Genomic DNA, 115,343 nt, shown 5'->3' on the forward strand with positions numbered 1-115,343 from the left:
TCTCTATCAAAGATACCCGTGCGATTATCGACGCCATCCTGAACGGTTCGCTGGATGACGCGGAAACGTTCCGTCTGCCGATGTTTGACCTGGCTATCCCGACCGAGCTGCCGGGTGTGGACACTCGCATTCTCGATCCGCGTAATACCTACGCATCTCCGGAGCAGTGGCAGGAAAAAGCCAACGCACTGGCGAAACTGTTTATCGAGAACTTCGAGAAATATACCGACACCCCTGCAGGTGAAGCGCTGGTTAGCGCCGGACCGAAGCTGTAACGAAAAGTGCCGGATGGCGGTTTCGCCTTATCCGGCCTACAGCAACAAAAAGGGAGGCATTTTGCCTCCCTTTGTTATGCGTCTTTCGTGTTGCCCGGCGCGCGAGTGAAGGGAACCGGAAGCCATGCACGAATCGACAACCCACCGCGTTCACTGGTACCAATCTCCAGCATACCGTTATGGTTATCAATAATACGCTGCACAATCGCCAGCCCCAGGCCCGTACCGCTGGTACTGCGCGCGCTGTCTCCGCGGACAAACGGCTGGAACAGGTGTTTACGCTGCTCCGGCTTGATGCCCGGACCATCATCTTCTACCTGGAACCAGGCGCGATGCTGCTCCATTCCGCTACTGACCTTAATCCAGCCGTTGCCGTAGCGGGCGGCGTTAACCACCATATTGGCAACCGCACGCTTGATCGACAGCGGGTGCATCTTCACCTGAATGCTGCCCGGCAGCAGTGCAGTTTCGATTTCACGTTCGTAGCCGCTTTCTGCCGCAACCACTTCACCCAACACCGAGTTCAGATCTGCCATCTCCATTGGCATCTCCTGACCGGTACGCAGGTAATCGATGAACTGCTCGATGATGGCGTTACACTCTTCGATGTCCTTATTGATGGACTCCGCAAGATAACCGTCCTCTTCGCCCATCATTTCCGTCGCCAGACGAATACGCGTCAGCGGGGTACGTAAATCGTGGCTCACGCCCGCCATTAACAGCGTACGGTCATCGGCCAGCTGCTTCACGCCCGCAGCCATATGGTTAAAGGCTCGGGTTACGGAGCGCACCTCTGAAGCGCCATACTCACGCAACGGCGGCGGAATGATACCTTTCCCCACCTGCAGCGCCGCATGTTCAAGATCCACCAATGGCCGGTTCTGGATACGGATAAACAACCACGCCCCACCGATAGCCAACAGCATAATCGCCAGCGTATAGCGGAACAGCGGTGAGAAGTCGCCCTGATGAATTTCCGTAAGCGGCACGCGTACCCAGATATTGGGCGACAGCCAGGTTTTCAACCACACGACCGGCGAGCTTTTGTTTACCTCAACGCGGACTTCCGTTGGGCCACCCAGTTGCTGCGCCATCTGATGGCTTAAGAATTCATAGTGTTGCGCCCAACGCAGTCCGGCTTCTTCAGCGGCCTCGTTGGAATAGAGGGAAATACCCAGCTCACGATAAATTTCCCGGCGGAATGCGGGCGGCACCACCAGTTGCGTACCGTCCTCCAGCTGCAGTTTATCGGTCATCAGCATACGAACTTCGTACGCCAGGACCTTATTAAACTGCTGGAGGCTCGGCAGAATCGCGAAGTTCAGCACTACCAGGTATGTCGTCACCAGGCTGGCAAACAGCAAGGTGACGATGAGCAATAACGTGCGGGCAAACGAACTTCGTGGCGAGAAGCGCATTCGCCTCATGCTTTAGAACCGTCCGGAACAAAGACGTAGCCCAGACCCCATACGGTCTGAATGTAGCGTGGATGAGCCGGATCTTCTTCCACCATGCGGCGCAGACGGGAGATCTGGACGTCGATAGAACGTTCCATCGCAGAATATTCACGACCACGGGCGAGGTTCATCAGCTTGTCTCGCGACAGCGGCTCGCGCGGGTGGCTTACCAGCGCTTTCAGTACTGCAAATTCCCCGCTAGTGAGCGGCATCGGCTCATCTTCGCGGAACATTTCACGCGTACCGAGGTTCAGCTTGAACTTACCAAAAGCGATAACCGCTTCTTCCTGAGAAGGTGCGCCCGGCAGTTCATTCGCCTGACGACGCAGGACTGCGCGAATACGAGCCAGCAGCTCACGCGGGTTAAACGGTTTCGGGATGTAATCGTCGGCACCGATTTCCAGCCCTACGATACGGTCAACTTCTTCACCCTTCGCTGTGACCATAATGATCGGCATCGGGTTGCTCTGGCTGCGCAGGCGACGGCAAATAGACAGGCCATCTTCTCCAGGCAGCATTAAATCCAGCACCATCAGGTGAAAGGACTCACGGGTCAGCAGACGATCCATCTGCTCAGCGTTTGCGACGCTTCGAACCTGGAAGCCCTGCTCGGTCAGATAACGCTCCAGAAGCGCACGCAAGCGCATGTCGTCATCGACCACCAGAATCTTATAGTTCTCTTGCATTGTTATTACTCCCAAAGGTTCGCAACAATTAAGTGTATATTCTTAAGAAAGCTAACGTGAGTCACCAGCGAATTCTGGTATGAATTCCAGGCTAAATTGTTACAAAGCATATTAAACAGCAGCTTAAGTATACAATGTTTCTCGCAATACATTATTTATTCTGTTGATATGCTCACGTAATACTAATTGTGCGCATCATCACAGAGTCGAAGGTAAAACAATAAGATGAAAACGCCCCTGATAACCCGTGAAGGGTATGAAAAACTTAAACAAGAGCTGAATTATCTCTGGCGTGAAGAGCGCCCGGAAGTCACCAAAAAAGTTACCTGGGCTGCAAGTCTGGGTGACCGCAGCGAAAATGCCGACTACCAGTATAATAAAAAGCGCCTGCGTGAGATCGACCGCCGCGTCCGTTATTTGACCAAGTGCATGGAGAATCTAAAAATCGTCGATTACTCCCCGCAGCAGGAAGGCAAAGTCTTCTTTGGCGCATGGGTTGAGATTGAAAATGACGATGGCGACATCCGCAAATTCCGTATTGTTGGCTACGATGAGATCTTCGGTCGTAAGGATTACATCTCAATCGACTCACCAATGGCGCGGGCGCTATTGAAAAAAGAGGTCGGCGATCTCGCAGTAGTAAACACCCCAGGTGGCGAAGCCAGCTGGTACGTGAATGAGATTGAATACGTGAAGTGAGACCGGAACAATCCGAAGCCCCGGCAGATGGCTGGCATTTTTGCCAGTCAATCCGTATAACTATCCCCTGATTTTTTATCCTATAGACGAAGCTATCCATGATGAATGATTCTTTCTGCCGCATTATCGCAGGTGAAATTCAGGCTCGTGCTGAACAGGTAGAAGCTGCCGTTCGCCTGCTTGACGAAGGGAACACCGTGCCGTTTATCGCACGATATCGTAAGGAAATCACCGGCGGTCTGGACGATACGCAACTGCGTAATCTGGAAACCCGTCTGGGATATCTGCGTGAACTGGAAGACCGCCGTCAGGCAATCCTGAAATCTATCGGCGAGCAAGGCAAACTGACTGACGATCTGGCGAAAGCGATCAACGGCACGTTAAGTAAGACCGAACTCGAAGATCTCTATCTGCCGTATAAACCAAAGCGCCGCACCCGTGGGCAGATCGCCATTGAGGCTGGACTGGAGCCGCTGGCAGACCTGCTGTGGAACGAACCGTCTCACGACCCGGAAACGGAAGCCGCAAAATATCTCAACGCCGAAAACGGCGTGGCGGATACCAAAGCCGCCCTCGACGGCGCGCGCTACATTCTAATGGAGCGCTTCGCTGAAGATGCTGCTCTGCTGGCAAAAGTACGTGATTATCTGTGGAAAAACGCCCACCTGGTCGCCACCGTGGTAAGCGGTAAAGAAGAGGAAGGCGCTAAGTTCCGCGACTACTTCGATCACCACGAACCGATTTCTACCGTACCATCCCACCGTGCGCTGGCCATGTTCCGTGGTCGTAACGAAGGCGTGTTACAGCTTTCACTGAATGCCGATCCGCAATTCGATGAGCCACCAAAAGAGAGCCACGGCGAGCAGATTATCCGCGATCATCTGGGGCTGCGCCTGAACAACGCCCCAGCAGACAGCTGGCGTAAAGGCGTGGTTAGCTGGACCTGGCGCATCAAAGTGCTGATGCACCTTGAAACGGAGCTGATGGGTACCGTGCGTGAACGTGCGGAAGATGAAGCTATCAACGTCTTTGCCCGTAACCTGCATGACCTGCTGATGGCCGCTCCGGCCGGGCTGCGCGCCACCATGGGCCTCGATCCAGGTCTGCGTACCGGTGTAAAAGTGGCAGTTGTTGACGGTACCGGTAAGCTGGTCGCGACCGACACCATTTATCCGCATACCGGTCAGGCCGCCAAAGCCGCCGTTGCCGTTGCGGCGCTGTGTGAAAAACACAACGTTGAACTGGTGGCGATTGGTAACGGTACGGCGTCGCGCGAAACCGAGCGTTTCTTCCTCGACGTGCAAAAGCAGTTCCCGCAAGTGACCGCGCAGAAAGTGATCGTCAGTGAAGCCGGAGCGTCAGTTTACTCCGCATCCGAACTGGCGGCGCTGGAGTTCCCGGACCTCGACGTATCTCTGCGTGGCGCGGTGTCTATCGCCCGTCGTCTGCAGGATCCGCTGGCTGAGCTGGTGAAAATCGATCCGAAATCTATCGGCGTGGGCCAGTATCAGCACGACGTAAGCCAGACTCAGTTGGCGCGTAAGCTGGATGCGGTGGTGGAAGACTGCGTGAACGCCGTCGGCGTCGATCTGAATACCGCCTCCGTACCGCTGCTGACCCGTGTTGCTGGTCTGACGCGCATGATGGCGCAGAATATCGTTGCCTGGCGTGATGAGAACGGTCAATTCCAGAACCGTCAGCAACTGTTAAAAGTCAGCCGCCTTGGACCTAAAGCCTTTGAACAGTGCGCGGGCTTCCTGCGTATCAACCACGGCGATAACCCGCTGGATGCCTCTACCGTCCACCCGGAAGCTTATCCGGTTGTGGAACGCATTCTGGCCGCCACCGAGCAATCGTTGCGTGATCTGATGGGTAACAGCAGCGAATTGCGCAATCTGAAACCCGCTGATTTTACCGACGAACGCTTCGGGGTGCCGACCGTCACCGACATCATCAAAGAGCTGGAAAAGCCGGGCCGCGATCCGCGTCCTGAATTTAAAACCGCACAGTTTGCTGATGGCGTCGAAACCATGAACGACCTGCTGCCGGGAATGATTCTGGAAGGTGCTGTCACCAACGTTACCAACTTCGGCGCGTTTGTTGATATCGGCGTTCATCAGGATGGTCTGGTGCATATCTCTTCGCTGTCGAATAAGTTCGTCGAAGATCCACACACCGTGGTGAAAGCGGGCGACATTGTGAAGGTGAAAGTGCTGGAAGTGGACCTGCAACGTAAGCGTATCGCGCTGACCATGCGTCTGGACGAGCAGCCGGGTGAAACCAATGCGCGTCGCGGCGGCGGGAATAACGATCGCGCTCAGGGCAATCGCCCGGCACCAAAAGCGGCGAAACCGCGTGGCCGTGACGCACAGCCTACAGGCAACAGTGCGATGATGGATGCGTTGGCGGCGGCGATGGGTAAAAAACGCTAAGTTTAAACCCTGTGCCGGATGGTGGTGTAAACGCCCTGTCCGGCCAGGTTATCGCAATTAATTTGCAGGCCGGATAAGACGCATGAGCGTCGCCATCCGGCATATTTAATCTATGCCCCGCTTTGCACCACAATATATTTATCACTTCATTAACAGATGAAACCTTAATTAAACATTAAGATCCCCAATAATTACTTCCGCGAATCACTCGTTTCCAACCAGAATAAATATTGAGGAATATCAAAATTGGCTCAAATTATTATCCAATTGTACATTCCGTCACATTTATTCTATTGATGATAGAAACCATTCTCATTATCATTGATTTGTTGATTATTTACTCTTCCCTTACGTTGGCTAATCATCTGGTCTCATGCCGCCCTGTCGCCCCATGAGGTAATCATCCAGTTAGCGAGATATAAGTAGGTCCCTATGCAATTCACTCCTGACAGTGCGTGGAAAATTACCGGTTTTGCCCGTGAAATCAGCCCGGCTTATCGTCAGAAACTGTTGTCACTTGGCATGCTACCCGGTTCATCCTTCAACGTGGTACGCGTCGCCCCGCTCGGCGATCCTATCCATATCGAAACGCGTCGCGTAAGTCTGGTATTGCGTAAGAAGGATTTGGCGTTATTAGAAGTGGAAGCGGTTTCCTGTTAATACAGTGAGTCTATAAAAATGAAAAAACTAACCATTGGTTTAATTGGTAATCCTAATTCCGGCAAGACAACTTTATTCAACCAGCTCACCGGCGCGCGCCAGCGTGTAGGCAACTGGGCTGGCGTTACCGTTGAGCGTAAAGAAGGCCATTTCGCCACGACGGACCACCAGGTCACGCTGGTCGATTTACCCGGCACTTATTCTCTGACGACAATCTCATCCCAAACCTCTCTCGATGAGCAGATTGCCTGCCACTATATTTTAAGCGGCGACGCGGATCTGTTGATCAACGTGGTCGATGCTTCAAACCTTGAACGCAACCTCTACCTGACGTTGCAACTGCTTGAGCTGGGTATTCCCTGTATCGTTGCACTGAACATGCTGGATATTGCTGAGAAACAGCAAATCCGTATCGATATCGACGCCCTCTCCGCTCGTCTTGGCTGTCCGGTGGTTCCACTGGTTTCCACTCGTGCGCGCGGCATTGAAGCACTGAAGCTGGCGATCGATCGCTACAAAGAAAACGACACCGTTGAGCTGGTCCATTATGCCCAGCCGCTGCTGCAAGAAGCTGATTCCCTCGCCGACGCAATGGCCAAAGATATGCCGCTCAAACAGCGCCGCTGGCTAGGCCTGCAGATGCTCGAAGGCGATATCTACAGCCGTGCTTACGCCGGTGATGCAGCACAAAACCTTGATGCCGCTGTTGCTCGCCTGAGTGAGACAATGGACGACCCGGCGCTACATATTGCCGATGCACGTTACCAGTGCATTGCCGCTATCTGCGATACCGTCAGTAATACCCTGACGGCAGAGCCGAGCCGTTTCACCACAGCGGTAGATAAAATTATCCTCAACCGCTTCCTCGGTCTGCCGATTTTCCTGTTCGTGATGTACCTGATGTTCCTGCTTGCCATCAACATTGGCGGCGCGCTGCAGCCGTTGTTTGATGTTGGCTCCGTGGCGCTCTTTATCCATGGTATTCAGTGGATTGGCTATACGCTGCATTTCCCGGACTGGCTGACTATCTTCCTGGCCCAGGGCCTTGGCGGCGGGATTAACACCGTGCTGCCGCTGGTACCGCAAATCGGCATGATGTATCTGTTCCTCTCTTTCCTTGAAGACTCCGGCTACATGGCGCGCGCCGCATTTGTGATGGACCGTCTAATGCAGGCGCTGGGACTGCCGGGGAAATCATTTGTCCCGCTGATCGTCGGCTTTGGTTGTAACGTACCGTCAGTGATGGGCGCGCGTACGCTGGACGCCCCGCGTGAGCGTCTGATGACCATCATGATGGCGCCGTTTATGTCCTGTGGCGCACGTCTGGCGATTTTCGCCGTCTTTGCCGCCGCGTTCTTTGGTCAGAACGGCGCGCTGGCGGTCTTCTCGCTGTACGTGCTGGGTATCGTTATGGCGGTGTTGACCGGCCTGATGCTCAAACACACCATCATGCGTGGCGAAGCAACGCCGTTCGTGATGGAGCTGCCGGTATATCACGTACCGCACATTAAGAGTCTGATCATTCAAACCTGGCAACGTCTGAAAGGCTTCGTTCTGCGTGCAGGTAAAGTCATCATCATCGTCAGCATTTTCCTCAGCGCGTTTAACAGCTTCTCACTGAGCGGAAAAATCGTCGACAACATCAACGACTCTGCTCTGGCTTCAGTTAGCCGCGTCATTACCCCAGTCTTTAAGCCGATTGGTGTTCACGAAGATAACTGGCAGGCAACCGTAGGTCTGTTCACCGGCGCGATGGCGAAAGAAGTGGTTGTCGGTACGCTGAACACGCTCTATACCGCAGAAAACATTCAGGAAGAAGAGTTCAACCCGGCAGATTTCCACCTCGGTGATGAGCTGCTCAGCGCGGTAGATGAAACCTGGCAAAGCCTGAAAGACACTTTCAGCCTGAGCGTGCTGGCTAACCCTATCGAAGCCAGCAAGGGCGACGGTGAAATGGCTACCGGTGCAATGGGCGTGATGGGCGAGAAATTTGGCAGCGCCGCCGCCGCGTACAGCTACCTGATCTTTGTTCTGCTGTATGTACCGTGCATTTCAGTGATGGGCGCTATCGCACGTGAATCCAGCCGTGGCTGGATGAGCTTCTCGATTCTGTGGGGCCTGAATATCGCCTACTCTCTGTCGACGCTGTTTTATCAGACGGTCAGCTACAAAGAGCACCCGACCTACAGCCTGGTGTGCATTTTAGCGGTCATCCTGTTTAACATCGTGTTGCTGGGCCTGCTGCGTCGAGCTCGCAGCCGCGTGGACCTCGCACTGCTGGCAACCAACAGGACGGCGAGTTCCTGCTGTTCCAGCACGACTGGCGATTGCCACTAAGGTTATCGACAATGGCATCGCTTATTCAGGTTCGTGATTTACTGGCTTTGCGGGGGCGCATGGAGGCTACACAAATTAGCCGCACGCTGCATACCCCGCAGCCCATGATTGACGCCATGCTGAATCAGTTAGAAAAGATGGGCAAAGCGGTGCGGATTCAGGAAGATGCCGACGGGTGTCTTTCCGGAAGCTGCAAAAGTTGCCCAGAAGGTAAAGCCTGCTTGCGCGAGTGGTGGGCTTTACGCTAATCAGATGCTCTTTGCCGGATGGCGCTACGCTTATCCGGCCTACAAATGATGCAAACATCCAGGCCGGATAACGCGTTTACGCTGATATCCGGCTTTTTTGCGTAATGGATTCCACACAGATTTCATTATTTCAGCAAAAAAGATCTATCCTCCAGCCAGCCACGCATCGTTATTAATTCGTGGATGATTACTGGTAACCTGGGAAGTAGAGTCTCGTCATCTTTTTTCTCAGGTATAGCACCGCGTTTCCACTGATCGATATCACTGTTGTGCCCGATGACGAGATTATGCAGCATCGCCGGGTGGCGCTGTTGGAGCTCATCCAAAAGCATATTCGTAAACGCGATTTGATGGGGCTGGTAGAAAAACTGGCCATCCTGCTTGTTAAAGGACACGCTAATGACAACCAGTTGAAAGCCTTGTTTAATTATTTAATGCAGGCCGGTAACACCACACATTTTGGCGAGTTTCTTCATGAAGTCGCCGAACGTTTACCCCAACATAAGGACAAGTTGATGACTATCGCCGAAAGATTACGACAGGAAGGGCACCTTAATGGTCTTCAGGAAGGCCATAGGAAAGGGTTGCAAGAAGGGCTACAGGAGGGGTTACAAACGGGTCTGCAACAAGGCAAACGAGAGGAAGCATTACGTATTGCATCAACTATGCAGGCTGATGGTATAGACCCACTAACCATCTTCAGAATTACTGGCCTGACCGCTGAGGATCTGGCTACGCGCAGCCATTAATCTCAGGCCCGGCGAGCATGGCACCACCGGGCAACGCAACGGATTTATAGCCGCTGTTTTAACGCCAGCAGCGCTGCGCAAAACTCGGCTGGATGCGAGATAAACGGCGCATGCGCCGCTTTGGCAAACACCAAAGACTCGCTCTGCGGCCACAGTGCATCCAGCATCGGGACGACTTTGCGCGGCACCAGCCCGTCAAGATAGCCATACAACCGCAGGAAAGGCATTGCCACCGCGCACAGCGGTTCTCGCAGATCGACCGTTTTCAGGATCTCAAGTCCACCATTGAGCACCTCGACGTCCGGCATGGGTAAAGCCAGTACCGTTTTCTTCAGCGCTCGCGCATCCTGACGCGCAGTTTCTGTGCCCATCGTTTGCAATGCCAGAAAACGCTCCACCGTACGCTGGAAATCTTCGCTCAGCTGCTGCTGGAAACCTGCCAGCACCTCTGGCTTGATTCCCGGCCACTCATCCCGCGCGCTAAAGCAAGGGGAAGACGCGACGGTCACCAGCGCCTGAACACGCTCAGGATGCGTTAACGCTACCTGACTCGCGACCAGCCCACCCAGACTCCAGCCGAGCCAAATAGCTTTCTCCGGTGCCTGTTTCAATACCCGCTCAGCCATCTCTTCCAGCGACATTGCACCGAAACCCTGGCTACGACCAAATCCCGGTAAGTCGACAAGATGCAGCGTAAAATGCGAGCTCAGTTCCTCGCTTATGCAATGCCACACTTGCGCATTCAGTCCCCATCCGTGCAGCAGCACAAGATGGCAATTTCCCGAACCCTGGGTCTGCCACCAGATGTCATTCATCAGTTATTGTTCTCTTTTAGCCTGAAAGGATGCATCTATGCTAACAGTACCGGGATTGTGCTGGCTATGCCGAATGCCCCTGACGTTAGGGCATTGGGGGATCTGCTCAGTCTGTACGCGGGCAACGCGTCAACACGCCAGCCTGTGCCCTCAATGTGGACTCCCTGCCGCTCATACCGTCATTCCCTGTGGGCGCTGCCTGCAAAAACCGCCGCCGTGGCAGAGACTGGTTACCGTCAGCGACTATGTTCCGCCGTTGAGCGGGCTTATCCACCAGCTCAAGTTTTCACGACGCAGCGAAACAGCCTCAGCTCTTTCACGTTTGTTGTTGCTGGAGGTACTACAGACCCGGCGCACCAGTGGCCTTCCTCTACCGGACAGGCTGGTCAGCGTCCCGCTCTGGCAACGTCGACACTGGCGCAGAGGGTTTAATCAGAGCGATTTACTGTGCCGCCCGCTGGCACGCTGGCTGGGTTGCGACTGGGACAGCCGGACCATCTCACGAGTTCGGGCAACCGCCACACAGCACCATCTCAGCGCCCGATTACGTAAACAAAACCTGAAAAATGCCTTTCGCCTTGAATTGCCGGTGCAGGGACTCCATATGGTTATTGTGGATGATGTCGTCACTACCGGAAGTACCGTCGCGGAAATCGCGCAGCTGCTTTTACGCAACGGCGCGGCGACTGTCCAGGTATGGTGCCTGTGTCGAACCTTGTAGAGCCTCGATGATGGGCGTATTATAACCAAGTAAAATAGTCAACTATTAGGCCATTACTATGATCCATATTTCCGATGCTGCACAAGCGCACTTTGCCAAACTGCTGGCAAATCAGGAAGAAGGGACACAAATCCGCGTATTTGTGATTAATCCCGGCACGCCTAACGCTGAATGCGGCGTTTCTTATTGTCCGCCGGACGCCGTGGAAGCAACCGACACCGCCATTAAATTTGACCTGCTGACCGCATATGTTGATGAACTGAGCGCACCGTATCTGGAAGATGCAGAAATCGATTTCGTTACCGACCAGTTAGGCTCCCAACTGACCCTGAAAGCACCAAACGCCAAAATGCGTAAAGTTGCCGATGATGCGCCGCTGATGGAACGCGTGGAGTACATGCTGCAATCGCAGATCAACCCACAGCTGGCTGGCCACGGTGGTCGTGTCTCTCTGATGGAAATCACCGATGAAGGCTACGCCATTCTGCAGTTTGGCGGCGGCTGTAACGGCTGTTCAATGGTAGATGTAACGCTGAAAGAAGGTATCGAGAAGCAGCTGCTGGCTGAATTCCCTGAACTGAAAGGCGTTCGCGATTTAACCGAACACCAGCGCGGCGAGCACTCTTACTACTAACGCCTGAACCTGTAGAGTATCCGTAGGCCCGATAAGACGCCCCCGCGTCGCTATCGGGCATTAATGCCGGGTGGTAGCGTAATCGCTGACTCCGGCTTACGTCCCAACATTTTTTCGCATTTATCCTGCAACAATCCCCCGCATAATTTGACCAGCCTCTCATATTTTAAATTTTGCCTGTCCAGGTGATTTTCAAGCGCAGCATGTTACCCGTATCATTCGTATCAGCACCTAACACACACATAATAGCCAGTTAAACTGATTAGTTTTGAAGGCAACCAGCATTGGTGCTGAGAATACTCTGTTCCCGGTCGGGACAATCGGAATTTGTCATCTAAACACTGACGTTACCCATAACAAAGTAAAGGCCAGGTAAATCATGCCATTAGTCATCGTTGCTATCGGTGTAATCTTGTTACTCCTCCTGATGATCCGTTTCAAAATGAACGGCTTCATCGCTCTCGTCCTGGTGGCGCTTGCTGTCGGATTGATGCAAGGGATGCCACTGGATAAAGTCATCGGTTCGATTAAAGCCGGCGTCGGCGGAACCCTTGGCAGCCTCGCCCTGATTATGGGTTTTGGCGCCATGCTGGGCAAAATGCTGGCGGACTGTGGCGGCGCACAGCGCATCGCAACCACGCTGATTGCTAAATTCGGCAAAAAACACATCCAGTGGGCGGTGGTATTAACCGGCTTCACCGTCGGTTTTGCCCTGTTCTACGAAGTTGGCTTCGTGCTGATGCTGCCGCTGGTATTCACCATTGCTGCCGCTGCTAACATCCCGCTGCTGTACGTTGGTGTGCCGATGGCGGCTGCGCTGTCCGTTACTCACGGCTTCCTGCCACCGCACCCGGGTCCAACCGCTATTGCCACCATTTTCCACGCAGATATGGGTAAAACTCTGCTGTTTGGTACGATTCTGGCAATCCCGACCGTTATTCTCGCCGGTCCGGTATACGCACGTTTCCTGAAAGGCATCGATAAGCCAATCCCGGAAGGTCTGTACAGCGCAAAAACCTTCACTGAAGAAGAGATGCCAGGCTTTGGCGTCAGCGTCTGGACCTCTCTGGTCCCGGTTATCCTGATGGCAATGCGCGCCGTGGCGGAGATGATTCTGCCGAAAGGCCATGCTTTCCTGACGGTTGCAGAATTCCTCGGTGACCCGGTCATGGCAACGCTGATTGCGGTGCTGATTGCGATGTTCACTTTTGGTCTGAACCGCGGACGTTCGATGGATCAGATTAACGACACGCTGGTGTCCTCAATCAAAATCATCGCGATGATGCTGTTGATCATCGGTGGTGGCGGTGCCTTTAAACAGGTCCTGGTTGATAGCGGCGTGGACAAATACATCGCCTCAATGATGCACGGCTCTAACGTTTCTCCGCTGCTGATGGCATGGTCTATCGCTGCAGTACTGCGTATCGCACTGGGTTCCGCAACCGTTGCAGCGATTACTGCAGGTGGGATTGTGGCACCGCTGATTGCAACGACCGGCGTAAGCCCTGAGCTGATGGTTATTGCGGTTGGCTCCGGTTCCGTCATCTTCTCCCACGTGAACGATCCTGGGTTCTGGCTGTTCAAGGAGTATTTCAACCTGACCATCGGTGAAACCATCAAGTCATGGTCAATGCTGGAAACCATTATCTCCGTCTGCGGTCTGGTAGGGTGTCTGCTGCTGGGTATGGTGGTCTGATAAAACTGTGCCTGATGGCGCTACGCTTATCAGGCCTACGTACTACGAGCCATCACCATAAGAAAGCCGGGGAATTCCCCGGCTTTCTTACTTCTTCTTCGCGGCCGCTTTTCGCCGCTTATCCAAATCCTTAATCAGCTTATTCACGCCCTCATCGGCAAACATCTGCTCCAGCGTGGCGGTGAGTTTTCGCCGCCAGTTCTTGTACTGGTCGCTGGTTCCCGGAATGTTGACCGGCTCAGCCATATCCAGCCAGTCTTCCGGTTGCAGGCCCAGCAACGCACTGTTGCTGTCAGCGATATAGCGTTGCATGCCGCGATTCAGAATCGGCGTCATCGACATCAGGGAAGCCTTGTGACCGGCACGTTTTGGCAGGCAGCCGTATTTGTGCAGCGCGTCCAGCAGCCCCTGTTTCGCCAGTTCCCGGTCCTGATACAACCCGCGCAGCACGACTTCATCCGGATACAGGCCCAGTACTTTACCCAGCGTCAGATCGCCGCTATCCCAATAACCTTTAAGCGTAGGAAGGTCATGCGTCGCCGCGACTGCCATTGATTGTTCCGGGTACGCTTTCGGCGCACGGAAGTTTTTCTCATGGTCATTCTCAAAATAAAGCACTTTGTAGGAGTAGACGCCGCTGTCACGCAGCTTGCTGACGATCTCCACCGGCACGGTACCCAGATCTTCACCAATCACCATGCAGTGGTGACGTTTACTTTCCAGCGCCAAAATTGACAGCAGATCGTCGACCGGATAATGCACGTAGGCACCGTGATCGGCAGTTTCACCGTAAGGGATCCACCACAGACGCAGCATCGACATGACATGGTCGATACGCAACGCGCCGCAGTTCTGCATATTGGCGCGCAGCAGTTCGATAAACGGTTCGTAAGCACGTGCCGCGATGATGTGCGGATCCATCGGCGGCAGTCCCCAGTTTTGCCCAAGCGGACCGAGAATATCCGGCGGTGCGCCAACTGAAGCTTTCAGGCAATACAACTCGCGGTCACACCAGGTTTCCGCCCCGCCTTCGGCCACGCCAACGGCCAGGTCGCGATACAGCCCTATCGGCATTGCAAAGCCCTGGCTGGTTTTCCAGCAGTCAGCAAACTGGGTATACGCCAGCCACTGTAACCACAGGTAGAAATCTACGTCATCACGATGTTCTTCGCAGAAGCGTTTTACCTCTGGCGAGTCCACTGACTGGAAAGCTTCTGGCCACACCGGCCAGCCCCAGCGCAATGCGTCCTCTTTCACCTGATGCGCATGCAGCGCATCAAAGGCCGCCTGCCAGTAGAGGCTATCCCCTTCCTGAGTCACAAACTGGCGAAATGCCGCCATCTGCTCATCATCACGCGCAGAGAAGCTTTTCCACGCCATACGTAGCGCCGTCATCTTCAGTGCGGTAACAGCAGAATAATCAACCCACTCGGCATCGCGCGCGCGTTGCAGAGCTTGCTGAGTCGCGGGTTTCTGCCACCACGCCTGCGCCTCTTTACTCAGACGGAAATCATCTACGGCGTTTACATCAATATAAATAACGTTCAACCAGCGACGTGACGACGGGCTGTACGGGCTGGCGCTCTCCGGATTCGCCGGATACAGCGCGTGAATCGGATTAAGCCCGATAAACGCGCCGCCGCGTTGCGCCACATCCACCAGCATGGTGCGGAGATCGCCGAAGTCGCCAATCCCCCAGTTCTTTTCCGATCGCAAGGTGTAGAGCTGAACACATGCACCCCATAGCTTCTGCCCGGCTAACAACGTCTGCGGTTCATAGCAGCGCTTTGGTGCCACGATGATACGACAATGGGAACGCAGCTCGCCCTGGGTCAGGGTCAACGTGTGATACCCCTCCGGCAGCTTCGCCGGAAGGTTAAAAGATTTACCGCCGACGGCATGCCCTTTGTGCTGCACGCCCTCTTCGGTGGTCAGCAGCCAGTTAAACTCTCCGCTTCCCTCAACCGCCAGCGGCATTTTCTTGCCAGCGGTATAGACCATGACATTCGGCACCGGGGTTACCGCCACCTGAGTGGCAGCGGTGGTGCGATGCATGGCGTCAAGCAAACGCCGTTTGGTTTCGGCGCCAATAGACTGCGGTTTACCGTGGGCATTAATGTAATTGGGGCTGATCCCCGCCGCCAGCGCGGCATTATCCAGACGTTTGCTTTCCATCGCGATTCCTTAACGTTTCGCCTGCCAGATACGAGCCTGGTAATCGCGGATGGAGCGATCCGAGCTGAACATGCCGCAACGCGCGGTATTCAGAATCGCCGCCCGGGTCCAGGCGTCCTGGTCACGATACAACACGTCAACCTGCTTCTGAGCTTCAACGTAGGCCGCGAAGTCCGCCATCACCAGATACGGGTCGCCGCCCTGCTTGCCGATACTGTGCAGCATCTGGTCAAAGGCATGCTTGTCGCCATCGCTGTATTTCCCGCTTTCCAGCTCTTTCAGGACAGCATCCAGCACTTTGTCTTTTTTACGCCATTTCACCGGGTCGTAGCCTTTGGCTTTGAGCGCCTTCACCTCTTCCACGGTATGACCAAAGATAAAGATATTCTCGTCACCCACCTTCTCGGCGATTTCGACGTTTGCTCCATCCAGCGTACCTACGGTTAACGCACCGTTCAGCGCCAGCTTCATGTTACCGGTGCCGGAAGCCTCTTTCCCTGCGGTTGAAATCTGTTCAGAGATATCCGCCGCCGGAATCAGCATTTCCGCCGCCGAGACACAATAATCCGGCAGGAAGACGACCTTCAGCTTGTCGCCGACTTTCGGGTCGTTATTGATGGTTTGTGCAACCTGGTTGATGGCGAAGATGATATTTTTCGCCAGGTAGTAACCCGGAGCAGCTTTTGCGCCAAACAGGAATACGCGCGGCACGCGATCTGCCTGCGGGTTCTCACGGATTTCTTTGTACAACGCCAGAATATGCAGCAGATTCAGGTGCTGGCGCTTGTACTCATGCAGACGTTTAATCTGAATATCAAAGATAGCGTTAGTCGTTATTTCAATACCGGTACGCGCTTTAATAAACTTCACCAGACGCTCTTTGTTCGCCAGTTTGATGTCACGATACTGCTGGCGGAACTTCGCGTCGTCGGCGTATTTCTCCAGGTTGATCAACTGGTCAAGATCGTTAGCCCACTCTTTTTTCAGCGATTTATCCAGCAGTGCGGCAAGCGCCGGGTTGCATTGCTTAATCCAGCGACGCGGAGTAATCCCGTTGGTGACGTTATGGAATTTGTTCGGCCAGAGCTGGTGATATTCCGGGAACAGATCTTTCACTACCAGATCGGAGTGCAGCGCCGCCACACCGTTGACCGCAAAACCGCTGACCACGCACATGTTGGCCATACGCACCTGTTTACTGTGCACCACTGCCAGCTTCGCCCAGACTTCAGCATCACCCGGCCAGGTTTTATCAACCAACGTCTTAAAGCGGTCGTTAATCTCTTTGATGATTTGCATGTGGCGCGGCAGGAGTGCTTTCACCAGTTTCTCATCCCAGCACTCTAACGCTTCCGGCATCAGGGTGTGGTTGGTGTAAGCGAAGGTCTTGCTGGTAATCGCCCACGCATCGTCCCAGCTCATCTGGTGCTCATCAATCAGCACGCGCAGCAGTTCAGGGATCGCGATAGTCGGGTGAGTATCGTTAAGTTGAATGACTTCGTAATCAGCCAGTTCGTGCAGCTTACGCCCTGCCAGATGATGGCGGCGCAGAATGTCGGCTACGGAGCAGGCGCACTGGAAGTACTGCTGCATCAGGCGCAGCTTTTTACCCGCGGTGTGGTTATCGTTCGGGTACAGCACTTTCGTCAGTTTTTCAGCGTCGATGCCCTGCTGCTCTGCGCGCAGGAAATCGCCGTCATTAAATTTGGTCAGGTTAAACGGGTGCGCATGGCTGGCCTGCCACAGACGCAGCGGTTGCGCTACGCCGTTACGGTAACCGAGAACCGGCAGATCCCATGCCTGGCCGGTGATGGTAAACCCTGGTTCCCAGTGCCCTTCTTTGGTGACCTTGCCACCAATCCCAACCTGCACATCCAGCGCCTCGTTGTGACGGAACCACGGGTAGCTGCCACGATGCCAGTCATCCGGGGCTTCCATCTGTTGGCCATCGGCAAACGACTGACGGAACAGGCCGTACTGGTAGTTGAGGCCATAGCCCGTCGCCGACTGGCCGACTGTCGCCATCGAATCAAGGAAGCAAGCCGCCAGGCGTCCCAATCCACCGTTACCCAACGCCGGATCGATCTCTTCTTCCAGCAGGTCTGTCAGGTTGACGTCATGCGCTTTCAGCTCATCGCTCACCACCTGATACCAGCCGAGGTTGAGTAAATTGTTGCCGGTCAGGCGACCAATCAAAAACTCCATCGAGATGTAGTTAACGTGACGCTGATTTTTTGCCGGTTTTGCCGCAGGCTGGGCGCTGAGTAACTCAGCCAACGCCCCACTCACTGCCTGCCACCACTGGCGCGACGTCATTTCTTGAGCCGACAGTAAACCGAAGCGCTGCCACTGACGCGTCAGGGCAGCCTGAAATTGATCTTTGTTGAAAGTAGGCTGTGACATAGGAGTTCCAGATCCTTAGGTAATAAAACAACGTTATCGCTAGTTTGCCTGGCTCGTTGTTGACATTCCTCATCCTGGCACGGATTAGGGAGGGAGGAGGAGCGGGGATGAGCATAAAAGTGTGATCGCCGCCACTTAAAGGGGAGGTAATTGCCCGTAAATTCGCGCAAACCCGGCATAACGCTCTTCGAATGACGCATTAGTAACAAAGGATTAATCGACAATATCAAATAGCGATATGACGATGAGAAACAATGTGTAAATAGGGAAATAGTTTCTAACCTGAAATATCTGTGCCCGATAAGATAATTCACATAAAACTTTTAAGTCGGCCACAAAATTCGGTGATATTCATTAGCTATTTGAGTAACCATATAAAAAGAGAGGGATTTTTCGACACAGTCAAAATTACAACGGATCCAGTCGCCACGCCTGTTGCGACTCTTTAAAGCATTTATTGCAATAGATGTATAGATTTGTGACATAGTGCAAAATCAGACACACAAAAAGTCCGCTTAGCTTGCATAAAACACCAATCTGGCCGACCTTATATCTATTAATTACGAAGCGCAAAAAAAATCATTCTTCCCTATTTTCACACAGTGAAGTGACTAACTTATGTTGATTCCGTCTAAATTAAGTCGTCCGGTTCGACTCGACCATACGGTGGTTCGTGAGCGCCTGTTGGCTAAACTTTCCGGCGCGAACAATTTCAGGCTTGCCCTGATAACAAGTCCTGCTGGTTATGGAAAAACGACGCTGGTTTCACAATGGGCGGCAGGGAAAAATGATTTAGGCTGGTATTCTCTGGATGAGGGCGATAATCAGCAAGAGCGCTTTGCCAGTTATCTGATCGCCGCTATCCAACAGGCAACAGGTGGACACTGCACCACCAGTGAAGCAATGGTGCAAAAACGTCAGTACGCCAGCCTGACGTCACTGTTTGCCCAGCTATTTATCGAACTGGCCGAGTGGCACCGCCCGCTCTACCTGGTAGTAGATGATTATCATCTGATCTCTAACCCGGCCATTCACGAAGCGATGCGTTTCTTCCTGCGTCACCAGCCTGAGAACCTCACGCTGGTCGTGCTGTCGCGCAATCTGCCGCAACTGGGTATTGCCAACCTGCGGGTACGCGATCAACTGCTGGAGATAGGCAGCCAACAGCTGGCCTTTAACCATCAGGAAGCCAAACAATTTTTCGACCGACGTTTGTCCTCTCCCATTGAAGCGGCAGAAAGCAGCCGGATGTGCGATGACGTTGCTGGCTGGGCCACGGCGTTACAACTGATCGCCCTTTCCGCCCGCCAGAACAATCATTCCGCGCACCAGTCAGCACGACGCCTCGCGGGGATCAACGCCAGCCATTTGTCCGATTATCTGGTTGATGAAGTGCTGGACAGCGTCGACCTCGGCACCCGTCACTTCCTGCTGAAAAGCGCCATTCTGCGTTCCATGAACGATGCGCTAATCGTCCGCGTTACCGGGGAAGAAAACGGCCAGATGCGGCTGGAAGAAATTGAGCGTCAGGGGTTATTCCTGCAGCGGATGGATGACGTTGGCGAGTGGTTCAGCTATCACCCGCTGTTTGGCAGCTTTTTACGCCAGCGCTGCCAATGGGAGCTGGCGAACGAACTGCCCGAAATACACCGCGCCGCCGCCGAAAGCTGGATGGCGCAAGGCTTCCCCAGCGAAGCTATCCACCACGCGCTGGCAGCCGGCGACGCCCATATGCTACGCGATATCCTGCTTAATCATGCGTGGGGACTGTTTAACCATAGCGAGCTGACGTTACTGGAAGAGTCGCTGAAAGCCCTGCCGTGGGAAAGTCTGCTGGAAAATCCGCGTCTGGTTCTGTTGCAAGCCTGGCTGATGCAAAGCCAGCACCGCTACGGAGAGGTTAACACCTTGCTGGCGCGCGCAGAGCAGGAAATGAAAGGCGACATGGAGCCGACACTGCACGCCGAATTCAACGCTTTACGGGCGCAGGTAGCGATTAACGACGGCAACCCTGACGAAGCCGAACGCCTGGCGAAACTGGCCCTGGATGAGTTACCCATCGCCTGGTTCTATAGCCGGATCGTCGCCACCTCGGTGCACGGCGAAGTCCTGCACTGTAAGGGCGATCTCACGCGCTCTCTGGCGTTAATGCAGCAAACCGAGCAAATGGCGCGTCATCATGACGTCTGGCATTACGCGCTGTGGAGTCTTATCCAGCAAAGCGAAATTTTGTTTGCCCAGGGCTTTTTACAGGCCGCCTGGGAAACTCAGGAAAAAGCATTCCAGCTGATCAAAGAGCAGCACCTGGAACAGCTGCCGATGCACGAATTCCTGGTACGTATTCGCGCACAACTACTGTGGGCATGGGCGCGTCTGGACGAATCAGAAGCCTCTGCCCGTAGCGGTATTGAACTGCTTTCCACTTTCCAGCCGCAGCAACAGCTACAGTGTCTGGCGCTGCTGGTTCAGTGTTCACTGGCACGGGGCGATCTCGATAACGCTCGCAGCCTGCTCAACCGCCTGGAAAACCTGCTGGGTAACGGTCACTATCACAGCGACTGGATCTCCAACGCCGATAAGGTGCGGGTGATTTACTGGCAAATGGTGGGCGACAAAAACTCGGCCGCCAACTGGCTGCGCCACACGCCAAAACCAGAATTCGCCAATAACCACTTCCTGCAAAGCCAGTGGCGCAACATCGCTCGCGCGCAAATCCTGCTCGGCGAGTTTGAACCGGCTGAGATTGTGCTGGAAGAGTTGAATGAAAATGCGCGCAATCTGCGCCTGATGAGCGATCTGAACCGTAACCTGTTGCTGCTTAATCAGCTCTACTGGCAGGCAGGGCGCAAAAATGACGCCCAGCGTGTGTTACTCGACGCCCTACAGCTGGCGAACCGCACCGGGTTCATCAGCCACTTTGTTATCGAAGGCGAGGCCATGGCGCAACAACTGCGTCAGCTGATTCAGCTCAATACCTTACCGGAACTCGATCAGCACCGCGCCCAGCGCATTTTGCGTGAGATTAACCAGCACCACCGCCATAAATTTGCCCACTTCGATGAAGGGTTCGTTGAGCGTCTGCTTACTCACCCGGAAGTGCCGGAGCTTATCCGCACCAGCCCGCTGACCCAGCGCGAATGGCAGGTTCTGGGACTGATTTATTCGGGCTACAGCAACGAGCAGATCGCCGGAGAGCTGGCCGTCGCGGCAACGACCATCAAGACGCACATCCGCAATTTGTACCAAAAGCTCGGTGTCGCACATCGCCAGGATGCGGTGCAACATGCGCAGAAGCTGCTGAAGATGATGGGGTACGGCGTTTAGTTAATGCCTGATACACAACGCTTATCAGGCCTGGAATTACCTTAGCACAGCTCTAACTGGATATGATGGTCAGCAATCACCTGCATCACACCAGCAGGCGGCAGCGTGTCGGTATACACCGCATCCACCATGCTGATGCTGCCCATATTAACCATCGCGTTACGCCCAAACTTCGAGTGGTCCACCACCAGCATCACATGCCGTGAATTCTCAATGATCGCGCGCTTGGTGCGAACTTCGTGATAATCAAACTCCAGCAGGGAACCGTCGCTGTCGATGCCGCTGATCCCTAAGATGCCGAAGTCCAGACGGAACTGAGAAATAAAGTCGAGGGTCGCTTCGCCCATAATACCGCCGTCGCGGCTACGCAGTTCACCACCGGCGAGGATTATGCGGAAATCCTCTTTCGCCATCAGCGTGTTCGCCACATTGAGGTTGTTGGTCACAATGCGTAAATTGCTGTGATTAAGCAGCGCGTGAGCCACCGCTTCCGGCGTGGTTCCGATATCAATAAACAGCGTAGAGCCGTTCGGGATCTGCGTGGCAACTTTGCGGGCAATGCGCTCTTTTTCCGCAGTCTGCGTCGCTTTACGGTCATGCCACGGGGTGTTGACCGAGCTGGATGGCAGCGCCGCGCCGCCGTGATGGCGCAAAATCATGTTCTGATCGGCCAGATCGTTAAGATCGCGGCGAATCGTCTGCGGGCTGACGGAGAAATGCTCCACCAGCTCTTCAGTACTGACGTATCCCTGTTTTTTTACCAGCTCGATGATCGCGTCATGTCGTTGTGTTTGCTTCATTATGGTTCCCTGAAATTTTGCCGGATGCGCTGACGCTTATCCGGCCTACAAATTGGTCCAAACGCACACCGCCTTCCGGCACCACAAAACTTGAGTCAAGTTCGTTTTCGTACATTTATAGTATCGGCAAACGCCATTGCCAGACCCACGGCCAATCCGGCGATATGAGCGCCATTCGCCATCGACATGCCGAATAGATCAAACCAGCCGGCAACAATCCAGATCAAAGCAAAGATAATCAAACCACGCTGCAGGAAAATACCGCTTTGCGGATCGCGCTCGCCGCGCAACCACACGTAGCCCATCAGCGCATATACCACGCCAGACAGTCCACCAAACCACGGGCCGCTAAATTTCTGCTGAACATAGCCGCTCAACAGGGCGCTGATCACGGTAATTACAATCAGTTTTCCACTGCCCAGACGCTTTTCAACCGCACCGCCGAGATACCACCACCACAACAGGTTGAACAGAATATGCATCAGCGAGAAGTGCATAAAAGCGTGGGTGAAATAACGCCAGAATTCAAATTTCAGCGAAGGATCAAACGGCCATGCCAGCCAGAGCATCACCGCCTGGTCGCCCAGCACGTTCATCGCAATAAACACCAGCACACACGCGGCCATCACCAACCAGGTTACCGGACCTGCGCGTTCGCGCAATGTGGCCAGGAACGGATAACGTTGGTAGTGCAGACCGCTGTCGGTCTGACCCGACTGCCAGCTTGCCGCGAGGTAGCGCGGATCGCCCGGATTCTCCAGAAATCGCGCCAGTTCAGCATGCACGCGCTCGGCCTGGGACTCATCCGCCAGCCAGACATCCGTTTGCTGATGTTGTTGAATCGTCAGGATAACGCCCTGTGTCGCCATATAATCAACAAATGCCTGCGCCACGCGGGGGTTAGCAAAAGAGGTAATCATCAACATGGTTGCTGTCGCTTCATCCACACAAAAGAGGACAGTATATATACCCTTCTTACTTCGAGCTGCATCTTTGTTGGCTTTCCTCGCTCACTCCGGTCACGTACTGTTCGTACGCTCCCGGAGATTCGCTGCGTCGCCGTCGCGATGCAACTCGAATTAATTTGGGTATAGCCTTACGAACCGTATGCCACTTCTGCCGGAAAATGTCGATGCCAGGCGTCGAAGCCGCCGTCAACGCTGTAAACCGCGTCATAGCCCTGCTGAAGAAGATATTGCGCCGCGCCTTTACTGCTGTTGCCGTGATAACACATCACCAACACGGCGGTGTCGAAATCATGCTCGCGCATAAATGACCCCAGCGTGTCGTTCGTCAGATGAAACGCCTGCGGGGCATGACCCATGGCATAGCTTTGCGGATCACGGATATCCACTAACACCGCGCTACCCTGATGCAGCTTCTGATGCGCTTCTTCGACATTAATACATTCAAACTGATCCATTGCTCTCTCTTCTTTATATGGCAGGTGACGCTTTTCGGACATGTTACTGCTTAGTGTACGTCCCGACGGCAGTTAAACGCCATAATGTTATATGTATCACTGTAAATTGTTTATTCGATGTTACCAATGGCGCGATTCTTTGCTATTATGCTCGATAACGAACATTAATGAGCTATAACGAAAGTGCGAGAGGCCAGCATGGAAACCAAAGATCTGATTGTGATAGGTGGAGGCATCAACGGTGCCGGTATCGCGGCAGATGCCGCTGGACGCGGTTTATCCGTGCTGATGCTGGAAGCGCAGGATTTAGCCTGCGCCACCTCTTCCGCTAGCTCCAAACTCATCCACGGTGGCCTGCGCTACCTGGAACACTACGAATTTCGTCTGGTAAGCGAAGCGCTGGCCGAACGTGAAGTGCTGTTGAAAATGGCACCGCATATCGCCTTCCCGATGCGCTTTCGTCTGCCCCACCGCCCGCACCTGCGTCCGGCGTGGATGATCCGCATTGGTTTGTTTATGTACGATCATCTGGGCAAACGCACCAGTTTGCCAGGTTCTACTGGTTTGCGTTTTGGCGCAGATTCCGTAATGAAACCTGAGATTGTGCGCGGTTTCGAATATTCTGACTGCTGGGTAGACGATGCGCGACTGGTTTTGGCAAACGCCCAAATGGTCGTACGCAAAGGCGGAGAAGTATTAACCCGCACTCGCGCCACTTCTGCTCGCCGTGAAAACGGTTTGTGGATTGTTGAAGCTGAAGATATCGATACCGGCAAAAAATACACCTGGCAGGCGCGTGGCCTGGTCAACGCCACTGGTCCGTGGGTGAAAGAGTTCTTCGACGACGGTATGCACCTGCCATCGCCGTACGGCATTCGCCTGATTAAAGGCAGCCACATCGTTGTGCCGCGCGTACATACCCAGAAGCAAGCTTATATTCTGCAGAACGAAGATAAGCGTATCGTGTTTGTTATCCCATGGATGGACGAATTCTCGATCATCGGGACGACAGACGTTGAATACAAAGGCGATCCGAAAGCAGTGAAAATTGATGAAAGCGAAATCAATTACCTGCTGAAGGTCTACAACGCGCACTTTAAGAAACAACTGGGTCGTGATGATATCGTCTGGACTTACTCGGGCGTGCGTCCGCTGTGCGATGACGAGTCTGACTCACCGCAGGCGATCACCCGTGATTACACGCTGGATATCCACGACGAAAACGGCAAAGCGCCGCTGCTGTCGGTCTTTGGCGGTAAGCTGACGACCTATCGTAAGCTGGCTGAGCACGCGATGGAAAAACTGGCATCGTACTATCAGGGAATTGGTCCGGCGTGGACGAAAGAGTGCATTCTGCCTGGCGGCGACATTGGCGGTGATCGCGAAGATTACGCAGCCAAACTGCGCCGTCGATACCCGTTCCTGACCGAGTCGCTGGCACGCCATTATTCTCGCACCTACGGCAGCAACACCGAATGGGTCATCGGCGAAGCCTCCTCGCTTGCCGAGTTAGGTGAAGACTTTGGCCATGAGTTTTATGAGGCCGAGCTGAAATATCTGGTCGATCACGAATGGGTTCGTCGCGCGGAAGATGCGCTGTGGCGTCGCACGAAAGAAGGTATGTGGCTGAACGCTGAGCAGCAGTCACGCATGACCCAGTGGCTGGCGGAGTATATCGAGAAACACCAGCTGTCGCTGGCGTCGTAAGCAAGTACACGAACGTAGGCCGGGCAAGCGAAGCGCCCCCGGCAACGAGCGCCCTGTAGGCCCGGTAAGCGTCATCGCTATCGGGCCTTTTGCCGGATGGCGGCTAGCGCCTTATCCGGCCTACAGGTAGTCCTATCCCTTATTACAACCGCACCGAATCAATATGCCAGATGTTTTCGGCGTACTCTTTGATCGTCCTGTCCGACGAGAAGTACCCCATGTTGGCGATATTAATCATCGACTTGGTGGTCCACTCTTCCGGGTGACGATACAGTTCATCTACCTTATCCTGGCAATCAACGTAGCTGCGATAATCCGCCAGAACCTGATAGTGGTCGCCAAAGTTAATCAGCGAATCCACCAGGTCACGATAGCGTCCCGGCTCCTCAGGGCTGAACACCCCGCTGCCAATCTGCGTCAGCACCTGGTGCAGCTCTTCGTCTTTCTCATAATACTCACGCGGCTTGTAGCCCTGGCTGCGTAAAGCCTCGACCTCTTCCGCCGTATTACCAAAGATAAAGATATTTTCTGCGCCCACATGCTCCAGCATCTCAACGTTGGCACCGTCCAGCGTCCCGATGGTCAGCGCGCCGTTAAGAGCAAATTTCATATTACTGGTACCGGAGGCTTCGGTCCCGGCCAGAGAAATCTGCTCAGACAGATCAGCAGCAGGAATAATCACCTGCGCCAGGCTGACGCTGTAGTTGGGGATAAACACCACTTTCAGCTTGTCGCCAATTTGCGGATCATTGTTGATCACTTTCGCGACGTCGTTGATCAGGTGAATGATGTGTTTCGCCATGTAATAAGCAGAAGCCGCTTTACCTGCGAAGATATTCACACGCGGTACCCACTCAGCGTCAGGATCGGCCTTAATGCGGTTGTAGCGGGTAATCACATGCAGCACGTTCATCAACTGACGTTTGTATTCGTGAATACGCTTTATCTGCACATCAAACAGCGATTTCGGGTTCACCACCACGTTCAGCTGCTGGGCAATAAGCGTGGCCAGACGCTTTTTATTCTCCAGCTTCGCGCGGCGCACCGCCTGATTTACCAGCGGGTAATCGCAGTGCTGCTCAAGCTCACTGAGCTGGCTGAGATCGGTTCGCCAGGTGCGGCCAATGTTCTCATCCAGCACTTCAGAGAGCGACGGGTTGGCCAGCGCCAGCCAGCGACGCGGCGTCACGCCATTGGTGACGTTGCAAAAACGAGTCGGGAAAATCTTCGCAAAATCAGCAAACAGTGACTGCACCATCAGGTTGGAGTGCAGCTCGGAAACGCCGTTAACCTTGTGGCTCACCACCACCGCCAGCCATGCCATACGCACACGACGGCCGTTAGATTCATCGATAATCGACGTCCGCCCCAGCAGAGCGGTATCGTTCGGATACTGTTCCTGTAACGTCTTCAGGAAGTAGTCGTTGATTTCAAAGATGATTTGCAGATGGCGCGGCAAAATTTTGCCCAGCATATCGACAGGCCAGGTCTCCAGCGCTTCGCTCATCAAAGTGTGGTTGGTATACGAGAAGACCTGGCAGCAGACCTCAAACGCATCGTCCCAGCTGAACTTATGCTCATCGATCAGCAAACGCATTAGCTCTGGGATCGACAGCACCGGATGGGTGTCGTTGAGGTGAATGGCAATTTTATCCGCCAGGTTGTCGTAGGTTTTGTGCAGCTGGTAATGACGGCTCAGAATGTCCTGCACCGTGGAGGAGACCAGGAAATACTCCTGGCGCAGCCGCAGTTCACGTCCTGAATAGGTGGAGTCGTCCGGGTACAGTACGCGGGAGACGTTCTCGGAGTGGTTTTTATCTTCCACCGCCGCAAAGTAGTCGCCCTGGTTAAATTTACCGAGATTAATCTCGCTACTGGCCTGGGCATTCCACAGACGCAGCGTGTTGGTGGCGTCGGTGTCGTAGCCGGGGATAATCTGGTCGTAGGCGACCGCGAGGATCTCTTCGGTTTCTATCCAGCGCGTTTTCTTACCTTCCTGCTGAATACGCCCGCCAAAACGCACTTTGTAGCGCGTGTTGTGGCGTTTGAATTCCCACGGGTTACCGTATTCCAGCCAGTAGTCCGGCGACTCTTTCTGGCGGCCATCAACAATGTTCTGCTTGAACATGCCGTAGTCATAACGAATACCGTAGCCGCGTCCCGGCAATCCCAGCGTTGCCAGAGAGTCCAGAAAGCAGGCCGCCAGGCGCCCGAGACCGCCATTGCCAAGACCCGGGTCGTTTTCTTCGTCGATCAGATCTTCAAGATCCAACCCCATTCCTTCCAGCGCATTTTTGACATCGTCATAAATGCCCAGCGATAACAGTGCATTGGAAAGCGTGCGGCCAATCAGAAACTCCATAGACAGGTAATAGACCTGACGAGTTTCCTGAGATAATTGCGCACGGTTAGAACGCAGCCAGCGCTCCACGAGACGGTCGCGCACCGCGAACAACGTGGCGTTCAGCCACTCATGTTTATTGGCAATGACCGGGTCCTTACCAATCGTGAACATCAGCTTATAGGCAATAGAATGCTTAAGTGCCTCTACGCTGAGTGTGGGCGATGCATAAGTAAATGGAGCATTCATATAGGTGATTCCTGGATATCTATTTCAAGCGATAGTAAAGCTCACGGTATGACTTCGCCGCGACTTGCCAGCTAAAATCCATGGTCATGGCCTGACGTTGTACAAACCGCCAAAGCGAAGGCCGGGACCACAATACGAAAGCACGCCGGATCGCGCGTAACAGCGACCAGGCATTACTATCTTCAAATACAAACCCACTGGCGATACCGTCCGCCAAGTTTTCCAGCGAACTGTCAGAGACTGTATCAGCCAGCCCACCGGTGCGCCGCACCAGCGGCAGCGTGCCGTACTTCAGTCCATACAACTGCGTTAAGCCACACGGCTCAAAACGGCTGGGAACCAATATCACATCGGCCCCACCCATGATGCGGTGCGAGAAGGCTTCGTGATAGCCGATCTGCACACCCACCTGTCCTGGATGTTCCGCCGCTGCGGCGAGGAATCCTTCCTGTAATACCGGATCGCCCGCGCCTAGCAATGCCAGCTGTCCACCCTGCTCTAACAACCCCGGCAGCGCTTCCAGCACCAGATCCAGCCCTTTTTGACTGGTCAGACGGCTCACCACAGCAAACAGCGGTACTTTATCGTTGACCTTAAGTCCCATCGCTATCTGAAGCTGACGTTTGTTTTCTGCCTTCTCCTCCAGCGTGTCGCGCGTATATCGCGATGCCAGCAGGAGATCGGTTTCCGGGCTCCAGATTTTTTCATCAACGCCGTTCAGCACGCCGGAAAGGCGCCCTTCGCGATGACGTTGCTGCAACAGACCTTCCATGCCGTAGGCAAACTGCGGCTCGGTAATTTCCCGCGCGTAGGTCGGACTGACCGCCGTAATGTGGTCGGCGTAGTACAACCCTGCCTTCAGAAACGAAATCTGCCCGTTAAACTCCAGTCCGTGCACATTAAAGAACGACCATGGCAATTGGATGTCATCCATATGCTTTGCATAAAACATGCCTTGATACGCCAGGTTGTGGACGGTGAACACCGATTTCGCCGGATGGCCGCGCGCCGCCAGATACGCCGGAGCCAGACCCGCATGCCAGTCGTGCGCATGCACCACATCCGGGCGCCAGAATGGGTCAAGGCCACAGGCCATTTCACAGCCAACCCAGCCCAGCAATGCAAAACGCTGCACGTTATCGGTATAAGCAAACAGGTTAGTGTCGTGATACGGACTACCGGGGCGGTCATAGAGATGCGGCGCGTCAATCAGGTAAATACCCACGCCGTTGAAATGCCCGAACAGCAGCGTGATACGTCCGGCGAAGGTATCCCGACGCGTCACTACCTGCGCATCGGGAATGCCGCGACGAATATCAGGAAACGCCGGGAGCAGCACGCGGGCATCCACGCCGTCCGCTATTTGCGCTGCGGGTAACGCCCCAATAACATCCGCCAGTCCCCCGGTTTTTAACAGGGGGAACATCTCTGAACAAACGTGTAAAACCTGCATTATCGCTCCTGTTTGATCTGCAGTTTGCGTAGCATTTCACGCGTGACCAGCACAATACCTTCCTCTGAACGGTAGAAACGACGCGCATCTTCTTCCGCGTTTTCACCAATCACCATGCCTTCGGGAATAACGCAGGCGCGGTCGATAATGCAACGACGTAAGCGGCACGAACGTCCCACCCACACTTCAGGTAACAACACTGCCGAATCAATGTTACAGAATGAATTCACCCGCACTCGCGGGAACAGAACGGACTGCACCACCACCGAACCTGAAATTATGCATCCGCCAGAAACCAGCGAGTTCAGCGTCATTCCGTGGCTGCCGGAACGGTCCTGAACAAATTTCGCCGGTGGCAGCGATTCCATGTGCGTACGGATTGGCCAGTCCTGGTCGTACATGTCCAGTTCAGGCGTCACCGAAGCCAGATCGAGGTTCGCCTTCCAGTAGGCCTCCAGCGTACCCACGTCACGCCAGTACGGCTCGGATTCCGGGTCAGACTGCACGCAGGACAACGGGAATGGATGTGCATACGCCATGCCAGCTTCGGTGATTTTCGGGATAATGTCTTTACCGAAATCGTGACTGGAGTTTTCATCAAGGTCATCTTCCGCCAGCAATTCATACAGATAATCGGCGTTGAAAACGTAGATCCCCATACTGGCAAGAGATTTGGTCGGGTCGCCAGGCATCGCTGGCGGGTTGGCGGGTTTTTCAACGAACTCGATAATTTTATCGGTGTCGTCCACGTCCATCACGCCAAACGCGCTGGCCTCTTCAATAGGCACTGGCATACAGGCCACGGTGCAACGCGCGCCTTTCTCGACGTGGTCGATCAGCATGCGTGAGTAGTCCTGCTTGTAGATATGATCGCCCGCGAGGATCACCACATATTCCGCTTTATAGCGTCGAATGATGTCCAGGTTTTGGGTCACCGCATCCGCCGTGCCGCGATACCAGTTTTCACCCTGCATTCTCTGCTGGGCAGGTAGCAGATCGACGAACTCGTTCATCTCTTCGCTAAAGAACGACCAGCCGCGCTGAATATGCTGCACCAGCGTGTGGGACTGGTACTGAGTGATCACGCCAATACGGCGGATCCCGGAGTTAATACAGTTGGATAAGGCAAAATCGATAATGCGGAACTTACCGCCAAAGTGCACAGCAGGTTTGGCACGTTTGTTGGTTAAATCTTTTAAGCGGGTACCGCGGCCACCGGCCAGGATCAGGGCAACAGATTTTAATGGCAGCTGGCGCGCCAACATTACACGATCGTTCTTCTCTAAACTCACCATGACTAACTCCTTTTTTATCTTCTCTGGAACACACACAGTCCGTGCGCAGGTCCCTGCCAGACAGCCGTAAGCACCGGATTATCCTCTCCGGCAAATGGGGGAACGGCGCACCATCCCCCTTCAGGTAAAACGATATCTGTCACCTCAAGCGTGGCATTTATTGCAATCAGAAAACGGTCTGAAAGCAGGATTTGCATCTGCCTCGGGCCGTTTTGCCACTCATCCGCACTTAAGGGTTGTGCGTACTTATTCAGCCAACGAACATTGCCATCGCCCTCTTCCCACCAGCGATCACCCGTTAATGCAGGAATTTGCTGACGAAGATGGATCAGGGCTGCGGTAAATGTGGTTAGTCCGCTGTTTGCCTGCTGCCAGTCCAGCCAGGTTAGGACGTTATCCTGGCAGTAAGCGTTATTGTTGCCGTGCTGGCTATGACCATGCTCATCGCCCGCCAGCAACATCGGCGTCCCCTGGGAGAGCAACAGCGTGGTTAACAGCGCATGAATGCTGTCGCGCCGCCGCTCAACCAGGTCCAGCGTGCCGCCTAATCCTTCTTTACCATGATTGTCGCTGTAGTTATTGCTAGTGCCGTCGCGATTTTCCTCACCATTCGCTTCATTGTGCTTATTTGTGAAGCACACACAGTCGCGTAGCGTAAAACCGTCGTGCGCAGTCACCAGATTGACCGTCGCGCTGGGTTTGCGACCATTGCGTTTAAACACGTCGCTTGATGCGGCAAAACGCCCGGCAAACTCACCCAACGAGAGATTACGCTGGAGCCAGAAGCGTCGGGTCGCATCGCGGAAATGGTCATTCCACTCGGCAAACGGCGGAGGGAAATTCCCCACCTGATAGCCGCCTTCACCAATATCCCACGGTTCCGCAATCAGCTTAACGCGTGAGAGCTGCGGACAGTTTTGGATCGCGGTAAACAGCGGCGCATCCTGACGAAACGCAGGTGTACGCCCCATGACGGAAGCCAAATCAAAACGAAAACCATCCACATGGCAGGTTTCAACCCAGTAGCGCAGGCATTCACATGCGTATTCCACAACGCCGGGATGGCTCAGATTGAGGGTGTTCCCACAACCGGTCCAGTTGTAGTAATCACCATCGTCCCTGATCCAATAATAGCTACGGTTATCAATTCCGCGCAGCGAGAAGACGGGGCCTTCGAGATCCAGCTCGGCGCTGTGGTTCAAAACGATATCGAGAATGACCTCAATCCCCGCTTTGTGCAGCGCTTTTACCGCGTCGCGAAACTCATCAAGCGCACTCTCCGGCGAACAGGCATAGGCCGGATGCAGCGCGAACATCGCTACCGGGTTGTAGCCCCAATAGTTCGACAGCCCCAGCCGTTGAAGCCGTGGTTCGCTGGCAAAATGCGCCACCGGCAGCAGCTCCAGCGCGGTAATGCCGAGGCGCTTGAAGTAATCGATCATCACTGGATGGCCCAGCGCTTTGTAGGTTCCGCGAATCTCTTCCGGCAGCTCAGGATGCAAATACGTCAACCCTTTGACATGCGCTTCGTAAATCACGGTATTGCCCCACGGCGTGCGCGGCGGGGCATCATCCTCCCAGTCATAATGATCGGACACCACCACGCCCTTCAGCGCGATGGTGGCATTATCATGATGATCCGGTTCATTTAGCCCACCGTGCAGCAGCGGGTTATCTTTTAACTCGCCATCCACCCGACGGGCGCAAGGGTCAAGCAGCAGCTTGGCCGGATTAAACCGGTGGCCCTGCTGCGGTTGCCATGGGCCATGAACACGATAGCCATAGCGCAGACCGGGCCGGGCGTTGGCCAGATAGCCATGCCAGACATCACCGCTACGCCCCGGCAGGTCATAGCGAAGTTCGCACCCTTGCTCATCGAATACGCATAATTCAACGCGTTCAGCGTGGGCCGAGAAGAGTGTGAAATTGACACCATGGCCGTCATACGTTGCACCATGGGGGGTGGCGTTGCCGGTTGCCAGTTGCGTCATTACCCCTCCCGGACCAGCCAAATCGTTGCCAACGGCGGTAACGTGAGGCTCAGTGAGTGCTGACGACCATGGCTGGCGATTTCATCGCTGTGCACCGCACCGCCGTTACCGGTATTGCTGCCGTGGTAATGCATCGAGTCGGTATTGAGGATCTCACGCCATTTGCCTGGCTGATTGATACCGAAGCGATAGCCGTGGCGGGGCACAGGCGTAAAGTTACTGACCACGATGATTTCATTGCCGACCTTGTCACGACGCACGAAAGCCAGCACCGAACGTTCATTGTCATCTACCACCAGCCACTCAAAGCCATAGGCGTCAAAGTCGAGCTCGTGCAGCGCTTTGTGATGACGGTAGGTGTGGTTCAGATCGCGCACCAGACGCTGTACGCCGTGGTGCCAGTTATCGCCACCTTCCAGCAGGTGCCAGTCGAGGCTGGCGTCATGGTTCCATTCACGTCCCTGCGCAAACTCGTTGCCCATAAACAGCAGTTTTTTGCCCGGGAAGGCCCACATCCAGCCGTAGTAGGCGCGCAGGTTGGCAAACTTCTGCCATGCGTCTCCCGGCATGCGATCGAGAATGGATTTTTTACCGTGTACCACTTCATCATGCGACAGCGGCAGGACAAAGTTTTCGGTGTAGTTGTACAGCATGCCGAAGGTCAGCTTGTCGTGATGGTACTGACGATGAATCGGGTCCAGCTTCATGTAGTCCAGCGTGTCGTGCATCCAGCCGAGGTTCCACTTATACCAGAACCCTAAACCGCCCATATCCTGTGGTCTTGAAACGCCGGCAAAGTCGGTGGACTCTTCCGCCATGCTCACCGCGCCCGGAACTTGCTCGCCAAGAATGCGGTTGGTATTGCGCAAAAACTCAATGGCTTCAAGGTTTTCACGACCACCAAATTCGTTTGGGATCCATTCCCCTTCTTTGCGGCTGTAGTCGCGATAAATCATCGACGCCACGGCATCCACGCGCAACGCGTCGATCCCAAAACGTTCAATCCAGTACAGAGCATTACCCACCAGGTAGTTGCTGACTTCACGGCGACCGTAGTTGTAGATCAGCGTGTTCCAGTCCTGGTGATACCCTTCGCGCGGGTCGCTGTGCTCATAAAGGTTAGTGCCATCAAACTCTGCCAGACCAAAGTCGTCCGATGGGAAATGGCCCGGCACCCAGTCGAGAATGACGTTCAGCCCCGCCTGATGCGCGGCATTCACGAAATAGCGGAAATCATCGCGAGTCCCGAAGCGACGGGTCGGCGCATACATGCCGGTGGGTTGGTAACCCCAGCTACCGTCGAACGGATGCTCGTTAATCGGCAACAGTTCGAGGTGGGTAAAGCCCATCCACTTGGCGTAAGGCACTAACTGATCCGCCAGCTCGCGGTAGCTCAGCCAGAAGTTGTTATCGGTATGACGACGCCATGAACCCAGATGTACTTCATAGATAGAGATCGGCGCATCAAACTGATTGGCTTTTTTACGCTCCTCGCTTTGCACCACTTTTTCCGGCAGACCGCAAATAAGTGACGCGGTTTCCGGGCGCATTTGCGCTTCAAACGCGTAAGGGTCGGCTTTAATCCGCAGCTTACCGTTGGCATCGATCATCTCGTATTTATACAGCTGACCATGCTGCGCACCGGGGATAAACAACTCCCAGATACCGCTTTCTTTACGCAGGCGCATCGGGTGGCGACGGCCATCCCAGTAGTTGAACTGACCAACCACCGAAACACGCTGGGCGTTGGGTGCCCAGACGGAGAAACGCGTACCGGTGACGCCATCCATGGTATCCGCATGCGCACCCAGCGTTTCGTAAGGTCGCAGATGCGTACCTTCAGATAACAGCCATGCATCCATATCCTGGATCAGCGGACCAAAACGATAAGGGTCATCAATCAGATTCTGCTGTCCATGCCAGACAACGGCCAGCTGATAGCGAAAGAAATTTTTACGGCGGGGAAGTACTGCACAGAAAAAACCGCGAGAGTCGAGGCAATCCAGCTTGCCGACTTTGCGTCCGGTTTTGGGTTCGATCACCCACACTTCGGTGGCGTCAGGTAATAGGGCGCGGACTTCGAGTCCAGCATCAGTTTGGTGCATACCGAGTACGGAAAAAGGATCCGCAAAATGGCCTGCAATTAGCGCATTAATCACGTCTCTATCGATACGAACGGACATGGTTGTCATCCTGTTTTATGGTGTCACCCCTTCCAACTGATTTTCGACATCAGGTAGTGACACTTTTTTTGACCTGAACGGCGCAGCACAATTGTGCATCCTCTCTGCGTCGTCCCACCTTCAGGCAACAACTTAATACCTCCGGTACTAAGTCACCCTTAAAGAATAGCCAATGCTTTATCTTACTCCTGGTAAAAAATGAAACATCTGCGCTTACTCCTGTATTACGCAAAAAAAGGGGTGATTCCTCACCCCTTGATCGTTAACAAACTATTACGCCAATTGGCGCAGCATACGGCGCAATGGCTCCGCAGCACCCCACAGCAACTGGTCGCCCACGGTAAAGGCTGACAGGAACTCCGGTCCCATGTTCAGCTTACGCAGACGGCCTACTGGCGTGGTCAGCGTGCCGGTGACGGCCGCCGGGGTTAGCTCACGCATGGTGATATCCCGATCGTTTGGTACAACTTTGGCCCACGGATTGTGCGCCGCCAGCAGTTCTTCCACGGTCGGAATAGACACATCTTTTTTCAGTTTAATGGTGAACGCCTGGCTGTGGCAGCGCAGCGCGCCGACGCGCACGCACAGACCATCAACCGGGATCACGGAAGACGTGTTGAGAATTTTGTTGGTTTCCGCCTGTCCCTTCCACTCTTCGCGGCTCTGACCGTTATCGAGCTGTTTGTCGATCCACGGAATCAGGCTACCGGCCAGCGGTACGCCAAAGTTATCAACCGGCAGTTCGCCGCTGCGGGACAGGGTCGTCACTTTACGTTCGATGTCGAGAATAGCAGAGGAAGGGGTCGCCAGTTCCTCGGCCACATGGCCATACAGATGACCCATCTGAGACAGCAGCTCACGCATATGGCGCGCGCCGCCGCCGGAAGCCGCCTGATAGGTTGCCACGGAAACCCAGTCAACCAGGTCATTGGCAAACAGGCCACCGAGAGACATCAGCATCAGGCTAACGGTACAGTTGCCGCCGACAAAGGTCTTAATACCTTTATTCAGGCCGTCGGTGATGACATCCTGGTTAACCGGATCGAGAATAATGATGGCATCGTCTTTCATCCGCAGCGAAGAGGCTGCGTCAATCCAGTAACCTTGCCAACCGCTTTCACGAAGCTTTGGATAGATTTCGTTGGTATAATCGCCGCCCTGACAGGTCACGATGATATCGAGCGCCTTCAGCGCATCCAGATCAAAAGCGTCCTGAAGTGTGCCGGTCGCGGTGCCACCGAACGTCGGTGCCGCCTGCCCAAGCTGGGAAGTAGAAAAGAAAACAGGGCGAATGGCGTCGAAGTCACGCTCCTCAACCATGCGTTGCATGAGAACAGAGCCGACCATACCGCGCCAGCCGATAAAACCAACATTTTTCATAGCGTTTTTTCCTGCAGAGATGTGTGCTGTGTATGCTAACCAGTATCCTACTGGCCTATCCTTCACCATACAAAAAGCAGCCAAAGTCGCAAGTGAAATTAATCAATGATAGCGAAGCCATCAGTAATGCGACTTATCCCGCTGCGCAAGCAAGCAGAAAGTCCGCGGTAATTATCAGGGAATTTGAGTTATGAATGAAATCATTTCAGCGGCAGTTTTATTGATCCTGATTATGGATCCGCTCGGAAATCTGCCCATTTTCATGTCCGTATTGAAACATACCGAACCAAAACGTCGCCGCGCGATTATGATTCGCGAGCTGTTTATTGCGCTGTTGGTGATGCTGATATTCCTGTTTGCGGGCGAGAAAATTCTGGCATTTCTTAACCTGCGTGCAGAAACCGTATCGATCTCCGGGGGCATCATTCTGTTCCTGATCGCCATTAAGATGATTTTCCCCAGCGCCACCGGGAATAGCACCGGGCTTCCGGCTGGTGAAGAGCCGTTTATCGTACCGCTGGCGATTCCGCTGGTAGCCGGGCCGACAATCCTGGCCTCATTAATGTTGTTGTCGCATCAGTATCCAAACCAGATGGGGCACCTGGTGATTGCGCTGCTGATCGCCTGGGGCGGCACATTCGTGATTTTGCTGCAGTCTTCGCTATTTTTACGCCTGCTGGGAGAGAAAGGGGTTAACGCGCTGGAGCGCCTGATGGGGCTGATTCTGGTGATGATGGCAACCCAGATGTTCCTCGACGGTGTAAGGATGTGGATGAAGGGGTAAAAGTTCCCTTCTCGTGACTATTACAATTAGATTTTTTCCAAGTTTTGAAGATAAAACCTACTGTTCAAAAGCTGTCCGTTCTAGTTAAGCTGTTGCAGTTGATTACCACTTTAAAAGTAAGGATACATAATGTCTGGTTTTCAGGGTTGGCTCCTCGATAAAGCAAACGAGAATTATTTTATTTTTATCAAACGCCTTTCAGCAAACGATACAGGAGCGACAGGAGGCCATCAGGTTGGCCTATACATTCCCTCAGAGATTGTAGAAGAGCTTTTTCCATCGATTAATCACAGAACGGAGCGAAATCCTTCTGCATTGATTCAGGCAAGCTACTCCTCGCATGCCTGCGCTGATACTGAAGCAAGAGCAATCTATTACAACAATAAATTTTTCGGGGGTACAAGGAACGAGAAGCGTATCACTCGCTGGGGTCCAGGTAGTCCTCTTCAGAATCCAGAAAATACAGGTGCACTTACTATTCTAGTTTTTGAACATGAACCTAAGTGCGATAGTAAAGGCGTTGATATATGGGTATGCAATGGACCTGAGGAGGAAGATATTGTCGAATCAGCTCTTGGGGAAATCATTCCCGGAACATGGCTATTTGGACCCGCTTACGAAATTTTAGGTGGTTTAGCGCCACAGCCGAGAGCAAAACAAAAAGAGTATACAATACCAAAACAATGGGAGCAGGATTTCCCATCAGGAAATGAAATAATAAAATATTCAGCAATATATTACACAGCAGAATCCAAGTGCCCAGATGAGCAACTTATAAAACGCCGTCAAATTGAGTACGATATCTTCCTTATGGTCGAGGAGATACATGTACTCGATATCATCCGTAAAGGATTCGGATCTGTTAATGATTTTATCGCAATGGCAAACTCTGTTAGTAACAGGCGTAAGTCTCGAGCTGGGAAATCACTCGAACTTCATCTCGAACAACTTTTCCTTGAACATGGTCTCAAGCATTTTACAACCCAGAGCGTAACTGAGGGAAACAAAAAGCCTGATTTCATTTTCCCTTCCTCCGAAGCCTATCATAACGAGCTTTTTCCCAATGAAAAACTTCGTATGCTGGCTGTCAAAACAACATGTAAAGACAGATGGAGGCAAGTTCTAAATGAAGCTGATAAAATAAATAAAATCCATCTATTCACACTTCAAGAAGGTGTTTCACTTACCCAGTTTAGAGAAATGCAGAGTGCAGGTGTCAAACTAGTTGTACCTTTACCATTACATAAAAAATACCCAGAGAATATTCGGAAAGAATTAATATCTTTAGGCTCATTTATTTCCGAGCTGATAGATCTTTATAGTGAACAACCATAAATACGTCTCCGGCGAAAAGCCGGAGATTATTAGCCACTATTTCTCACTCTTGCATGCTTGTACTGATACTGCCTTAGTAATATAGGATTCAAGCAAACGTGCAACAGCTTCAAATACCGGAACAACGACAGAATTACCAAACTGTCGATAAGACTGTGTATCCGAGACTGGTATCCTGAAAGGCTTTCCACCGGGTCTTTCAAACCCCATTAACCTTGCACACTCATGTGGTGTAAGTCTTCTAGGACGGTTAGCTTGGTTATTCTCATTACTGAAGTCAGCTTCACCTAATGCTTTATCCCAACCACGATCAATCAAAATTTCAGATCCATCTTTATGGTAGCGAGCAGACAACGTACGGGCAACACTATCAGGTTTTTTAGGGTCTACAAGACCAAATCCAAACCCATTTCCTTTGGCTGCGTGTTTTTTGGCATAGTTATAAAGATACTCCCATAGCTTTGGCGTTAATATATATTTGCTATCCACTACTGGATCAAGCAACTCACCAAACGTAGGTCTTTTCTCAGGATAAAATCGGCTAATATCCCTTAACGTAAACCCTTCATGAATGTTAAGGTCTCGCCGGAAACCAACTAAAACAATACGTTCTCGATGCTGAGGAAGGAAATGCTTCCCATCAATTATTTTGGGGTCATCTGAGCCAGAAACAGCAGAATCTGCGACCTCATATCCTAATTCATCAAGCGTATCCATGATGACTTTGAAAGTTTTACCTTTATCATGGCTTTTAAGGTTTTTAACATTTTCAAGCACAAAGATTGCTGGTTTTTTTGATTTAATGATACGAGCGACATCGAAAAACAACGTCCCTTGAGCTTCGCATTCAAACCCATGCGCTCTCCCGAGCGAGTTTTTTTTACTAACACCAGCCAAACTGAAGGGTTGGCAAGGGAAACCAGCTAAAAGCACATCATGATCTGGAATGTGTTCATTTATATGCTTATAAGCATCAATTTCTGCTATATCATCCCTATCACTTAACGTGACTTCTCGGATATCGAGATTGAACTGATGTTCATCCTCATCATTAAACCAATTAGCTTTGTAAGTTCGAACTGCTTCTTTATTCCATTCACTAGTAAATACACACTGGCCACCGATGGACTCAAACCCTTTACGAATACCACCAATGCCTGCAAACAAGTCAATAAACCGAAAGGCATAGTTAGGATGATGCTTCGGAGGTTCAGGGAGCATTTTTTTGAGTAAAATCTCCTCTGCAGAGGTCAACGATTTAGGGCTGCATTTGCCATTAATCCAGCGATTAAGAGTCTCTCTGCTCCATTCATTTTTACCTACTTTCCTCAATAACTCAGCAACATATTTCTGATCGTAGATTTCCAAGACCTTTTTAATCAGCTCTTTATCATTATCTTGCCGCTGTTTTTCTTCTTCTTCAGATTTCAGTAAAAGATTCTGGGCAAGTAATTCAAATTCAGACATAGCACCTCCAATGGGTCTCATTGGTGATAGTCTATCACTCATTTGACCCAGATTAAATTTATTTATCTGGTTATTTACACAGTACTAGTAGAGCTAGTCTATCTATTTTCATTTCTGCGAAGCGCCTTCCGGAATGCCCTCTTGTCAGCATCGCGGATTAGCATTATCTTCTCGCTGCACCTGCAAAACCAGGTGCCGGGATTGGTCCCCTGATTACCTCATTCGCGATAAAATCACTTTTGTCGTGCGACCAGTTACACCTCTATGGTGGGCTGGACGGTGGCGTCGTAAGACGCGCCGGTATCCAATGAGGCCGGTAGGACCAACTCCGTTCAGCCCGCCACCAAAAGGTTGGTCCCTTCGGTGGTGGTAAATTTCACTCATTGGAGGCTGCCCTATGGCGACTACCCCTCTCTTTTCACACTCTTTATTTACCCTGCCCTTTAGCCATGCCACGGACTTCACCGAGTTGGCGGATAACTGTGAGCGTTTTGTCGAAGGGCTTGTTGAATGTCATGACCCGGTTGAAAAACTGGCGATGTGCGCGCGCCTGTCGGCCTGTCTGGCACTATTGCAACCAACCTTAACGGAGCCTGTACCGCAGCATCTACAGGCCAGCCTGACGGTAGAAACCTTACCGACCCGCTCTCCCCTCTTTGAACCCGAACCAGATCAGATGGGGCGTTACTGCCAGCTTTTGACGCATTTACTGATGAGTAAAACGCTGTCTGACGAGATGGAACGCGTGGCGGGTGATTTACTGCAGGATTTAGTGGGCTATTTCGCCGATACGCTAAAAGCGCCGCGTTGGTTGAAAACCGAGGATGGGGTGATGGTGCTGTAAAAAAGCCGGGTGGCGGCTTCGCCTTACCCGGCCTACGGTGTCGATATGTGCTCGTTTCCAGGCCCGGTAAGCGCAAGCGCCACCGGGCAATGCCATCAGCTCAACAGCTGGAAAGCAATCATACCGACAATCGCGCCAACCGTACCGAGGATGGTTTCCATCATCGTCCAGGTCTTCAGCGTTTGCGCTTCAGTCGCGCCGGTAAATTTACCGAACAACCAGAAACCAGCGTCGTTAACATGGCTGACCACGATAGAGCCGCCCGCGATACAGATAGACAGCGCCGCCATCTGAGCACCGGAGTAGTTCAGTTGCTCAATCACTGGCATCACCAGACCGACCGCCGTTAAGCAGGCCACTGTCGCGGACCCCTGAATGATACGCACCGCCGCCGCCAGCACGAAGCAGGTGATAGCGATCGGCAAGCCCATACCGGTTAACGCTTCGCCCAGTGCAGGACCAACACCGGAATCTACCAGCACCTGTTTGAACACGCCGCCCGCGCCAATCACCAGCAGAATAATCCCCGCTGGCTGCAGCGCATGGCCGCAGATCTCCATCACGCGGTCTTTTGGCATGCCCTGGCGCACCGCCAGACCATAAATCGCCACCAGACAGGCAACCAGAATCGCGGTAAACGGATGACCGATAAACTCGAACCATTCGTAGGTTGAAGAACCGACCGGAACAAAGCGTGCGGCGATGGTTTTCAGACCAACCAGCACCAGCGGCAGCAGGATAAGCGATAAGCTGAAGCCAAAGGAGGGCATTTTGCCTTCGCCCAGATGCGGCTCGGTAATGTCTTCCGGTACGTGCAGCTCAACGTAACGGCTGATGAAATTACCCCACAGCGGCCCGGCGATAATCATGCCCGGAATCGCGGCGCACAGGCCAATCAGGATCATCCAGCCAAAGTCGGCGTGCATCTGAGAGGCCAGCAGCATCGGCGCAGGCCCCGGCAGCAGGAACGCTGCGGCAGCCGCCACGCCCGCAAACAGCGGAATGACCAGCTTAACCAGGTTAGTACCGGTGTGGCGTGCCATTGAAAACGCTACGCTAATCAGTAGCACAATCGCCACCTCAAAGAACAGCGGCAGCGCGCAAATCAGACCGGCCAGGCCAATCGCGTAATGTGCGCGGCTGTGACCGAAGGATTTCAGCATTTTGACGGCAATCTGATCGACCGCGCCGGTCTCATGCAAAATCTTGCCGAACATCGCCCCCAGCGCCACCACAATCGCCAGGAAACCGAGCGTGCCTCCCATCCCTTTTTCCATGGTCGCCGCGATTTTATCGAGCGGCATACCGGAAAAGAGACCTGCACCAATGGATACCACCATCAAAGCAACGAAGGCGTGCATACGCGCCTTCATCACTAAAAACAGCAGTAATAAAACGGACCCTACTGCTGTTAAAACAAGCGTTAATGTGCTCACTACTTACTGCCTTGGTTAATAACCTCAATGGTGCTGGCGACCACACCGTCCAGTGGTTGATCGATATCGACCACCAGTACATCGTTTTCATTCGCACCCGGTTCTTCCAGCGCTTCAAACTGGGTAACCAGCATCTGTGTTTTGAAGAAGTGGCCTTTACGCGCCTTCAGACGGCTTTCGATAACGTCAAAATCCCCTTTCAGATAAATGAAAGAGAGGTTCGGGTTACCGTCGCGCAACTGGTCGCGGTAGACTTTTTTCAAGGCAGAACAGACGATCAGCGAAACCTTGTTGGTACGCTGCATCGCAAAAGCGGCGTCATTCAGCGCCTGTAGCCACGGTTTACGGTCGTCATCGTTGAGTGGCTCACCGGAAGCCATTTTCATGATGTTGCTGCGCGGATGGAGAAAATCGCCATCAAGAAACGCGGCCTGCAGTTGATGCGCCACTTCGCTGGCGACAGCAGATTTACCGCTGCCCGATACGCCCATCAGAACGTAAACGTGGTGATCATGATTAGTCGTGCTCAAAGCGTTGCCCCCACTGGTACAAGAATCAGGAAATTGTTACGGGTAACTGTTATCGGTAACATTGTCCAGCCGGATAAATAGAGAAGCAATATCCATTCGTGCTTGAAGTGTATAAGTGTGAGCTACTTCAAAGTTGTTGGCTTAAATAGATCCGCCCGGTGACAAGGTGAAACCTAAATCTAACATTTTAGGCGTGACTGCTTCACCACGAATGCGCGCCAGCAGGCGTTCTGCGCCAATGCTTCCCATCCGTTCACGCGGCGTGAGCACACTCGCCAGACGCGGCTCCATCACCTGCCCGATGTCGTGACCGTGGAATCCGGCAATCGCCATGTCATCCGGGATTTTCAGCCCTAAACGCTGGCATTCGAAGGCCGCCCCTACCGCCAGGTCATCGTTGGTACAGAAAATGCCGTCGAGCTGCGGGTATTCGCGCCGCGCCTGACGGATGAGTTCAATACCGGAGGAGTAGGAAGAAGACTGTTCCACCATCACGCTGTACGGCACCAGGTTGGCATCGCGCATTGCCTGTTCGTAGCCTCTCTGTTTGATGATAGTACGCTCATCAAGACGTGCGCCAAGATAGGCTACATGACGGTGCCCGCGGGCGATAATAGCGGCAGTCATCTGACGCGCGGCTTCGAAGTTGTCGAAACCGACGGCGATATCCAGACACGGAGACTGGCTGTCCATCAATTCAACCACCGGGATACCGGCAACTTCAATCATTTTCAGCGTACGGGGCGTATGGCTACGTTCGGTGAGGATCAGGCCATCGATATTCCACGACAGCATCGATTCCAGGCGCTCTTGTTCCATCTCAGGCTTATAGCCGTAGTGCGCGAGCATGGTTTGATAACCATGGGCGTCGGTGACGGCCTCAATGCCGCGTAGCACTTCAGCAAAAACCTGGTTAGTGAGAGACGGTAACAGCACGCCGATAGCGCGGCTGGTGGCGTTAGAAAGGATATCAGGAGCGCGATTGGGAATATAACCCAGCTCATCAAGTGCAGCGGCAATTTTGCCCCGCAGCGCCACGGAGACCTGCTCCGGGTTACGCAAAAAGCGACTGACCGTCATTTTGGTCACGCCCACGCGGTCGGCTACATCCTGAAGTACGGGTCTTTTCTTTTTCATCGTCCTGAAGCGTTAAAAAGGGATAGATTCCCCCAGTTTACCACGGACGTGCGTGAACCTTTGCAGAGAAAAAAAGGAGTTTTTATTGTGATAAATACACAAAATCATTCGAGTTGCATCAAGGCGGCGACGCAGTGAATCCCCGGGAGCGTACATTAAGTACGCAACCGGGGTGAGCGAGGAAAGCCAACACAGATGCGGCTTGAAGGATGACGTGTATTTTTATACTGGCGGCAGGTCAAACAGTAACACTTCACTGTCGCTGTCGGCATGAATAGAAATTGCCTGTTCATCCCAGATTGCCAGACCGTCGCTGGTGGTCGCTTTGGTCCCGTTAATCGTCACGTTACCTTTTACCACCTGGATCCAGACGCGGCGTTCGGCAGCAATTTGATGCACTGACTGCTCATCTTTGACCAGCGCCCAACGGTACAGCTCCATATCCTGGTACACTTTCAGTGAACCATCACGGGCATCCGGCGACAGCACCAGTTGTTTACCCTGAGCGGCATCAAAACGACGCTGTTCATAACGCGGAGTAATACCGTTCTCCTGCGGCATGATCCAGATCTGATACAGATGCAGCTTCTCAGTATTGCTCGGGTTGTACTCCGAGTGACGGATCCCCGTCCCGGCGCTCATAATCTGAAACTCACCGGCCGGAACCTGCTCTTTATTGCCCATGCTGTCCTGATGCTCTACCGCGCCTTCCAGCACGTAGGTCAGGATTTCCATGTCTTTATGGGGGTGAGTACCAAATCCCTGACCTGCATCGATCACGTCATCGTTAATCACGCGCAGTGCCGAGAACCCCATAAAGTTCGGGTCATAGTAGTTGGCAAAAGAGAAGGTATGCCAGGAATCAAGCCAGCCATGATTAGCGTGGCCACGGTCGTTAGCTTTGCGTAAGTAGATCATTGTGTTCACCCCCAGATGTTTTCGATGGAGTAAGTGTGGACTCAATCCGTCTGGGATCATAGAGGGTGAAAATTGACCCCTCTGTTCAAAAAATATGAACAAGACCAGAGGAGTCTGTGCAGGCTATTTGGCGAGGGTTATCGTGGCAGGCGTTGCCTGTTCAAAGGCGCGTTCGAGGATCTCCAGGTTGGTAAGAACTTCAGATTCCTTGACGTAATTAGGCGTACCGGCGGTCAGCGTCTGGTACAGCGAATCATAGACGCGACCGTAATCGCCCACTTCCGGCTTCACCTCTTCTTTCACCGTGATGCCGTCATCGTTGACATATTCCAGCATTCCAATGGAATCATCGGCAGCGAAACCTGGCTCACCCGGCATGATATTAGCCTTCAGGCTGGTTTCCTGCTGGTCGATACCGTACTTCACAAACGAGCCTTTGGTGCCATGCACGATAAACTTCGGATAGTCGATTTTCACCAGATGGCTGGTTTTAACAATGGCTTTCAGGTCGCCGTAAAACAGCTGCGCTTCAAAGGTATCGTCCGGGTTCGCTTTGTTGCGCAGGCTGCGGATGTCGTAGGCCACATGATCGGGGCGTCCGAACAACGAGATAATCTGATCCATGGTGTGTACGCCCAGACCATAAAACGCGCCGTCCTGCGGCAGTCCCGGCTTGGTTTCTACTTCAGGACGGTAGTAATCGAAATGGCTTTCAACCTCAACAATCTTGCCGAGCTTGCCGCTCTCAATCGCTTTTTTAGCGGTGAGGAAACAGGAGTCAAAACGACGATTCTGATACGGCGTAACGGTCAGCCCTTTGCTTTGCGCTAGCTCAAACAACTCTTTTGCTTGCGCAAGCGTTGGGGTGAAGGGTTTCTCAACCAGCACATTTTTACCCGCTTCCAGCGCGCGTTTGGCGTATTCAAAATGGCTGTCAGCATGGGTACAGACGATCACCAGCTTCACCTGCGGATCGTTTAAGATCTCGTCGAGGTCGCTGGTGAAGTGAATATGTGAATACTGCGGCGCCTGCTCTTCCGGCCTGGCGTTGCGGCGGAAAATGTGCGCGACGTGCCAGCTATTTTTGCGGTTGAGGACGTACGGCAAATGGTAGCGGGTGGTGCTTTTACCAAAACCAATAAATGCGCAGTGTAAGGTCATGAGACGATCCTTTTGAAGGTGATTGTCTACACCATAGCGCAAAGCGGCTGGAGACTGAATCCATCCTGTCATCGTGCCGGATGCGGCGTTGCCTTATCCGGCCTACCGCATTATACAGCCAAAAGATCGGGCGTAAGTGGCGTAGGCAGATTATTCACGGCCTGCGCGCAGCAACCGGAGCGTACACAGAGTACGTGAGGATTGCGAGCACAGCCCGGGATTAAGCTGGCAAGCAAACTAGCCCGAAACCCAGCCAAAAAAAAAGCCAGCAAAAGCTGGCTAAAGTAATACTGGAAGCAATGTGAGCAATGTCGTGCTTTCAGGTTCTCCGTAGGGGTTCCCCTGAACGCAGAGCAATAATAATCATTCTCATTCGCACTTGTCTACTTCTTTTTGCAAAAAAATGCAGTTGACGGATTTTTCTTTCTCAGCGAGTGTAAATGCACAATTAACCCTGCAGGAGATAAGGAATGAGTGAGATAGTGATACGCCACGCTGAACCGAAAGATTACGACGCAATTCGTCAGATCCACGCCCAGCCGGAGGTGTACCACAACACGCTACAGGTTCCTCATCCTTCCCTCGAAATGTGGCAAGCACGGCTAACCGAGCAAGCCGGTGTCAAACAACTGGTTGCCTGCATTGACGGTATCGTCGTGGGGCATCTCTGTATTGAGGTCGCGCAGCGCCCGCGCCGCAGCCACGTGGCCGATTTTGGTATCTGCGTGGATGCCAGGTGGCACAATCGTGGCGTTGCCAGCGCGCTGATTCGTACGATGATCGACATGTGCGACAACTGGCTGCGCGTCGAGCGCATTGAGCTGACGGTATTTGTTGATAATGAGCCTGCTGTAGCAGTCTATAAGAAGTACGGCTTTGAAATCGAAGGCACCGGTAAGAAATACGGCCTGCGCAACGGTGAGTATGTTGATGCCTACTTTATGGCGCGCGTGAAATAAATTTAAGGGCGAGTCATATCGCCCTGCTTATTGAAAGGACGCAATAGTGAAAAAGTTTCTTCCCCTGGTGTTGCTGGCCTTGCTCTCCCCTGCTTTTGCCACTACCGTACAAAATCTCGATTCTGTACCCAGTGCCATCCAACATCCGGAAGGTAAACAGATTTTCGCTGAACAAATGGCGGGAGCAACACCCGCGAAAGGATTTGGTGAGCTTCCTCAGGGCTTATCTGAAAAGCAGTGGATTGCCTGGGTTGCACCGAATGAAGATCCTGACAACCTGATCCTGACTGGTGCTAAATCTTGGGGAAAAGACGGTAAATATATTGGCATTGCTTGTTTTGCCGATAATAAGGCTGACGCCGAGCAAGCAAAAAAATACGCGGATAACACCTGCCCGGAAAACTACAGCAACGGGCGCGCTAATAAATTATATCTCGGCGTGTTTTCCTGGCAGAATCCACAGCTAACGCCGATTGCACGCTCGGAAAAACCGTTAAACCAGCTCTCAGAATGGAATAAAGCCGCTGAAAAAGAGAGCGATGATGAGTCCGTCAGACCGCTGGCTTATTATACAAAGCTGGATCTGGCACCGTACCGGATAGCACCCGATACCCTGGCATTCGGGGTGCGGGGTGGATACTCTGATGCGTATTCCGGCGGCGGCGCATTTTATGAAGTGCTGGAACTCTACACCATCAAAGACAGCAAGATAATCAACGTGTTTTCTGACCTTGTTTATTACTATTCAGACATCGCCGGAGACTGGAATAAAGACGGCACAAGGCAGCACAACATCAGCGAAAGTAAGTACATTCTCAAAATGCGATCGGCAAAGACGCACGGGTTTTATGACTTAGAGCGCGTTAACCTACAGGATAAAAGCAGCCAAATATTCCGCTGGTCCGAATCACTGCAGCGATATGCGCCATAACCTACCAGTCAGGCCTACATCGTTCAAAACGCTGTAGGCCATTCTTTTTATATCCCACCGAAAAATTCAAGAACGGAAGCGCCATCCAGTCCTGACATAGAGTTGTTGATTACAGCCTATCGCCTTCCCCCACCGTCATGTTCAGGCTTAACAACCACCTGAATTATATGGTGATTCAGCTTTCTATCTTCATCGCTATTTTTCGTAACTTTAATAATATTAATATTACATTTTTGTTTTTTTTTGGTTTCTGCCATCACTTTATGGTGACAATCACAACAATATACTTCCCCTGGGACTAACTTAACCACGGTGAGGTAAAAAATGAAATTTGAACGCCATCATAGAATATTGAAAGAAATCAGTATTTCGGGAGTTGTAAAAGTTTCAAATCTGGCGAAAAGTCTCAAGGTAACAAAGGAAACTATTCGCTCAGATCTCAATGAACTTGCCGGGCAGGGATATCTCACTCGCTGTCATGGTGGTGCATTTATTACCCTTGACTCTCTTGATAACGTTGCAAAAAACGAAATTGCTTATGTGCTGGAAAAATATGAATCAGCGCAGAAAATAAAAAAAGGTCTCTCTGCCATGAAGAATAATGTATGTGTTATTGGCTCGTTCAATGTTGATATTATCAGTTACCTACCGAGGCTACCCTCGACAGGCGAATCATTGCTTGCCGATAAATTTATTTTTTCGCCCGGTGGTAAAGGATGCAATCAGGCATTAGCGGCAAGCTATGCCGATTCTGATGTGCATTTTATTACTAAAGTAGGGTCAGACCATTTCAGTGATTACGCCATTAATTTTATAAACTCATCAAAAATCCATAAAAGCGTTATCTATCAGACCAAAGAAACACAGACAGGTACAGCGACTATTATGGTGAATGGAGATACCGGGGATAACGTCATCGCTATCTATCCAGGTGCTAACATGACAATTTCACCTGATGAAATCACCATACAAAAAGAAGCCATCGTTCATTCAGATATTGTTCTCGTACAACTGGAGACAAATTACGAGGCACTTCAACAAACCATTCGTCTCGCACAGAAAAATGATATCCCGGTCATTATTAACCCAGCGCCATATAATGAAATGGTTAATACCATCATTGATGACATCGATTATATCACGCCAAATGAAACCGAAGCTGGTCTGCTGGCAAACATGTCCGTCAACGATATTGAATCAGCCAAATGTGCAGCAAAGATTATTCATCAAAAAGGTGTCAAAAATACCATTATCACATTGGGTAGCAAAGGTTCTCTCGCTTATGACGGAACGCAATTCATCTATTCTCCGGCATTTCCGGCCGTTGTAAAAAATACGGCTGGCGCTGGCGATGCCTTCAATGGCGCACTCGCGTCTGGCCTTGCTAAAGGAAAATCACTGGCATCTGCATTGTGCTACGCGAGCGCATTCGCCTCGCTTGCTGTTGAAACACCCAATGCCTCTGACATGCCAGAAAACGAATCCGTTCTTCATCGCATTCAGGGCTCACATTACAAACAAACTATCTCTACTCACTAAATCAAGGAGCAGACTATGAACAATACGCAGAAAAAACTAAAGGTGCTCTTTATTGGAGAATCCTGGCATATTCATATGATTCATTCAAAAGGCTATGACAGTTTTACCTCCAGTAAATATGAAGAAGGTGCTACATGGTTGCTTGAATGCTTAAAGAAAGGTGGTGTAGAAATTGATTATATGCCGGCTCACACCGTGCAAATTGCATTTCCAGAAAGCATTGATGAACTAAACCGTTATGATGTCATTGTTATTAGCGATATCGGCAGCAATACGTTCCTGTTGCAAAACGAGACGTTCTATCAGCTAAAAATAAAGCCAAATGCTCTGGAATCAATTAAAGAGTATGTCAGAAATGGTGGTGGTCTGCTCATGATTGGCGGCTATCTGTCATTTATGGGCATTGAGGCCAAGGCTAATTACAAGAACACCATTCTTGCCGAGGTTTTGCCAGTTATTATGCTTGACGGCGATGACCGGGTAGAAAAACCAGAGGGTATCTGCGCTGAGGCTATCTCCCCGGAACATCCTGTCGTTAACGGATTCTCAGACTACCCGGTATTTCTTGGATATAACCAGGTTGTCGCCAGAGAAGATGCCGATGTTGTTTTAACAATAAATAATGACCCGCTGTTAGTGTTCGGTGAATACCAACAGGGTAAAACCGCCTGCTTCATGAGCGACTGTTCTCCACACTGGGGAACACAGCAATTTATGTCCTGGCCGTTTTATACCGACCTGTGGGTTAACACGCTTCAATTCATCGCCAGAAAATAAAAAACAATGGAGTAACGAAAGTTACTCCTTTTATAAAATACAAGGATTGATGTATGAACAAAAATAAGTACTCAACTCCCTTACTGATGCTTGCAACCATCTTAGCCGGTATGCTTTCCCCAATGCAGTCTGCCGTTAATGGGCAATTGGGACACTGGTTGCAAGATGGTAATGCTTGTGCAGTAATCTCGTTCGCCAGCGGTCTGGTCGTCATGTTTTTCATTATTATTGCGCGTAAAGAAACACGCCAGCAATTCGCATCGATCCCGACGCTGATTAAAAAGAGAAAAATCCCGCTGTGGAATTGGTTTGCCGGATTATGTGGAGCGATGGTTGTATTTTCGGAAGGGGCATCAGCCAGCGCGTTGGGCGTTGCCACGTTTCAAACTGCATTAATTTCCGCCCTGCTCCTTTCCGGCCTACTGTGCGACCGTTTTGGTGTCGGTGTGGATGAGAAGAAATATTTCACCCCATGGCGCGTTGCTGGCGCATTGTTCGCGGTTATTGCCACGATTTTTGTCGTGTCGCCACAGTGGCATTCAACCTCCTTTATCCTGCTCGCTATCCTTCCTTTTTTGGCAGGATTACTCGCTGGCTGGCAGCCTGCTGGAAATGCCAAAGTTGCCGAGGCCACGGGCTCTATGCTGGTTTCCATTACCTGGAACTTCATTGTCGGCTTTTGTGTGCTGGGCGCTGCACTGGCGATACGTGTCGCATTAGGCCATGTCACCGTCCAGTTACCCGATACGTGGTGGATGTATCTCGGTGGCCCGCTGGGTCTGCTGTCCATCGGGCTGATGGCGATTCTGGTCAGAGGCTTAGGTCTGCTAATGCTGGGTGTAGCATCTACCGCAGGCCAGTTGCTTGGGTCGGTATTGATTGATGAATTGATCCCATCCTTAGGCAATACGGTCTATCTGGTCACCATCATCGGCACGTTGTTCGCGTTAGTGGGCGCAATTGTTACCACCATTCCTGAATACAAAGCATCCAAAATGGCGCAAAAAATGGAGGTGTCAGGATGAAAGGTTTCCTGCAAACCGTGACAGGCCCAGTGGCGCACACTGATATGGGGCTAACGCTCCCGCATGAGCATCTGTTTAACGATCTGTCATCCGTTGTTGATGAACCACATTATGCTTTTTCACAGCAACTGGTAGGAAAAAAAGTCAGTGCTGACCTACAGTGGGGACTGAAACACGACCCATACTGCTGCGCCGATAACATGGACAGAAAAGAGATTGATGATGTCATCTTTGAAATCAATAATTTTATGTCACTAGGAGGCAGGACGATTGTCGACGCGACGGGTTCTGAGTCTATCGGTCGGGACGCTTCATCGTTACGGGAAGTGGCAATAAAAACCGGTTTGAATATCGTTGCTTCATCAGGACCTTATCTGGAGAAGTTTGAAAGCACCAGGATCCATAAACCTGTCGATTCATTAGCCGCACTGATTGATAAGGAACTGAATCAGGGGATTGGCGAGACGGATATTCGCGCCGGTATGATCGGTGAAATTGGCGTGTCACCCGCATTTACCCAAGCGGAACGTAACAGTCTGCGGGCGGCGTCTCTGGCACAACGTAATAATCCCCATACGGCGATGAATATCCATATGCCAGGGTGGCTGCGGCTGGGTGATGAGGTACTAGATATTGTCCTTGAAGAGATGAACGTCTCTCCGGCAAAAGTTTCGCTGGCACACTCGGACCCGTCAGGAAAAGATGTTGCCTATCAACGTAAAATGCTCGACCGCGGCGTGTGGCTTGAATTTGACATGATTGGTCTGGACATTACCTTCCCTAAAGAAGGTATCGCCCCAGGCGTTCAGGAGACCGCAGATGCGGTAGCTCATCTGATTGAACTGGGTTACGCCGATCAGATAGTTTTAAGCCATGATGTTTTTCTCAAACAGATGTGGGCAAAAAATGGGGGGAACGGTTGGGGGTTTGTCCCGAATGTTTTCCTCGCCTATCTGGCTGCCCGTGGAGTAGACAACGATACTCTTCGCAAGCTCTGTATTGATAATCCAGCGCGGTTACTCACGGCATAGCCAACAAAACGCCCGGTGCCTGACACCGGGCTATTAATCAAAAATCAGTATCCCGCCGTTAAATCATCCACGGAACGCGGGTCAGAAGCACCATACAGTGCGCCATCCGGTCCAACCATGATGCTCTGCGTGCTGCCCATCGCCTCTTTCAGCGCCACTTTCTGTCCTTTTTGCTCCAGCAGCTTGATTGTATCCGGGCTGAAGCCCTTCTCGATGCGCAGTTCATCCGGCAACCACTGATGATGGAAACGTGGCGCGTTGGTCGCTTCGGCGACGTTCATCCCGAAATCAATGCTGTTGACCACCATTTGCAGCACAGTAGTGATGATTCGGCTTCCACCTGGGCTGCCGGTCACCAGCCAGGTTTTCCCGTCTTTTACCACGATAGTCGGCGACATCGATGACAGCGGACGCTTCTTCGGCCCAACCGCGTTAGCATCACCGCCCACCAGTCCATAAACGTTCGGCACGCCTGGCTTAGCGGAGAAGTCGTCCATTTCGTTATTCAGCAGAATGCCGGTGTTACCCGCCACGATGCCGGTCCCGAAGGTGGTATTCAGGGTATACGTTACCGCCACGGCATTGCCGTCTTTATCCACTACCGAGAAGTGCGTAGTCTGGTTGCTTTCATACGGGGCGAGTTTGCCAGGTTTGATCTGGCTGGAAGGCTTAGCCTTGTTGATATCAATCTGATCGGCAAGCGTTTTAGCATAGGCTTTGTTGGTCAGCGCTTGCCACGGCACTTTCACAAAATCCGGGTCGCCCAGATACTCTGAACGGTCGGCGTAAGCATATTTCTCCGCTTCAGCCATAACCTGCATAGCATCGGCGCTGCCAAATCCGTACTTCTTCATATCGAAGTTTTCGAGAATATTGAGGATCTGCACAATGTGAATACCGCCAGAGGACGGCGGTGGCATGGAGAAGACCTGATACCCGCGATAGTCACCGCTTATCGGCGTGCGCTCCACGGCTTTATAGCTGGCTAAATCCTCTTTGGTCATCAACCCGCCGTTCTTTTGCATTTCCCCGGCTATCTGATCGGCAATCGCCCCTTTATAAAACGCATCCGGGCCATTCTCGGCAATCATTTCCAGGCTTTTCGCCAGATTCTTTTGCACCAGCTTGTCGCCCTTTTTCAGCGGCTCGCCGTCCTTCCAGAAAATGGCTTTGCTGTTCTCGTGATTAGGGAGCACTTCGCTGCCATAGGTTTTCAGATCGTCGGCCAGCGCGTCATTAACCACAAAGCCCTCTTCCGCTAGCTTCATCGCCGGGCGCACCACTTTGTTCAGCGGCATCGTGCCGTATTTCTCCAGCGCCAGCGAGAAACCCGCCACGGTACCCGGCGTACCGGATGCCAGATGCGACGTCAGCGACTTTTTCGCATCGGCGTTGCCCTGCTCATCGAGGAACATGTCACGGGTCGCGCCAGCAGGCGCCATTTCACGAAAATCTATCGCTGTGGTGTTACCGTCTTTGGTACGCAGCAGCATAAAACCACCGCCGCCCAGATTGCCCGCCTGGGGATGCGTCACCGCCAGCGCATAGCCAACGGCCACGGCGGCATCGACGGCATTCCCACCCTGTTTAAGAATGTCCACACCAACCTGGGTAGCTAAAGCATCCACAGAGGCCACCATCCCTTGCTTAGCACGTACGGGATGGAACACATCTTCCTCGACTCCGTAAGATACCGGTGGTGGTGCAGCCGGCGCGGCAGCAACGCTAAAACAACTTCCTGAGAGCAGAGCAGCAATGGCTACCCGGCGTAAAAACGTCGGTTTTATCATCGTTATTCTCCAGATGTATGGGGGTCGGCCCCCACTAAGCCTGGTGCATAACTCTGAAATAATCATCGTAACGGCGAGAAAGGAGTAAACTTAAGAGATCCCCGAGAGGAGAAAAGCGATGAAACGACTCTTACTTTTAGCCATGCTGTTGCCGTTTGCAGGCTTTGCACAGCCCATCAACACCATGAATAACCCGAACCAACCCGGTTATCAGATCCCGAGTCAGCAGCGTATGCAAACCCAAATGCAAACGCAGCAAATTCAGCAGAAAGGGATGCTCAACCAGCAGTTGCAAACGCAGACGCGTATGCAGCAACAGCATCTGGAAAACCAAATTAACACCAACTCCCAGCGGGTCCTTCAGTCTCAGCCAGGCGAGCTAAATTCCGGTCAGCAGCAAATGCTGCCCAACAGCAACGGTGGGATGTTGAGTGGAACCCGTAACCCGGACAGCTCTCTGAATAAGCAACATATGCTGTCAGAGAAAAAGAACGGCGACATGCTGAAGCCCTCCAGCACGCCGCAGCCTAACGTTCCGTTAAAAACGATTGGGCCTTAAAAAGGTTGGAAATCCGGACCAATCGTATCAATGGCATCGGTACAGATGCAGTCCACGCCCCAGCGCAGCAGTTCCGCCGCGCGCTGGGGTCGGTTGACGGTATATACCAGAATACGTAGCCCCGCATCGCGCAGCGCATCCACACGCGCTTCATCCAGCAGTTTGTGATTAAGATGAATAGAGACGCATCCAAGCCGTGTGGTCAGCTCGCGCCAGTCCTCGCGCCATTCATCAAGCAGCAAGCCTCTCGGCAGTTCAGGTACCGCCTGCTGCGCCGCTTCAAGTGCATCAATTTCAAAGGATGACAACAGTGGCGGCGTCATTCCCGCCCACAGTTCCCGCGCGGCCAGCGCCACGACTTTGCCGGTTAGCGTTCCGGTACCGGTTGTGGGTTTAATTTCAATATTTGCCATCATTCCATGCTGACGGCAGCGCTCGGCCACTTGCGAGAGCAGCGGCAGCGGTTCACCTTTAAACTCACCGCTAAACCAGCCGCCGGCGTCCACGCGCAATAAATCCTGCCAGTTCAGCTCGCCTGCCACGCCCCAGCCGTTGCTGGTTCGCTCCAGGTTGTCGTCATGCAGTAAGAAGATCTCACCGTCTTTCGACAATTTAGCGTCAAACTCGATCATGGTATGCCCGTATCGCGCCCCCACGTCGATCGCCGCCAGGGTGTTTTCCGGGGCCAGCTTACCGCCGCCACGATGGGCGACAATATGGGGGTAAGGCCAGTTACTCATACGCGTTGTCCTGTTTCGCCATCAAAAAGATGCAGATGATTTTCTGGCAGATGCAGCCACAGCGTGCTGCCTGCCGTCGGGCGATGCTGATGCGCCAGTCGCACCACCAGCTTTTGCTCGCCCCAGCGTCCGTGTGCCAGGTTATCTGCGCCCAGCATTTCCAGTGTATCAACAACCAACGGCACGCCGCCTTCGGCCTGCGAGCTTAGCGCAATATGCTCCGGGCGGATACCCAACGTCATTTTACGCCCAATAGACTCTCTCGCGCTTCTGCCGATGGGTAGCGTCATGCCGCCCTCCAGTTGAAAATGGGTGCCCGCGGCGCTGATGCGCCCGTCCAGCAGATTCATTGCCGGGCTGCCGATAAAACTCGCCACAAAGCGGCTGGCAGGTTTTTCATACACTTCAACCGGCGTACCTACCTGCTCGGCAATGCCTTTGTTCATCACCATCACTCGTTGGGCGAGGGTCATCGCTTCAACCTGGTCGTGCGTCACGTATAGCGAAGTGGTTTTCAGGCGGCGATGCAGATGTTGTAACTCCAGACGCATCTGTACTCGCAGCTTGGCATCAAGATTAGAAAGCGGCTCATCGAACAGGAATACCGCCGGGTCGCGCACAATCGCTCGTCCCATCGCTACGCGCTGGCGCTGACCGCCAGAAAGTTCGCGCGGACGACGTTTGAGCAGCTCACCCAGCTCGAGAATACGCGCCGCCTCATTTACCCGCTCAGCAATGTGTTCCTTACCCATCCCGCGGATTTTCAGTCCCCAGGCCATGTTTTCTTCCACGCTCATATGCGGGTAGAGCGCGTAGTTTTGAAAGACCATCGCTATGCCGCGATCCTTCGGCTCCATCTCGGTGACGCGTTTATTATCAATCCAGATATCGCCACCGCTCACCCGCTCCAGCCCAGCCACCATCCGCAGCAGCGTAGACTTTCCGCAGCCGGATGGGCCAACCATCACGATAAATTCCCCGTCCGCGACGTCCAGCGTCAGCGGTTTAATCACCTGGGTTTTGCCGTCCCAGCTTTTGGTTACTGCCTGTAGTTTTAAACCAGCCATTTTTATTTCTCACTATCGACCAGACCGCGTACGAAGGCACGCTGCATGGCTAACACGATGATTACCGGAGGGATAAGCGTCAGCAGCATGGCTGCCATTACCTGATTCCATTGGGTGGTGCCTTCACCAGTGGCAATCATGCCTTTGATACCCGCCACCGCAGTACCCAAATTGACGTCGGTAATAATTAACAACGGCCACAAATACTGGTTCCAGCCGTAGATAAAGGTAATAACGAACAGCGCCGCCAGATTGGTTTTTGACAGTGGTAGTACGATATCGCGGAAAAAACGCATCGGTGACGCACCGTCAATTCGCGCCGCCTCAACCAGCTCATCCGGCAGGGTCATAAAGAACTGACGGAACAGGAAGGTCGCAGTAGCCGATGCCATCAACGGCAGCGTCAGACCCGCATAGCTGTCGAGCATTTTCAGGTTGGCGATAACCTCCACGGTGGGGAAGATTCGCACCTCAACCGGCAGCATCAGGGTGATAAAAATCATCCAGAAGAACAGGTTGCGCAGCGGAAAGCGGAACCAGACGATGGCAAATGCGGAAAGTATGGAGACGGTGATTTTCCCTACCGTAATACTGAATGCCATGATGAAGCTGTTAAGCATCATCAACCAGAACGGCGCGCTGTTGACGCCCACGCCGTTGACCCAGATGTATTTCATGTTCTCCAGCAACTGCGTGCCGGGAACCAGCGTCATCGGCGTTTCAAACACCGCTTTGTTGTCCAGCGTCGCCGCGACAAACGCGACGTACAGCGGAAACAGGATCACCATGATCCCCATAATCAACATGGCATGGCTGAATATTGTCAGCCCACGACGGTTCTCAATCATTGGTAACGCACCTTACTTTCCACATAGCGGAACTGCACCACCGTCAAAATAATGACCAGCAACATCAGCACCACCGATTGCGCGGCGGAAGAAGCCAGATCCAACCCGACAAACCCTTCACGGTAGATCTTATAAATCAACGTCGTGGTCGCCTGTACCGGTCCACCCGCCGTGGCGGCATCGATCACCGGGAAGGTATCAAAGAAGGCGTAAACCAGATTCACCACCAGCAGAAAGAAGCTGACCGGGGCTATCAGCGGCAGCGCCAGCTTAAAGAAGCGGCGAACCGGCCCTGCGCCATCAATCGCGGCGGCTTCGATCAGCGACCGCGGGATAGACTGTAGTGCGGCAAAGAAGAACAGGAAGTTGTAACTAATCTGCTTCCAGACCGACGCGAACACCACCAGAAACATTGCCTGACCGCTGTTTTGCGCATGGTTCCAGTCATAGCCAAACTCACCGAGAAAATGGGTAATCAGCCCGCGACCTGGGTTAAACAGGAAGATCCACAATACGGCGGCGACGGCAGGCGCGACGGCATAGGGCAAGAGCATCAGCGTCTGGTAAAAACGACTGCCACGTACCACGTAATTCACCAGCGCCGCAAAAAATAACGACACCAGCAGACCACTTACCGTGACTAACGTACTAAACTTAATGGTGGTCCAGAATGAGTCGAGGTAGTACGGGTCATGAAACAGCGCGACAAAGTTTTCCAGTCCGACAAACTGGCTGGAAAGACCAAACGGATCAACGGATTGTAGCGAGTACCACAGCGCTTCACCGGCGGGCCAGATAAAGAAAATAACGGTGATAACCAGCTGCGGAGCCACCAACAAATAGGGAAGCCAACGCGAGCGGAATACCGGACGGGATGAAGACATGTAGGTTCTTTTCCTGGAAGGTGCCGGATGGCGGTGCAAGCACCTCATCAGGCCTACAAACTACGAACTTGTAGGCCTGATAAGCGCAGCGCCATCCGGCACTTATACACTTAAGACTTGGTCGATTGCTCAAAGCGGCGCAGTAACTGATTGCCACGCTCAACGGCGGCATCCAGTGCCTGCTGCGGGGTTTTCTTCCCGGTCCAGACGCTTTCCAGCTCTTCATCCACAATAGTGCGGATCTGCGGCATATTGCCCAGACGCAGTCCTTTGGTGAATGGCAACGGCGGCTTGTTCAGCATCTGGCGGGTGGCGATATCAGCCCCAGGGTTCTTCTCATAGAAGCCCTGTTCACGGGTCAGGTCGTAGGCAGCGGTGGTGATCGGCAGATAGCCGGTCTTCTGGTGCCATTCGGCAGCAATTTCAGGCTTCGCCAGGAAGTTGAGGAACTGCGCCACGCCTTCGTAGGTTGCTTTATCTTTACCCTGCATCACCCACAGGCTGGCCCCACCGATAATCGCATTCTGCGGCGCGCCCTTCACATCGGCATCGTACGGCATCATCCCGACGCCATAATTGAATTTAGCGTAGTGGCGGATGTCGGCCAGCGAACCGGAAGAGGCGGTGGTAATGGCACAATCCCCGTTGTAGAACTTCTCAGTGGATTCGTCCTTACGCCCGAAGTAGCTGAAATCACCTTTTTTGTTCAGCTCTTCCAGCAGAGCGATGTGTTTCACCTGTTCCGGTTTATTGAACTCCAGCACCGCGTCAGTACCGTCAAAGCCATTGTTTTTGGTTGCTACCGGCAGACCGTTCCAGGCGCTGAAGTTTTCAATCTGAATCCATCCCTGCCAGCCGCTGGCGTAACCGCACTTCATGCCTGCGGCTTTCAGCTTCGCGGTGTACTCCGCCAGATCCTGCCAGGTTTTCGGCGGCTGCTCCGGGTCTAAACCGGCTTTTTTGAAGGCATCTTTGTTGTAGTACAGCACCGGAGTGGAGCTGTTAAACGGCTGGGAGAGCAAGTGTCCGCTTTTAGAGTCGGTGTAGTAACCGGAAACGGTCGGTACGAACTGAGACTCATCGAAGTTAATGCCAGCCTCTTTGAATACTTCATAGACCGGTTTAATGGCTTTTGAGGCCATCATGGTTGCCGTGCCCACTTCATAAACCTGCAGCAGCGCAGGCGCGTTTCCGGTACGGAAAGCAGCAATTCCTGCACTCAGGCTCTGCTCATAGTTGCCTTTGTACTGCGGAACAATTTTGTAGTCGGGATTGGCTGCATTAAAACGTTGCGCCAGTGAATCAACTTCTTTACCCAGTTCGCCTTCCATTGAGTGCCAGAACGGGATAGTGGTGACCGCCAGTGCCTGACCTGCAAATGCCAGGCTAAGTGCCAGTCCTAAAGCTGTATGTCGTAACGATATCATCGGTTATCTCTCTTGTTGTGCCGGATGCGCGATATCACGCGTTTTATGCTCGCGGGGGTAACATGACATGCTCGAATGACAGAAAAATAACTTTTTTATTACAAAAAAAGATAGTAAGGCGACAAACAGATGGCAAGGCGGTGAAAGCGTAGTGACAGGAAAATGCGGGGTGGTGCACAACAAAGCCGGATATCGCTATACCTTCTCCGGCCTGGATGGCGTTATCTGCTGCTCCAGCAAGGAAGATTAATCCCGACGCCAGCGTCGTTCATATTCATTCTGTAAACGCTGCTGCTCTCGCCGCTCACGTTCACGTTGGATATCCGATTTATCATCATCCCAGCCTGGGCATACCGAGCTGGTAAACACTTCGCAGGGCGAGTCGGATTGCGCTAACGGGTTGTCCGGTTTCTCTTCCCAGATAGAGGGATCGCGCGGGTCAAACGCTGGCGGTGTTGAGGCCTGGGTGGTTAGTGAAAGCGTCAAAAACAAACTGCCAATCATCATGCAGGTACCTGAACGAATCATCCTTTCTCCATGTTCATTTTTATTATTGATAACTATTCTCAATAATAACATAGAGCAATAAAAAGGGGCCACAGCAGGCCCCTTGTCTATTCAGAGAATGATTAACCGCCCAGATACGCGCTTCGCACCGCTTCGTTAGCCAGTAGCGCATCACCGGTGTCTTCCAGCACCACATGACCGTTTTCCAGCACGTAGCCGCGATCGGCGAGCTTCAGCGCCTGGTTAGCGTTCTGTTCGACAAGGAAGATGGTCATCCCCTGTTCGCGCAGCTGTTCGATGGTGTTAAAAATCTGCTGGATGATAATCGGCGCCAGACCCAGCGACGGTTCATCAAGCAGCAGCAGCCTCGGCTGGCTCATCAGCGCACGGCCTATCGCCAGCATCTGCTGTTCACCGCCGGACATCGTTCCCGCACGTTGAATACGACGTTCATGCAGACGGGGAAACAGGTCATACACCCATTTGATGCGTTCCTGAAACTGGTCCTTTTCGGCAAAGAAGCCGCCCATCGCCAGGTTCTCTTCCACCGTCATACGGGAAAACACGCGACGCCCTTCCGGCACAATCGCTACCGCTTCGCGCATGATTTTCGCCGTCTGCCAGTCGGTAATGTCTTTACCATCAAAGACGATTCGCCCACTGGTCGCTCGCGGGTCGCCACACAATGTGCCGAGCAGCGTGGTTTTTCCCGCACCGTTGGCACCAATCAGAGTAACGATTTCACCCTGGTTGATATACAAGCTGACGTCGTGCAGCGCCTGTATTTTGCCGTAGTGGGCGTTGACTTTGTCGAACGATAACATCGCTTTATCCATATTAAGCCTCGCCCCCATTATGCTTCACCTAAATAGGCGCGGATAACATCCGGGTTATTACGAATCTGTTCCGGCGTCCCATTCGCCAGCGGCGTGCCCTGGTTCACCACGTAAATACGGTCAGAAATCCCCATCACCAGCTTCATGTCGTGCTCAATCAACAAAATGGTGGTGTTGTGATGGTTACGCAGTTCAGCAATCAGCTCGTCCAGCTCTTTGGTCTCTTTCGGGTTGAGTCCAGCAGCGGGTTCGTCGAGCATCAGGATTTCCGGCTGGGTCACCATGCAGCGGGCAATTTCCAGACGACGCTGATCGCCATAGGCCAGGTTACTGGCCTGACGGTTAGCATGCTCCAGCAAGCCAATACGCGCAAGCCAGGTGGCGGCGCGATCCAACGCTTCACTCTGCGCGCGACGGAACGACGGGGTTTTCAACAGGCCGGAGAAGACGCCGGTTTTCAGTTGCTGATGTTGCGCCACCAGCAGGTTTTCAATCACCGTCATTTCGCGAAACAGACGCACGTGCTGGAAAGTACGTACCACCCCCATACGCGCGATTTGCTGACCCGGCAGCCCTTCCAGGTGCTGGTCGCGCAGCTTAATCGTCCCGCCGGTCGGCTTATAAAAACCAGTCAGACAGTTAAAGACCGTGGTTTTCCCCGCACCGTTCGGGCCGATTAACGAAACGATCTCCTGCGGTCGCAGTTCCAGTTCAACGTTGTTTACCGCCAGCAGACCGCCGAAGCGCATCATCAGGCCGTTAACGGATAATAATGGCTGACTCATGCCTGCTCTCCTTTTGCTTCCCCGTTTTTCAGCTTCAACTGTGGACGGGTCATCGGCAACAAGCCCTGCGGACGCCAGATCATCATCAGTACCATTAAACCACCCAGCATTAACATGCTGTATTCGTTGAAATCACGCATCAGTTCGCGTGACACCACCAGCAGGATAGCTGCGAGGATGACCGCAAACTGCGAGCCCATTCCGCCCAGTACCACAATCGCCAGCACAAAGGCCGACTCGGCAAAGGTGAAGGATTCCGGGCTGACGAAGCCCTGGCGCGCGGCAAACAGCGTACCGGCAAAACCGGCAAACGCGGCGCTGATGGTAAAGGCTGTCAGCTTGATACGCGTAGGGTTTAAGCCCAGAGAACGACAGGCAATTTCATCTTCACGCAGCGCTTCCCACGCACGACCCAGCGGCATACGCAGCAAACGGTTGATAACAAACAGCGAGAAGACCACCAGCAGCAGCGCCACCAGATAGAGGAAAATGACGCGGTCAGACGGATCGTACTTGACGTTAAAGAAGTTGCTGAAGGTATCCCAGCCGCCTTCACGGGCGGTACGGCTGAACTCCAGACCGAAAAAGGTCGGTTTCGGGATCTGGCTAATACCGTTTGGACCGCCGGTTACTTCGGTGTTGTTGAGCAGCAGGATGCGGACGATTTCGCCGAAGCCTAAGGTCACAATCGCCAGATAATCACCGCGCAGGCGCAGTACCGGGAAGCCGAGCAGGAAGCCCGCAGCAGCGGAAACCAGTCCCGCCAGCGGCAGACAGGTCCAGAAGCCGAGTCCATAATAGTGGTTCAGCAGCGCGAAGGTGTAAGCGCCGATGGCATAGAAGCCGCCGTAGCCCAGCACCAGCAGGCCGGAAAGCCCCACCACCACGTTTAAGCCGAGGCCGAGGATGATATAAATCATCGTCAGCGTGGCGATATCCACCGTACCGCGTGACACCATAAACGGCCACGCCACGGCAATCACCAGCAGCGCCACCAGGAACAGTTTCTGTTTAACGGTGGAGCCGTCAATCGCCGGCAGAATAAATTTCGGTCCGGAGACGCTCTTCAGGCCTTTCTGGAAGGCTGGACGCAGCAGTTGGAAAAGAAAGACCACGCCAGTGCCGATAAATACCCACTGCCAGCGGATATCCGCGGCGGTATCGACCACCAGCTTGGTACCGTCCAGCTCTAACTGAACGCCCATAAAGACGCCCGCCAGGACGAAGAACATAGCGGCAGAGAGCAGCGCCATTGCAAAATGCATCGGTTTCATACTTTCTCTACCTCCGGGCGACCCAGAATACCGGTCGGCATCACCAGCAGCACCAGAATCAGCAGCGCGAATGAAACGACGTCTTTGTATTCAGTACTCAGATAAGCAGAGGAGAGCGCTTCCGCAACGCCCAGAATCAGGCCGCCGATCATCGCGCCAGGAATACTGCCAATACCGCCCAGTACCGCCGCGGTAAAGGCTTTCATCCCGGCCATAAAGCCGATGTAAGGGTTAATTACGCCATAGAACTGACCGAGCAGCACGCCCGCTACCGCCGCCATTGCCGCGCCAATCACAAAGGTCAGCGCAATCACGCGATCGGTGTTAATGCCGAGCAGGCTGGCCATCTTCAGGTCTTCGGCACAGGCACGGCAGGCGCGGCCCATACGGGAGTAACGGATAAACAGCGTCAGCGCCAGCATCGCCAGGAAGGTTACGATCCAGATAACCAACTGCATGGTGGTGATGGAAGCAGAGAAGTTATCGCTACTGCCGACAGTCCACTGGCCATTAAACAGGCTGGGCAGCGCCACGTCGCGCGAACCTTCCGTCAGGCTGACGTAGTTTTGCAGGAAGATGGACATCCCGATAGCGGAAATCAGCGCGATCAGGCGCTTGGAGCTGCGCACGGGCCGATACGCCACGCGTTCAATGCTCCAGCCATAGGCGCTGGCAATCACAATCGCGCCGACGAAGCCCGCCGCGACCAGTAGCCAGCTGGAATCGATGCCCATCATCATTAGCGCTGCGATGATCATAAAGGAGACATAGCTGCCGATCATATATACCTCGCCGTGGGCGAAGTTGATCATGCCGATAATGCCGTACACCATCGTGTAACCGATGGCGATCAGCGCGTAGGTGCTTCCCAGCGTGACGCCGTTAAACATCTGCTGCAAGAAATAGAGGAACTGCTCGGACATAAGGTAACCTTTTTAAACCCGCCCGTTTTGCACGGGCGGTGGGATAACTCGTCTTCAGGTATTACTTCGCGACGGTCGAAGAACCGTCTGCATGCCACTGGAAGACACCAAACTCAAATCCCTTCAAATCGCCTTTTTCGTCCCATTTCAGCGGCCCAATCACGGTATCAGCCCCGTGTGCTTTCAGATCTTTCACCAGGTCCAGCGGCTCTTTGCTACCGCTTCGATCCATTGCTGTCGCCAATGACTGGACGGCTGCATAAGTGATCCACACGTATGGTCCGGTTGGATCTTTCTTGTCAGCTTTGAGCGCATCGACGATAGCTTTATTCGCCGGATCCTGGTCATAGCGTTTTGGCATGGTTACCAGCATGCCTTCAGCAGCATCACCGGCGATATTAGACAGCGACGCATTGCCGACGCCCTCAGGTCCCATAAACTGGGTTTTCAGCCCGACGGAACGCGCCTGACGCAGCATTTGCCCCATTTCCGGGTAGTAGCCACCGTAATAAACAAAGTCGATATTTTCTTTTTTCAGGCGAGCGATCAGCGCAGAAAAATCTTTTTCCCCGGCGGTGATACCGTCAAAGAAAACGATGTTGGCTTTGCCCGCTTTCAGGCTGTCCTGCACCGAACGCGCCAGACCTTCACCGTATTGCTGTTTATCGTGAATGATGGCGATACGCTGTGGCTTCACCTTCTCCAGAATGTATTTCGCGGCAGTCGGCCCCTGAGAGGAGTCCAGACCCGCTGTACGCATAATGTGAGCGTAACCGCGCTGGGTCAGTTCCGGGTTTGTGGCACCCGGAGAAATCATCAGAATGCCTTCATCTTCATAGATATCTGATGCGGGCTGCGTGGAAGATGAGCACAGATGTCCAATAACGTACTGAATACCGTCATTGACGATTTTGTTCGCGACCGCAACGGCCTGTTTCGGATCGCAGGCGTCGTCATATTCCACAGCGACCAGTTTGTCGCCTTTGACCCCGCCTTTAGCATTGATATCTTTAATGGCCTGACGTGCGCCATTAAATTCCATATCGCCCCACTGCGCGACCGGACCTGACATCGCGCCGACAACAGCGACCTTGATATCTTCCGCCATGACCGCGTGTGACATTGCCAGTGCTATCACCCCTGCGATGATTGTTTTCGCATTCCGTTTCATTACCTGAATCCCCATTCGTGACGTAATTAATATTTTGTATTTATGTGGTTAAAAAGCAGTCTGTGCTTTTTTTGAACTACACTATTTTTACCAGTCTCATTAATGGCTTAGCGCAGTTTTTTAAGCAAAATCAGGCTAAAATCTCTATTTTTCAGTCGATTAAGAAAAGATAATATTCTGCTTTTCACTATAGATAAACAAAAAAAAGCACGTTTGTCAGCATAAAATAACGGTACAAAGAGCCGAATAAAATGCTGCATTCCAGGGTATTATTCTGCCTGTTTTTCAATCTCTACGGTTTCAAACTGTCATTACCGTTGTTACAAAATTATTAATCTGGTTATTCACATAAAAAAGAGAAAGCATCCGGGCGAATTATTTCGGTACACTCATTCCATCTTTTGTGATTTGGACATGCTGTTAATGAAGCTGACCATCGTTCGTTTAGATAACTTTAGCGACCAGGACCAGATTGATCTGGGCAAAATCTGGCCGGAATATTCCGCCTCATCGTTAAGCGTAGATGAAACGCACCGGATCTACGCCGCACGCTTTAACGAGCGTCTGTTAGGCGCAGTTCGCGTAACCCTGAGCGGCACGCAAGGTGCATTAGATTCATTGCGCGTACGCGATATCACCCGCCGTCGCGGCGTCGGGCAGTATTTGATCGAAGAAGTCATCCGGGAAAACCCTGACGTGAGTTCATGGTGGATGGCCGACGTCGGCGTCGAAGACCGCAGCGTGATGGCCGCGTTTATGCAGGCGTTAGGGTTTACAGCCCAGGAGAATGGCTGGGAAAAAAGATAAAAAAGCCGGATGGCGCTGACGCTTATCCGGCCTACATGCTGGGAGCAAAAAATAAAAAACCACCTCGCAATTTTCCAAGAATTTCACGTTGCAGGAAGGCGGCAAGTTATGAAGTCCCCGGGAGCTTACATAAGTAAGTGACCGGGGTTGAATAACGTAGCCAACGCATCTGCAGCGCGAAAGGCACCTGGAAAATTATTTGGCGTCGGTCGCCGTCCCGTTTGCATGCCAGTCAAACACACCGAATTCGAAGCCTTTCAGATCGCCCTTCGCATCCCATGACAGCGGCCCCATTACGGTTTCCACTGAGTTTGCTTTCAGGTATTTGGCAATTTCAGCCGGGTCGTCAGACTGGTTCAGACCGGCCTGCAAGGATTGCAGCGCGGCATAAGTGGTCCATACGAATGCACCGCTCGGATCCTGTTTCTTGGCTTTGATCGCGTCCACAATCGGTTTGTTCGCCGGAACCTGATCGTAGTTCTTCGGTTTCGTTACCAGTAAGCCTTCTGCAGACTCACCCGCGATGTTAGACAGCGACACGTTCGCTACCCCTTCTGGTCCCATAAACTGGGTTTTCAGACCCGCAGCGCGTGCCTGGCGCAGAATCTGCCCCATTTCCGGGTGGTAACCACCGTAGTAAACGAAATCGATATTCTCTTTCTTCAGGCGCGCTACCAGCGTCGAGAAGTCTTTTTCACCGGCGGTGATCCCGTCGAAGAACACCACGTCAGCGTTGGCTTTCTTGAGGTTGTCCTGCACGGAACGCGCCAGGCCTTCACCGTACTGTTGTTTGTCGTGAACGATCGCAATGCGCTTCGGCTTCACTTTTTCAACGATATATTTGGCAGCGGTTGGTCCCTGATCGGAATCCAGACCGGTGGTACGCATCACCAGGTTATAACCGCGCGCGGTCAGCTCCGGCGCCGTTGCCGCTGGGGTGATCATCAGAATGCCTTCGTCTTCATAGATATCTGACGCAGGCTGAGTGGAAGACGAGCACAGGTGGCCGATAACATATTTAATCCCGTCGTTGACCACTTTGTTAGCTACCGCTACCGCTTGTTTCGGGTCACAGGCATCGTCATATTTCACCATGACCAGTTTGTCGCCTTTCACGCCGCCTTTGGCGTTGATATCTGCAATCGCCTGCTCTGCGCCAGTAAATTCCTGATCGCCATACTGCGCTACCGGACCGGACATCGCGCCGACGACGGCAACTTTAATATCCTTAGCAAACGCCATATTGCTCAAAGACAGGGCGATACATCCTGCCAAAAACGCTTTACCCTTCATATTCATCCTGACAATCCCCATTATTGTGGTTATTACGTGTGTTGTGATGTTGTTGTTCAGCACTTTATTTCGATTATTGGATAGCCACCCGTGCTTTAGCAGCATACTCTGCTAAAACATACCCGATTTTTATTATTTTGGAATAGCTAAATTTGACATGCAGATAACAACTTGATGACAAAAAGCTTAAACGTCAGGAGAGAGGGGAAGAGATAAAAACAAAAAACCCCGGATTTTCATCCAGGGTTTATCAGCATTTCCAGTTCGGCTGGAAGATTACGCTTCGATCGCCGCGCGCAGTTTTTTCATGGCGTTCTTTTCAAGCTGACGAACACGTTCAGCGGAAACGCCGTAGCGATCGGCCAGTTCCTGCAACGTCGACTTGTTGTCTTCGTCCAGCCAACGGGCACGAATGATGTCCTGGCTACGCTCGTCCAGACCTTCCATTGCGTGAGTCAGTTTGTTCGCGGCCTGATCTTCCCAATTATCTTCTTCAATGCCGTCGGCAAAGTTAGAAGATTTATCCTGCAGATACAGCACCGGGGCCATCGGCTGGCTGTCAGACTCGTCGTCTGAAGACATGTCAAACGTCATGTCCTGCGCCGCCATACGGGATTCCATTTCGCGCACGTCTTTGCTGGAAACACCCAGCTCGCGAGCAACCATTTCAACTTCGTCCTGGTTAAACCAGCCCAAACGCTGCTTGGTTTTACGCAGGTTAAAGAACAGCTTACGCTGTGCTTTGGTGGTCGCAACTTTAACGATACGCCAGTTACGCAGAACGTATTCGTGGATCTCAGCTTTGATCCAATGCACGGCGAAGGAAACCAGGCGCACACCCACTTCCGGGTTGAAACGGCGCACGGCTTTCATCAGGCCGATATTACCTTCCTGAATCAGATCCGCCTGCGGCAGGCCATAACCCGCATAATTACGAGCAACATGAACAACAAAGCGCAGGTGAGACAGGATCAGCGTTTTAGCTGCTTCCAGATCGCCCTGGTAATGCAGCTTTTCAGCCAGTGCCCGCTCCTCGTCAGCCGACAACATCGGCCACGCGTTCGCAGCCCGGATGTAAGATTCCAGGTTACCAACAGGGGCTAAAGCTAAATTTTGCATTTCTTTGGTCATTCAAATCCTCTCAATCTTTTCATCTGGCGCATTGGCTAAAAACTAATTAACAAAAACCAGTAGCAACAACCATGCCAGAGCTTATGAGCAACGAGAATATCATTCAATCTTTTATCAGACAGTGATTTTATCCACAAGTTCCATGTCGTAATGTGTATAGATTACGCACAAAATGTGACATCACAATGAATACGCCGGGAAGAGATCACAGGGACTCTTTCCCTGCAGAGCGAACTACTCAGTGCAGGGAAAGATTATACCAGAGATTTTTTAATCGGGGGTAAAGTGGCGTAAATGTTGAACCGTGGCAAGCCAGGCTGCCACCCAGCCAATCATTGAGCACACCAGCAGCAATAACAGGCACTCATCGAATGATAAGCCATTGATATCAAACTTGGTTCCAAATACCTGTGCCACCTCAGTCACCGCTGACGACAGACGCATCACCAAAATTTCTGACAAAATCAGTGAAAGAAATGCACCGGAAAAACCGAGCAGTGCACCGCCGTAGAGGAACGGACGCAGGATAAATCCATCCGTCGCGCCAATCAGTTTTTGCACGTTAATGGTATCGCGACGCGCAAAAATACTCAGCCGCACGCTGTTACCGATGACGAGGAAGACCGCCGCCACCATCAGCACGCCAATCATCGCGGAAACGCGTCCGACAAGGCCCGTCAGCGCCGCCAGGCGAGCGAACCAGCTGTCATCCATTCGCACTTCATCAATACCGTTGATTTGTGCGATGCGGTCACGCAGCGTGTTCAGCGACTCCGTACCCTGAAAGTCCAGTTTCGGGATAACAACCGCCACGGCCGGAAGCGGGTTCTCTTCCAGCATATCCAGCGCGCCGCCAAAGCCAGACCAGTTGCGGAATTCACCCAGCGCGTCGTCACGAGAAAGATAATTCACTTTCTCCACGCCCTGCTCGGCCTGCAACTGACCAACCACCCGCGCCGCCGCATCATCATCCAGCGTTTTTTGCAGGTAAACGGTGATCTGCGGAGACGGATAATACTGGCTTGCCGCATGGTTTACGTTCTTATAAACCATGTAGCATACGCTTGGCAGCGTCAGGGAGATGGCAATGACCATCACCGTCAGAAACGTCGCCAGCGGCTTGCTTTTCAGGTCCTGTAACGCGCCCTGAAACGCATAACGTACCTGCTCGTTAAAGACATTGGTTTTACGCGAATTCGGCTTTGGCGCGGCTTTCGCACGCTTTGGCGCGTTGCGACCGCCGTCACCCGGCGCACCGCCCGATTTACGAAAGCGATCCAGTCGGCCACCGAACTGTTTGATTTGGTTAATAGCGTCACGTCTATTCATGCGCCAGGCCTCCATGCAGATGTCCATCGCTCAGAACCATTTGGCGATAGGAGCGACGGGAGATCAGGCCAATATCGTGCGTGGCCATTAATACCGTGACCCCGACGCGGTTAAACTCTTCGAACAGGCGAAGGATCCCTTCTGACAGCGCGTCATCCAGGTTCCCCGTTGGTTCATCCGCCAGCAGCACCGCAGGTTTGTTCACCACCGCACGGGCGATGCCGACGCGTTGTTGTTCACCGCCGGAGAGCTGAATCGGGAAGTTTTTCGCTTTGTCCAACAGCCCGACCTTATCCAGCGCCGCTGACACGCGACGACGAATATCGTCCCCGCTGGCACCCGCGATGATTAGCGGGATTGCCACGTTGTCAAACACGGTTCTGTCCATCAACAGGTGGTGATCCTGAAAAATCATGCCAATCTGACGACGCAGAAACGGCACTTCACGGTTTTTCAAACGGCTGATGTCATGCCCGCTAAAGTAGATTTTCCCGGCGCTGGGCCGTTCAATTCCACAAATCAGCTTCAGCAGGGTACTTTTCCCCGCGCCGGAGTGGCCGGTCAGAAACGCCATCTCGCCAGGCTGCATATGGAAGGTCACTCCCTGCAGCGCTTGTCTCCCACCGAGATAGGCCTTGCTGACATGTTCAAAGCGAATCATTGTTAATCCTCTCGGGCAAAAAGTGCCTCTATAAAATCGTCCGCTTTAAACGGACGTAAATCCTCGATACGTTCGCCCACACCGATATAGCGGATAGGGATGCCAAACTGATCGGCTACCGAGAAGATAACCCCGCCCTTCGCCGTACCATCCAGCTTGGTCAGGGTGATACCGGTTAAGCCCACCGCTTCATGGAACAGTTTGGCCTGGCTTATCGCATTCTGCCCGGTGCTGGCGTCGATAGTCAGCATAACTTCATGCGGCGCATCTTCGTCCAGCTTCTTCATGACGCGAACGATTTTTTTCAATTCTTCCATCAGGTGCGATTTATTCTGCAAACGCCCTGCGGTATCAGCGATCAGCACGTCTACGTTACGCGCCTTCGCCGCCTGGATGGCATCAAAGATAACGGACGCGGAATCCGCGCCAGTATGCTGAGCAATCACCGGGATGTTGTTACGCTGACCCCAAACCTGCAGCTGTTCTACTGCCGCCGCACGGAAAGTATCACCTGCCGCCAGCATTACCGATTTACCCTGCTGCTCAAACTGACGCGCCAGCTTACCAATAGTGGTGGTTTTGCCCACGCCGTTGACGCCAACCATTAAGATAACAAATGGTGTTTTGCCATCAACATTCAGCGGTTCGTCAACCTTCGCCAGAATCTCGCCCATCTCTTCTTTCAACAGACCGTACAGCGCTTCCGCATCTTTAAGCTGCTTGCGGCTGGCGCCTTCCGTCAGATTCGCAATGATTTTGCGGGTCGTTTCTACACCCACATCAGCGATCAGCAGTTGCTCTTCCAGCTCTTCAAACAGATCATCGTCGATCTTTTTACCACGGAACAGACTGATAAATCCGGAACCGAGGTTTTCTTTTGTTTTCAGCAGGCTGCGTTTCAGGCGCGCAAAGAAACCTTCTTTGGTTGGTTTTTCCTGCTCCTGGACCACCTCTTCTTCTACCGGTTCTTCTACAGCAGGTTCTTCTACCGGCACCACCATAACTGCTTCTTCAGCAGCCTCAGCGGCCAGCGCCTGTGCTTCCAGATCTTCGTCGGTCAGCTGCGGTTCGTTTTCAGCTTCTTCTTCAGCCGCCTCAACGATTTCCACGGTTTCCGCTTCGGCCTGCCACTCTTCGGCAGAAACTTCTTCAGTTTTCACCTCTTCCGGCAGCGGCAATTCTTCGCGTTCGATAACCACCGCTGCTGGCGTTTCCACTACAGTTTCAGCAACGGGTTCAGCAACCGGCTCAATCTCCGGCTGCACTTGTTCGCCGACAGGTTCTTCTTCCGGCTGCAGTTTTTCGATTTCCGCAACCTGTTCAGTTACTTCAACGACTTCAGCTGCAAAGGCTTGCGTTTCAGCCTCGCTACGGGTTTCCTCGACGTGCGGTTGTTCGTCAACGACGGTAGTTTCTTCAGCAACCGGTTGTTGTTCTTCGTTTTTTACTTCTGTCTCGTTTTCCGGTGCCTGCTCTTTTTGACCAAAGCCCAGCCAGGAAAAAAAGCCACGTTTTTTCTCTTTCGCCATTTGCGACTACACTCCCCCGCTGTTGCTTCATGGCACAGCGTCAACGCTATGTACATAGCAGCTAAAAAAATGATGAAATAGTCTATCACTTAACTTAACTCACATCACCGCCTGGAATGACATGCTATAGGCGGATTGAGCAATAATAGAAATGAAAAAACCGAATCACTCTGGTAGCGGCCAGATCCGCATTATTGGCGGGCAATGGCGTGGCCGTAAACTCCCGGTTCCGGACAGTCCCGGCCTGCGTCCGACCACTGACCGTGTGCGCGAAACGTTGTTTAACTGGCTGGCCCCGGTAATGGTCGATGCTCACTGTCTGGACTGCTTCGCCGGCAGCGGCGCGCTGGGGCTGGAAGCCCTCTCTCGCTATGCGGCAAATGCGACGCTTCTGGAGATGGATCGCGCGGTATCTCAGCAGCTACAAAAGAATCTCGCCACGCTAAAAGCCTCCCATGCCCGCGTCGTCAATACCAATACGCTGACATTTTTGGCTCAGGCAGGTACGCCGCATAACGTGGTATTTGTTGACCCGCCGTTTCGCAAAGGATTACTGGAAGAAACATTAACTCTTCTGGAAACTCATGGCTGGCTGGCAAATGAAGCGTATATTTACGTTGAAAGCGAAGTAGAAAACGGCTTACCGCCGGTTCCGGTGAACTGGTCGCTATACCGTGAGAAAGTCGCCGGACAGGTCGCCTATCGCCTGTACCAACGTGAAGCACGAGGAGAGCACGATGCTGATTAACCTGGGACGCCTGCTGATGCTGTGCGTCTGGGCATTTTTACTACTGAATATTTTCCAACCCTTTCCACGCCCGCTTAACATCTTCGTTAACGTCGCACTGATATTTATGGTGCTGATGCATGGCATGCAGCTGGCGCTGCTAAAAAGCACCATGCCTAAAGATGGCCCGCAGATGACCAACGGAGAGAAAATCCGTATTTTTCTGTTCGGCGTCTTTGAGCTACTGGTGTGGCAGAAGAAGATTAAAGATCAGTTGAAGAAGTAGCTGTGATCTTTTCGCCCGGCGGCACGTTGCGGGCCGGGGCGAAAAATCTGTAGGCCGGATAAGGCGTAAGCCGCCATCCGGCATCATTCAGATGACACCTTAGCGTTCAAGCGTAAAATCAACAAATCGCGAACCTTTGTAACTCAGCGTGCCTTTATCCCCGACCGTTAACGCGTGGTACTGCTGCGCATCAAGACGAAACGTCTGCTCCATCCCCCCGTTTTGTGGCTTAAAGCTGGCTTCATAGCGCATGCTGGTTCCTGCCGGGCTCACTTCCTGCTGGCGGGATCGCCGATCGTTTAGAGGTTTTTCCCGTTTATTACTTACCACCACCTGCTTTTGCACCAGCGGCGCCGCATCATTATCGGCTTTTTCTCGCCGCTGCTGAACAAAGCGAAACGACGCAGCGACAACGATTAAGACAATGATAACAATGAAAAAAAGTGGTGGTTTGCTCATATTATTAACCCATCAGAAAATGCGGAAATAAGCATACATCGCCTGTTATGGTGTTGTCATCTGGCTGTGTCGACCTCTACACTGGACAGTAGAGCCGTGAGCACCCCGCTTACGAAAAAATAACGAATTCAAGGAACTAAGATGCTTTGGTCGTTTATCGCTGTCTGTCTTTCCGCATGGTTGTTCGTGGATGCTTCCTATCGTGGACCTGCCTGGCAACGCTGGGTCTTTAAGCCCCTGACGTTACTCCTGCTGGCGCTGCTGGCCTGGCAGGCGCCAATGTTTAACGCTATCAGCTATCTGGTGCTGGCTGGCCTGCTTGCCTCGCTGCTGGGCGATGCGCTGACGCTGTTACCGCGCCAACGCCTGCTGTACGCCGTGGGGGCATTCTTCCTGTCGCATCTGCTTTATACCATTTACTTCGCCAGCCAAATGACGCTGTCGTTCTTCTGGCCTTTGCCGTTGGTGCTGGTAGTGCTGGGGGCGTTGCTGATCGCCGTGATCTGGACGCGTCTGGAAGAGCTGCGTGTCGCTATCTGCACCTTTATCGGCATCACGCTGATGATGGTCTGGATGGCCGGTGAGCTGTGGTTCTTCCGCCCGACCGCCCCGGCGCTGTCGGCATTTATGGGCGCATCCCTCCTGTTCATCGGCAACATTGTCTGGCTGGGTAGCCATTACCGTCGCCGCTTCCGCGCCGATAACGCCATTGCCGCCGCCTGCTACTTCGCCGGACATTTCCTGATTGTTCGTTCGTTGTATCTTTAAAACGCTTGACTCTGGAGTCGACTCCAGAGTGTATCCTCCGGTTAATACGAAATGATTATCAACCGGAGGATGCCATGTCGACACCCGATACCCGTGGCAAAAAAGTCCCACAATTCTCTTCTTTCAAGCCAGCGCCTGCACCACAAAAGGCGGATGACTGCTGCTGCGAAGGAAGCTGCTCCACTACACCAACCGTATCCGATACCGTAATAGGTACCCGCTATTCCTGGAAAGTGGCAGGCATGGACTGCGCAGCTTGCGCCCGCAAAGTAGAGAATGCGGTCCGCCAGGTCAGCGGCGTCAACCAGGTCCAGGTTCTGTTCGCCACTGAAAAACTGGTGGTCGATGCCGGTTCCGATATCCGCCAGCAAGTTGAAAACGCGGTGCAAAAAGCAGGCTATACCCTGCGCGATGAGCACACGACGGACGCCGCCCCCGAGTCACGTTTTAAAGAAAACCTGCCGCTGATTTCGCTGATTATTATGATGGCGATTAGCTGGGGGCTGGAGCAGTTCAATCATCCTTTCGGTCAGATAGCGTTTATCGCCACCACGCTGGTCGGACTGTATCCCATTGCCCGTCAGGCCCTGCGTCTGATGAAAACCGGCAGCTACTTTGCCATTGAAACGCTGATGAGCGTCGCCGCCATTGGTGCACTGTTTATCGGCGCGACGGCGGAAGCCGCTATGGTGCTGCTACTGTTTTTAATTGGCGAGCGTCTGGAAGGATGGGCCGCCAGCCGCGCCCGTAAAGGGGTCAGCGCTCTGATGGCGCTCAAACCGGAAACCGCCACACGCCTGCGTAACGGCGAACGCGAAGAGGTGGCTATCAATACCCTCCGGCCTGGCGATGTTATTGAAGTTGCCGCGGGTGGGCGTTTACCTGCCGACGGCAAACTGGTCTCCGGCTTTGCCAGCTTTGATGAGAGCGCCCTGACCGGCGAATCGATCCCGGTTGAACGCGCCACCGGCGAGAAAGTCCCAGCGGGTGCCACCAGCGTGGATCGTCTGGTAACGCTGGAAGTGCTCTCAGAACCGGGTGCCAGCGCCATTGACCGTATTCTGAAACTGATTGAAGAAGCGGAAGAACGCCGCGCCCCCATTGAGCGCTTCATTGACCGTTTCAGCCGAATTTATACCCCAGCTATTATGGCGGTTGCGCTGCTGGTCACCCTCGTACCGCCACTGCTGTTTGCCGCATCCTGGCAGGAGTGGATTTACAAAGGGCTGACGCTGTTGCTGATTGGCTGTCCTTGCGCTCTGGTGATTTCAACCCCCGCAGCCATTACTTCTGGTCTTGCCGCCGCGGCACGTCGTGGCGCGTTAATCAAAGGCGGGGCCGCGCTGGAACAGTTGGGTAGAGTCACTCAGGTGGCGTTTGATAAAACCGGCACCCTGACCGTCGGTAAACCACGCGTCACGGCGATTCATCCGGCAAGCGGTATTGGTGAGGCTGAATTGCTGGCACTGGCGGCAGCGGTAGAGCAAGGCGCGACGCACCCGCTGGCACAAGCAATTGTTCGGGAAGCACAAACGCGCGAGCTGTCTATTCCTGTCGCAAAAGAGCAACGGGCGCTGGTTGGCTCTGGAATTGAAGCGCTGGTCAACGGCGAACGCGTACTGATTTGCGCCGCCGGTAAGCAGCCTGCCGATGCCTTTGCCGGGCAGATTAGCGAGCTGGAAAGCGCGGGCCAAACGGTGGTGTTGGTGCTGCGTAACGATACCGTTCTCGGCGTACTGGCCTTACAGGACACGCTGCGCGATGACGCTCGCAGCGCCATCAGCGAGCTTAATCAGATTGGCGTGAAAGGGGTGATCCTGACCGGTGATAACCCGCGTGCGGCCGCCGCCATTGCCGGTGAACTGGGCCTCGAATTCAAAGCAGGACTCTTGCCAGAAGATAAGGTGCAGGCCGTTACCCATCTTAACCAACAGTCGCCGCTGGCGATGGTCGGCGACGGCATCAACGACGCTCCGGCAATGAAAGCGGCCACAATTGGTATTGCGATGGGAAGCGGGACCGACGTCGCGCTGGAGACCGCCGATGCCGCTCTGACCCACAACCGTCTGCGTGGTCTGGTGCAAATGATTCAGCTGGCGCGGGCTACCCACGCCAATATTCGCCAGAACATTGCGATTGCGCTGGGCCTGAAGGGGATTTTCCTCGTCACCACGCTGCTCGGGATAACCGGACTGTGGCTGGCGGTGCTGGCGGATACGGGGGCGACGGTGCTGGTGACCGCGAACGCGCTGCGGTTGTTGCGTAAAGGGTAGTGCCTGTTTCTCGCCTGATGGCGCTTCGCTTATCAGGCCTACAGGTTACTCAGTCTTTATAGGCCGGAGAAGCGTTAGCGCCATCCGGCATGACAAGATTACTGCCCTTTGCGCACTAAATAACGGTACGGCAGCGAGTCGGTCTCTTTGGCCACCAGCTCATGTTCCATAAAGGTACAGAAGCCAGGAATATCGCGGGTTGTTGCCGGATCGTCGGCGACAATCAGCAGCGTTTCACCGGCCTGCATGCCGCGTACGGTTTTACGCACCATCATTACCGGTTCCGGGCAGCGCAGCCCCTGGGCATCAAGAGTATGGTCGGGGGAAGTAAACAGGTCGCTCATCGTCGTCTCATTTATACAAAAACGGCGTTATTTTACGCTCTGTTGTGGCGTAAGCCAATCAGGTTAACGATTGCGTGAAAAACAACCATTGCAATGTGCTCTTAAAGCAGTATCATGCGACGGTTTTTTATTGGGTTCCCTCACCCCATCCAACAAAAAGGTCACAATATGACTCCGTTTACACAAACTCAGCGCGTAAAAGCGTTGTTCTGGCTATCGCTATTTCATCTGCTGGTGATCACCTCCAGCAACTATCTGGTGCAGCTTCCAATCTCCATTTTTGGTTTCCATACCACATGGGGCGCGTTTAGCTTTCCGTTTATTTTCCTCGCGACCGACCTGACCGTGCGTATTTTTGGCGCGCCGCTGGCTCGACGTATCATCTTTGCGGTTATGATCCCCGCGCTGCTGATCTCCTATGTCGTTTCATCACTGTTCTATATGGGATCGTGGCAAGGATTCGGCGCACTGCTGCACTTTAACCTGTTTGTCGCCCGTATCGCCGCCGCCAGCTTTATGGCCTACGCGCTGGGACAAATTCTGGATGTGCATGTCTTTAACCGCCTGCGTCAGAACCGTCGCTGGTGGCTGGCACCGACGGCGTCCACGCTGTTTGGCAATATCAGCGATACGTTGGCCTTCTTCTTTATCGCTTTCTGGCGTAGCCCGGATGCCTTTATGGCCGAGCACTGGATGGAAATCGCACTGGTCGATTACTGCTTCAAAGTGCTGATCAGCATTATTTTCTTCCTGCCAATGTATGGCGTGCTGCTGAATATGTTACTGAAAAGGCTGGCAGATAAATCTGAAATCTCTGCATTGCAGACGAGTTAAAGGTTCATTTTCCGAGTTGTGATAAGATGGACGAATGAGCCGTTATGGCCGTTTATCGAAAGGAAGAAGTCAATGCGCAATCTGGTTAAATATGTCGGTATTGGCCTGCTGGTTATGGGGCTTGCGGCCTGTGATAATAGCGATACAAAAGCGCCAGCCGAGGGTGCTGCCGCAGAAAGTAACGCCACCGGACAACCGGTCAGCCTGCTGGACGGCAAACTCAGTTTTTCCCTGCCAGCTGATATGACCGATCAGAGCGGCAAGCTGGGCACCCAGGCGAACAATATGCACGTATATTCTGACGCAACCGGCCAGAAAGCGGTGATTGTGATTGTTGGCGACAACACCAACGAAGATCTGGCTGTGCTGGCAAAACGTCTGGAAGATCAGCAGCGTAGCCGTGACCCGCAGCTGCAGGTCGTCACCAATAAATCTATTGAGCTGAAAGGCCACACGTTGCAGCAGTTAGACAGCATCATCTCGGCCAAAGGCCAGACCGCATACTCTTCAGTGGTGTTGGGTAAAGTGGACAACCAACTGCTGACGCTGCAAATCACGCTGCCTGCTGACGATCAGCAAAAAGCGCAGACTACTGCAGAAAACATCATTAACACGCTGGTTATCCAGTAACGGTTAAGACGATGACGCGGCCTCCGGTGACACCACCTGAGGCCGTTTTTTTAACCGCCAGGTCAGCAATAACGCCACCGCTACCAGCCCTGCCGCCGCCAGATAGATAACGGGCACACCCGCCCACGTCATGACCAGCCCGGCCAGCGGCCCGGTAACCCCCAGCGATAAATCCATAAACACCGTGTAGGTCGCCAGCGCAGCGCCCTGATTTTGCTGAGGAACGGCTTTTACCGCCACCACGCCCAGCGCCGGGAAAACCAGTGAGAACCCAGCCCCGGCCAGCAGAACGCCGATTTTCGCCATCCACGGCATCGAAGCCATCCCGACCAGTAACAGCCCGACAATCTCGACGCTAAAGCAGATCATCGCCACATTCAGCCCGCCTAAACGGTTGATACCATTTGGGAACAACAAACGAGTACCGACAAAAGTGCAGCTAAAAAGCGTCAGCGCGAATGCGGCGCCATCCCAGCCTTTGGCATCATAGAACAAGGTAATGAAGGTAGCGATTACCCCAAATCCAGCGGAGGCCAGGGCCAGCGCCATGCCATACAACCAGACGCGCCCAAGCACCGCGCGAAATGGCAACGGTTTGCCTTTGCTGGCCTTAACCGCCGGACGAGGGAGCGCCAGCAGGATTGCCAACAGTGCCACGCCCATCACGGTCAGCGCCAGCCCCTGTAAGCCACCCCAGGCATAAAACAGAACACCCAGCGGCGCGCCTATCGCCATCGCGCCATAGGTCACGATGCCATTCCAGGAAATCACCCGTCCGATGTGCATTGAGCCAACCACCCCCACGCCCCACAGCGTAGAGCCGGTCCCGGCAAAGCTTTGCCCGATCCCGAGAATCACGCGCCCCAGACATAGCAGCAGCAGACTGGCCAACGGCCAGCCGTTCGTTGATCCCGCCAGTAAATAGCCCAGGCCACTTAAAAAGCAGCCGCACAGCCCAAATACCACAATTTTCTTTGGCCCCAGCAGATCGGCATAGCGACCGGCATGCGGACGGCTCAGCAGCGTAGCGAAATATTGCAGGCTGATGACCAGCCCAGCCCAGAAAGCGCTAAATCCCATTACATCATGGACGTAGCCAGGCAACACCGCGAGCGGCAGGCCGATGGTCAGGTAGCTGGCGAAGTTAAACATCACCACAGAAACAATACGCAGGTTCAGGCGTAAACCGCTAAGCGTCGGTTCAGCGACGGGTTCGGGCATGGAGGGTCACCACGTTTTCACAACAGTGTTTCATTTCTACCATGTTGCAGAGCAGAAAGCAGTAGCCAGTTTAGGAATATCAGTCGCAAGCCAGCCGCTACACTTAATGCAAAAACGCAAACAGGAAGAAGACATGATAACCACCCAGCCCGATAAAACGGGTTTGCACATTTTGCTCAAACTGGCCGCTCTGGTGGTGATCCTCGCAGGTATCCATGCTGCGGCGGATATCATTGTGCAGCTGCTGCTGGCCCTCTTTTTTGCCATTGTATTGAATCCACTTGTCACCTGGTTTATCCGCCGGGGAGTCGGTCGCCCAATCGCTATTACCTTAGTCGTGGTGGTGATGCTGATCGTTCTTACGGCGTTGGTTGGCGTGCTGGCGTCATCAATCACTGAATTCATGGACCTGCTGCCAAAATACAATAAGGAGCTAACGCGCAAGGTTCTGTATTTGCAAGAGATGGTGCCTTTTCTGAATCTGCATATGTCCCCGGAGCGCATGCTGCAACGCATGGACTCTGACAAGCTGATGACCTTCACAACCACGCTGATGACGAGTCTTTCTGGTGCCATGGCTAGCGTCTTTCTGCTGGTGATGACGGTAGTTTTTATGCTGTTTGAGGTGCGTCATGTCCCCTATAAGATGCGTTTTGCGTTGAATAATCCGCAAATCCACATTGCGGGGCTACATCGGGCGCTGAAGGGCGTGTCACACTATCTGGCGCTGAAAACGCTGCTCAGCTTATGGACCGGTGCCATAATCTGGCTGGGACTGGCACTGATGGGGATTCAGTTTGCTCTGATGTGGGGTGTACTGGCATTCCTGTTGAACTACGTGCCCAACATTGGCTCGGTCATTTCCGCCGTCCCGCCCATGATCCAGGCACTGCTATTTAATGGCATTTACGAATGCGTGCTGGTTGGCGCACTGTTTCTGGTGGTGCATATGGTGATTGGCAACATTCTCGAACCCCGAATGATGGGGCATCGGCTGGGATTATCGACGCTAATCGTCTTCCTCTCTCTGTTGGTATGGGGATGGCTGCTCGGTCCGGTCGGCATGTTGCTCTCCGTGCCGTTAACCAGCGTATGTAAAATCTGGATGGAAACGACCACAGGCGGCAGCAAACTGGCCATTTTGCTGGGGCCAGGCAGGCCCAAAAGTCGGCTTCCCTGAAAAACTACCAACCGAGGTAGTTTTTATATTTTTATATGACCGTTAAAATGACGCCAACGTAGTTATATATAGAAGCTTATCTTAAATAAAGAGTGAAAGGGATTTCATTCTTTATAAAGAAAATACATAAGCCAAGATGATGGTTTCTTTGCCAAAACGCATAAAAAAAATGAATCCCCCCAAAGCATTTAACGTAAACTATCTACTTATCTTTAAAGGTTATTTTATTTGATACATTTTCTCTAAAAATCTATACTTCTCGCCAATGATGATGCTGAAAAATTTCCGTTGAAGAAAGTCCTGGGGTATTACTATCCGGTCATCTCATTACCTTGCTACCAATCATATGAAATAAAATGCTAATTTAGCTTAAATATAATCATAGGCAATACAAGGTGCCCATGATTTCGGAGTTTATTATTTAACACGTATAAACGGTACTTTGATAGGGAGCTTTAATGAAACAGTATATTAAGTGGTTTGCGGCCATTGCCGTTGTCGGTGCTCTGGCGGGTTGCGCACGTACTGCGCCGATTGATCAAGTTCATACCAGTGTGAGCGCGGGACATACTCAGGACCAGGTTAAAACCGCGATCCTTAAAGCCGGTATTCAACGCCAATGGGTCATGTCTGAAGCCGGACCAGGTGTTATTAAAGCTCGCCAACAAACCCGCGATCATGTGGCTGAAGTCCGTATCACTTATACCGCCACCAGCTATGACATCAAATACGACAGCAGCCTCAACCTGCAGGCCTCTGGTGGAAAAATTCACAAAAACTATAACCGCTGGGTACGCAATCTGGATAAAGACATCCAGCTTAATCTGTCAGCCGGTGCCAATCTGTAATTATGCCTAAAGTCGGGCCGAAAAGGCCCGATACTCTTATTATCTGCCATTTAACAGGTTGTCCCCACATGTACGAACAGGATTCGCTTAGCGCACTGGATGCCATTACTGAAGCACAACGTATCGCCTTTGCCCCTATGCTTTTTCAAACCGCGTTGTGTCTGCGAAATGCGGGAGTACTCACCTGGCTAGACAAGCAAGGTAAACGCGGCGCCACGCTCGACGAAATTACCGAAAACAGCACCATCAACGAATATGCCGCCAGCATCCTGTTGGATATGGGGTTAAGTGGGCGAATCATTACCCACAAAGAAGGATATTATTACCTCGCTAAAGTCGGTCATTTTCTTTTACATGACACGATGACGCGCGTGAATATGGACTTCACTCAGGATGTTTGCTACCAAGGATTGTTCTATCTTGAAAATGCGTTGAAAGATGGAAAACCCGCGGGACTAAAAATTTTTGGCGACTGGCCAACAATCTATCCTGCGCTATCACAATTACCGCTGGCTGCGCGTGAAAGTTGGTTTGCTTTTGATCATTACTATTCAGATGGCGCATTTGATGCCGCATTGCCATATGTATTCGCCAGCGCCCCTGCAACCCTGTACGATGTCGGCGGAAATACCGGAAAATGGGCATTACGTTGTTGTCAGCATGATGACAATATTACAGTCACCCTCTTAGATTTGCCGCAACAAATTGCACTTGCCCGCGAAAATATAGAAAATGCAGGATTATCTCATCGCATAAATTTCCATGCTGTGGATATGCTTAGCGACTCGCCTTTACCTGACGGCGCTGATATCTGGTGGATGAGTCAATTCCTGGACTGTTTTTCCCCGGAACAAATTATCGCTATGCTAAGCAACGTTGCTCGGGTGATGAAGCCAGGCGCGAAGCTGTGCATTATGGAGCTGTTTTGGGATGCCCAAAAATTTGAGGCTGCCTCATTTAGCCTGAATGCGTCTTCGCTTTATTTTACCTGTATGGCGAATGGCAACAGCCGTTTCTACAGCGTAGAGAAGTTTTATCACTATCTGAATCAGGCAGGTTTTCAGGTAGATGAACGCCACGATAACTTAGGTGTTGGGCATACTTTATTGATATGTCAGAAGAAAAAATAAGAAACAATCGGAACAACCGATTTACCGCGGATACGCGTTGATGAAATTTGCTTTCAATATTATCGACTGGCAGGCCAGGGCGCCTGGGTTAAGCGAAACAGAACAGTGGCATGAATGGTCACGGCTTTCGCACGCCATCGATCCCACCGCGCCGTTGGCTAAGCTCAATGAGTTACCGATGATGACAGCTCGCCGCCTCAGTTCCGGCAGCAAACTGGCCGTCGATTGCGGTCTGGCGATGTTACGTCGTCATGATATCAATGCCGTTTTGTATACCAGCCGCCATGGTGAACTGGAGCGTAACTACAGGATCCTGCACGCTCTCGCGACTGAGCAGGCGCTCTCACCGACCGATTTCGCCCTCTCTGTCCATAACTCTGCTGTGGGTAACCTGACCATCGCCGCGAAAAAACCGATTGTCTCCTCCTCGCTTTCTGCTGGCAGGGATACATTCCAGCAGGGGTTATGCGAAGTCATCGGGCTGTTGCAGGCGGGATATCAGCGCGTATTGATGGTCGATTTCGACGGTTTTCTGCCCGAGTTTTATCACCCACAGTTACCACCAGACATGCCAACATGGCCGTTTGCCGTCGCGCTGGTTATTGAATCCGGTGATAGCTGGCAATGTGAAACCCGTCCACACAGCGCACAGAGCGAGACAACATTGCCGCAAAGCCTGTTGTTTTTACAACATTACTTACAAGATGCCAGGGCGTTTACCCTGCCTGGCGAACGCGTACAGTGGCAGTGGAGTCAGGGATGAGCACGATGATCCTGCGGCTTAACCGGGTATGGCGACTGGTGATGACCGGTTTTTGCTTTGCCCTGTTTGGCCTCGGCGGGCTCCTCCTGTCTACGATTTGGTTTAACGTCCTGCTGATCGCGGTATGGGATAAAGCCCGACGTCGGCGTATCGCCAGACGCAGTATCGCTGCCAGTTTTCGTCTCTTCTTAACCGTGGCGAAGCGGCTAGGCGTGCTGGATTACCAAATTGAAGGACGAGACATTTTACGCAACGAACAAGGGTGTCTTGTCGTCGCCAACCACCCGACGCTCATCGACTATGTCCTACTGGCCTCGGTCATGCCAGAAACCGACTGTCTGGTGAAAAGTGCACTACTAAAAAATCCTTTTCTCGGCGGCGTAGTCCGGGCCGCAGATTATCTGATTAACAGCCAGGCTGATGCGCTATTGCCCGCTTGCCAGCAACGTCTTGAGCAAGGCGATACCATTTTAATTTTCCCCGAGGGAACCCGTACACGCCCCGGAGAAGCAATGACGTTACAGCGTGGTGCAGCAAATATCGCCGTGCGCTGCAGCAGTGATTTACGCATAGTGACTATTAACTGCAGCGAACAAATGCTGGATAAAGAAAGCCAATGGTACAACGTCCCATCTGTAAAACCGATGTTTACCATTTCAGTACACGAACGGGTTAAGATCGACCAATTTTACGACGCAAACTCACAAGAACCGGCGCTGGCCGCAAGGCAGTTGAACCGGCATCTTTTGCTTCAATTACAACCAGGTACTTTACCTCTTTCAGGAATTAATGATGCAAGCGCTTTATCTTGAAATCAAAAATCTCATTATAACGACATTGAATCTCGACGAACTGACAGCTGATGATATTGAAACCGAAGCGGCACTCTTTGGCGATGGCTTAGGCCTGGACTCAATCGATGCCCTGGAGCTGGGTCTGGCGGTGAAAAACGAGTATGGCGTGATCCTCTCAGCAGAGAGCGAAGAAATGCGTCAGCACTTCTTCTCCGTCGCCACGCTGGCATCTTTCATTCACGCGCAACGTGCCTGAGGATAGTCCGTTATGACCGAACAAAAAGCCATTTACGCTGAAGTTTCCTCGCTGCTGGTCAAGCTGTTTGAAGTTGATCCGCAAGATATCAAGCCTGAGGCGCGCCTGTACGAAGATTTGGAACTCGATAGCATCGATGCCGTCGACATGATCGTGCATCTGCAAAAGAAAACCGGTAAGAAAATCAAGCCGGAAGAGTTCAAAGCAGTACGCACCGTACAAGATGTCGTCGATGCGGTAGAACGCCTTCTCAAAGAAGCGTAATTCTCCGTGTCGGGCACACGCTCGTTGCCAGTCGTACAACTGCTGACAGGTCTACTGTTGCTGGCCTGGCCGTTTTTGATCTGGTTTGGCCTGGCGCATAACAGTCTGCACTGGTTGCTACCGTTGATGGCGCTACTCCTTTTTTTACGCTTTCGCCAGACCCGGCGACAGGCGGGGCCGCTGCGCGTCGTGACACAGGTAGTGGCGGTCGCGGGTATAACCTTGTGCATTGCCAGTTATCTGCTCAAAACGCACCAGCTGCTGCTGTTTTATCCGGTAGTGGTAAACGCCGTTATGCTGTCGGTTTTTGGTGGATCGTTATGGTCAGCAATGCCCATTGTTGAACGTCTGGCACGACTGCGCGACCCAAATCTGCCCGATGCGGGCGTGCGCTACACGCGCCGTGTGACACAAATCTGGTGCGCCTTTTTCATCATCAATGGCAGCGTTGCGCTCTTTACCGCACTGAATGGCGATATGACCCTGTGGACCACCTGGAACGGCATGGTTTCCTATCTGCTAATGGGAACATTGATGGTAGGCGAGTGGTTAATTCGCCAACTGGTGATAAAACGAGATACCCAATGAAGCAGCCCCTCACACTCGCTCAATGGCTCTGTGCCCCACGTCCGGACGACGTTCCTGTTGCGTGGCAGGAAGAGCATACCTGGACGCTTGGCCATCTGCGCCATGATGTGGCCCAGTTGCTAGCATATCTGCGACAGCAGGAAGGTGAACGCTGGGCATTGTGCTTCGAGAACAGCTATTTATTCATCGTCGCACTGCTGGCAACACTCCATGCCGGCAAAACACCGGTGATCCCAGGACATTGTCGCGTTTCGTTGTTAAACGAGCAGCACTTGCTGTTTGACGGCGTACTGAGCGATAAAGCGATGGACTGGCAGGGAACGCTGCGGGTGGTCAGCTCCGCCATGACATCCGTGGCTCACGACATCACGTTCCCGGCAATACGCAGTGACGCCTTTGTGGAGCTATTCACTTCCGGTTCGACCGGCCAGCCGAAACGCGTGATCAAACCGATCGCTCGTCTGGATAGCGAAGCGGCATTGCTCGCTACACGCTTTGCCGATCGTCTGGCAGGTTGCCGGGTGGTCGCGTCAGTGGTACCGCAACACCTGTATGGCCTGACGTTCCGTATATTTTTGCCGATGGCCTTAGGCCTGCCGCTGCACGCGGCGATGCTTTGGTATGCCGAACAACTGGCGGCACTGAGCGCTGAGCATCGGTATGCGTTTATCAGCAGCCCGGCGTTTCTGAAACGCCTCGACCACAACCTGACACCGCCGCCGGTAGAACTGATTCTGTCTGCGGGTGGTATGCTGCCCTGGCAGGACGTCACGCAGGCTGCTGACTGGCTTAATGTCTGGCCCGATGAGATCTACGGCAGCACTGAAACCGGGATCCTTGCGTGGCGCTATCGCCACCAGGATGATGTGGCATGGCTGCCTTTTCCCGGCGTCAGATTCCAGCCAGAAGACGACGCATTTCGTGTGTTTTCACCGCTAATTAACGCTGATGATGGCCTGTTACTCGATGATGTTCTGCAGTTTATCGAAAACGGACAGTTCCGCCTGATGGGCAGACGCGGGCGGGTGGTCAAAATTGAAGAGAAACGCATTTCACTCAGCGAAGTGGAGCAACGTTTACTGGCACTGGATGGTATCTGTGAAGTCGCGGCATTGCCGGTCTCACGTGGAGGACGTCAGGGCGTTGGCGTCCTGCTGGTACTGAATGACGAAGCCCGGCAACGCTGGCTTGAGTGCGGTGGTAAACCGCAAGAACTGACCTGGCGACGATCGCTGCTGCCCTGGCTGGAGCCTGTCGCGGTTCCCCGCTACTGGCGGGTGATTGATGAGATTCCGGTCAACAGTATGAACAAGCGTGTCTATGCGCAATTACAGGAGTTATTTCATGAAACCCCATGAAATCGAGCGCCATCAGGCACTGCCTCATCAGGCTGAGATTGTTTTACAACTCGACCCGTCTCTGTTTTGGTTCAGCGGGCATTTTAGCGTGCAGCCACTGCTGCCGGGCGTTGCACAGCTGAACTGGGCGATGGATTACGCCACCACGCTGCTGGTCCCAGGCTGGCGTTTTCACAGTATTCAAAACGTGAAGTTCCAGTCACCGCTATTGCCAGAGGCCACCGTCACCCTGAGTCTGAGCTGGCAGGAAGCGCGTCAGATGCTCTCTTTTAGCTACCAGCGCCACGACGGTGACGTGCGCCATACCGCCAGCAGCGGGAAGATTCGGTTATGCCGCTGACCTTTTCCCCGTGCGTGTTGATTCCCTGCTACAACCACGGCGCGATGATGTCAGACGTGTTGGATCGTCTTCGGCCGTTCAATCTCCCCTGCATTGTGGTGGACGATGGCAGCGACGAGACTACACGAGATGAACTGGCACGCCTGGCGGCAGAATACAGCAATCTGACGTTAATTCGCCTGCCCATCAACGCAGGCAAAGGCGCAGCGGTTATTCGCGGAATGCAGACGGCGGCAGATGCCGGGTTCAGTCATGCCGTGCAGGTCGATGCCGACGGGCAACATGCCATTGAAGATATTCCCAGGCTGCTTGCATTGGCAAAAGAACATCCGACAGCACTGATTTCCGGACAACCGATTTACGATGATTCGGTTCCTCGCTCGCGCCTGTACGGTCGTTGGGTAACCCATATCTGGGTGTGGATAGAAACGCTCTCGTTGCAACTCAAAGACAGTATGTGCGGCTTTCGGGTATATCCGGTGGCCCCTACGCTGCAACTGGCACAGCGCGTAACGCTCGGCAAACGGATGGATTTTGATACTGAAGTGATGGTGCGCCTCTACTGGCAAGGCAACACCAGCTATTTTATCCCCACGCGAGTCACCTATCCGCAGGACGGGCTATCCCATTTCGACGCGCTTAAAGACAATTTGCACATTTCATTGATGCACACTCGCCTGTTCTTTGGCATGTTGCCACGCATCCCCTCCCTGCTTTGTCGTCGTTCATCGACACACTGGGCGCAGCAACAGGAAGTCAAAGGGTTGTGGGGAATGCGCCTGATGCTACTGGTCTGGCGTGTACTGGGTCGCAAAGCCTTCTCCCTGCTGCTGTATCCTGTCGTCGGCGTATACTGGCTCAGCGCTTCAACTGCCCGAAAAGCCTCTCAACGCTGGATTAGCCGCGTAAGGGCGCAACTGATCACACGGAGGATGTCAGTACCGCCAAACCTGACCAGTTATCAGCATTTCCTGCGTTTTGGCGGCGCGATGCTGGATAAGATTGCCAGCTGGCGCGGTGAGCTGCACTTCGGTCGCGATGTGATTTTTGCACCAGGTGCAGAAACGACGCTGAATATCAGCGATCCTCGGGGAAAACTGCTACTGGCTTCACATCTTGGCGATGTCGAGGCCTGTCGGGCACTGGCCCAGCTACAGGGCAGTAAAACAATCAATGCGCTGGTATTTAGCGATAACGCCCAACGCTTTAAACAAATCATGCAAGAGATGGCCCCGCAGGCTGGATTAAATCTGCTCCCGGTGAACAGTATTGGTCCAGATACTGCCATTCTGCTCAAAGAGAAACTGGAGCGCGGTGAATGGGTAGCCATCGTAGGCGATCGCATCGCAGTCAATCCCCAACGCGGCGGCGAGTGGCGCGTGTGCTGGAGCCGCTTTATGGGGCAAAACGCGCCATTCCCTCAGGGCCCGTTTATTCTCGCGTCTATTTTACGCTGCCCTGTAGATCTGATTTTTGCCCTGCGCCAGCAGGAGAAACTCCACATCTACTGCGAACCGTTTGCCGACCCACTGCTCTTACCGCGCGCCACACGACAACAGGCATTACAGAATACTGTCGATCGCTACGCCGAACGCCTTGAGCACTATGCGCTTCAGTCGCCCCTCGACTGGTTTAACTTTTTCGATTTCTGGCAACTGCCGGATACCAATGACAAGGAGTAAAGGGTGCTTAACGATCCCCGCTTTACGGCTGAAGTCGAGCTAACTATTCCGTTTCACGACGTCGATATGATGGGCGTAGCGTGGCATGGTAACTACTTCCGTTACTTCGAGATTGCCCGTGAGGCACTGCTGAACCAATTCGATTATGGCTATCGGCAGATGAAAGAATCTGGCTATCTGTGGCCCGTGGTCGACACTCGGGTGAAGTATCGCAATGCGCTGACTTTCGAGCAGCGTATCCGTGTACGCGCCCAAATTAAAGAGTACGAAAATCGCCTGCGTATCGGCTACGAAATTTTTGATGCCGAAACAGGTAAACGCGCCACAACAGGCTACACCATCCAGGTCGCCGTCGACGAAAAAAGCCGTGAACTGTGCTTTGTCAGCCCGGATATTCTGTTTGAACGGATGGGAGTGACACCATGAAATTATGGCCATTGCTCGTGCTGCTCGTCAGCCCTTTCGTCAGTGCCCTGACGCTCGACTCCCTACAACAGCGTTTTACCGAACAACCGGTGGTTCGCGCCCACTTCGATCAAACCCGGACGATAAAGGATCTGCCGCAGCCGCTGCGATCTCAGGGCAAGATGTTGATCGCCCGCGACCAGGGGTTGCTGTGGGATCAAACCTCCCCGTTCCCGATGCAGCTGCTGCTGGACGACAAACGGATGGTTCAGGCAATTAACGGTCAACCACCGCAGACCATTACCGCTGAGAATAACCCGCAAATGTTCCAGTTTAATCATCTGCTACGGGCGTTATTCCAGGCGGATCGTAAAGTGCTGGAACAAAACTTCCGCGTGGAGTTTGCAGACTTAGGAGAAGGTCGCTGGACGCTACGCCTGACGCCAATCACCACACCGCTGGATAAGATTTTTGCGACGATTGATTTAGCCGGAAAGACTTACCTGGAGAGCATTCATCTCAACGATAAGCAGGGGGATCGCACCGATATCGCGCTTTCCCAACACCAACTAACGCCAGCGCAACTGACCGATGACGAACGCCAACGCTTTGCCGCCCAGTAAACGCCCCGCGCTGTTATGGGGAGTCGTCTGCCTGCTTCTGCTGGGCATCTTTCTGACGTTGCTACCTCAGGCCCGCCTTAACAGCAGCGTGCTGGCCATGTTGCCAAAGCAGACGCTGGGCGCTATACCTCCGGATCTGAACGAGGGATTTATGCAGCGCCTTGACCGTCAGGTGGTCTGGCTGGTGAGTCCCGGTAAGCAACCGGACCCAGCGATAGCCCGGGACTGGCTGGCTTTACTGCAAAAATCGCACGCGCTAGCCCAGGTAAAAGGTCCAATGGATGCCGACAGCCAGCAGGCCTGGGGGGCATTCTTCTGGCAACATCGTAACGGACTGATAGATAACGAGACCCGCGCCCGGCTGCAAAACGGCGGCGAAGCGCAGGGCCAGTGGATCCTGTCCCAACTTTACTCCGCATTCTCCGGCGTCAGTGGCAAAGAGCTACAAAACGATCCCTTCATGCTGATGCGAGGCTCGCAGCTGGCCATGGCCAAAACCGGGCAGCGTCTGCGCCTGATGGACGGCTGGCTTGTCACCCAGGATGAGCAAGGCAACTATTGGTATCTGTTACATGGCGAGTTGACCGGCTCATCGTTTGATATGCAACAGACGCATCAATTGGTCACCACGCTGAATACGCTGGAAAGTGAGCTCAAAGCCCACTATCCACAGGCTCAACTGCTGTCTCGCGGGACGCTGTTCTATAGCGATTACGCCAGCCAGCAGGCGAAACAAGATATCTCTACCCTCGGCATAGCCACTGTGCTCGGGGTGATCCTGCTCATCGTGGCTGTATTTCGTTCGCTGCGTCCGCTGCTGCTGTGCCTGATTTCGATTGGCATTGGTGCGCTGGCGGGGACCGTCGTCACGCTGCTGATTTTTGGCGAGCTCCATCTGATGACGCTGGTGATGAGCATGAGCATCATCGGTATTTCCGCCGACTATACGCTCTACTATTTGACTGAACGGATGGTGCACGGTGCGGAAACATCGCCATGGCAAAGCCTTGCCAAAGTGCGCAATGCCCTGCTCCTGGCTCTACTCACCACCGTAGCGGCTTATCTGATTATGATGCTGGCCCCCTTCCCCGGTATTCGCCAGATGGCGGTATTCGCGGCGGTAGGTCTGAGCGCCTCCTGCCTGACGGTCATTTTCTGGCACCCGTGGTTGTGTCGTCGGTTGCCGGTACGCCCAGTGCCGGCAATGGTACTCATGCTACGCTGGCTTGCTGCATGGCGGCGGAATAAGAAATTATCCGTTGGCCTGCCGGTGGCGCTGGCGTTGTTCTCGTTGGCAGGTATGGCGACGCTACGCGTAGACGATGATATCTCCCAGTTACAGGCGCTGCCGCAGGAAATTCTTGCTCAGGAAAAAGCGATTACCGCCCTGACCGGGCAAAGCGTCGACCAGAAGTGGTTTGTGGTGTACGGCAAATCCGCTCAGCAAACGCTGGAGCGGCTGGAAACCTTTATCCCCGCGCTGGAACAGGCAAAAAAAGACGGGTTACTCAGCGGATATCGCACCATTCCGCTGAATTCACTCGCCCGGCAACAGCAGGATCTGTCTCTGCTAAAAGATGCCGCGCCCGCCATCACGAAAGCCTTAAACAACGCCGGTCTGGCAACGGTGAACCCCGATCTTAGCGCCATGCCCGTAACCGTCGATGCCTGGCTTGCCAGCCCGGCCAGTGAAGGCTGGCGCTTGCTATGGTTGTCTCTGGCTGATGGCGAAAGCAGCGTACTGGTTCCCGTTGAAGGGGTGAAACAAAGTGATGCTTTAAATACGCTCAGCGCGAAATATTCCGGCGTGGCGTGGGTGGATCGTAAGAGCAGCTTTGACAATCTGTTTGCCCTTTATCGCCATATTCTGACCGGTCTGCTGTGCATTGCGCTGGCGGTGATTGCCTGTGGCGCCGTCATTCGGCTTGGCTGGCGTAAGGGCTTAATTAGCCTGGTCCCCTCAGTGCTGTCTTTAGGTTGCGGTCTGGCGGTACTGGCCCTGAGCGGTCATGCGCTCAACCTGTTCTCGCTGCTGGCACTGGTGCTGGTACTGGGAATTGGCATTAACTACACGCTGTTTTTCAGTAATCCACGCGGTACGCCACTGACATCGCTGCTGGCTATCACGCTGGCGATGATGACCACGCTCCTGACGCTCGGCATGCTGGTCTTTAGCGCCACTCAGGCAATCAGCAGTTTTGGCATTGTGCTAGTGAGCGGTATTTTCACCGCCTTCCTGCTGTCACCGCTGGCTATGCCAGGAAAAAAAGAGAAAAAAAGAAGATGATTAAACAGACATTCTGGCGTACCGCTGCGCTCGTCGCCACGTTGCTGCTGGCCGGTTGCAGCCACTCGCAGCCGGAACAGAAAGGCCGCCCGCAAGCCTGGTTAGAGCCGGGGACTCGTGTAACGCTACCTGCCCCGGGGATTTCTCCCGCGGTGAATTCACAACAGCTACTAACCGGAAGTTTCAACGGCAAAACTCAGTCACTGTTGGTCATGCTCAATGCTGATGACAAGAAAATCACACTTGCCGGGCTGTCATCAGTCGGCATTCGCCTGTTCCTCGCGACTTACGATGAAAAAGGACTGCACACCGAGCAATCGATCATCGTTCCACAATTGCCGCCAGCCAGCCAGGTGCTGGCTGACGTGATGCTCAGTCACTGGCCGATTAGCGCCTGGCAACCGCAATTACCCACAGGCTGGACGCTCGTCGATACGGGTGACACGCGTGAGCTGCGCAATGCCCGCGGCAAAGTGGTCACGGAAATCACGTATCTGAATCGAAAAGGAAAACGCGAACCGATCAGCATTGAACAGCACGTTTTTAAATACCACATCACCATTCAATACCTGGGTGACTGAGATGATCTACATTTCTGCCGTTGGCATGATTAATGCGTTGGGCAATAACACTGATGAAATCGCAGCCAACCTCACTCGTGGCGTAGCGCCGGGAATGCGCCCGCGCACGGGCTGGCTGCAAGGACACCCATCCGCAGTGTTAGCAGGCGTTGACGGTGAGCTGCCCGCTATTCCTCAGCACTTTAGCGCTCATCGTTCGCGCAACAATCAGCTATTGCTGGCAGCACTGATGCAAATCCAGCCACAGGTGGACGACGCTATCGCCAGATTTGGTCGCGATCGTATTGCTATTGTTCTCGGCACCAGCACCTCCGGTCTGGATGAGGGTGACGTTCACGTAGATTTGATGCTCAACGGCAAAGAGAGCACTGACTGGCGCTATCCGCAACAGGAACTGGGCGATCCGTCGCGTTTTCTTAGCCACTGGCTGGCGCTGGATGGCCCGGCCTTTACGCTCTCAACCGCCTGCTCGTCCAGTGCAAGGGCTATCATGAGCGGACGTCGTTTGATCGAATCAGGTCTGGTCGATATCGCCATTGTCGGCGGTGCGGATACGCTAAGCCGAATGCCAATCAACGGATTCCACAGTCTGGAATCACTCTCCCCAACGCTGTGTCAGCCGTTTGGCCGCGACCGTTGTGGGATCACCATTGGCGAAGGCGCCGCATTGATGGTATTAACCCGCGAGCCACAGCCTATCGCGCTCCTTGGCGTCGGCGAATCCAGCGACGCGTACCATATTTCGGCTCCCCATCCACAGGGGGAAGGTGCCATTCGCGCCATCGGCCAGGCGCTTAACGACGCAGGAATGACGCCGGAACACGTGGGCTATATCAATCTGCACGGAACCGCCACACCGTTAAATGATCAGATTGAGTCCAACGTCGTGAGCGCGCTATTTGGCGAAACGGTCCCGTGCAGTTCAACCAAACATCTGACCGGGCACACGCTGGGCGCTGCGGGGATCACCGAAGCAGCGATCAGTATGCTGATTCTGCAACGCGAACTGCCGCTGCCACCGCAGGATTTTAGCCAATCGCCACGCGATGAAACATTGCCAGCCTGCGGCATCATTGAACAGCCGCAGTCGCTGACTCGCCCGGTTATCTTGTCTAATTCGTTTGCCTTCGGTGGCAATAATGCCAGCATCCTGCTCGGGAGAACCTCATGAGCCACTTTTTACCACCGGGTGACTATTTACCGCATGATGCGCCGATGCTGCTTCTTGAAGAGGTCGTCAGTGTGGCGGACGAAACCGCCACCTGCCACGTGACGGTATCAGCAAACAGCGTACTGGCCCCTTTTCTCGACCCTGATGGCAATCTGCCTGGCTGGTTCGCACTAGAACTGATGGCGCAGACCATTGGCGTCTGGTCTGGCTGGCACCGCCAGCAACAAGGTCAGGCGAGTATTACGTTAGGCATGGTACTGGGCGCACGTGAGTTAGTCTGTGCTACAGGTGTTCTGCCTGCCGGGAAGAAGCTGAGCATCCATGTCAAATTGCTGATGCAGGATGCACGATTCGGTAGCTTTGAATGTGCCATCCAGGCAGACAACGAGACGCTGGCAACCGGTCGAGTCAACACCTTCCAGCCGACATCAGAAGAAATTAACACGCTATTTCAACAAGGAGCGTCCACATGAGCCGTTCAGTTTTAGTTACGGGTGCCAGCAAAGGTATCGGTCGCGCCATCGCCAGACAACTGGCCGCGGACGGTTTTGTGGTCGGCGTACACTATCATCGCGATGTGCAAGGAGCACAAGAAACGCTGGATGCTATCCTCGCCGCTGGCGGCGTAGGGCGCCTGTTGACATTTGACGTTGCCAATCGCGAGCAGTGCCGTGAAATACTGTCGCAAGATATTGAGGCAAACGGCGCATGGTACGGCATTGTCAGCAACGCTGGAGTCACTCGGGATGCCGCTTTCCCTGCGCTCAGTGATAACGACTGGGATTCGGTGATCCATACCAACCTCGACAGCTTTTACAACGTCATTCATCCGTGCATTATGCCGATGATCAGCGCACGCCAGGGGGGCCGTATCATCACACTGTCTTCGGTTTCGGGCGTGATGGGCAACCGCGGTCAGGTCAATTACAGTGCGGCAAAAGCCGGAATTATTGGTGCCACCAAAGCGCTGGCTATCGAACTGGCAAAACGCAAAATTACCGTAAACTGCATTGCGCCGGGACTCATTGATACCGGGATGATCGAGATGGAAGAAGCCGCATTGAAAGAGGCGATGTCGATGATTCCCATGAAACGAATAGGTCAGGCTGAAGAAGTCGCCGGGCTTGCCAGTTATTTAATGTCGGATGTGGCGGGCTATGTAACTCGCCAGGTGATTTCCATCAATGGAGGGATGTTATGACACGTCGTGTCGTGATTACAGGCATGGGCGGCGTCACCGCCTTTGGGGAAAACTGGCAGGCTGTCTCCGCCAGGTTATTGGCATATGAAAATGCGGTACGCAAAATGCCGGAGTGGCAGGTTTATGACGGACTGCACACACTGCTGGGAGCGCCGATCGACGACTTCACTCTGCCGGAACACTATACCCGCAAGCGAATTCGCGCCATGGGGCGCGTATCGCTGATGTCCACCCGCGCAACAGAGCTGGCGCTTGAGCAGGCCGGGCTGATTGGCGATCGGGTACTGACTAACGGTGAAACCGGGATCGCTTATGGTTCATCAACCGGTAGTACCGGTCCAGTGAGCGAGTTCGCGACCATGCTGACCGAGAAACACACCAATAACATCACCGGCACGACCTACGTGCAAATGATGCCGCATACCACTGCCGTTAACACCGGATTGTTTTTCGGTCTGCGTGGGCGAGTCATCCCGACATCCAGCGCCTGCACATCCGGTAGCCAGGCAATTGGTTATGCATGGGAAGCCATTCGACACGGTTATCAAACGGTGATGGTCGCCGGCGGCGCAGAAGAACTGTGTCCTTCCGAAGCCGCCGTGTTTGATACGTTATTCGCAACCAGCCAGCGCAACGACGAGCCGAAAACCACCCCCTCCCCGTTCGATGAAAAACGCGATGGTCTGGTCATCGGAGAAGGTGCAGGTACGCTAGTGCTGGAAGAGCTGGAACACGCTAAAGCGCGCGGAGCAACGATTTATGGTGAAATCGTTGGCTTTGCCACTAACTGCGATGCTGCCCATATCACCCAGCCGCAGCGCGAAACAATGCAGATTTGCATGGAAAAATCACTGAATATGGCAGGTATTAGTGCCCGGGATATCGGCTATATTTCAGCGCACGGAACCGCAACCGATCGTGGTGATGTTGCAGAAAGTCAGGCAACCTCTGCAATTTATGGTGATAATGTTCCGCTATCCTCGCTTAAAAGCTATTTTGGACATACCCTTGGCGCTTGTGGCGCACTAGAGGCCTGGATGAGTCTGCAAATGATGCGTGAAGGCTGGTTTGCGCCTACGCTAAATTTGAGTCAGCCAGATGCCAATTGTGGCGCGCTGGATTACATTATGGGTGAAGCCCGCAAGATTGATTGCGAGTTTTTGCAGAGCAACAACTTTGCGTTTGGCGGCATAAATACTTCTATCATCATTAAACGTTGGCCGTGATATGTACCGGATCGTTCTTGGGAAAGTTTCTGTTTTAAGCGCTGGCGCACTGCCTGCCGCACTAAGTGAGCAAGCGCCGCAAGGTGCTCGCCGTGCGCGCTGGCTGGCAGGTCGCGTGCTGCTTTCCCATGCCCTTTCGCCATTACCGGACATCGTCTATGGCGAGCAAGGAAAACCGGCCTTTTCTGCTGACACGCCGCTGTGGTTCAATCTCAGCCACAGCGGTGATGATATCGCCCTGCTGCTCAGCGACGAAGGGGAAGTCGGCTGCGATATTGAAGTCGTTCGCCCGCGCGATAACTGGCAAACGCTGGCAAATACGGTATTCAGTCTTGGTGAACATGCCGAAGTCGAGGCCGAACGCCCGGAGCAACAGCTGGCGGCGTTCTGGCGCATCTGGACGCGTAAAGAAGCTATCGTGAAACAGCGCGGCGGTAGCGCCTGGCAAATCGTCAGCGTCGACAGTACCGCGCTAACTTCCTCACTCTCCGTCAGCCAGTGCCAGCTCGATACCCTGAGCCTGGCGGTGTGCACCCCCACGCCGTTTACCCTGACCGCAGACGCCGTGCAGCGCCTGGAAGCCTTAGCGTAAATTTTCCGGGAAGTTTTTCGGCAGCTCGCTCGCCGCACAGGCAATAACGTCATCGTTGTTCGCGCCGCAGTCACGTACGAAAGTGATGGTCGCGAACTCATCAATCACCTCGGTGGGATACGCCGGGCCGGCATCGCGGTACGACATCATCAGCGGAATATGGTCATTCTGGAAGCAGACCGTTTTTTCCGGATTATTGATCACCCAGCGAGGGAAAAAGATGGTGCCGTGAAAGAGTTTGTCACCCAGGTTTACGATCAGGCTGACGTCGGTCCCGGTCGGTTCGGTCCACGAAATTTTATAAACGCTCTCCCCGACCCGCACAATATAGGCCCGCTGATCTTTCACCCAACGATTTCCCACAATACCGCTGTGAATGCGGTAATCCAGCGTAGTGTCGTTTTTCACGTAGATCTCGTAATTCCAGCCATTATCGTAGGTATAGACCAGATGTTTGCCGACAAATCCCCTCAAATCATGTTTATCAAACGCGCTCATATTCGTTCTCCTCTTACTTGATGCGAGGATCTTAACGCTTCAAAAATTGGATGAATAACGCTATGTTTGCATCAAATTCATTCAATTATTAGATGAGTTATGCACAAAACAACCCTCGAGCAGTGGGCTCTATTGGAGAAAGTGGTGGAGCTGGGCAGCTTTGCTAAAGCGGCGGAAGAGACCAACCGTAGCCAGTCTTCGGTGAGCTACAATCTGGCACTGTTGCAGGAGCGGCTCGGCGTAACGCTGCTGACCCCGGAAGGTCGCAGGGCTGTCCTGACCCCGGCCGGAGAGCTATTGCTCAATCAGGTCAAACCGTTACTGAAGGCCTTTTTATGGGTGGAAACCCGGGCCGCAACGTTACAAAACGGTACGCGAACGCGGCTGGATTTGATGGTAGATAGCATCTTCCCACGCAAACGCCTGTTCGCTATTCTCAAACAGTTTCAGCAGGCCTGGCCGCAAACGCAGGTGCGTCTGACCGAAGCCCTGGAGAATGGTGATGCTCGACTGGCAGCACATGCCGATGCGGACGTAATGGTCCTGACCCGGCGTCAGGATGTCACCGGACGCGGCGAATGGCTGATGAATATTGACTTCGTGGCCGTGGCCCACCGCGATCACCCACTCTGCATGCTGGATGCGCCGCTGAATGAAGACGCATTACGCGCCTGGCCGCTGATTCGTATTGCCGATCGCGACAACCCACAACAACCGGCGCGTGATGCCTGGACCTTCTCGACCATTGATGCCGCGATTGATGCGGTGATGTATCAGGTCGGTTACGGCTGGCTGCCCGAAGAACGCATTCAGACGCAGCTTGACCAGGGACTTTTACGCCCACTACCGTTAAGCCATGGCGCTCGCCGCGCCACGCCTTTGCATCTGATCGTTAAAGATACGCTTGCCCCGCTGGATGAACAGGTCAGTACTCTGCTGCGTTTATTGCGAGAACATTAACCTTTTCCCCGGATGCCGGACGTGTGTTACAAAATACGCTATTCCCCTTACACCCTGTGCGCCAACGCGCCACATGAAAGGTTAACTGCAGATGCAACGAGTCACCATTACCCTCGATGACGATTTACTGGAAACGCTTGACGGCCTGAGTCAGCGCCGTGGCTACAACAACCGTTCCGAAGCGATCCGCGATATTCTGCGTGGCGCACTGGCGCAGGAAACTACCCTTGAACACGGCACTCAGGGCTTCGCGGTGCTCTCGTATGTTTATGAGCATGAGAAGCGTGATCTGGCCAGCCGTATTGTTTCTACCCAACACCACCATCACGATTTATCGGTCGCCACGCTGCACGTGCACATCAACCATGACGACTGCCTGGAAATCGCCGTGCTAAAAGGCGACATGGGCGATGTGCAGCATTTTGCCGATGACGTGATTTCCCAGCGCGGCGTGCGCCACGGCCATTTACAGTGCCTGCCGAAAGAAGAGTAATTGCCTGTTTCGTTGTGGGATGCCGGATGGCGGCTACGCCTTATCCGGCCTACGTCTGTTACCGTCTGTAGGCCAGGCAAGCGAAGCGCCCCCGGCAATAATGATTACGCCATCGTGCCAATCGTCTTTCTGAAACGCAGCAGTGCTATCAGGAAGAACGCGCTACCAATCGCCAGCAGCGTCAGAAACTGCGGCCAGACAATGTCAAACCCTGCGCCGCGGTAAAGTATCGCCTGCGCGAGGCTGACAAAATGGGTCGTTGGCATGGTCAGCATAATGTCCTGCACCGCCTGCGGCATGCTTTCACGCGGTGTAGAGCCACCTGAGAGCATCTGTAACGGCAGCAGCACCAGAATCATCAGCAGTCCCAACTGCGGCATGGAACGCGCCAGCGTGCCCATAAAAATGCCGATCGAGGTGGTGGCGAACAGGCTCAGCGCCACGCCCAGCATAAACAACGGAATTGAACCTTCAATCGGCACCCCGAGCACGCCTTTCACCATCAGCATCAGCGACAGACCGGAAACCACCAGCACCACCAGCCCCATCGACCAGATTTTTGCCATCATAATCTCAAACGGCGTCACCGGCATCACCAGCAGATGCTCAATAGTCCCGTGCTCGCGTTCGCGGATCAACGCCGAACCGGTCAGCACAATCGCCAGCATGGTGATGTTATTGATGATCGCCATCACCGCGCCAAAACGGGCGGGTTCCAGATTAGGGTTAAAGCGCATGCGCATTTCCAGTGCCACCGGCGGCTCATTGTTATCGCGGTAACGCGCCACAAAGCTGTTTACCTCGCCGCTGATGATATTCTGGATATAGCTGTTGCCGGTAAACGCCTGGCTCATCCGCGTGGCATCGACGTTAACCTGTATATCCGGTTGTCGTCCGGCCAGCACATCACGCTGAAAGTCAGGCGGAATGTTTACGGCGAAGGTATAGCGCCCGGCGTCCAGCCCGGCATCCATTTCATCGGCAGTGATCATCTCCGGCGGTAAAAACCACGGGCGATAAAAGCTATTCACAATCCGATTCGACAACTGCGACTGGTCCATATCGGCAATAGCAATCGGTGCCAGATGCAGCGAACCCGGCAGGACGGTCGCGGAAGAATAAACCGAAACCGTGAAGGCGAAGACGATCAGCGTCAGCATCGCTTTGTCACCCAGCAGGCTGCGCAACTCTTTGATGCCGAGGTTATAAATATTGCGTAATCGGCGCATCACCCCTCCTGTTTTTTCAGCAGTAATACGCTCAGACCAATCACCACCGGAATGGCTACCGCCAGCGGAATAAACAGCGGCCAGAGATCGGTCAGATCCAACGCTTTAGAGAACGTTCCACGCGCGATGGTCAGAAAATGGCTGGTCGGATAAATTTCACCAATCCAGCGACCCGGCCCTTCCAGCGAGGCAACTGGATCGATCATTCCGGAAAACTGCGTCGCCGGGATCAGCGTAATAATCGCCGTACCAAAAATGGCCGCGATCTGGCTTTTCATAAACGTGGAGATTAACAGCCCCAGCCCGGTGGCAATGGTGACGTACAGCAGCGCTGCCAGCGTCAGGGTCACAAAGCTCCCCTTATGCGGGACGCCGAACACAAACACCGACAGCGCGCACAACAGCAGGAAGTTCAGCATACCCAGCACGATGTACGGCAACTGTTTGCCGAGTAAAAACTCGCTGCGGGTCGTGGGCGTAACGTACAGGTTGATAATCGACCCCAGCTCTTTCTCACGCACTACGCTGAGGGCGCTGAGCATGGAAGGGATCATCATCAACAGCAGTGGGATCACCGCCGGAACAATCGCCGGCAGACTCTTCACATCCGGGTTGTAACGATAGCGAGTTTCAATGGTCATCAGCCCGTTTTGCCCGCTGGCATTGGGCTGACGCGCCATCACATCCTGCAGCCAGGTCTGGTGCATCGCCTGCACGTAACCCCTGACCGTTTCAGCACGGCTTGGCATTGCGCCATCGACCCAGACGCCAATCTTCACCGGCGTTCCACGCGCGATGTCGCGGCCAAAATTTGGCGGAATTTCAATTGCTACCGCAACTTCGCCTGAACGCATCCGTTTGTCCAGCTCGTCATAACTGCTGAGCGGCGGTTGCTCGATAAAATAGCGCGATCCCGCCAGATTCAGCGTCCACGCCTGGCTGCTGACGGTCTGGTCACGATCGAGCACCGAAAAACGCAGGTTTTCTACATCCATGCTGATGCCGTAGCCCATGATAAGCATCAGGATCACTGTGCCCATCAGCGCCAGCGTGGAGCGTACCGGGTCACGTCGTAGCTCCAGCGCCTCGCGGCGGCTGTAGCTGAACAAGCGTCGCAGGCTAAAGCCTTGCCGCGGCGGCTTACTGTTTTCATGCACTGTCGGGACATTGGCTGGCGCCAACTGAGTTTCCGGCGCCGGGCCTGCCGCTTCCTGCAACCAGGAGATAAACGCCTCTTCCAGACTGGCAGCTCCACGCTGTTTCACCAGCTCCTGCGGCGTACCGCTGGCCAGTACTTTTCCGGCGTGCATCAGCGACATGCGGTCGCAGCGCTCCGCTTCGTTCATAAAGTGGGTGGAGATAAAAATGGTCACTTTGTCCTGGCGCGACAGGTCGACCATCAGTTGCCAGAACATATCCCTCGCCACCGGATCGACCCCGGAGGTCGGTTCATCAAGAATGAGCATCTCCGGGCGATGGATCACCGCCACCGCCAGCGACAGGCGTTGACGGATCCCCAACGGCAGCGCACCGGGCAGCGCATCTTCGACATCGGTCAGCGAAAAGCGCTCACTCATCTCCTGCACCCGCCCAGGGATTTCTGCTTCGGGGATATGGAACAGCCGCGCATGTAGTTCGAGGTTTTGCCGGACGGTCAGCTCGTTGTAGAGCGAAAATGCCTGCGACATATAGCCTACCCGGCGGCGGGTATCGATATTCTTCGGATCAACCGCTTGTCCAAACAGCCACGCCTCGCCTTCGCTTGCGGGCAGCAGTCCGGTGAGCATTTTCATGGTGGTGGATTTACCGCAGCCGTTGGAGCCGAGAAAACCGAAGATTTCCCCGCGCGGAATGCGGAAGTTAACGTGGTCCACCGCCACAAATTTACCGAAGCGCATGGTCAGGTTTTTCGCCTCGATGGCAATCTCTTCCTGCTCAGCGTGATACGGCGGGATCACTACCGGTTTATGCGCCTGCCGCTGGGCTTCAGGTAACAGCGCGATAAACGCCTGCTCCAGCGTGTTGCTGTTGGTTTGCTCACGTAGCTGCTGCGCGCTCCCGGTGGCTAACACCTCCCCGGCGTTCATCGCCACCAGCCAGTCAAAGCGCTCAGCTTCTTCCATGTAAGCGGTCGCCACCAGCACGCTCATGTTGGTCTGCCGCTGGCGAATGCTGTTAATCAGATCCCAGAACTGGGCGCGGGACAGCGGGTCGACCCCGGTGGTGGGTTCATCGAGAATTAACAGTTCCGGGTCGTGGATTAACGCGCAGCACAACCCCAACTTTTGCTTCATCCCGCCCGAGAGTTTCCCGGCAGGACGGTCGCGAAACGGTGCCAGTCCGGTGCTATTCAGCAGCTCGGTAATCCGCGCCTCACGCTCCGCTTTGTCATGCCCAAACAGGCGGGCAAAGAAATCGACGTTCTCATATACCGACAGCGTGTGATACAGGTTTTTCCCCAGCCCTTGTGGCATCCAGGCAATGCGCGGGCAGACATCCCGGCGATGTTTTGGGTCGCGCATATCGCCACCCAACACCATCACGTTGCCGTGTTCAATGACCCGCGCGCCGGAGATGAGCGACAGCAGGCTCGATTTTCCGACGCCATCCGGGCCAATCAGCCCCACCATACAGCGGGCAGGGATATCCAGCGTGATATTGTTCAGCGCTACCGTTTTCCCGTAATGCTGACTCACGCCGTCAAGGTGCGCCACGGGAGGAACGGGAACCAGCGCCAGATGCGTCATTGCGGCAACCTCACCACCAGGTCGTCAGGCCAGGCGCGACTTTCATCAACACGCACCCACGCCATGCCCGGCAGACCGGTTTTCACGTACTCCAGATGCTGCTGCAACAGCTCTGGCGGGATACGCGCTTTGACGCGAAACATCAGTTTCAGCCGTTCATCGCTGGTTTCGACCGTTTTCGGCGTGAACTGCGCGACGCTAGCCACAAAGCTGATGGTCGCCGGAATACGCAGATCCGGCGCAGCATCCAGCACCAGCCGCGCTTCTCCGCCAATCTTCAGTAAACCAGCCTGTTCGGTTGGCAAGAAGAACGTCATGTAGACATCGCTGAGATCGACCATATTCAGCACGCGACCGCCTGCGGAAAGCACCTCGCCCGGTTCAGCTACGCGGTACTGTACGCGGCCATCGCGCGGGGCTTTCAACTCGCTGTCATCAATATCAGCCGCAATACGACGTTCGGTAGCCTGCGCGGCTTCTACGCGGGTTTGCGCCTGAATGATACTGGTGCGAGCGGCTTCAATGGCGGCTTTTGCCGCAGAGACCTGCGCCTTTGCGGATTCCAGTGCAGCGCGTGCGCTTTCTGCCGCAGCCCTGTCGTCATCCAGCTGTTGCTCAGACACAGCCCCACGCTGAGATAGCGAACGGGAGCGGACGTGGCGTTTAGAGACCGACTGCAGTTCCGCCTCACGCTGTTTTACCACCGACTGCGCGGCGCGCATTTCACTTTGCCGCTGCTCTAACAGCGCCCGCGCCGCCGCCACCGCACTTTCGGCCTCTTTGATTTGGGCTACCGCTTCCAGCCGCTGCTCCTGCAGCACGCGGGTATCCATTTTCGCCAGCACCTCACCCTGACGGACGAACTGCCCTTCCGACACGAGGATCGTGTCAATTCGCCCGGCAATCTTGGTGGCAATATCCACTTCAGTGGCTTCAATTCTGCCGTTGCTGGCTGCAAACCCCTCCGGTATTCCCGCAGGACGAAGCATCCACCATGCTATCGCGGCCACCACGACCAGGATGCCCGCCACCCACCACATCATATGACGTTTAAACTTATCCATATTCGACCCGCCGTAATCCCTGTTATCAAACTATGCGTGTCACAAAGCCCACTGAACAGCTATTCAGCGGGAGATTCCATCCGGGATAAGAAGGAATGAGAAACAATGGCCAGAGAGCAGACAGGCATGTAAGCAACCTGCGCCGCGAAGGAAGTGAATGATGAAAATGCTGTGAAATCGGGTAGTAATGTTGTCATCATCAGCGTTCCTGGCCGGAAATGAAACACGCATACTCATTACTGCTGTCTATTGAATACTACCACCTGGATTCAATATGTCTATTCGGTTGTAGCAGGTATGTTGCAGGCAGAAAATCGTGCCCGGCAATTCCTTCACCGGACACCTGTAGTGCTTAAAAAGCCTGCTGATAAAGTCGCAACGCATCGTCTTCAGTAAGCGTCACGGGATTGTTATCCAGTAAACGGGTCTGCTGCATAGCATCGTGGGCCAACAGCGGCAGGTCCTTTTCAGGTACATCGACGTCACGCAGCCTGTTCGGTGCGCCGGTTGCGGCAATAATCTTCACCATCCCGGCAATAAACGACCGGGCATCGTTTGCCACGTCCCCTGTCACCTTCACCCCAATGACGGCTGCCAGCTCACCATAAAGTGGAGCCGCCGCTGACGCGTTAAACTGCAGCACTGGAATCAACATCAGCGCATTCGACAACCCATGTGGAATATGGTGTCGTGCGCCCAAGGGATAAGCCAGCGCATGCACTGCCGCCACAGGGGAATTGGCAAAAGCCTGGCCTGCCAGCATCGCGCCCAGCAGAACATTTTCTCGTGCTTCACGGTTGTTCCCGTCACGACATGCGGTCACCAGATGGCGACTGATTAAACGTAACGCCTCTCGGGCCAACGCATCCGAAAGCGGGTTCTTCTTATGCTTGCCGGTATAGGCCTCTATCGCATGCACCATCGCATCTATCCCGGCGGCAGCGGTGTGGACCGGCGGTAACCCCAGCGTCAGTTGCGCATCCAGCAGCACCAAATCACCATACAGCTGCGGGGAGACAATGCCCATTTTGCTGTCATCATGCGTCGTTAAAATGGCAATATTGGTGACTTCAGACCCCGTACCTGCCGTAGTGGGAATATTTACCAGCGGCAAACGTTGGCCGATAACCTTGCCAATCCCGTAAAGCTCCGGCAGCTCTTGTTCAGAGTTGATTAACACAGCCACCAGCTTCGCGACATCCAGCGAGGAGCCGCCGCCCAGGCCAATAACCATGTCACAGTAGCTATCGCGTGCTACCTGTATGGCTTCGCGAACAAAGTGTTCATGCGGATCGGGTTGAACCCGATCATAAACCGTCACCTGAAATCCTGCGTCTTGCAGGCTATGCAGAACAGGCGGCAGAATCCCTGCTTTGACCAGTCCTGGGTCGGTTACCAGCAATACACGACGCGCGCTAAACCGCTGCTGAAGGATCTCTCCTAATCGTGCCGCACCCGCCCATTCGACGATGATCTCCGCTACCGTCGTAAACGAAAAATCCTTCATAACATGGTTCATTGATGTATTCCTTGTAGTAAGAAAGACAGCGTTTACCTACGCGGTTCATCGGGAGGAATGTGAAAGCTTTTCACCTCTTTACGCTCCAACAGCGGAGTAATAATTCCAATGCCAATGCGTTGAAAATGTTCCGTTTGTCGGTGAAGTTCAAGACCTTGTGCGCAACGATAAGTCTCAACAATCACAAAGCGATCGCCGTCTTCCGTGGAACGGAAAAACTCATAGGTGATATTTTCAGGCTCGCTACGCGTCGCCTCCGCCAGCATGCTGAGCGCATCGTTTACCTTGTCGCCCATCGTCGGTTGGGCAAAATAATGTGCGACAACAAACAGCTGCGTATTTTCCATTTTTGGCTCCCGGTGGTTAACGTAGAAGATTCACATCCCATAACGCACTGTCGCTGCTTGAGACGGCTATCGCGCCGTGCAACAGTGCTGTCTGAGCATGCTCCTCATTGCAGACAAACCCGGACGCCACAATCGGCGGCAACACATTACGATCGGCCTGCGGGAGCAACGGCAGCATCTGCGCGGGCATCAGTTGCACATAATCAGGTTCGCTTTGCTCCACCGCTTTCAGGCTGCGTAGCCAGGTGGAACGGTCAGTGACAAAGATTTTCTGCATGGTCACCAGCCCACATTTTTTCGCACGCTGTACGGTTTGCAAACGCGTAGAGAGCAGCCCCATCGCCCCTGTTTCAGCCACATAATCGATGCCACCTTTATCCTGCGACAGCCCATTACAACTGTCGATATTGACGATGACGTACTTTCCCGCCTTCGACAGCAGTTCGATCACTGGCTGGAGCTTAATCAGATCAATATTGGCAATAATGCAGACTTCAGCTTTGCTGGACAGCGCGGTTTTCAGTTGCTCAATGCCGTAAATCGCCATGATGATTGGATGGCGTGCCAGAAGCACGCCAAGGTTTTTGATCATGATTGACCTGCCCGATGTGAGTGAAGCTCAGCGCTTAACCCCAGTTTTCCCGGGTTCAGGATATTCTGCGGATCCAGCGCCTTTTTAATATCGGCCAAAACCGAAAGCGATTCGCCTAATGAGGCCTGCATATAGGGGGAACGAAGCAGCCCAACGCCATGGTGATGGCTGAGGGAGGCATTGTGTTTAATCAGCACCGCATTTGCCGCGTCCCATGCGGCACGATACCACGCCCCGCGTTGCTCAACGGCCACATCGCCACGCAGCGAAAAGTAAAGGCATGCGCCATCGACGTAGGCGTGAGACTGGTGCGCTGAACCAGCCAGCGTCCCCGGTACAGCGTTAATCGCAGCCACCACATCATCATATACCGCGCTGAGATCGCGCCAGCGTCCCACCATTTCCAGCGTGTCCGCCACCAGGCCGGGGCTTTTCTTAAAGCCTTCAGCGCTTTTGCCCGTCAGATACCGGGTATCCAGCCAGCGTTCAAAGATGGCCTCACCGTCAAGTTCCTCTCCGCTCTGCTTACAAACACGCTCACTGATAGCCAGCACCGCGTCGACCATGTCTGGCTGTCCTTCGTCCGCAATTAGCAGGACATTGGTCTCTGGCAGACCAAACTGCACGCCGCTTTCCAGATTATCGTACAAACGTAGTGCCGCCGGATTCGCGCCATGCTGTAAGATTTCGCGACATGCCTCCAGTCCACTGGCGAAACTGGAAAAACCCCAGGCGATGGCGCGGCCATAATCCGGCAGGCGATGCAGCTTCAAACGCACACGCACAATCACACCCAGCGTGCCTTCCGAACCAATGAACATTTGCTGTAAATCCGGTCCGATAGCGCTGCGTGCATAACCGCCCACGGTGATTAAGCGCCCATCGGCAAGTACCACATCCATCCCAAAAACCATATCTTCAATTTTGCCATAGCGGGTAGAAAGCTGCCCCGCACCACGACAGGCGACCCACCCACCCACGGTACTAATGCCAAACGAAGACGGCCAGTGGCCCATCGTCATACCGTACTCTTTTTGGATGGTTTGTTCGAAAACATCGCCAAACATGCCGGCTTCTACCTCAACAATCTGACTTTGCGGGTCAAAGTCGATAAGTTTATTGAGTTCGCAAACATCCAGCACGATCCCCCCACGCAACGGCAAGGCGGCTCCGGTAACGTTACTCCGCCCGGCAGAAACCGTGACCGGGATGGCGGATTCACTGGCAAGACGCATCACGTCCTGAATCTGTTCCACGGTGGAAACGCGCACAATCACCCCTTTTGAGGTGGCGGGGGCGCCCTGGGTTTCCGCAATCATCGAACCGGCCCACCAGTCACGGGTCCAGGAAATCACATCGGCCTCAGACGTCAGCACTTCATCGGCAATGACCCGCAGACGGTCAAACGTTGCTTCGCTTATTGCAACGGGATCAACCTGCATTCCTTTTGCGCCACCGCTGCGGGTGATATCCGTTGCCCATGCGGGACGAGTATGTGCGCCAACGGTATAATTTCCACGGTTGTAACCACGTTTAATCGCTTCTTTACTGATCATTCTGATGTCCCCATAAGCATTGATTTTTCATGTTTAATTGCGGCCTGATAGCTGGCGACCTGTTTAGCCACGTGCTCAGGATGTAATCGGAGTTCTTGTTGCAGTATTTCCCCAACGCGTTCAGCGGCAGCGGCTGATGCATCGCGCGCCATCAGGCGAGCACGAATTCGGCGCGACAGCACATCGTCAACAGTGCTGGCAAGCTCATGGCGCACGGCGTACACCACTTCCGCTTCGGTATAGGGAAGCCCTGCGACGATAGGCTTCATGAGCGACGGATCGGCCTGGATAATGTCACTGACAAAATGGGCTTCAGTACCGTAGCGCTCGCCCAGATGCGCAGACAGACCACCTGAGGCCAGAATGGCCTGCGGGTCATAACCCGCCGCGCCAAGCAAATACGCAGTTTTCGTTGAGCAGGCCTTCTTACGACCCAGTATTTTGCTGGCCGCGTCGATGGTTTCTTCCGCCATATGACGTGATGTCGTCAGTTTGCCGCCGACGATGGTAATGAGCCCGTCCGCTGAAACCCGGATCTCATGGTTACGCTTCATCTCAACGGTCTTTCCACCCGCCACGCCCACCAGAGGACGGCAACCGGCGATACTTCCCACCACATCTTCCGGGCGCAGATCCGTTTTCAGCGCCGAGTTGGCCCCTTCCAGCAGAAAGTCCAGCTCAGTGCGATTACAGTGAACATCGTTCAGATCGCCCTGATAGTCTTCATCCGTGGTGCCCAGATAGGAGACGTTACCCCAGCGCGTTATGGTCGCGCGTCGACTGCGTCCGGCAACCGGGATGGTCACGGTGCAATCATTGCGAATCTTCATCCATGGGATCGCGACGTGAACTCCCTTCGCCGGGCGAATATTCAGAGGGGACGCCTCCCCTTTTTTCAGCCCGTTCCAGTCACGCAGCCAGACGCCCGTCGCCATAATGACTACCCGCGCTTTGATCCGAATTTCTCGGGCATCGGCATACACAATGGCCCCATTGACTTTGCCGTGCTGGTCACGTGTGGTTTCAATGACTTCGGCATGGTTAGTCACCGTCGCCCCATGAAACGCCGCCGTGCGCACCAGGGCGAGCGTTAATCTGGCATCGTCAACACGGGCATCGAAATACATAAAACCACCGGAGAGTTGTTCCTCTTTCAGCGTTGGGCAGTGCGACAGTACTTCCGCCGGAGTCAATTTTTGGTGAAGGATACCTTCCCGCCATCCGCCGGCGAGATCGTAGGTCCAGAGCAGACTTTCAAACGCCGAAGACATGCGCTTATCAAACACGCCATTCTTATCAAGCACCGGAAATAAAAAAGGAAGCCGCTGCACCAGATGGCGAGCGTTCCGGCGCATACGCTGGCGTTCGAGCAAAGAGTGACGCACCAGCCCCAGGTTCCCCTGCTCGATATAACGCAGACCACCGTGCACCATTTTTGATGACTTGGATGACGTCCCCGAAGCGAAATCGCTTTTTTCAATCAGCGCGACCCGATAGCCACGCAGGCTGGCATCCAGCGCCGCATAGGCTCCTGTCACGCCGCCGCCGACAATCAGGATGTCGTAGGTTTCGCTTTCCAGTCGGTCCAGTTGCTCAGGTCGATGCAGACGCAACGGCTCTGCGCCGTACATTTCACTACGTGTTTTGTTAGGCTTTCGCGAGGGGAAAAACTTCATGAGTGGGTACGCTCCTGATTAGCTGAAGTGAAGCTGCTGGCGGCATCTATTTCGAGCGCAATACGCATCTCCCAGCGGTTTATTTTTTGTTCGCGAAGGTCATGACTGATTTTGGGTTCAAACAGGCGCGCTGTTTTGAGCGTGGCGCAGGCATCAGGCAACGAGTCCCACAGCAGCCCATCGGCCCCTGCCAGAAATGCCGCACCACGTAAGCTGGCCCGTGCTGTTTCGGCCATCCGCCGTACGGGGATCCCGCTAACATCAGCCTGGATTTGCAATAACGTATCGCTATTGGATAACCCGCCCCCAACCACCAGTTCTTGTGCGGGTATGCCGGTTGCCGCTTCATTCGCACGAATACAGGCAGCGACCGAATGCGCGATACCTTCCAGAATGGCGTAAGCCACCTGCGGGCGCGTGGTCGAGATTGAAATACCGTTAAGGGAGGCGCGGGCCTGCGGTTGCAGATGAGGAACACGCAGACCCGTCAATGCCGGAATGAAACTCACGCCGCCAGAATCACTGGCTTGCGCAGCCAACTCGCTAATTTGTTCGGGCGAGTCAAACCAGTGCAGCTTTTCGCACACCCAGTTCAAAGCCGAACCGGTAGTTGGAACGAAAGTTTCTACAGAGAAGTGTGAACGCCCTTTTTGGCGGCGAGCCGTCATTGTGAGCGTGCTTTCACAACTCTTATTCAGCGTCGGTACCGTCGGCCCCATCATCAAGTCGACAAAGCTGCCGGTCCCATGCATACAAAAAGCCTGTCCGCGTTCAGTACAGCCCAGGCCGATAGCCCCCGCAAACTGATCTCCGGCACAGGCCCGGATCGGGACGCTAATTCCGAGGATATCTTCACACGTAGTGCCAAAATCATCAGCATCATCATGTAATGATGGCAGCAATGATGCTGGGAAATTCAACGCCTGCAGCCAGGGCAAATGATACTGATGCTCGTTAAGGCAATACGCCCCAGCAGACGTGGCGTTAGTAGGGGTAGTGACACATTTTTTTTCTTGCGCCAGATGCCAGAGCAACCAGCTGTCAACGGTGCCAAATACCAGCGTTCCGGCCTGGTGCGCTTTCTTCACTGCCGATGTGTTGGTGATATGGTATGACGCCCAGAGGTAAGGAGAGCGTATCCCGACCGGCCGACCAATGAGCGGCAGCAGCTTCTCATCCCAGTAGGGGGCTAGTTGCGCCAGTTCATCCGTAAAACGTGCATCCTGCCAAACCATCGCAGGTGCCAGCGCCTTGCCAGTGCCTGCATCCCAGAGCACCGCCGTGGAGCGTTGCGTAGCAATCGCCAGCGCCACAATGCGCATCTTGCTACGCTGGGCGTTGGCAATCGCTGTGCGACACACGGCAATGGTGGCCTGTAATATTTCATCAGCATCTTGTTCAACAACGCCATGGCGCTGGCTACTGACCTGAAGCGGTTGGTATTCCAGGCAGTGGACCTGGCTATTTCGCGCCACCACTGCCGCGCGCGTACCAGATGTCCCTTCATCTATCGCCAGAATGACATCTTCATATTCAATCATTTCGTGCTCCTGTTTGACTCGGGGGCCATCGACTCGGGATAGGATGAATGGGGTGATTCGAACTGCGGAGCACCAGGCTCGTTATCCGGCTGGATGGTCGTGCGAGTGGGATCCCACGGGATCGCAAAACAGACGATGCTCGCAAATAGCGGAACAGCGGACATGATCAGGAAAGTTGTTTGCAGACCGTACAGATCGCGGAAGACGGGGAAAATAAACAACCCAAGCGCCGCACCGATTGCGCCAAGCGCCCCCACCACACCGTTGGCACCCGCCCGCAGTTCACTGCGAAAAGAGAGTGATGAAAGGCTTTTCCCATTTGCGCCAGGCCCGCCAGAGTGACAAAGAATAAACAGCGCAGGGACCAGCAAAGAGGCCCACAGCGGCATACTGTCGCTGAACAGTCCCAGCGTAAGCAGTACGAGAAAAGCCACGGCAAAACCGATCGCCGACGAACGGCGCAAGCCCAGACGGCGACCTATAGCGGGCGACAGGAAGCCGCCAACGATACCGAAAACGTTAAAAAACAGTGAGCACAATGTTGCATATACAAAGTTCTTACCAAACATCGCAGCGCTAATAACCGGTAAATACCAGCCGACACCAAAATATTGTATTGACTGGCAGATCTGAACCGTAGAAGCCAGAATCGTACGCGGTAAATAAACACTACGGAATATTAGCAGAACATTTTTTGCACCTTTTTCCGCTTGCCCAATGACCGGTTTTTGCTCCGTCTTTGGTGCCAGAATAAAATTCTCACCGTATATTTTATTCATAGCGATCACGGCCTCAGAAAGACGTGATTTTCTCGCCAGCCATACCGGACTTTCAACTAAATAACGAAACTGGAAGAACAGAACAATCAGTCCGCATAATGCTGTTACGGCAATAGAATAACGCCAGATAGCATCTCCAACATCCCAGGAATAAAACATCAACGCCAATGCCAGGTTTAAACACACAGCGACATACCACACCCCTTGCCAGGTGTTTAAACGGCTTTTTAGTTTCACCGGGGTGAACTCCGCTAACATCGCCATGGCCACGGCAAAATCCATTCCGTAAGAGACGCCAACGAAGAAGCGGCCTATGATAATAGTGCTGAAACTGGAGGACGACATCACCAGCAACGCACCGATCACCGCCATTATTTTGGCAATAATCAGCGGTGGAACACGCCCCCAGCGATCGGCAATCCAGCCGCCGATGGGGTTAAATAATATGGCAACCCACGATGAAAATGAGGTCAGCAGCGCAACTTCGGTCGCGCTCAGATTTAAATTGCGGGTCATTGGATTTAATCCAGCGCTGAGGGCTGAATTTGAAAAAGCGTCAAGAAACAGGCCACCTAGCGCTAACCACCAAATAACACCGGCTCTGCCATTGATTTTTCCGCGTGAGTCGATGCAATGAATAACATCATCAACACCACGGATTTTTATCGGATTCGAGAATGAGCATGCGGACATGGCTTTCCCCTTCATAATATTCGGAAGAAGGTCGCCATTAGCTAAAAAAATGCAATAAGAGACCATCTTAATTTCACAGATAGTCTCTTATCTAAAATCTGTATTTTTCCACTCTAGAAGGTAACGGAAAGCGTGTCAAAGCGACTTTACCGGTTGACTTTGATTTTGTGATATGTAGCACAATTGTTAACAAATGATTACATTAACAACGTTTGCCGTGGCATTTCTGGCTGATGCCTGCATGCCTCTATGCGATGGCTGGACATCCCCTCAGCGCTAATACCAGACCTATGCTGAACATACGTCGTTTCCTCGGCGCATCGTTAATGCAAACCCGCAATAAATAGACTTGAGTATACGATTAGATCTATCACAAATTACCAAGGTACAAATAAAGTCATTTAAATTCATTAGATTACGATTAACTCTCTTTACTTATCGTTATTTTCCACATTGATTTTCGTTATGTCGATCACATTCACATCAAAATGATGGTGATCTTAAAATAGGATTTAAATATTGTGGTCAGGCCGCTAGACCACAATAAGAGGATATATCATGAAAAGAAAAACAATGGGATGGCTTATCGTTTTTCTTCTATTTATAGTTTACATGCTTAACTATATGGATCGTTCAGCATTGTCGATCACCGCTCCACTCATTGAAAAGGAATTAGGATTTAATGCCGCTGAAATGGGTATGATTTTCAGCGCATTCTTTGTTGGCTACGCACTGTTTAACTTTATCGGTGGCTGGGCCAGCGACAAGTTTGGTCCTAAGACAGTATTTTTGGTCGCCGCATTACTTTGGTCAGTATTTTGTGGGATGACCAGTTTAGTTACCGGTTTATGGACTATGCTGGCCGTACGCGTATTATTTGGCATGGCCGAAGGACCAGTTAGCGCAGCCGGCAATAAAATCATCAATAACTGGATTTCGCGTAAAGAATCAGCCACTGCGATTGGTATTTTTAGCGCCGGTTCACCGTTAGGTGGTGCAATTTCTGGTCCGGTCGTTGGCCTGTTGGCACTTTCATTAGGCTGGCGTCCGGCATTTGGGATTATTTTCCTGTTTGGTTTAGCCTGGGTCATTCTCTGGTACTTCATTGCCAGTGATAAACCCTCCAAAAGTAAACACCTTGCCCCGGAAGAGCGTGTCGATTTTGAAAACCATGACGACATTATTTTAGCGGATGACGGTAAAGCAATGCCTTCTCTTGGCTACTACATGAAACAGCCGATGGTGTGGGCAACGACGCTGGCCTTCTTTAGCTATAACTACATACTCTTTTTCTTCCTGACATGGTTTCCAAGCTACCTGAATCACTCATTACATCTTGATATTAAAGAAATTAGTATTGCAACCGTGATCCCGTGGGTGATAGGCGCAATCGGTATGGTTCTGGGCGGCGTATGTTCTGATTATATCTATCGCGTTACAGGAAATGCCCTGCTTTCTCGACGTCTTATTCTCGGCGTGTGCCTGGCTGGTGCGGCGATTTGTGTTGGTGTTTCAGGCACAGTCACCACCATCAGCAGCGCCGTTGGACTGATGTCTGTCTCGCTCTTCCTGCTGTATCTGACCGGGCCAATTTACTGGGCTGTTATTCAGGATGTAGTGCATAAAGATAAAGTTGGTAGCGTCGGCGGAGCCATGCATGGGCTAGCGAATATTTCCGGGATCATTGGCCCGCTGGTCACCGGATTCATCGTTCAGTTCAGCGGTAAATATGATTACGCATTCTATCTTGCTGGTGCTATTGCGATTGTTTCCAGCTGCCTGGTATTCGTATTTGTCAAAAATAAAGGATTGAAAGAAAATGAAAGTCAAAGCTGTTTACATCAATAAACCCGGTGAAATTGAAACCCGCTGGGTTGATTATCCTGAAAAGAAAGATAATGAAGTGCTGATTAAAGTTGATGCTGCCGGAATATGTGGTTCTGATATTGGTGCATTTCGCGGAACTAATCCTTTAGTAACCTACCCACGTATTATTGGCCACGAAGTTACCGGCGTTGTTATTAAAGAAGGCAATGGTATGCCGGCCAACATAAAAGAAGGAGACCGCGTAATTGTTGACCCTTATATCTATTGTGGTCACTGTTATCCCTGCTCGGTAGGCAGAACAAATTGTTGTGAGAATCTAAAAGTAATTGGCGTACATATTGATGGTGCAATGCAGGAGGTGGTTGCTCACCCTGCGCATTTGATTCACAAAATCCCTGATGACGTAGCCTCCGAGATGGCTCCGCTGGCAGAACCGCTGACCATTGCGCTACATGCGCTACATCGGGCCAAACTCACCGCAGGGGAACATATCGCCATCATTGGGGCGGGTGCGATAGGTCTGATGGCGGCACTGAGCGCATTACGTTATGGCGCGACACCTATCCTGATCGATATCGTGGAAGAAAGACTCCAGTATGCCAAATCGCTAGGCGTCCCGTACGTTATCAATCCCTCGAATACGCAGGTTGTTGACGCGATAAAAGATATTACGCAGGGCACGATGGCCCAGGTCGTGGTTGAAGCCTCTGGCGCTAACAGCGCGATTCGCGAAACGCTGGATCTGGCCTCTTTTGCTGGTCGTATTGCCTTCACCGGCTGGCCAAAACAGGAAACATCGTTACCCACCAATCTGATCACGTTTAAGGAACTGGATCTTCGCGGATCCCGCACCAGCGCAGGCGAGTTTGAAGAAGCGTTACAGATGCTTGCAACGCTGAACATCAATCCTGCGGATGTTGTCAGCAAAGTAGTGAGTATTGATGAGGTTCCTGCCGCTGTAAAAGAACTCGATCAATACCCGGAACGCTATCTGAAGATCAATGCGACCTTTCATTAATTTTCCCAGGAGATAAAACAATGGAACAAACCTGGCGTTGGTATGGCCCGAACGATCCCGTGTCGTTGTCCGATGTTCGTCAGGCCGGAGCAACCGGCGTAGTAACAGCGCTTCATCATATTTCAAACGGTGAAATCTGGTCCGTAGAAGAAATTCTCAAACGCAAAGAGATCGTAGAGAAAGCCGGTCTGGTCTGGTCCGTCGTGGAAAGCGTGCCGATTCATGAAGATATCAAGACCCATACGGGGCAATACGATCTCTGGATTAGCAATTATCAGCAGACGCTGCGTAATCTTGCCCAATGTGGCATCTATACCGTGTGTTACAACTTCATGCCGGTTCTGGACTGGACGCGCACAGATCTGGAATATGAATTGCCCGATGGCTCAAAAGCCCTGCGCTTTG

General features: G+C 53.2%; 104 protein-coding genes and 2 pseudogenes (2 of these 106 cut by a window edge). 55 read left to right on the plus strand and 51 right to left on the minus strand.

Features of this window, described 5'->3' with window-relative positions; genetic code table 11:
- Positions 1-275, plus strand: partial view of a phosphoenolpyruvate carboxykinase (ATP) gene (gene pckA / locus OGY71_RS14390; protein WP_003023529.1) — the 3' portion only. The gene continues 1,348 nt to the left of window position 1, outside the view; the window shows 275 of its 1,623 coding nt (coding positions 1,349-1,623); its start codon lies beyond the left edge, outside the window; it ends in the stop codon at positions 273-275.
- Positions 276-349: 74 nt separating this feature from the next.
- On the opposite strand, the gene envZ is transcribed toward pckA, so the two are convergent.
- The gene (gene envZ, locus OGY71_RS14395; RefSeq protein WP_003827658.1) at positions 350-1,702 is read right to left on the minus strand and encodes a two-component system sensor histidine kinase EnvZ; all 1,353 of its coding nucleotides are present in this window, start codon (positions 1,700-1,702) and stop codon (positions 350-352) included.
- Positions 1,699-2,418, minus strand: coding sequence for an osmolarity response regulator transcription factor OmpR (gene ompR / locus OGY71_RS14400; RefSeq protein ID WP_001157751.1), 720 nt, complete (start codon positions 2,416-2,418; stop codon positions 1,699-1,701). Before ompR ends, envZ begins: the two co-directional genes overlap by 4 nt.
- 225 nt (positions 2,419-2,643) lie before the next feature.
- Between ompR and greB the strand changes: the two genes are divergently transcribed.
- The 6 genes and pseudogenes from greB to OGY71_RS14430 all read left to right on the plus strand — a co-directional run.
- Positions 2,644-3,117, plus strand: a complete 474-nt coding sequence (gene greB, locus OGY71_RS14405) for a transcription elongation factor GreB (RefSeq protein ID WP_003023524.1) — start codon at positions 2,644-2,646, stop codon at positions 3,115-3,117.
- A 98-nt stretch (positions 3,118-3,215) separates the two neighbouring features.
- Positions 3,216-5,549 (plus strand): Tex family protein, encoded by a 2,334-nt coding sequence (locus OGY71_RS14410; protein WP_003827655.1) that lies wholly within the window; start codon positions 3,216-3,218, stop codon positions 5,547-5,549.
- A 432-nt stretch (positions 5,550-5,981) separates the two neighbouring features.
- A complete protein-coding gene (gene feoA / locus OGY71_RS14415) occupies positions 5,982-6,209 on the plus strand; it encodes a ferrous iron transporter A (RefSeq protein WP_003023519.1) in 228 nt (75 codons plus the stop codon).
- Between the two features lie 18 nt (positions 6,210-6,227).
- Complete coding sequence (gene feoB, locus OGY71_RS14420) at positions 6,228-8,546, plus strand: Fe(2+) transporter permease subunit FeoB (protein WP_008786334.1); 2,319 nt, start codon at positions 6,228-6,230, stop codon at positions 8,544-8,546.
- Between the two features lie 11 nt (positions 8,547-8,557).
- Complete coding sequence (feoC, locus tag OGY71_RS14425; RefSeq protein ID WP_286613434.1) at positions 8,558-8,794, plus strand: [Fe-S]-dependent transcriptional repressor FeoC; 237 nt, start codon at positions 8,558-8,560, stop codon at positions 8,792-8,794.
- Positions 8,795-9,027: 233 nt separating this feature from the next.
- Positions 9,028-9,543: pseudogene (locus OGY71_RS14430) on the plus strand (Rpn family recombination-promoting nuclease/putative transposase); the annotation flags it as partial.
- A gap of 44 nt (positions 9,544-9,587) precedes the next feature.
- Here the strand turns inward: OGY71_RS14430 and bioH are convergent.
- Positions 9,588-10,358 (minus strand): pimeloyl-ACP methyl ester esterase BioH, encoded by a 771-nt coding sequence (gene bioH / locus OGY71_RS14435; protein ID WP_003827648.1) that lies wholly within the window; start codon positions 10,356-10,358, stop codon positions 9,588-9,590.
- Between the two features lie 37 nt (positions 10,359-10,395).
- Here bioH and gntX point away from each other — a divergent pair, with 37 nt between their 5' ends.
- From gntX to gntT, 3 genes are all read left to right on the plus strand, one after another.
- Positions 10,396-11,079, plus strand: a complete 684-nt coding sequence (gene gntX, locus OGY71_RS14440) for a DNA utilization protein GntX (protein ID WP_286613435.1) — start codon at positions 10,396-10,398, stop codon at positions 11,077-11,079.
- 58 nt (positions 11,080-11,137) lie between these two features.
- Positions 11,138-11,713: a Fe-S biogenesis protein NfuA gene (gene nfuA, locus OGY71_RS14445; RefSeq protein WP_003023509.1), complete on the plus strand. Its 576-nt coding sequence runs from the start codon at positions 11,138-11,140 to the stop codon at positions 11,711-11,713.
- 379 nt (positions 11,714-12,092) lie between these two features.
- Positions 12,093-13,409, plus strand: coding sequence for a gluconate transporter (gene gntT, locus OGY71_RS14450; RefSeq protein ID WP_003023507.1), 1,317 nt, complete (start codon positions 12,093-12,095; stop codon positions 13,407-13,409).
- A gap of 87 nt (positions 13,410-13,496) precedes the next feature.
- Here the strand turns inward: gntT and malQ are convergent, their stop codons facing one another.
- Together malQ and malP are read right to left on the minus strand one after the other, a co-directional pair.
- The gene (malQ, locus tag OGY71_RS14455; protein WP_286613436.1) at positions 13,497-15,584 is read right to left on the minus strand and encodes a 4-alpha-glucanotransferase; all 2,088 of its coding nucleotides are present in this window, start codon (positions 15,582-15,584) and stop codon (positions 13,497-13,499) included.
- 9 nt (positions 15,585-15,593) lie between these two features.
- On the minus strand, positions 15,594-17,987 hold the full coding sequence (gene malP / locus OGY71_RS14460; protein ID WP_149280742.1) for a maltodextrin phosphorylase: 2,394 nt from the start codon (positions 17,985-17,987) through the stop codon (positions 15,594-15,596).
- A gap of 618 nt (positions 17,988-18,605) precedes the next feature.
- Between malP and malT the strand changes: the two genes are divergently transcribed.
- Positions 18,606-21,311, plus strand: a complete 2,706-nt coding sequence (malT, locus tag OGY71_RS14465; protein ID WP_003827634.1) for an HTH-type transcriptional regulator MalT — start codon at positions 18,606-18,608, stop codon at positions 21,309-21,311.
- A 41-nt stretch (positions 21,312-21,352) separates the two neighbouring features.
- Here malT and OGY71_RS14470 read toward each other — a convergent pair whose 3' ends face one another.
- The 3 genes from OGY71_RS14470 to glpE form a co-directional block, all read right to left on the minus strand.
- Positions 21,353-22,111, minus strand: a complete 759-nt coding sequence (locus tag OGY71_RS14470; protein WP_003023499.1) for a DeoR/GlpR family transcriptional regulator — start codon at positions 22,109-22,111, stop codon at positions 21,353-21,355.
- 95 nt (positions 22,112-22,206) lie between these two features.
- Positions 22,207-23,037: a rhomboid family intramembrane serine protease GlpG gene (glpG, locus tag OGY71_RS14475; RefSeq protein ID WP_003827632.1), complete on the minus strand. Its 831-nt coding sequence runs from the start codon at positions 23,035-23,037 to the stop codon at positions 22,207-22,209.
- Between the two features lie 170 nt (positions 23,038-23,207).
- On the minus strand, positions 23,208-23,534 hold the full coding sequence (gene glpE, locus OGY71_RS14480) for a thiosulfate sulfurtransferase GlpE (protein WP_003827629.1): 327 nt from the start codon (positions 23,532-23,534) through the stop codon (positions 23,208-23,210).
- 198 nt (positions 23,535-23,732) lie between these two features.
- Here glpE and glpD point away from each other — a divergent pair, with 198 nt between their 5' ends.
- Complete coding sequence (gene glpD, locus OGY71_RS14485) at positions 23,733-25,241, plus strand: glycerol-3-phosphate dehydrogenase (RefSeq protein WP_286613437.1); 1,509 nt, start codon at positions 23,733-23,735, stop codon at positions 25,239-25,241.
- Between the two features lie 142 nt (positions 25,242-25,383).
- Here glpD and glgP read toward each other — a convergent pair whose 3' ends face one another.
- The 6 genes from glgP to asd all read right to left on the minus strand — a co-directional run bounded on the left by glgP (position 25,384) and on the right by asd (position 36,133).
- Positions 25,384-27,831, minus strand: coding sequence for a glycogen phosphorylase (gene glgP, locus OGY71_RS14490; RefSeq protein ID WP_003827624.1), 2,448 nt, complete (start codon positions 27,829-27,831; stop codon positions 25,384-25,386).
- Between the two features lie 19 nt (positions 27,832-27,850).
- Entirely contained in the window at positions 27,851-29,284 is a 1,434-nt protein-coding gene (glgA, locus tag OGY71_RS14495) for a glycogen synthase GlgA (RefSeq protein ID WP_003827622.1), read from the minus strand.
- Positions 29,284-30,579, minus strand: a complete 1,296-nt coding sequence (gene glgC, locus OGY71_RS14500; RefSeq protein ID WP_003827621.1) for a glucose-1-phosphate adenylyltransferase — start codon at positions 30,577-30,579, stop codon at positions 29,284-29,286. Before glgC ends, glgA begins: the two co-directional genes overlap by 1 nt.
- A 14-nt stretch (positions 30,580-30,593) precedes the next feature.
- Complete coding sequence (gene glgX, locus OGY71_RS14505) at positions 30,594-32,570, minus strand: glycogen debranching protein GlgX (protein ID WP_286613438.1); 1,977 nt, start codon at positions 32,568-32,570, stop codon at positions 30,594-30,596.
- Complete coding sequence (gene glgB, locus OGY71_RS14510; protein WP_003827616.1) at positions 32,570-34,753, minus strand: 1,4-alpha-glucan branching enzyme; 2,184 nt, start codon at positions 34,751-34,753, stop codon at positions 32,570-32,572. The genes glgX and glgB overlap by 1 nt, the downstream gene beginning before the upstream one ends.
- A 273-nt stretch (positions 34,754-35,026) precedes the next feature.
- Positions 35,027-36,133 carry an aspartate-semialdehyde dehydrogenase gene (gene asd / locus OGY71_RS14515; RefSeq protein ID WP_003827614.1) on the minus strand — a complete coding sequence of 369 codons (1,107 nt, stop codon included), beginning with the start codon at positions 36,131-36,133 and terminating at the stop codon, positions 35,027-35,029.
- 190 nt (positions 36,134-36,323) lie between these two features.
- Here asd and yhgN point away from each other — a divergent pair, with 190 nt between their 5' ends.
- Positions 36,324-36,917, plus strand: a complete 594-nt coding sequence (yhgN, locus tag OGY71_RS14520; protein WP_003023480.1) for an NAAT family transporter YhgN — start codon at positions 36,324-36,326, stop codon at positions 36,915-36,917.
- Positions 36,918-37,046: 129 nt separating this feature from the next.
- Complete coding sequence (locus tag OGY71_RS14525) at positions 37,047-38,252, plus strand: type II restriction endonuclease (protein ID WP_286613439.1); 1,206 nt, start codon at positions 37,047-37,049, stop codon at positions 38,250-38,252.
- 36 nt (positions 38,253-38,288) lie between these two features.
- Here OGY71_RS14525 and OGY71_RS14530 read toward each other — a convergent pair whose 3' ends face one another.
- Positions 38,289-39,719, minus strand: a complete 1,431-nt coding sequence (locus OGY71_RS14530; protein WP_286613440.1) for a DNA cytosine methyltransferase — start codon at positions 39,717-39,719, stop codon at positions 38,289-38,291.
- Between the two features lie 397 nt (positions 39,720-40,116).
- Between OGY71_RS14530 and OGY71_RS14535 the strand changes: the two genes are divergently transcribed.
- Positions 40,117-40,563, plus strand: coding sequence for a hypothetical protein (locus OGY71_RS14535; RefSeq protein WP_149335481.1), 447 nt, complete (start codon positions 40,117-40,119; stop codon positions 40,561-40,563).
- Between the two features lie 95 nt (positions 40,564-40,658).
- Here OGY71_RS14535 and gntU read toward each other — a convergent pair whose 3' ends face one another.
- The 5 genes from gntU to OGY71_RS14560 all read right to left on the minus strand — a co-directional run bounded on the left by gntU (position 40,659) and on the right by OGY71_RS14560 (position 45,745).
- Entirely contained in the window at positions 40,659-41,999 is a 1,341-nt protein-coding gene (gntU, locus tag OGY71_RS14540; RefSeq protein ID WP_003827609.1) for a gluconate transporter, read from the minus strand.
- Positions 41,999-42,529 (minus strand): gluconokinase, encoded by a 531-nt coding sequence (gntK, locus tag OGY71_RS14545; protein WP_003023475.1) that lies wholly within the window; start codon positions 42,527-42,529, stop codon positions 41,999-42,001. The genes gntU and gntK overlap by 1 nt, the downstream gene beginning before the upstream one ends.
- Positions 42,530-42,670: 141 nt before the next feature.
- Positions 42,671-43,666, minus strand: a complete 996-nt coding sequence (gene gntR / locus OGY71_RS14550) for a gluconate operon transcriptional repressor GntR (protein WP_003023473.1) — start codon at positions 43,664-43,666, stop codon at positions 42,671-42,673.
- A 222-nt stretch (positions 43,667-43,888) separates the two neighbouring features.
- Positions 43,889-44,584 carry a quercetin 2,3-dioxygenase gene (yhhW, locus tag OGY71_RS14555; protein ID WP_003023472.1) on the minus strand — a complete coding sequence of 232 codons (696 nt, stop codon included), beginning with the start codon at positions 44,582-44,584 and terminating at the stop codon, positions 43,889-43,891.
- Positions 44,585-44,707: 123 nt separating this feature from the next.
- Positions 44,708-45,745: an oxidoreductase gene (locus OGY71_RS14560; RefSeq protein ID WP_003827606.1), complete on the minus strand. Its 1,038-nt coding sequence runs from the start codon at positions 45,743-45,745 to the stop codon at positions 44,708-44,710.
- A gap of 470 nt (positions 45,746-46,215) precedes the next feature.
- Here OGY71_RS14560 and yhhY point away from each other — a divergent pair, with 470 nt between their 5' ends.
- The 6 genes from yhhY (at position 46,216) to OGY71_RS14590 (ending at position 52,007) form a co-directional block, all read left to right on the plus strand.
- Complete coding sequence (gene yhhY, locus OGY71_RS14565) at positions 46,216-46,704, plus strand: N-acetyltransferase (protein ID WP_003827604.1); 489 nt, start codon at positions 46,216-46,218, stop codon at positions 46,702-46,704.
- A gap of 46 nt (positions 46,705-46,750) precedes the next feature.
- A complete protein-coding gene (locus OGY71_RS14570; protein WP_003827602.1) occupies positions 46,751-47,635 on the plus strand; it encodes a hypothetical protein in 885 nt (294 codons plus the stop codon).
- A 324-nt stretch (positions 47,636-47,959) separates the two neighbouring features.
- The gene (locus OGY71_RS14575) at positions 47,960-49,174 is read left to right on the plus strand and encodes a PfkB family carbohydrate kinase (protein ID WP_003827600.1); all 1,215 of its coding nucleotides are present in this window, start codon (positions 47,960-47,962) and stop codon (positions 49,172-49,174) included.
- 15 nt (positions 49,175-49,189) lie between these two features.
- Entirely contained in the window at positions 49,190-49,951 is a 762-nt protein-coding gene (locus tag OGY71_RS14580) for a glutamine amidotransferase (protein ID WP_003827597.1), read from the plus strand.
- A gap of 53 nt (positions 49,952-50,004) precedes the next feature.
- On the plus strand, positions 50,005-50,976 hold the full coding sequence (locus OGY71_RS14585; RefSeq protein ID WP_003827596.1) for a DMT family transporter: 972 nt from the start codon (positions 50,005-50,007) through the stop codon (positions 50,974-50,976).
- A complete protein-coding gene (locus OGY71_RS14590) occupies positions 50,973-52,007 on the plus strand; it encodes a phosphotriesterase family protein (RefSeq protein ID WP_003827595.1) in 1,035 nt (344 codons plus the stop codon). Before OGY71_RS14585 ends, OGY71_RS14590 begins: the two co-directional genes overlap by 4 nt.
- A 44-nt stretch (positions 52,008-52,051) precedes the next feature.
- Here the strand turns inward: OGY71_RS14590 and ggt are convergent, their stop codons facing one another.
- A complete protein-coding gene (gene ggt / locus OGY71_RS14595) occupies positions 52,052-53,797 on the minus strand; it encodes a gamma-glutamyltransferase (RefSeq protein ID WP_003827593.1) in 1,746 nt (581 codons plus the stop codon).
- 118 nt (positions 53,798-53,915) lie between these two features.
- Here ggt and OGY71_RS14600 point away from each other — a divergent pair, with 118 nt between their 5' ends.
- Positions 53,916-54,356, plus strand: a complete 441-nt coding sequence (locus OGY71_RS14600) for a DUF2756 family protein (RefSeq protein ID WP_003827591.1) — start codon at positions 53,916-53,918, stop codon at positions 54,354-54,356.
- On the opposite strand, the gene ugpQ is transcribed toward OGY71_RS14600, so the two are convergent.
- The 11 genes from ugpQ to livK form a co-directional block, all read right to left on the minus strand.
- The gene (gene ugpQ / locus OGY71_RS14605) at positions 54,353-55,096 is read right to left on the minus strand and encodes a glycerophosphodiester phosphodiesterase (RefSeq protein WP_003827589.1); all 744 of its coding nucleotides are present in this window, start codon (positions 55,094-55,096) and stop codon (positions 54,353-54,355) included. The genes OGY71_RS14600 and ugpQ overlap by 4 nt on opposite strands.
- Positions 55,093-56,163, minus strand: coding sequence for a sn-glycerol-3-phosphate import ATP-binding protein UgpC (locus OGY71_RS14610; protein ID WP_003827587.1), 1,071 nt, complete (start codon positions 56,161-56,163; stop codon positions 55,093-55,095). The genes ugpQ and OGY71_RS14610 overlap by 4 nt, the downstream gene beginning before the upstream one ends.
- Before the next feature lie 2 nt (positions 56,164-56,165).
- Positions 56,166-57,011, minus strand: a complete 846-nt coding sequence (gene ugpE / locus OGY71_RS14615) for a sn-glycerol-3-phosphate ABC transporter permease UgpE (protein WP_126956407.1) — start codon at positions 57,009-57,011, stop codon at positions 56,166-56,168.
- Complete coding sequence (ugpA, locus tag OGY71_RS14620) at positions 57,008-57,895, minus strand: sn-glycerol-3-phosphate ABC transporter permease UgpA (protein WP_279275414.1); 888 nt, start codon at positions 57,893-57,895, stop codon at positions 57,008-57,010. The genes ugpE and ugpA overlap by 4 nt, the downstream gene beginning before the upstream one ends.
- A gap of 110 nt (positions 57,896-58,005) precedes the next feature.
- On the minus strand, positions 58,006-59,322 hold the full coding sequence (ugpB, locus tag OGY71_RS14625; protein WP_003827583.1) for a sn-glycerol-3-phosphate ABC transporter substrate-binding protein UgpB: 1,317 nt from the start codon (positions 59,320-59,322) through the stop codon (positions 58,006-58,008).
- 246 nt (positions 59,323-59,568) lie between these two features.
- A complete protein-coding gene (locus OGY71_RS14630) occupies positions 59,569-59,850 on the minus strand; it encodes a hypothetical protein (protein ID WP_063941400.1) in 282 nt (93 codons plus the stop codon).
- Between the two features lie 101 nt (positions 59,851-59,951).
- Complete coding sequence (livF, locus tag OGY71_RS14635; protein ID WP_003827581.1) at positions 59,952-60,665, minus strand: high-affinity branched-chain amino acid ABC transporter ATP-binding protein LivF; 714 nt, start codon at positions 60,663-60,665, stop codon at positions 59,952-59,954.
- A 17-nt stretch (positions 60,666-60,682) separates the two neighbouring features.
- Positions 60,683-61,450, minus strand: coding sequence for a high-affinity branched-chain amino acid ABC transporter ATP-binding protein LivG (gene livG, locus OGY71_RS14640; protein WP_003827578.1), 768 nt, complete (start codon positions 61,448-61,450; stop codon positions 60,683-60,685).
- Positions 61,447-62,724 carry a branched chain amino acid ABC transporter permease LivM gene (gene livM, locus OGY71_RS14645; protein ID WP_048215381.1) on the minus strand — a complete coding sequence of 426 codons (1,278 nt, stop codon included), beginning with the start codon at positions 62,722-62,724 and terminating at the stop codon, positions 61,447-61,449. The genes livG and livM overlap by 4 nt, the downstream gene beginning before the upstream one ends.
- Entirely contained in the window at positions 62,721-63,647 is a 927-nt protein-coding gene (livH, locus tag OGY71_RS14650) for a high-affinity branched-chain amino acid ABC transporter permease LivH (RefSeq protein ID WP_003827575.1), read from the minus strand. The genes livM and livH overlap by 4 nt, the downstream gene beginning before the upstream one ends.
- Positions 63,648-63,708: 61 nt before the next feature.
- Positions 63,709-64,818: a high-affinity branched-chain amino acid ABC transporter substrate-binding protein LivK gene (livK, locus tag OGY71_RS14655; protein WP_003023433.1), complete on the minus strand. Its 1,110-nt coding sequence runs from the start codon at positions 64,816-64,818 to the stop codon at positions 63,709-63,711.
- A gap of 423 nt (positions 64,819-65,241) precedes the next feature.
- On the opposite strand from livK, the gene panM reads away from it, so the two are divergent.
- Complete coding sequence (gene panM, locus OGY71_RS14660) at positions 65,242-65,625, plus strand: aspartate 1-decarboxylase autocleavage activator PanM (protein ID WP_003827573.1); 384 nt, start codon at positions 65,242-65,244, stop codon at positions 65,623-65,625.
- Positions 65,610-65,737: pseudogene (locus OGY71_RS23320) on the plus strand (hypothetical protein). Before panM ends, OGY71_RS23320 begins: the two are co-directional and overlap by 16 nt.
- A gap of 83 nt (positions 65,738-65,820) precedes the next feature.
- On the opposite strand, the gene OGY71_RS14665 reads toward OGY71_RS23320, so the two are convergent.
- The 5 genes from OGY71_RS14665 to ftsY form a co-directional block, all read right to left on the minus strand.
- On the minus strand, positions 65,821-66,924 hold the full coding sequence (locus OGY71_RS14665) for a branched-chain amino acid ABC transporter substrate-binding protein (RefSeq protein ID WP_286613441.1): 1,104 nt from the start codon (positions 66,922-66,924) through the stop codon (positions 65,821-65,823).
- A 270-nt stretch (positions 66,925-67,194) separates the two neighbouring features.
- Positions 67,195-68,049, minus strand: coding sequence for an RNA polymerase sigma factor RpoH (gene rpoH, locus OGY71_RS14670; RefSeq protein ID WP_003023425.1), 855 nt, complete (start codon positions 68,047-68,049; stop codon positions 67,195-67,197).
- Between the two features lie 270 nt (positions 68,050-68,319).
- Positions 68,320-69,378, minus strand: coding sequence for a permease-like cell division protein FtsX (ftsX, locus tag OGY71_RS14675; protein ID WP_003837835.1), 1,059 nt, complete (start codon positions 69,376-69,378; stop codon positions 68,320-68,322).
- Positions 69,371-70,039, minus strand: a complete 669-nt coding sequence (gene ftsE / locus OGY71_RS14680; protein ID WP_003023420.1) for a cell division ATP-binding protein FtsE — start codon at positions 70,037-70,039, stop codon at positions 69,371-69,373. Before ftsE ends, ftsX begins: the two co-directional genes overlap by 8 nt.
- A gap of 2 nt (positions 70,040-70,041) precedes the next feature.
- Positions 70,042-71,568: a signal recognition particle-docking protein FtsY gene (ftsY, locus tag OGY71_RS14685; protein ID WP_286613442.1), complete on the minus strand. Its 1,527-nt coding sequence runs from the start codon at positions 71,566-71,568 to the stop codon at positions 70,042-70,044.
- A gap of 151 nt (positions 71,569-71,719) precedes the next feature.
- Here ftsY and rsmD point away from each other — a divergent pair, with 151 nt between their 5' ends.
- Together rsmD and OGY71_RS14695 are read left to right on the plus strand one after the other, a co-directional pair.
- Positions 71,720-72,316: a 16S rRNA (guanine(966)-N(2))-methyltransferase gene (gene rsmD / locus OGY71_RS14690; RefSeq protein ID WP_003827565.1), complete on the plus strand. Its 597-nt coding sequence runs from the start codon at positions 71,720-71,722 to the stop codon at positions 72,314-72,316.
- Positions 72,306-72,581, plus strand: coding sequence for a DUF1145 family protein (locus tag OGY71_RS14695; RefSeq protein WP_003023415.1), 276 nt, complete (start codon positions 72,306-72,308; stop codon positions 72,579-72,581). Before rsmD ends, OGY71_RS14695 begins: the two co-directional genes overlap by 11 nt.
- Positions 72,582-72,680: 99 nt before the next feature.
- Here OGY71_RS14695 and OGY71_RS14700 read toward each other — a convergent pair whose 3' ends face one another.
- Entirely contained in the window at positions 72,681-73,040 is a 360-nt protein-coding gene (locus OGY71_RS14700) for a DUF2500 domain-containing protein (protein ID WP_048236961.1), read from the minus strand.
- A gap of 141 nt (positions 73,041-73,181) precedes the next feature.
- Between OGY71_RS14700 and OGY71_RS14705 the strand changes: the two genes are divergently transcribed.
- Together OGY71_RS14705 and zntA are read left to right on the plus strand one after the other, a co-directional pair.
- Positions 73,182-73,808, plus strand: coding sequence for a lysoplasmalogenase (locus OGY71_RS14705; protein ID WP_003827558.1), 627 nt, complete (start codon positions 73,182-73,184; stop codon positions 73,806-73,808).
- A 74-nt stretch (positions 73,809-73,882) separates the two neighbouring features.
- Positions 73,883-76,081, plus strand: a complete 2,199-nt coding sequence (gene zntA / locus OGY71_RS14710) for a Zn(II)/Cd(II)/Pb(II) translocating P-type ATPase ZntA (protein ID WP_286613443.1) — start codon at positions 73,883-73,885, stop codon at positions 76,079-76,081.
- 98 nt (positions 76,082-76,179) lie between these two features.
- On the opposite strand, the gene tusA is transcribed toward zntA, so the two are convergent.
- The gene (gene tusA / locus OGY71_RS14715) at positions 76,180-76,425 is read right to left on the minus strand and encodes a sulfurtransferase TusA (RefSeq protein ID WP_003827551.1); all 246 of its coding nucleotides are present in this window, start codon (positions 76,423-76,425) and stop codon (positions 76,180-76,182) included.
- A gap of 168 nt (positions 76,426-76,593) precedes the next feature.
- Between tusA and OGY71_RS14720 the strand changes: the two genes are divergently transcribed.
- Entirely contained in the window at positions 76,594-77,259 is a 666-nt protein-coding gene (locus OGY71_RS14720) for a 7-cyano-7-deazaguanine/7-aminomethyl-7-deazaguanine transporter (protein ID WP_003827549.1), read from the plus strand.
- 72 nt (positions 77,260-77,331) lie between these two features.
- Positions 77,332-77,889: a DcrB family lipoprotein gene (locus OGY71_RS14725; protein ID WP_003827547.1), complete on the plus strand. Its 558-nt coding sequence runs from the start codon at positions 77,332-77,334 to the stop codon at positions 77,887-77,889.
- 3 nt (positions 77,890-77,892) lie between these two features.
- On the opposite strand, the gene OGY71_RS14730 is transcribed toward OGY71_RS14725, so the two are convergent.
- Positions 77,893-79,110, minus strand: a complete 1,218-nt coding sequence (locus OGY71_RS14730; protein WP_003827545.1) for an MFS transporter — start codon at positions 79,108-79,110, stop codon at positions 77,893-77,895.
- A 133-nt stretch (positions 79,111-79,243) separates the two neighbouring features.
- Between OGY71_RS14730 and OGY71_RS14735 the strand changes: the two genes are divergently transcribed.
- From OGY71_RS14735 to acpT, 20 genes are all read left to right on the plus strand, one after another.
- A complete protein-coding gene (locus OGY71_RS14735; protein WP_003827543.1) occupies positions 79,244-80,290 on the plus strand; it encodes an AI-2E family transporter in 1,047 nt (348 codons plus the stop codon).
- Positions 80,291-80,760: 470 nt separating this feature from the next.
- Entirely contained in the window at positions 80,761-81,138 is a 378-nt protein-coding gene (locus tag OGY71_RS14740; RefSeq protein ID WP_122973906.1) for a hypothetical protein, read from the plus strand.
- A 68-nt stretch (positions 81,139-81,206) separates the two neighbouring features.
- On the plus strand, positions 81,207-82,268 hold the full coding sequence (locus tag OGY71_RS14745) for a class I SAM-dependent methyltransferase (protein ID WP_003827540.1): 1,062 nt from the start codon (positions 81,207-81,209) through the stop codon (positions 82,266-82,268).
- Positions 82,269-82,308: 40 nt separating this feature from the next.
- Positions 82,309-83,031: a beta-ketoacyl synthase chain length factor gene (locus tag OGY71_RS14750; protein ID WP_003827539.1), complete on the plus strand. Its 723-nt coding sequence runs from the start codon at positions 82,309-82,311 to the stop codon at positions 83,029-83,031.
- On the plus strand, positions 83,028-83,843 hold the full coding sequence (locus tag OGY71_RS14755) for a lysophospholipid acyltransferase family protein (protein WP_003827538.1): 816 nt from the start codon (positions 83,028-83,030) through the stop codon (positions 83,841-83,843). Before OGY71_RS14750 ends, OGY71_RS14755 begins: the two co-directional genes overlap by 4 nt.
- A complete protein-coding gene (locus OGY71_RS14760) occupies positions 83,824-84,081 on the plus strand; it encodes a phosphopantetheine-binding protein (RefSeq protein WP_003827537.1) in 258 nt (85 codons plus the stop codon). The genes OGY71_RS14755 and OGY71_RS14760 overlap by 20 nt, the downstream gene beginning before the upstream one ends.
- 12 nt (positions 84,082-84,093) lie before the next feature.
- Positions 84,094-84,345, plus strand: coding sequence for an acyl carrier protein (locus OGY71_RS14765; RefSeq protein WP_003827536.1), 252 nt, complete (start codon positions 84,094-84,096; stop codon positions 84,343-84,345).
- 6 nt (positions 84,346-84,351) lie between these two features.
- Positions 84,352-84,933 (plus strand): COG4648 family protein, encoded by a 582-nt coding sequence (locus tag OGY71_RS14770; protein WP_003827535.1) that lies wholly within the window; start codon positions 84,352-84,354, stop codon positions 84,931-84,933.
- Positions 84,930-86,291 carry an AMP-binding protein gene (locus OGY71_RS14775; RefSeq protein ID WP_003827534.1) on the plus strand — a complete coding sequence of 454 codons (1,362 nt, stop codon included), beginning with the start codon at positions 84,930-84,932 and terminating at the stop codon, positions 86,289-86,291. Before OGY71_RS14770 ends, OGY71_RS14775 begins: the two co-directional genes overlap by 4 nt.
- Positions 86,278-86,631 (plus strand): ApeI family dehydratase, encoded by a 354-nt coding sequence (locus OGY71_RS14780; RefSeq protein WP_003827533.1) that lies wholly within the window; start codon positions 86,278-86,280, stop codon positions 86,629-86,631. Before OGY71_RS14775 ends, OGY71_RS14780 begins: the two co-directional genes overlap by 14 nt.
- Positions 86,622-88,313, plus strand: a complete 1,692-nt coding sequence (locus OGY71_RS14785) for a glycosyltransferase family 2 protein (RefSeq protein ID WP_286613444.1) — start codon at positions 86,622-86,624, stop codon at positions 88,311-88,313. Before OGY71_RS14780 ends, OGY71_RS14785 begins: the two co-directional genes overlap by 10 nt.
- A 3-nt stretch (positions 88,314-88,316) precedes the next feature.
- Positions 88,317-88,739 (plus strand): acyl-CoA thioesterase, encoded by a 423-nt coding sequence (locus OGY71_RS14790; RefSeq protein WP_003827529.1) that lies wholly within the window; start codon positions 88,317-88,319, stop codon positions 88,737-88,739.
- Entirely contained in the window at positions 88,736-89,341 is a 606-nt protein-coding gene (locus OGY71_RS14795) for a LolA family protein (protein ID WP_003827526.1), read from the plus strand. Before OGY71_RS14790 ends, OGY71_RS14795 begins: the two co-directional genes overlap by 4 nt.
- Positions 89,310-91,628: an MMPL family transporter gene (locus OGY71_RS14800; RefSeq protein ID WP_191222056.1), complete on the plus strand. Its 2,319-nt coding sequence runs from the start codon at positions 89,310-89,312 to the stop codon at positions 91,626-91,628. Before OGY71_RS14795 ends, OGY71_RS14800 begins: the two co-directional genes overlap by 32 nt.
- Entirely contained in the window at positions 91,625-92,209 is a 585-nt protein-coding gene (locus tag OGY71_RS14805) for a DUF3261 domain-containing protein (RefSeq protein ID WP_126956425.1), read from the plus strand. The genes OGY71_RS14800 and OGY71_RS14805 overlap by 4 nt, the downstream gene beginning before the upstream one ends.
- Before the next feature lies 1 nt (position 92,210).
- Complete coding sequence (locus OGY71_RS14810) at positions 92,211-93,380, plus strand: beta-ketoacyl-[acyl-carrier-protein] synthase family protein (RefSeq protein ID WP_286613445.1); 1,170 nt, start codon at positions 92,211-92,213, stop codon at positions 93,378-93,380.
- The gene (locus OGY71_RS14815; RefSeq protein ID WP_003827520.1) at positions 93,377-93,853 is read left to right on the plus strand and encodes a hotdog family protein; all 477 of its coding nucleotides are present in this window, start codon (positions 93,377-93,379) and stop codon (positions 93,851-93,853) included. Before OGY71_RS14810 ends, OGY71_RS14815 begins: the two co-directional genes overlap by 4 nt.
- Positions 93,850-94,581 carry a 3-ketoacyl-ACP reductase FabG2 gene (locus tag OGY71_RS14820; protein WP_003827518.1) on the plus strand — a complete coding sequence of 244 codons (732 nt, stop codon included), beginning with the start codon at positions 93,850-93,852 and terminating at the stop codon, positions 94,579-94,581. Before OGY71_RS14815 ends, OGY71_RS14820 begins: the two co-directional genes overlap by 4 nt.
- On the plus strand, positions 94,578-95,807 hold the full coding sequence (locus tag OGY71_RS14825) for a beta-ketoacyl-ACP synthase (protein ID WP_003827516.1): 1,230 nt from the start codon (positions 94,578-94,580) through the stop codon (positions 95,805-95,807). The genes OGY71_RS14820 and OGY71_RS14825 overlap by 4 nt, the downstream gene beginning before the upstream one ends.
- A gap of 1 nt (position 95,808) precedes the next feature.
- Positions 95,809-96,399, plus strand: coding sequence for a 4'-phosphopantetheinyl transferase AcpT (gene acpT, locus OGY71_RS14830; protein WP_003827514.1), 591 nt, complete (start codon positions 95,809-95,811; stop codon positions 96,397-96,399).
- Here the strand turns inward: acpT and OGY71_RS14835 are convergent.
- Positions 96,391-96,897: a phenolic acid decarboxylase gene (locus OGY71_RS14835; RefSeq protein ID WP_003827511.1), complete on the minus strand. Its 507-nt coding sequence runs from the start codon at positions 96,895-96,897 to the stop codon at positions 96,391-96,393. The two genes, acpT and OGY71_RS14835, sit on opposite strands and share 9 nt — an antisense overlap.
- Positions 96,898-96,996: 99 nt before the next feature.
- On the opposite strand from OGY71_RS14835, the gene OGY71_RS14840 reads away from it, so the two are divergent.
- Together OGY71_RS14840 and nikR are read left to right on the plus strand one after the other, a co-directional pair.
- A complete protein-coding gene (locus OGY71_RS14840; protein ID WP_286613446.1) occupies positions 96,997-97,857 on the plus strand; it encodes a LysR family transcriptional regulator in 861 nt (286 codons plus the stop codon).
- Between the two features lie 91 nt (positions 97,858-97,948).
- A complete protein-coding gene (gene nikR / locus OGY71_RS14850; RefSeq protein WP_003827507.1) occupies positions 97,949-98,350 on the plus strand; it encodes a nickel-responsive transcriptional regulator NikR in 402 nt (133 codons plus the stop codon).
- 104 nt (positions 98,351-98,454) lie between these two features.
- Here nikR and OGY71_RS14855 read toward each other — a convergent pair whose 3' ends face one another.
- From OGY71_RS14855 to OGY71_RS14900, 10 genes are all read right to left on the minus strand, one after another.
- Positions 98,455-99,579 carry an ABC transporter permease gene (locus OGY71_RS14855; RefSeq protein WP_063941408.1) on the minus strand — a complete coding sequence of 375 codons (1,125 nt, stop codon included), beginning with the start codon at positions 99,577-99,579 and terminating at the stop codon, positions 98,455-98,457.
- Positions 99,579-102,326, minus strand: coding sequence for a ribosome-associated ATPase/putative transporter RbbA (rbbA, locus tag OGY71_RS14860; protein ID WP_003827501.1), 2,748 nt, complete (start codon positions 102,324-102,326; stop codon positions 99,579-99,581). Before rbbA ends, OGY71_RS14855 begins: the two co-directional genes overlap by 1 nt.
- Positions 102,323-103,390 carry an HlyD family secretion protein gene (locus tag OGY71_RS14865; protein WP_003827499.1) on the minus strand — a complete coding sequence of 356 codons (1,068 nt, stop codon included), beginning with the start codon at positions 103,388-103,390 and terminating at the stop codon, positions 102,323-102,325. The genes rbbA and OGY71_RS14865 overlap by 4 nt, the downstream gene beginning before the upstream one ends.
- Before the next feature lie 352 nt (positions 103,391-103,742).
- Positions 103,743-104,909 carry an iron-containing alcohol dehydrogenase gene (locus OGY71_RS14870; RefSeq protein WP_286613447.1) on the minus strand — a complete coding sequence of 389 codons (1,167 nt, stop codon included), beginning with the start codon at positions 104,907-104,909 and terminating at the stop codon, positions 103,743-103,745.
- A gap of 32 nt (positions 104,910-104,941) precedes the next feature.
- Positions 104,942-105,256, minus strand: a complete 315-nt coding sequence (locus tag OGY71_RS14875; RefSeq protein WP_003827494.1) for a putative quinol monooxygenase — start codon at positions 105,254-105,256, stop codon at positions 104,942-104,944.
- A 16-nt stretch (positions 105,257-105,272) separates the two neighbouring features.
- Positions 105,273-105,848 (minus strand): glycerol-3-phosphate responsive antiterminator, encoded by a 576-nt coding sequence (locus tag OGY71_RS14880; protein WP_003827492.1) that lies wholly within the window; start codon positions 105,846-105,848, stop codon positions 105,273-105,275.
- Positions 105,845-107,404: an FAD-binding oxidoreductase gene (locus OGY71_RS14885; protein WP_003827490.1), complete on the minus strand. Its 1,560-nt coding sequence runs from the start codon at positions 107,402-107,404 to the stop codon at positions 105,845-105,847. The genes OGY71_RS14880 and OGY71_RS14885 overlap by 4 nt, the downstream gene beginning before the upstream one ends.
- The gene (locus OGY71_RS14890; protein WP_063941411.1) at positions 107,401-109,080 is read right to left on the minus strand and encodes a glycerol-3-phosphate dehydrogenase/oxidase; all 1,680 of its coding nucleotides are present in this window, start codon (positions 109,078-109,080) and stop codon (positions 107,401-107,403) included. The genes OGY71_RS14885 and OGY71_RS14890 overlap by 4 nt, the downstream gene beginning before the upstream one ends.
- Positions 109,077-110,621 carry an FGGY family carbohydrate kinase gene (locus OGY71_RS14895; protein WP_286613448.1) on the minus strand — a complete coding sequence of 515 codons (1,545 nt, stop codon included), beginning with the start codon at positions 110,619-110,621 and terminating at the stop codon, positions 109,077-109,079. The genes OGY71_RS14890 and OGY71_RS14895 overlap by 4 nt, the downstream gene beginning before the upstream one ends.
- The gene (locus OGY71_RS14900; RefSeq protein ID WP_353622302.1) at positions 110,618-112,108 is read right to left on the minus strand and encodes an MFS transporter; all 1,491 of its coding nucleotides are present in this window, start codon (positions 112,106-112,108) and stop codon (positions 110,618-110,620) included. Before OGY71_RS14900 ends, OGY71_RS14895 begins: the two co-directional genes overlap by 4 nt.
- A 543-nt stretch (positions 112,109-112,651) precedes the next feature.
- Between OGY71_RS14900 and OGY71_RS14905 the strand changes: the two genes are divergently transcribed.
- The 3 genes in view from OGY71_RS14905 to uxuA are tightly spaced (at most 20 nt apart) and all read left to right on the plus strand, a layout consistent with a single transcriptional unit that may run on beyond the window.
- The gene (locus OGY71_RS14905; RefSeq protein ID WP_286613450.1) at positions 112,652-113,941 is read left to right on the plus strand and encodes an MFS transporter; all 1,290 of its coding nucleotides are present in this window, start codon (positions 112,652-112,654) and stop codon (positions 113,939-113,941) included.
- Positions 113,913-114,938 (plus strand): zinc-binding dehydrogenase, encoded by a 1,026-nt coding sequence (locus OGY71_RS14910; protein WP_003827481.1) that lies wholly within the window; start codon positions 113,913-113,915, stop codon positions 114,936-114,938. Before OGY71_RS14905 ends, OGY71_RS14910 begins: the two co-directional genes overlap by 29 nt.
- A gap of 20 nt (positions 114,939-114,958) precedes the next feature.
- On the plus strand, positions 114,959-115,343 hold the beginning of the coding sequence (gene uxuA, locus OGY71_RS14915) for a mannonate dehydratase (protein ID WP_286613451.1). It continues 797 nt past the right edge of the window; the window shows 385 of its 1,182 coding nt (coding positions 1-385); it begins with the start codon at positions 114,959-114,961; the stop codon falls past the right edge of the window.

The sequence above is a fragment of the Citrobacter sp. Cpo109 genome (assembly GCF_030332565.1).
In the GTDB taxonomy this organism is placed as follows: Bacteria; Pseudomonadota; Gammaproteobacteria; order Enterobacterales; family Enterobacteriaceae; genus Citrobacter; species Citrobacter portucalensis.

Coding starts and splice junctions, on each gene's coding strand:
- OGY71_RS14805 (WP_126956425.1), top strand. CDS start 91,625: ATGATTAAACAGACATTCTGGCGTACCGCTGCGCTCGTCGCCACGTTG.
- OGY71_RS14410 (WP_003827655.1), top strand. CDS start 3,216: ATGATGAATGATTCTTTCTGCCGCATTATCGCAGGTGAAATTCAGGCT.
- OGY71_RS14910 (WP_003827481.1), top strand. CDS start 113,913: ATGAAAGTCAAAGCTGTTTACATCAATAAACCCGGTGAAATTGAAACC.
- OGY71_RS14700 (WP_048236961.1), bottom strand. CDS start 73,040: ATGAGCAAACCACCACTTTTTTTCATTGTTATCATTGTCTTAATCGTT.
- OGY71_RS14585 (WP_003827596.1), top strand. CDS start 50,005: ATGAACAAAAATAAGTACTCAACTCCCTTACTGATGCTTGCAACCATC.
- OGY71_RS14745 (WP_003827540.1), top strand. CDS start 81,207: ATGTACGAACAGGATTCGCTTAGCGCACTGGATGCCATTACTGAAGCA.
- glgX (WP_286613438.1), bottom strand. CDS start 32,570: ATGACGCAACTGGCAACCGGCAACGCCACCCCCCATGGTGCAACGTAT.
- ugpA (WP_279275414.1), bottom strand. CDS start 57,895: ATGTCTTCATCCCGTCCGGTATTCCGCTCGCGTTGGCTTCCCTATTTG.
- OGY71_RS14755 (WP_003827538.1), top strand. CDS start 83,028: ATGAGCACGATGATCCTGCGGCTTAACCGGGTATGGCGACTGGTGATG.
- OGY71_RS14900 (WP_353622302.1), bottom strand. CDS start 112,108: ATGAAGGGGAAAGCCATGTCCGCATGCTCATTCTCGAATCCGATAAAA.
- livG (WP_003827578.1), bottom strand. CDS start 61,450: ATGAGTCAGCCATTATTATCCGTTAACGGCCTGATGATGCGCTTCGGC.
- OGY71_RS14535 (WP_149335481.1), top strand. CDS start 40,117: ATGGCGACTACCCCTCTCTTTTCACACTCTTTATTTACCCTGCCCTTT.
- OGY71_RS14580 (WP_003827597.1), top strand. CDS start 49,190: ATGAACAATACGCAGAAAAAACTAAAGGTGCTCTTTATTGGAGAATCC.
- nfuA (WP_003023509.1), top strand. CDS start 11,138: ATGATCCATATTTCCGATGCTGCACAAGCGCACTTTGCCAAACTGCTG.
- OGY71_RS14775 (WP_003827534.1), top strand. CDS start 84,930: ATGAAGCAGCCCCTCACACTCGCTCAATGGCTCTGTGCCCCACGTCCG.
- OGY71_RS14695 (WP_003023415.1), top strand. CDS start 72,306: ATGCTGATTAACCTGGGACGCCTGCTGATGCTGTGCGTCTGGGCATTT.
- OGY71_RS14895 (WP_286613448.1), bottom strand. CDS start 110,621: ATGATTGAATATGAAGATGTCATTCTGGCGATAGATGAAGGGACATCT.
- nikR (WP_003827507.1), top strand. CDS start 97,949: ATGCAACGAGTCACCATTACCCTCGATGACGATTTACTGGAAACGCTT.
- gntT (WP_003023507.1), top strand. CDS start 12,093: ATGCCATTAGTCATCGTTGCTATCGGTGTAATCTTGTTACTCCTCCTG.
- OGY71_RS14905 (WP_286613450.1), top strand. CDS start 112,652: ATGAAAAGAAAAACAATGGGATGGCTTATCGTTTTTCTTCTATTTATA.
- OGY71_RS14810 (WP_286613445.1), top strand. CDS start 92,211: ATGATCTACATTTCTGCCGTTGGCATGATTAATGCGTTGGGCAATAAC.
- OGY71_RS14610 (WP_003827587.1), bottom strand. CDS start 56,163: ATGGCTGGTTTAAAACTACAGGCAGTAACCAAAAGCTGGGACGGCAAA.
- OGY71_RS14825 (WP_003827516.1), top strand. CDS start 94,578: ATGACACGTCGTGTCGTGATTACAGGCATGGGCGGCGTCACCGCCTTT.
- OGY71_RS14870 (WP_286613447.1), bottom strand. CDS start 104,909: ATGAACCATGTTATGAAGGATTTTTCGTTTACGACGGTAGCGGAGATC.
- OGY71_RS14815 (WP_003827520.1), top strand. CDS start 93,377: ATGAGCCACTTTTTACCACCGGGTGACTATTTACCGCATGATGCGCCG.
- ompR (WP_001157751.1), bottom strand. CDS start 2,418: ATGCAAGAGAACTATAAGATTCTGGTGGTCGATGACGACATGCGCTTG.
- livK (WP_003023433.1), bottom strand. CDS start 64,818: ATGAAACGGAATGCGAAAACAATCATCGCAGGGGTGATAGCACTGGCA.
- glgB (WP_003827616.1), bottom strand. CDS start 34,753: ATGTCCGTTCGTATCGATAGAGACGTGATTAATGCGCTAATTGCAGGC.
- OGY71_RS14780 (WP_003827533.1), top strand. CDS start 86,278: ATGAAACCCCATGAAATCGAGCGCCATCAGGCACTGCCTCATCAGGCT.
- bioH (WP_003827648.1), bottom strand. CDS start 10,358: ATGAATGACATCTGGTGGCAGACCCAGGGTTCGGGAAATTGCCATCTT.
- malQ (WP_286613436.1), bottom strand. CDS start 15,584: ATGGAAAGCAAACGTCTGGATAATGCCGCGCTGGCGGCGGGGATCAGC.
- livH (WP_003827575.1), bottom strand. CDS start 63,647: ATGTCCGAGCAGTTCCTCTATTTCTTGCAGCAGATGTTTAACGGCGTC.
- panM (WP_003827573.1), top strand. CDS start 65,242: ATGAAGCTGACCATCGTTCGTTTAGATAACTTTAGCGACCAGGACCAG.
- livF (WP_003827581.1), bottom strand. CDS start 60,665: ATGGATAAAGCGATGTTATCGTTCGACAAAGTCAACGCCCACTACGGC.
- glgA (WP_003827622.1), bottom strand. CDS start 29,284: ATGCAGGTTTTACACGTTTGTTCAGAGATGTTCCCCCTGTTAAAAACC.
- livM (WP_048215381.1), bottom strand. CDS start 62,724: ATGAAACCGATGCATTTTGCAATGGCGCTGCTCTCTGCCGCTATGTTC.
- OGY71_RS14560 (WP_003827606.1), bottom strand. CDS start 45,745: ATGACCTTACACTGCGCATTTATTGGTTTTGGTAAAAGCACCACCCGC.
- OGY71_RS14890 (WP_063941411.1), bottom strand. CDS start 109,080: ATGAAGTTTTTCCCCTCGCGAAAGCCTAACAAAACACGTAGTGAAATG.
- OGY71_RS14855 (WP_063941408.1), bottom strand. CDS start 99,579: ATGCGCCGATTACGCAATATTTATAACCTCGGCATCAAAGAGTTGCGC.
- OGY71_RS14760 (WP_003827537.1), top strand. CDS start 83,824: ATGCAAGCGCTTTATCTTGAAATCAAAAATCTCATTATAACGACATTG.
- glgC (WP_003827621.1), bottom strand. CDS start 30,579: ATGGTGAGTTTAGAGAAGAACGATCGTGTAATGTTGGCGCGCCAGCTG.
- yhhY (WP_003827604.1), top strand. CDS start 46,216: ATGAGTGAGATAGTGATACGCCACGCTGAACCGAAAGATTACGACGCA.
- OGY71_RS14725 (WP_003827547.1), top strand. CDS start 77,332: ATGCGCAATCTGGTTAAATATGTCGGTATTGGCCTGCTGGTTATGGGG.
- OGY71_RS14735 (WP_003827543.1), top strand. CDS start 79,244: ATGATAACCACCCAGCCCGATAAAACGGGTTTGCACATTTTGCTCAAA.
- zntA (WP_286613443.1), top strand. CDS start 73,883: ATGTCGACACCCGATACCCGTGGCAAAAAAGTCCCACAATTCTCTTCT.
- OGY71_RS14795 (WP_003827526.1), top strand. CDS start 88,736: ATGAAATTATGGCCATTGCTCGTGCTGCTCGTCAGCCCTTTCGTCAGT.
- glpG (WP_003827632.1), bottom strand. CDS start 23,037: ATGTTGATGATTACCTCTTTTGCTAACCCCCGCGTGGCGCAGGCATTT.
- OGY71_RS14880 (WP_003827492.1), bottom strand. CDS start 105,848: ATGATCAAAAACCTTGGCGTGCTTCTGGCACGCCATCCAATCATCATG.
- OGY71_RS14785 (WP_286613444.1), top strand. CDS start 86,622: ATGCCGCTGACCTTTTCCCCGTGCGTGTTGATTCCCTGCTACAACCAC.
- ggt (WP_003827593.1), bottom strand. CDS start 53,797: ATGATAAAACCGACGTTTTTACGCCGGGTAGCCATTGCTGCTCTGCTC.
- yhgN (WP_003023480.1), top strand. CDS start 36,324: ATGAATGAAATCATTTCAGCGGCAGTTTTATTGATCCTGATTATGGAT.
- ftsY (WP_286613442.1), bottom strand. CDS start 71,568: ATGGCGAAAGAGAAAAAACGTGGCTTTTTTTCCTGGCTGGGCTTTGGT.
- tusA (WP_003827551.1), bottom strand. CDS start 76,425: ATGAGCGACCTGTTTACTTCCCCCGACCATACTCTTGATGCCCAGGGG.
- rpoH (WP_003023425.1), bottom strand. CDS start 68,049: ATGACCAAAGAAATGCAAAATTTAGCTTTAGCCCCTGTTGGTAACCTG.
- malP (WP_149280742.1), bottom strand. CDS start 17,987: ATGTCACAGCCTACTTTCAACAAAGATCAATTTCAGGCTGCCCTGACG.
- gntR (WP_003023473.1), bottom strand. CDS start 43,666: ATGAAAAAGAAAAGACCCGTACTTCAGGATGTAGCCGACCGCGTGGGC.
- OGY71_RS14575 (WP_003827600.1), top strand. CDS start 47,960: ATGAAATTTGAACGCCATCATAGAATATTGAAAGAAATCAGTATTTCG.
- OGY71_RS14835 (WP_003827511.1), bottom strand. CDS start 96,897: ATGAGCGCGTTTGATAAACATGATTTGAGGGGATTTGTCGGCAAACAT.
- OGY71_RS14820 (WP_003827518.1), top strand. CDS start 93,850: ATGAGCCGTTCAGTTTTAGTTACGGGTGCCAGCAAAGGTATCGGTCGC.
- ugpE (WP_126956407.1), bottom strand. CDS start 57,011: ATGATTGAGAACCGTCGTGGGCTGACAATATTCAGCCATGCCATGTTG.
- asd (WP_003827614.1), bottom strand. CDS start 36,133: ATGAAAAATGTTGGTTTTATCGGCTGGCGCGGTATGGTCGGCTCTGTT.
- envZ (WP_003827658.1), bottom strand. CDS start 1,702: ATGAGGCGAATGCGCTTCTCGCCACGAAGTTCGTTTGCCCGCACGTTA.
- OGY71_RS14630 (WP_063941400.1), bottom strand. CDS start 59,850: ATGATTCGTTCAGGTACCTGCATGATGATTGGCAGTTTGTTTTTGACG.
- OGY71_RS14720 (WP_003827549.1), top strand. CDS start 76,594: ATGACTCCGTTTACACAAACTCAGCGCGTAAAAGCGTTGTTCTGGCTA.
- feoB (WP_008786334.1), top strand. CDS start 6,228: ATGAAAAAACTAACCATTGGTTTAATTGGTAATCCTAATTCCGGCAAG.
- gntX (WP_286613435.1), top strand. CDS start 10,396: ATGCTAACAGTACCGGGATTGTGCTGGCTATGCCGAATGCCCCTGACG.
- greB (WP_003023524.1), top strand. CDS start 2,644: ATGAAAACGCCCCTGATAACCCGTGAAGGGTATGAAAAACTTAAACAA.
- rbbA (WP_003827501.1), bottom strand. CDS start 102,326: ATGACGCATCTGGCGCTGGTTCCCGTTCCTCCCGTGGCGCACCTTGAC.
- ugpQ (WP_003827589.1), bottom strand. CDS start 55,096: ATGAGTAACTGGCCTTACCCCCATATTGTCGCCCATCGTGGCGGCGGT.
- OGY71_RS14840 (WP_286613446.1), top strand. CDS start 96,997: ATGCACAAAACAACCCTCGAGCAGTGGGCTCTATTGGAGAAAGTGGTG.
- OGY71_RS14800 (WP_191222056.1), top strand. CDS start 89,310: ATGACGAACGCCAACGCTTTGCCGCCCAGTAAACGCCCCGCGCTGTTA.
- feoC (WP_286613434.1), top strand. CDS start 8,558: ATGGCATCGCTTATTCAGGTTCGTGATTTACTGGCTTTGCGGGGGCGC.
- rsmD (WP_003827565.1), top strand. CDS start 71,720: ATGAAAAAACCGAATCACTCTGGTAGCGGCCAGATCCGCATTATTGGC.
- OGY71_RS14525 (WP_286613439.1), top strand. CDS start 37,047: ATGTCTGGTTTTCAGGGTTGGCTCCTCGATAAAGCAAACGAGAATTAT.
- OGY71_RS14530 (WP_286613440.1), bottom strand. CDS start 39,719: ATGTCTGAATTTGAATTACTTGCCCAGAATCTTTTACTGAAATCTGAA.
- OGY71_RS14665 (WP_286613441.1), bottom strand. CDS start 66,924: ATGAATATGAAGGGTAAAGCGTTTTTGGCAGGATGTATCGCCCTGTCT.
- OGY71_RS14875 (WP_003827494.1), bottom strand. CDS start 105,256: ATGGAAAATACGCAGCTGTTTGTTGTCGCACATTATTTTGCCCAACCG.
- OGY71_RS14750 (WP_003827539.1), top strand. CDS start 82,309: ATGAAATTTGCTTTCAATATTATCGACTGGCAGGCCAGGGCGCCTGGG.
- OGY71_RS14600 (WP_003827591.1), top strand. CDS start 53,916: ATGAAACGACTCTTACTTTTAGCCATGCTGTTGCCGTTTGCAGGCTTT.
- glpE (WP_003827629.1), bottom strand. CDS start 23,534: ATGGATCAGTTTGAATGTATTAATGTCGAAGAAGCGCATCAGAAGCTG.
- OGY71_RS14885 (WP_003827490.1), bottom strand. CDS start 107,404: ATGATCAGTAAAGAAGCGATTAAACGTGGTTACAACCGTGGAAATTAT.
- OGY71_RS14590 (WP_003827595.1), top strand. CDS start 50,973: ATGAAAGGTTTCCTGCAAACCGTGACAGGCCCAGTGGCGCACACTGAT.
- acpT (WP_003827514.1), top strand. CDS start 95,809: ATGTACCGGATCGTTCTTGGGAAAGTTTCTGTTTTAAGCGCTGGCGCA.
- OGY71_RS14470 (WP_003023499.1), bottom strand. CDS start 22,111: ATGAAGCAAACACAACGACATGACGCGATCATCGAGCTGGTAAAAAAA.
- OGY71_RS14730 (WP_003827545.1), bottom strand. CDS start 79,110: ATGCCCGAACCCGTCGCTGAACCGACGCTTAGCGGTTTACGCCTGAAC.
- OGY71_RS14765 (WP_003827536.1), top strand. CDS start 84,094: ATGACCGAACAAAAAGCCATTTACGCTGAAGTTTCCTCGCTGCTGGTC.
- glgP (WP_003827624.1), bottom strand. CDS start 27,831: ATGAATGCTCCATTTACTTATGCATCGCCCACACTCAGCGTAGAGGCA.
- malT (WP_003827634.1), top strand. CDS start 18,606: ATGTTGATTCCGTCTAAATTAAGTCGTCCGGTTCGACTCGACCATACG.
- feoA (WP_003023519.1), top strand. CDS start 5,982: ATGCAATTCACTCCTGACAGTGCGTGGAAAATTACCGGTTTTGCCCGT.
- ftsE (WP_003023420.1), bottom strand. CDS start 70,039: ATGATTCGCTTTGAACATGTCAGCAAGGCCTATCTCGGTGGGAGACAA.
- OGY71_RS14865 (WP_003827499.1), bottom strand. CDS start 103,390: ATGGATAAGTTTAAACGTCATATGATGTGGTGGGTGGCGGGCATCCTG.
- OGY71_RS14705 (WP_003827558.1), top strand. CDS start 73,182: ATGCTTTGGTCGTTTATCGCTGTCTGTCTTTCCGCATGGTTGTTCGTG.
- yhhW (WP_003023472.1), bottom strand. CDS start 44,584: ATGATCTACTTACGCAAAGCTAACGACCGTGGCCACGCTAATCATGGC.
- ftsX (WP_003837835.1), bottom strand. CDS start 69,378: ATGAATAGACGTGACGCTATTAACCAAATCAAACAGTTCGGTGGCCGA.
- glpD (WP_286613437.1), top strand. CDS start 23,733: ATGGAAACCAAAGATCTGATTGTGATAGGTGGAGGCATCAACGGTGCC.
- ugpB (WP_003827583.1), bottom strand. CDS start 59,322: ATGATATCGTTACGACATACAGCTTTAGGACTGGCACTTAGCCTGGCA.